This is a genomic window from Paenibacillus piri (assembly GCF_004354045.1).
Lineage (GTDB): Bacteria > Bacillota > Bacilli > Paenibacillales > NBRC-103111 > Paenibacillus_S > Paenibacillus_S piri.
Window position 1 is genome coordinate 173015 of sequence record NZ_SMRT01000008.1, and the last position, 115343, is coordinate 288357.

A 115343-nucleotide genomic window follows, 5' to 3' on the forward strand; every position below is an offset into this window, starting at 1 on the left:
GCAGTCGGTCGAGCTGTTCGCAAACAAAATCGGTGCGAACTCGTATATGGTTCAGCTGCTTAATCTGTCAGGATTTAACGGAGTTACTTACGGCGATCCGATTCCGTTAGCCGACATCCGCATCAAGCTGCAGGTGCCCGGCAGTGCCTGCAAGGCTTACAGCTTGAAGCGGCAGCAGGATGTTCCGGCGGTTTCCGGGCCGGACGGCAGCCTCGTAATTACGGTGGATGCGTTGCGGCTGTATGACGCTATCGTACTGGAGCCGGTTAACTAGAAAGGAATGAGCTTCCGGCGCTGCTTTGCCGGATTTTGAAAAGGAGGCGTCATACGATGCAGCAATCAAGCATTGCCAGCAACAAATCAATTAATGCCAAATCAGCCGGCGGAAATTCCGCATTATGGAAGCGGATTGTGCTGCACAAGTATATGTATCTGCTTGCGCTCCCCGGAGTTTTATATTTTATTATTTTCAAATTTGTTCCGATGTGGGGGCTGCTGCTCGCTTTTAAAGAATACAACCCTTACTCGGGCTTTACCGGCAGCGAATGGGTCGGCTTCAAATATTTCTCCGAGCTGTTTTCCGACGCCAATTTCTATATCATGATGCGCAATACGTTTGCAATCAATATATTCGGGCTCGTCTTCCTGTTTCCGATTCCGATCCTGCTGGCGTTAATGCTAAACGAGGTCAGGCACGAAACATTTAAGCGGTTTAACCAATCGATCGTGTATTTGCCGCATTTTTTATCGTGGGTTGTCGTAGCCAGTATGACGTTTTTTATCCTTTCGACGGATGTCGGGATCATCAATAAGCTCATAAGCGAATCGGGTCATGAGACGATTTCCTTCCTGTCCAATCCGAATTATTTCTGGGGGCTGCTGACCGCGCAGAGCATGTGGAAAGAGGCGGGCTGGGGCACGATCATCTTCCTCGCGGCGATGGCAGGCGTCGATCCGCAGCGGTATGAGGCGGCTGTGGTGGACGGAGCCAACCGGTGGCGGCAAATCTGGCATATTACATTGCCTGCGATCAGACCGACCATCATCATCCTGTTAATTTTGCGGCTTGGCCATATGGCGGATGTCGGCTTCGAACAAATTTTGCTCATGATGAATCCGCTGGTCTTGTCGGTAGCCGAAGTATTTGATACGTACGCCTATACCCACGGTATTTTGAAGGGGCAAATCAGTATGGGGATAACGGTCGGCATGTTTAAAGGCGTTGTCGGCTTTGTGTTGGTCATCGTAAGCAATTATATTGTTAAAAAGCTCGGACATGAAGGAATTTACTAAGAAAGGAGGCGCTTCGTATGAGCTTTGTAGCGAAGAAGCAATTGACGTTGTTTGACTGGGTGAATTACGCGCTTCTTGCCCTTATATCGATAACTTGTATTTTCCCTTTTCTATATGTATTCAGCGTATCGTTCACCGATCCGAAGGCGTACGTTCCGCTCAAGTTTTATTTGTTCCCGGATTCCTGGTCGCTGTCCTCGTACAAGTACATCTTATCGACGAACAGCTTCCTGAACGCTTTAAAAAGCACGGTATTCGTAACGGTAGTGGGAACGGTGCTGAATATTCTCGTTTCGTTCACCATGGCCTATGCGCTGACCAAAAAGTCGATGCCGGGCCGCGGAGTGATGTTGAGCTTCGTTGTGTTTACGCTGGTGTTTAGCGCGGGGATTGTTCCCAGCTATTTGCTGGTGAAGGAACTGGGCTTGCTGAATTCCTTGTGGGCTTTAATCTGGCCGTCGCTGACGAATGCCTGGAGCTTGATTGTAATTAAAAGCTTCCTGGAGTCGCTGCCCTCCGAGCTGGAGGATTCGGGTAAAATTGATGGCTGCTCCGATATCGGTGTATTTTTGAGGATCGTCATCCCGCTATCGATGCCGGCGATTGCCGCATTTACATTGTTTTTCGCCGTTAGTCATTGGAACACGTATTTTAATGCGCTTATTTATATTTCGGATTCCAAAAAGTGGACGCTCCAGGTGTTGGTCAAAACGCTTGTTGTCGATTCCGACTCCACAGGGGTCGGGCAGGCCGGAGCGGGCGGCGACGACCGAGTGATTCCGCAGGAAACGATCCGGATGGCTTCGATTGTTTTATCCATGGCGCCGATTTTGCTGATTTATCCGTTCCTGCAAAAGCATTTTGCCAAAGGGGTTATGCTCGGCTCCGTTAAGGGATAAGGTTAATCCCGTAACGCGCCGGTTAACTTAAATAAAAGCAAGGGTTGGTCGTAAAAGGCAAGGCAAAGATTGCCCACAACATTTAGGGAGGAAAAAACGATGAAATCGAATCAAATGAAAACCAAGCTTCCGGCAGTATTGCTGTCTGTAGTCATGGGCGGCTCGCTGCTCGCCGGCTGTTCTTCCGGCAGCGGCGGCACAACTGCGGGAACCGGAGGTAAAACAGCGCCTGCGGCGCAAGACAATAAGCCTCTATCCATCAAAATGTTTGCCGGCTTATACAATGAAGTGCCTGATATGAATAACCCGTATTGGACAGAGTGGCAAAAAAGAACGAACACGAAGCTGGATATCGAATGGGTGCCGGACGGCGATCTGAAAACGAAGATGGATCTGCTGCTGGCGTCCGGCGATCTTCCCGAGGTGGTGTCCTCCCCGGATGCAACCTGGCCGACACTGCGCAGCGCCGTAAAAAACGGAGCGTTCTGGGATTTGACGCCTTTCCTGGGCGATTTCAGCGAATATCCGAATTTGAAGAAAAATATGGCTCCGAACTGGGAGAAATATTTGTCCGTAGACGGTAAAATTTACGCGGTTCCGCGTTCGCGCTCCCGGATCGACCAAGGGATGAGAATCCGTAAAGACTGGCTGGATAAGCTGAATATTCCCGTACCGAAAACGTTGGATGAATACGCCGCCGCTTTGAAAAAAATCGTAGAAAGCGATCCGGACGGCAACGGCAAGAAGGATACGTTAGGTCTAATCGGCCACGGCGTTATCGCGGCTGACGGCGACTTGGCATTCGCCGCGGCGTTTGGCGCTTTGGATCCGACATATAATCAAGAAGGCGGCATGATCGATACGCGTCTCACTCCGCAATATACCGAAATGGTGAACTGGTTCAAAGGGCTGTATGCGGACGGCGTGTTGTCCAAAGAATTTTCCGTAACGAAAAAGACGCAAGCCGAAGAGCTGTTTAAAACCGGCCGGGCGGCAGCTTATGTACGCAGCGTGTGGTGGGATAAGGAATGGGAAGATTCGATCTCCAAAACTCAACCGGGCGCAAAAATTACCCAGTTGACGTTAACCGGACCTAAAGGAGCTGCAGTTGTCTTGTCGACAGGCGTGTCCGGCGGCTACTACATTTCCAAAAAGGTGCCTGAAGCCAAAGTTAAGCAATTGTTGAAATATTTCGATTATACCGCATCCGATGAAATTACCGACTTCGCGTATTACGGCTTGGAAGGCATTCACCATAAAGTGGTCGGCGGACAAAAGGTGTTGACGGACCAAGGCGTTAAAGAAGTAAATACAACAAGCAAAGGCGCAGGCGTGCTGGCTTATGCCAAATGGGGTAAGGTCGAAAGCGCTTCGGGCGACAAAGCTTACAACGATGCGAAGAAAAAAGAGGTTGAGGCTTACGACACTATCGGTAAAGTCGATCCGTACCGTTATTCGGCAACGTTTAACAACACTTGGCCGAAATATGAAAACGAGTGGAAATCGATGGTGACAAAAGCGATCGTCGGTCAAATTTCGATGGACGAATACAAAGCTTATGTAGATAAAATAAACAATCTGCCTGATATGAAAAAAGCTTACCAGGAAAATAAAGCGTCCAACGATGAATTTAACGGCAAGAAATAAGTCTTCGGCAAGGTTTGAAATTAACCGTCTAAATTAACCGCGAACGGTTACCGGGCCAGTCTTCCGGTAACCGTTTTTAGGAGGCAAATACAAATATGGACACGACCGCAAGAGATTGGTGGCAAAAGCCGCTTCGTATCATTCAACCGAATTTGCAAATTAAAGACACCGCCTTAATCGATCCGCAGAAGCTGGCATCGCAGATGAAAGAAATGGGAGCCAACGCAATCGTATTTAACGTTGCCGGTATTTACGCCTGGTATCCGACGAGGGTGCCGTTTCATACCGTAAACGAATATTTGCCCCAATCGTTTGATTTATTGAAAGCGGTTATTGAGGCATGCCACAAGGAAGGGCTTCGTTTCATCGGCCGCTTCGACTTCAGCCGGGCGGAGGATTCGATTTATTTGCAAAAGCCGCAATGGTTTGCCAAAAAGACGGACGGCGAGCCGGAAATTGTCGGCTTGTACAGACCCGGTCCCTGGTCGATGCTGATGAATACATGCATCAACGGAGCTTACCGCAACGAGGCGGTGGCGCTGCCGGTTCTGGATGAGGTCATCAGCAATTACGACCTTGACGGCATTTTCTTTAATGCGCCGGGCTACAGCGATTGCTGGTGTGAAGCGTGCCGACAGAAATATGCCGCGAAATACGGCCAGCCGCTGCCCGCAAACAAAAAAGAGTTCGCCGAGGATTGGGCTTCCACTTGCATGCGCGACAACATGGATAAGTTTTATTCCTTGATTAAAAATAAAAACAAAGATATTCCGATGATTTTATACTACAATCTATATCACGACAACCTGTTTGACCGCGCGGAAACGACCGATATGCTGTGTACCGAGCCGCAGGATATTTTGTCGCTCGGCCATCACCATATTCCGGAGTTTTGGAAGCCGGCGCTCAGCATCAAGCTGGGACGGTCGCTGCCGGACCGGCCGACGCCGTTCGGCATTGTCCACTCGTCGCCGGGCATGGACTGGCGGCATACGGGACTGCCGCCGGCCGAATACCGCTTCTGGCTGTCGCAAATTCCGGCGCATGGAGGAAGCATCTGGCATTCCTTGACCGGCATCCCGGATACGATCGGCGACAAGCGGATTCTTGAAATCGTAGCCGCTTTTAATGCGGATGTGAAGCAGGTCGAGTCCGATATGGACGGAGCAGCGCCGCTGTCGCAGGTCGCTTTGATGTGGACGGCCGATCCGTCTGCCGAGGGAATGGCCGACGGCTTGATCAACAAGCAGGTTCCGTTTGATGTGTTGCTAACCGAACAGGCGGTTCCGGAACGGTTAGCGCAGTATAAGGCGCTTATTATTCCGGAAGGCATGAAGTATACGGAATCGTTTGTCGATATTATTTCCGCATATGTCGAGCAGGGCGGCTGCGTTATTGTCGAAGGCGCCGTTCCGAAGAACGAAAAGCTGCTGGCGCTGCTCGGCATCGGCAACGATATTTATGTCAGCCAGTCGCTGACTGCTTCCTACCTGCGGTTTGAAGGTCAAGGCAATCCGCTGCAGAAGGGCTTGGAGCAGACGGAGCTGATAGCGCACCGCGGCAAGGTGGCATACGTGACGCCTGCTGGGGAACGGACACAGGTATTGGCTACGCTGGTGCCGCCGTTCTCGCCGCTGGATGCGGTGGGACGTCCGCCGGAGCGAGCATCGCTGCCTGTCAGCCATACGGAGCTGCCGCTCGCGCTGACTAATAAAATAGGTCGTGGCATCGCGTTGTACATGCCGTTCTCGCTCAGCCATCTGATCAATGAATACAAATTGGTCGAGCATTACCAGCTGCTGGCCAATGCGGTAGACTACGCCCTGGGAGACGAGCCGCTGATTGAGGTCACGCACATGCCGGGATTGCAAATTACGCTGTTCGAGAAAGAGGGCCATGTGCTGATTCACCTCGTTAACGGCGCCGGCCGCCGGCCACTCACGGCCAATATCCCGCTGACGCAAATCGAGGTCAAGCTCCGGCTGCCGGGCGGAGGCCGGGTGAAAGCGGTACAGCAGCTTATTTCCGGCGAGGCGCTATCCTACAGAACCGACGAAGCCGGGGCGGTATCCTTCACGGTTCCGAGCCTGCTTGTATGGGAATGCTTACGAGTGGAAACGGAATAAGCCGCAAGCCCGCCTGAATACGGATAAGAAGGCCGGGGCAGCCCGAACAAGCGCTGCCCGCGGACCTTCTTCTTTCTGTTATATCAGCTTCATGCGTGTGCTATAATAGATGTGCCATCACGGCACGGCATGAGCGGTCTGTTTTTCAACTTGGAGCCCGGAGGTATCGATATGCTGAGCAAGTGGATAGAACGCATACGACAATTCATCAACCCGCTGCTGCCGCGAGCCAATTATTTAAACCGGCTTATTTGGTTCGGCTGCTTGTCCGTATCCATTCCGATCGTGCTTGCCGGAAGCGCATATTACCACTTTTCCATCGTCAAGCTGACCGATCAATTCAAAGTGGACAACCTTGCTTCGATCACGCTGCTGAAGGACCGGATGGAAAATGTGCTTACGGCGGTGGAGCTTGAGTCGCTTAAAATATCGGCCAATTCGCTGGTCAAGGATAATATGGGCAAGCCCGAATTCGACGACTACATGCTGTTCGGGATGATACTCAATACGTTTCAGGTTCATAAAAACTCGAGCAGCCTGATCAGCGAAATTATGCTGTACGACAAACTATCCAATGCGGTGTTGACAAACAATTACGGTTATTTGCCTTATATGGCCTACAAGGACCACGACGATATCGATATTATTATGCATATGGACGGTTCCGGCAAATGGGTTCACCTGCCCAATGCCAGCCAGGACGGGTATTTGTCCTTCGTTCGCAAGCTGCCTCTGATGACGATCGGGGATCAGGCGCAGGGCGTGCTGGCCATTCATGTCCAGGAAGACGTGCTGGAAAAAAATCTGGTCAACTATTCGTTTGCCAAGGAGCAGTCGCTTATGCTGCTCGACTCGCACAACAACATCATTCTGCATTCCAAGGGCAGGAACGCGCTGGGCCAATCCTCCGCTTTATTCGCCGGCCTGCAGGAAATTATCAAAGACGACAATCCAACCGGGCAAATGACGATCCTGGACGACAAGCAGGAGCGGTATTTGGCGGTTTATTATAAGACGACGTTCGGCCGCACCTATATATCCTTGCTGCCGGAACGGGCGATGACGAAGGAATTGACGTGGATTCGCTGGGTGATCGTCAGCTCCGTGCTGGCGCTGCTTATATTCGCCTTGCTGCTGATCTATTTCGCATCCAAACGGGCCTATAATCCGATCGAGCAGTTGATCCGGTACGGCGAGCATATTGGCAACGGCCAGCCGCTGTCGCCGAATGGCAACGATATCGAATACATCAAATCGTGCCTGAGCTATTTGAACGAGCAGTCGGAATCGCTGAACCATTATTTGCAAAAGATCAGTCCGAATATTCGCAACCAGTTTTTGCAAAAGCTGCTGTCGGGAAGCGCTGTCAGCCGTGCCTCGCTGCTTGACGAATGCCGCGAGCAGCAAATTCCGGTCGAGGGCACGTTCGTGGTGTTGGTCGCAATCGTGGAGAACATGTTCAAGGAAAAACGGTTTTTGCCTAGCGAAGGCTCTATTGTCATGTTCGCCGTAACGAATGTCATGAACGAGCTGCTTGTTAAATCGCAGCTGACCGGATATATTTTAGAGAAGAACGAGCGAGAAGGGATTGCCATTCTTCATTTTAACGGCGAGGCGTCGGAGGGGGAGATTCGCGAGCGGACGAAGGCGTTTGCGCTTGAAATCCGGGAGGCGCTGGCAACGTATTTATCGTTCTCGATGTCGGTTGGCGTCGGCAAGGCGTATTCAGGGATTGCCGCACTGGCCGAATCGTACCGGGAAGCGAAGCTGGCGCTGCAGCACCGCATCATTAATGACAGCGATCCGGTGCTGTTCGCCGAGGAAATGGAGCAGACGGGCCGGCAAAGCATGTTTTTTTATCCGAACGAGCAGGAAAAAATTATCGTCGACGCACTAGCCCGCGGCGAAATGGAGCTTGCCGAGCAGGCGCTGAACCAGTTCGCCCAAATCGTCCGGGGCTCCGAATCGTACAATACGATTTACCAGTGCTATCACGTGCTGCTGTCCTCGATTATTCAGTCGCTGGAGGAGAAGGGGCCGGGTATGCTTGACTCGCTGGAGGACAACTGGTTCGATCAGCTGAAAGCGCGGCAAACGTCACGAGAAATTTATGAGTGGTTCATTGAAATCATCTTTCCGTTATATAAACGGATTACCGAGGAGAGCCGGAAAAAGGGCGCCAAGCTGGCAATCCAAGTCGTATGCAAGCAGATCAAGGAAAATGTGGGCGGGAATCATTCCCTCATCGATTTTGCCGATATGGTCGGCCTTAGTCCGTCTTACTTAAGCAAGCTGTTTAAAAAGGAGCTGGGCGTTTCCTTTGTCGAGTACGTGATGGAGAGCAAGGTGAACAAGGCGAAGAAGCTGCTTGAGGATACCGATTACAGCGTGATGGAAATCGCTGAAATGGTCGGCTATTCCGAGCGGAATTTGAACCGCGCCTTCCAGCGCTACGTCAATATGTCGCCGAAGCAGTACCGGTTATCGCATCGTTAGAGAGCTGTCGGTGAATAGGGGGCTGTTCCCATAGTTTATACCGGCAGCCTCTATTAATATAAAGAAGGGGGAGCTTATGCCCGAAATTAGAGAAATGACGATTCACGATTATGATATGTGTATAACTCTGTGGAAGCGCACAGAAGGTATGGCGTTAAGCGCCGCCGATTCCCGGGAGGCGATCCGCAGTTATTTAAATCGGAATACCGGCATGAGCTTTGTATGCGTGGATGGCGGACAGGTGACAGGCACCATATTGTGCGGACATGACGGAAGAAGAGGTTATATATATCATGTCGCCGTAGATCCGGAGCACCGGGGAAAATCGATCGGCCGGCGGCTCGTGGACTGCAGCCTGAAGCGGCTGCAAATAGCGGGCATCGACAAATGCCATATCATGGTTATTGAGGATAATGAGATCGGTAACCGTTTCTGGAGCCTGTCGGGGTGGATGAAGCGGGACGGAATTTTGCTCTATTCCAGCGAAACCGCATTTCCCTGACAAATGCGCTAGTCCCCTAAGGACGGCGAAGCCGATTGTCCCTGATTTGCATGAATTGTATTGAATGCTCGCTTTACGTTCCGAAGGTAGACCAGTGCATCGGACGAGCCAATGACGCAGGCAGTTTTGTGCCGGCGTCTCCCTTTGCCGCGTTGAGTTGGGCTTGGGTGAGAAAAATAGCGCCGGTGAGGTCGGCACCTCTAAGGTCGGCGTCCCGGAAATCTGCACCGATAAGGTCAGCCGCCCTCAGATCGGCGCCTCTTAGGTCAGCGGCTATAAGGCAGGCCGCTCTCAGGTTGGCAGCTCTGAGGTCGGCATCTCTCAGTTTGGCGCCGATAAGGTCGACGCCGCGGCCATAGGCCTTCCTACGACCTGAAGAGCCCTTCGACTGGCAATAAGCTTCGGCTCGCACAAGCTCGCTGGCACGCAGGAGCAGAGCATTGATTTTTGCCCGGTGTGCCGCCACATCCAATTCCAAGAGAGAGCCGGGATCTAAGTGAGTGAGGCTTTCCGTCTCATCGAGCGCCGAGCTGAGTGCATCGTGAATCGGACGGGCCGGCTGCAGCGTCAGCGCTTCGGTCAAATACCAGAGCAGCTCATGAAGCTGGCGCATAATCGGGAATACCTCGAACATTTGATTCGCGGATCCCGGCGATTGCCGCCAGTCGCGTCCGCCGTAAGTAACTTGAGAAACCTTTTGCCCCGCACCGAAGCAGTCATAAACCGTGCACCCCCGAAACCCCCGCTCTCTGAGGCTGTTATGAATACCGCAGCGGAAGTCCGATTGCAGATTTTGGCAAGGCTGCCCGGCATCTTTGTCGGTCGCAAAGTCTGCCGAAGCTGCGAAAGGCAGCGCGACACAGCACAACCCGAAGCAGTTCTCGCAATCCGCTTGCATATGGAGGCGGCTTCTGTCAGGGGAAGGTCCTGAATATTCGCGATTGTCACACATTGCGCGGCCTCCTTCCTGTTCATACGTTGATTTTCCACGAGCCCATTATTGCACAAAGTAAGAGGCAGATCAATTTCCGCATTACTGCCTGTGCAACGTTCTCCTAGTAGTGAGTGCTTATTGAACTATCGGAGACTGTCGATTAATAGGGATAAGGGCTTGGAGAATGGCTTCAAGGCGAGTCGTATTACGGGGGCTCCCCCAAAAGTAATCGGAATTAACTACAAAACATCGCGTCACTTTTGGGGGACAGGTTATTGCATTGTTACCGAAAAGTATAATGAAATCAAGGCAATAAAACGTGTTTGAGCTTCGATTTCATCTCCAAAGCCCGTTCCCGTCCTTTAATCGACAGTCCCTATCGTCCCGCTAGTTGAGAAAAGTCATTATGTTTTCAAGCTGGTTTTATCTCTACACGCACGGCTCAAATGTCTAGCGGGAAGCCCGAGGCACGTGATAGACTATACGTTAGAAGGGTGTGCATCCTTCTCCCCCCTGACGCCGATTGCGGAGGAGTAGGTGATGGGGTGTGAGCCTTTAATATTGTTCATCGGATTGAGTGGAACGATCGCGACTGGTAAGGAGAGAAAGTTCATGAGGATGAGTAATTATGATACACGCCGAATATCATTGGGTGGTGAACGTTGATGAAACCTAGCGATCAGAAGTATTTTTCAAGCGAGGTGAGCCCTGTCTTGGAGGCAGTCGTCGATCGGATGATTCCGGAAGATGCATGGCCATCGGCAACCGATGGGGGAGTGTTGGCCTACCTGCAACGTCGAGCCGGCGAGGATGTCGCCACCTGGATGGATTTGATTGTACCCGGACTTCACGCATTGGATGCAGATGCAAGCGCTTTCTATCGTCGGCCATTTTCGGAACTGTCGGCAAATGAGCAAGACGGACTGTTACGTGACCTGGAGCATGATAATTTTCAGGACTTTCCCGTTTCGCAGAAACTTTTCTTTTCCACCCTATTGAGCCTGGTTATCGAAGGTTATTATGGAAGTCCAGGTGCGGGCGGGAATCGTGGGGGTAAGTCGTGGGAGATGATTGGTTTTCGTCCGGGTCCCGTCTCCGAACTCCATGAACCGGTCCTGGAAACCGAACTGCCACAACGGACCTTCGATCAGCTCCGGGACCGGTATGACGTTATCGTCGTCGGGGCAGGGGCAGGGGGCTCGGTAGCGGCGGCGGTGTTGGCCGAATCGGGACTTCGCGTGCTCGTCGTCGAGCGTGGAAGCTGGCTTCGATACAGTGAGATAGGCAGCGATCATGCGCGCAATCATCGTTTTAGCAAATACGGTCATAACACAGGACCAGGGTTGGAAGGCAATCCTCGCACGATTCTTTTGGCCAACGGAGATGAGCGGATTACAGCACCCTTTGAGGGTGACTACCATAATAACGCGATGACGGTGGGCGGCGGCACACGCGTCTACGGAGCACAAGCATGGCGATTTCATTCGGATGACTTTCGTATGGCTACTCGCTATGGGATTCCAAACGGGAGTTCGCTTAGTGATTGGCCGATTAGCTACGATGAACTCGAACCTTATTACGAGCGGGCGGAGTGGGAAGTCGGCGTTTCCGGGGACGGTGATGCCCACCCGGGACGCGGGAGCCGACGACTCCCTTATCCAATGCCAGCACTGCCGAGGACGCTGGAAGCAGAACGCTTGGCTCAGGCGGCAGCGAAATTGGGATGGGACGCGGGGCCGGTTCCTCTTCTCATCAACTCGGTCGAACGTGACGGTCGACCGGCCTGTGGGCGATGCGGCCAGTGTGTCGGATTTGCTTGCCCGACCAATAGCAAGAATGGCGGCCACAATACGATGTTATTGAGGGCTATCAATACCGGTAATTGCGACCTGATTTGCGATACCATGGTAGAGCGCATAGATAGCGAGGCAGGAAGGCACGCCACCGGGGTTCGCCTTGTACATGAGGTGGCTGGCTCAATCCAACGTCGGCAAGTGCGGGCGGGGCACGTGGTGATTGCAGCCGGAGCCATCGAAAGCGCACGCCTGCTCCTCAATTCGGCAAGCGATGCAGAACCGCAGGGGCTAGGCAATCGGAACGGACAAGTAGGAAGGAACCTTCAGGGTCATGTTTATACAGGTGCCTATGCCCTCTTTGATGATCCGATTCAAGACGGTCTTGGGCCTGGAGTGAGTATTGCCACCTGTCGCTTTGCCCATGGTAACGGGGACGGAATTATCGGGGGCGGTATGCTTGCCAACGAGTTCACGCGGCTGCCGCTGATTCACTGGAATCGGGCGCTTGGGCCGGATGCCGCACGATGGGGGAGCTCAGGCAAGGTAATGATGCGCGAGAGTTACTTGCGCACTAGCCATGTTCAGGGACCGATCCAGGATATCCCGACCCCCGAGTCAAGAGTGCGGCTCTCTCCAACGATTAAAGACCGCTTTGGAATCCCCGTGGCCCAACTCTCGGGAAGTGTCCATCCCGAGTCTCTTCGAGCCTCAGCTATGCTAGGAGAGCAAGCGGAGATTTGGCTCTGGGCTGCCGGAGCACGTCAGGTTTGGCGAACGCGGCCAGGTGGCGGGCTCAGTGCCGGGCAGCATCAGGCCGGGACACTGCGCATGGGTAATGACCCTTTGACATCAGTCACCGACCCTCATGGTCGCGTACACGGATACGATAATCTCTGGGTAAGTGACGGCTCCGTACACGTGACCAATGGCGGGGTTAATCCGGTGTTGACGATTCTTGCTTTGGCTTTCCGCATGGCAGAAAATCTGGTGAAACAAGCGTAGTGAAATATAGACACGAGCAAAGCTTTATACGCCGGCTCGAAATCGAAGTTGATTGTTCGCGCTCACGCAGGTGTAGTTGGCCGGTTTCAGAGGTACAGCAGTAGGAAAAATTCCAGAGGGGTTGTATTGTTGATTAATCTTTGATAGCCCCGGCGGCAATGTCCGAAATAAACTGCCTGCTGACAAAAAGAAACATAACAATTAATGGTAAGGTTGCCATTAAGGTTCCAGCCATGACCATAGCATAATCCGTTTTGTAAATACCGTTTAGTTGAGATAAGACAATCTGAAGCGTATATTTTTCCGGATTATTCAGATAAAAAAGTATTGTAGTGTCCTTCTTCATTGATGAACGGGCTGGCTGGATGAAAGGTAGCTGGCCGTGCTCTTTTTATTCGGGATGGTTTCTCGTGGCGCTACCGATCGTAAACGGAGAGGTTACCCCTTCGTACATCAGATGCATGGTCATGCCAGCCGCGGCGTGAACCAGATTGTGGCAGTGATCCATCCATATGCCGGGGTTATCTGCCCGGAACGCAACTTCGTACGTATCCCCCGGCAGCACGTCGAGCGTATCCGACCACCAGGTTCCGGTAACCGGCTTGCCATTGCGGGACAATACGAGCATATGGTGACCGTGCAAATGCATCGGGTGATCGACTGCGCCCCGGTTGATGATCGTCGTTTTCACAAGCTCCCCCTCGCGGACCATGAACATGGGCGTATCAGGAAAAACCTCGCCGTTAATCGTGTACAGATTGTTGAATTGTCCATTGTAGAAGCCAAGCTTATTATCCAGAATCATTGTAAAATTCCGGTCAAAGCGGCTGGCCGCATGGAAGGGGACCGGTCCGGTACTGCCATACGCGGCAGGATTAAATGTGGTCGCAGCCACGGTCGAATTGTCGGGAATATCTCCTTTACCGTCCGGACTCATGAACAGACCCAGCTTATTTTTGCCGCCAATCCCCATAAAGACGGGGGTATCCGGCATAACGAATGTAATATCGTACCGCCCGCCGGTCGTCAGCTCCAGGAGAGTGTTCTCAATAACTTCCGGCTGATGCAAATCCGACCCGTCGATGGCGGATACTTGGAAGGGGGTACCGGTCAACTGATACTTTTGCCGCACCCAGTCATCCGTATTCACTAGCCGCAGCCGTACCGGCGTTCCGGGTTCGATGCTCATTCTTTCAACCGAATCGGAAACGCTGACGGCGAAAGTCTCGTTCCAGCGGTGAGTCATCAGCGTAATGTCTTTCACCTTCGGATCCATATCATCGGTTTTCGGCTCCACGATCAGCGCTCCGAACAACCCTTTTTGCACAGCCTCTTTGGACTGTTGATGCGAATGGTACCAGAACGTGCCTGCTTGCTCGGCAACAAAACGGTACGTATAGGTCTCCCCTGGCATTACAGAATCTTGGGTGACGCCGGCAACGCCGTCTTCGGCATTGGGCACGTCCAGGCCATGCCAGTGGATGGTTGCGCCTTGCTCTATATCCTTGTTGTTGAGCGTTACCTCGATCAGTTCCCCTTGCTTGATACGAAGCTCCGGGCCGGGAATTTGACCGTTGTACGTCCATGCATCCACAGATTTGCCTGAGCTGAGCCGGACTGTTGCCTTCTCCGCTGTCAGCGTAAATTTCCGATCAGGCGTACCTGTGCGGGGTCCCGTCAATTGGGAGACGGAAACCGCGGGATTGGAGTTGGCGGATGAAGAGCTTGTGTTCCCGGATGAATGATGGGCATGGTCATTTGCGGCAGCGACGGCGCCGCCCCCGTAATCAACCACCCCCGACATCATATCCATTTGTTCGGGCAAGCGGCTGTTTTGCATGGAAACATAGAAGACGCCTCCGGCCGCAAGGACCACAATGATCAGTACGCTTAAATTCCTGAGCAGCATTACCCATGGACGGTAACGAACGACTGTGTTCGGATGGCTTACCTTCCAATAACGGCGGTCATGCCGAACCCAAAGACCGGCAACGGCGACAAGGAACAGAACGAGCGGAACCGTATCGTCCCATTGAAAAGGAACGGGAGCCGACATGGAATAGTAGAACGCGGTAAGAGCCCCCAGGGCGGTTGCCTGGAACGGAACAATTAATCCGGGTTCGGCTGAATGTCCGCGAACGTCGGCCTCCAAGGGGACCTCCGCCTCCGAAGCCGCCTTCGTTCCTTTACGCAATCGTACCAGCTTCGGTACGGCCATGACGAATACGGACAATACCGGAATTGCTACGAGCGGCGCGTGCAGAAAAGCCCGATCCTGCCAAAACGCCGAATTCAGTGACAATATCATAAGAACGATAGCGGTCAAGACCGCCGCGGCGGGAACCAGAATGTACCCTGCCCAAAATAATTGCTTCCGTGCCTTGCGGTGCAGGCGCTCCGTGTTAGGGCTGTATACGAGCCGCGAAGCTTTACTTCCTGCAATCCAGGCGAAAATAACCAGGAGCAGCAAGCCGATAAGCTCCGATTCCATCAATATGGTGTACAAAATAAATCCCCCTTAGTTCGTTGAACTCATATAAACCATTGTATCTTCGGACCTGCCGCGGCAAAACGGTCTGAAGGTGGAATGGAGACTGGACCTAAGTTGGGGTGCTGATCCAGACTTTGATTGGGGATGCGTTCGCACTCGGATATTCATATTTGGAAAATATAGGGATTATATTTGAGGCCATGACAAAAATGGAGGGAATGATAATGAGGCCGAGGAGAATGCAATTGCAGTCCTCGTTTCTTTGAAAAGCGGAGAAAGATGCAGCCGTTTAACTTCTTTAATCCGATACAAATGTGGATGTTAACCAGCTCCGGACCGCTTTAACGGTCGTATCCATATTGGAACGCCCTTGCTCATTGATGAACGGGCTGTTCTCTCTGAAATAATCGGGATGGCCGCCGATAATCGGAAAATGCGCAACGGCCCCCGGTGCAAACTGTTGCCGGTACCAGGAAGGCAGCCGCCCCGGATTGCGGTGGCTCCAACCGCTCCAGCTTCCGAGCCGGGTGACAGGGTCGGCCGGCTTGCCCTTGGCGTCGAGCAGTCCGGCGTACAGCACGGACGCCCGCATCCATTCGGGGATAGGACACTTCGGCGACCCGATCTGCACGATGCGGTGGGGCAGCAAACGTTCGTGCCCGTCGGCTGCAGCCGTGCCTGAAGCGGCGCCCCGCGCAGCGGCGTCGTACAAGCCCGCGCCGGCCGCATCCGTGCTTCGAGCGGCCTCGGCGGCGAGAATTTGCACGGCGTGCACGGCGGCTACGCCGCCGCCGCTGTGCCCGATCAGCAGCAGCGGACGGCCGCCGCTGCTCAGACGAATGGCGTCCGCTGCCCGGCGGCCGCCGATCGAACGAAGCGGCTGCGCCCGTACGAGCCACAGGTCATGGCTCATTTCGCGCAGCTGGCTTACGAGCCGGCGGTTCCAATCGCCGTATGGATAGAGCAGCTCGGACTGGACGCTCCAGCCGTCCTGCTCGAGTTTGTCGGTCATTGTATGCCGAAGGCCTTCCATAAACAGCGGGGCGGTGGCAACGCCGGCCAGCAAGTACATCGATATTGGTTTGGCTGTCCGACTCATCCGGTCAAGACCCTCCTTGCCTGAATTATGTCATTTTCGATTTCCCATAGTATGAAAATGAGCAACTTTTTACCTTTGCGCTCCGTCGATGTATACTAGAAACATGCAATATTCAATCAACCAGGGATAGGATGGTAGCTTCATGAACATGTATGCAAAACCTGCCGCAGTCCTGCTCTTGGCAGGACTTGTTGCCATATCCGCCGCAGGCTGCGGCGGCAGCTCAGCCGCTCCGGCGCCTTCCGCGCCTGATAGCGCGAATGCGGCGAAGCCCGCCGACGATGCGGCATCGAAATCCGCCGGTGGCAGCGGCTCGACCCAACCGGGGCAGACCGCCCCGCCGGCGAAGACGGATCCTGCCGCTGCGGGAGCAGGCGGAGCCGCGGACGCGTCCAAGCCTCCGACGCAGTCCGGCACTTCGGCGTCCAAGCCGCCGGCTGCCGGCAGCAAGAACGGAGCCATAGAAGTTGTGGCTAACCCAGCGGATAAAACCGTGCTCGTCAATAAAATGTATAAGCTGCCCGACAACTATGCGCCGCAGGATTTGGTCGAACCTAACGTTCCTTTTATTTTCAAGGAAAAATCGGAAAAACGCAAATTGCGCAAGGAAGCCGCCACCGCGTTGGAGAAGCTGTTCAAGGCGGCCAACGACGATAAGCTGCCGCTGGCCGGTGTTTCCGGCTACCGCTCATTCGCCACGCAAAAAAGCGTCTACTCGAATTATGTCAAAAAGGACGGGGAGGAAGCCGCCAACAAGTACAGCGCCAAGCCGGGCCACAGCGAACACGAAACGGGACTGGCTATCGATGTGTCCGGTTCAACAGGCAAATGCGCGGCGACCGACTGTTTTGCAGCGACGAAGGAAGCCAAATGGCTGGCTGAGCATGCAGCCGATTACGGTTTTATTATTCGTTATCTTAAAGGAAAAGAAGACATTACCGGCTACCAATACGAGCCCTGGCATCTTCGGTATGTTGGCACGGAACTGGCCAAAGAGCTGACTAAACGGGGAGTCACCCTGGAGGAATATTTCGGACAAACCGTACCCGTAAATAAGCAGTAAGACGTCATGATCTAACGGAACATGAACGCAATTCCCCAAAAGACGGTTGAATTGCAACGATAAGCCTCCATGTCCGCTGTTCAAGCGGGGCGGGGGCTTCGTCATGTTCATGTAAATATGATGACACTTAAATTAGGTGCGGCTTCGGATTTTGACGTATACTTGAATAGTGAAAAATGTAAGAAAAGCTTCTGACCGAAGCCCTTCCGACGAAGATACATTCGTGTTTTAGATGTAGCTTTTCTTGCAATATCAGACTTGTTCAGCTCCGCTGAAATCATATAAATTCTGATATTATAAAAAAGGAGCGGTTCTAATGGAAGTTACAGCGGATGAAGTTGCCGCATGGATGATAAACGAAGTGAAATTCGCCGGAATTTTGTATCAAAGCGATGCGGTGGAACGGATCAGGGAGAAGTTTGGCGAGAGCTTCATTTATGTGAATGAAAACGGAAATACGTCCATTTCCAAGGAAGTCAAAAAAGCTTTTAAAAAGCTGCATCGCGGCAGGGTAGCCTGGGATCGCGACGGCTTCTTCTGGGGCTGGACCTAGTTGAAGAAGCTGGCGGTGCAGGCCACCGCCTGCTTCTGAACAAATTACGGCCTCTGCTCGGTCAAAATAATCGGACCGTCCGCCGTAATGGCTATCGTGTGCTCGTACTGTGCAGATAATCGGCCGTCGGCCGTTCTCGCCGTCCAATTGTCCGCATCGATCGTCATCTCATAAGTGCCTTGATTCAACATAGGCTCGATCGTAATAATCATGCCTTCCTTGAACCGGAAGCCTTTCCCAGGCTTGCCGACATGCACGAAGTTCGGCTCCTCGTGCACCGATCTGCCGACCCCGTGCGCCAACAAGTCACGCACCACAGAATAACCGTTTCGTTCGGCGTGCTGCTGCAAGGCGTGCATGGCATCCCCGATCCGGTTTCCGACTACAGCATGCTGTATGCCGATATACAGGCATTCCTTCGTTACTTTCATCAGCCTCCGCGTTTCCGGGGAAATATCGCCCACCGGATAGCACCACGCGGAATCGCCTACCCAGCCGTCGGCGACCGCTACAATATCGATTTTGACGATATCTCCGTTCTTGAGCGGTGTCGTTCCCGGAAATCCATGGGCAATTACGTCGTTCACCGATGCGCAGGTCGCGAACGGGTATCCCATATAGCCTTTCGTGAATTGGCTTCCGCCCATCTCGGTAATTCGCCGCTCGATATAATCGTTGATTTGCAAGGTCGTAACTCCGGGCTTAATCATGCCGGCAATTTCTTTATGACAGGCCGCGACGATACGTCCGGCTTTTTCCATTTGCCGTATTTCATCCGGCGTTCTTAACGTGATCATGCTTGCACCGCCTCTTGTTGAGTTGCTTTAATGCCTTGAATTAGCACATTCGCCGTAAAACCGGCATCAAATCGCCCGCTGTTATGGTTGTTATAAATGCTGTAAGCCCCGATGAGCGCGCCGAGCAGCGTATTCGCCGTTTGTTGGGGATCAAGCCCGGGAGGCAGCTCCTGCTGACGGATGGCATCCTCAATCAGATTGACCACCGGGTTGTAGATGAACGATTCGAATCGAAGCGAGTAGGAATGCTGAAGCTCCGGCTCGAACATCATGAAGCGCTCTGCCGCTTGCTTGCATACGGCAAATAAGGCGCGGCTGGCCGTCCAGCTGTCCGGCAGCTGCCTCAAGCAGCCGTGCAGCTGCTCAAGCGGCATTTGCGCAGCATCCAGCCGTTTCGGAAGCTCCTCTGCAGCGGCAAAGCCAGCCTCCATAATATCGTGAATGAGCAGATGCTTGTTATTGTAGTAATGATAAACGGTTCCGTAGCCCAAGCCAGCCTTAAGAGCCACGTCCCGGATGTCAAGCTGCATCCCGTTTTGCAAAAATAACGTTTCGGCGGTTTCGAGAATTTGCTGCTTCCGGCGCTCGCGGATTTCATCGTTTTGTTCCTTGGTTCGGGGGGACATGCTTGTCACCTTCCTTTTTTAGACCTGCAATAATGTCAATAATAAATATACATCGTTTCGACGCTATTTTCAAGTATGGATGTAAGGCTTCATCGGTATATCGACCGCCATCACAAAGACCGCGCCGCCCGCTGGGAGATGCGCACGGTACGAATGACCGACCGAGCTTTGGAGAACTATCCAACAAGCCGGCTGCTGCCGAATCCACTCTCGTTGCCCCTCGTCTGCTCCCGCGATTCAACCTTGCAGTTCAGTTTCAATGATTCCGCAGTGCCAGCCGGGCTGATTGTTCAGCAAAAAATAGACCGCCCTCGCAGATGAAGCCGGGCGGTCTTATTGCTCTTATTACAGACAGAACCAATCCAAATTATTGTCCTTAAAAACGGTGCTATGTACAGAGGGTGACAGTCGATTAATTGTGGGGAATAGACTTTGGAGGTGACTTCGAAGCTTAATCGATAGCTACAGAGGACGCGCGGCCGTTTGCTTCGATGCAGTTACGCTGCCATGCACATCGCCCTAACGACTGCTCCTTTGGCGTACAAGCGGTAAAAACCGTTCATTCGTCGGCCGCACCGTCCTTCGATATGCTGTGGAGCTGCACCAGCCGTTCCAAACCGATGGCGCTGATCATCATGCGCTCTTTTTTGCTGCCGAGTAGCTTTTGCGGCCAATCGACGAAACCGCCGTCGCCAATGTTCATCGACTGCCCGTTCAGCCGGACGAAGATCGAAAACTGCATTCCTTTATAATACTGGTTGCGATTCTCCTCCTTCAGCTCATCAACCTCAATGTCGGGGGCCTCCTCCCGAATATAATCGCCCAGCCGTTGGACCAGCCCCTCGCTGTCCGTATAGCCATCACGGCGGTTGAGTCTGACTGTAATCCCGATATCAAACAAGGACGAAAAAATGTGTTGATACACCTTCAGATGGTCCAGCAGCGCTTGCTTTTCAAACGAATAGGAACCTTTATCCTTGCCGGAGCTTACCATGCAAAACAAATGAAAATGCGGCAGCAGCCCAGGCTTGTTAAACTGTTGGGCCCGTACGTGGCGGTGAGTGGTGCACAGCCGGACCGGCGATTCGTCGTTGGCAAGCTTCTTCTCCTTGAGCAGGCTGCAAATATGGAGCGCCATTAAATTGGTGGCGTCTCCGACAACTTCCGTTCCGCGCAGAGCGGAAATGATCTTATTCTGATCCGAGGTTGCGACAACGGAGCAGGAGCCGAGCGGAGCGACCGGCGACAGCTGAATGGCCCGAAACGAGGCGTCCGCCGCAACGGTCAGCAGGCGGATTTCCATCTGCTTAAGCTCAATCGGATCCAGCGCGGACGGCTGGACGAACCGGTTTGCGGCATAAGCCTTCATCAGGTCGGCATACGGCGAACCGTGGGTCCGCCTGCGGAACACTTCAAGCAGCAGCGTATTCAGATCGGATAAGGAAAGCTGCTCGCTGAGGACGTCCAGAATGTTATTCTTGTTGCCCGTCTGGTCTAAAATGCGTTCAATCGCTTTTCGATCGTTCATCGTACTATCGGCTCCTTTTTCCGGGATTTGGATAATAGCTTCAGTATATCTCAAATGCTTGCGGCAGGCGTGCTTTTTCCAAAAAAGCAGCGGTCCAATAAAAGATTTATAGAGAAATTCGCGCAAAAAAGAGGTTACTTTTCCATGTTTGCCTGTCGGACAATCATACATTCCCTCAATCACGAATTGAATTAGGGAACATATACTATCACAGCAGTGAACCATTCTAGGAGGAGGTAGTACCATGGCACCAATTGATAGTCACGATCAGTTTATTGTAAGCCCCAGCACGTCCGATGAGAGCGGGACGATTAACAGCGGCATCGCAAGCGGCTATAAAACGATCGTTTTTACGAGAGGCACCCATACGATCAACAGCAACGTCACGATTCCGCGGGATGTTCTGGCGGTAATTGAAACAGGAGCCAAGCTTAAAATCGGGAGCGGCGCAACGTTGACGATAAACGGCGAATTGTCGGCCCCGAAGTTACCGGTATTTATTGGCGACGGAAAAGTGGCGACCGGCGTCAAAGGCCGTGTGCTATACCCGCAATGGTTCGGCGCATCCGGTCTGACAGGTACGGGCGGAAGAGGTATTGTCGGAAGAGGGACAAGTTCCGCAGGCAGCAGCACGATTACCGTAACGGACGGCATCGACAGGTTTAGCGACGGCAATACCGTCATTGTCATCGGCGGCGGGAGAAATCCTTCGCTCGGAACGCCAGCTGTCCCGTCATTGAAGCTGGGCACGTACGATCCGCAGACCGGGAAAGTCACAACGGGTAATACGAAATACACGTATCAAATCGTGGCGATCACCAAAGACGGTGCGTACTCGCTTCCCTGTACGCCGGTTGCGCTTTCGAACGGGCCGGATGCGTCCTACTTTGAATATTACCAAGGAACTCGCGTCGAAATGACGATGCCGAGCGCGCCATCGGGCGCCGACGGCTGGGCCATTTATGGCGCGTCAAGCAATCCGGCCGGACATCAAGGACTGCTCGGCGTGCAATGGACAAGGTCGGCCCAATGGTTTGACTACGGACCCGGAAGATGGGACAACTCCGTACCTCCCTGGGTGCCTACGGCGGTGCCGGCACAAACCGGAAGCCGCTTCTTGGCGACGACGATCGTATCCGGCGGCGGCACTTCCGTATTAACGCTCAAAGACGCGCTGGCTTCAGCCGTTCAGCAGGCGCCGATCATGGCGGATGACAGCGTCGCCCTGCAAAAATGCTACGATTTGCTCGATCAAGCCGGCGGAGGTACGATCGAGCTGATTAAAGGAAGATACTATATTCATATTCCTACGAATACCGATCCGAAAACGGCGGTTAATTACAAATCGAACGTGACTTTGATTTCTTACGAGCAGGCAATTATTCAAGGCTACACCAACTTCACGATGGACACGATGATATTGTTTGCCGCGAAAAACGGAAGGGCGGACAATTTTGCGTTTGACGGCATTGTTTTTGACGGAGGAAACGAAACGACGACGACCGAGTACAGCTATTGGGGAATTGCGACGGCCGACGGAGACGGCGGCACAGGAACCGGCTTGCATAACGATTTTCGGATCCGAAACTGCGAGTTCCGTTATTTTACAGGCAAAGCGCTTTGGCTCGGCGGCGGCAACCCGCAAAACTATACGGTAGCCGACAACTATTTTCATCATGGCAACTCCAACGTGATGACAGTATCGGGAACGAACTTTGCCGTACACAACAACCGGATCGATACTTCCCTCATGTACGGCGGCAAAAGCTATATCCGGGCGGCGGAGTCGATCATTATGATGAACGCGGATTCCGGTCTGATCGAAGGCAATTTCATTCGCAATTGGGGCAACATATCCAGCGGCGCCTACACGATCAAAAATATACAGATCGTCAACAATACGATGAACGATACGAACGGGATCGGGCTGGCCGGGTATAAAGAAAATATTATGATCTCCGGCAACACGCTGAATATCAGCACAACGGACTATATCGTCGGTCACGGGATTGCGATCGAGTCTACCCGGAACAACAGCCCTTGTCTGAAAATGACGATCACCGATAATATTTTCAACACATCGGGTAAGGTACAAACGCTTACGTTTTCGGTTGACGGCGGTAATATCGCCAATGAAATCAACGTTTCCAACAATTTTATCAATCATCGCGATTCCAGTTATATTCCTTTGAATTTCAGATTCATGACCGATGTGCAGTTCAACCATAACGAGATTATATGCACCAACGTAACGGGCGGCGGCGCGACCGATCTGGCGATCGATTTAACGTATGACATGAGCTCGGCGGATTCCAACTGGACGGTCATCGGCAACAACATTCCGGGAAAAAACTTGTCCGCGCCTTCCGGAGCGGTCGTTGTAGGCAACCGGGTGGGCGGGATGAGACTCGACTCCAACCATATCGTAGTCGGCAATCGTGTAACGGGCACTTCGGGGCCGAATACGTGGGGCGGTCTCGTTAACGTAGGCGGAAGCAATAACGTCATCAGCAACAATACGATCGATCTGAGCGGAACCGTGAACATTGACGCGGCCATTAAAGAAAACAGCCGGAGCACGAACAATATCATTACCGGCAACCGCATCCTTAATTACGGAAGCAAGGCACTGTCTTCTTTAATTCTTCATAACCAAAATTCGACCGTCATGCAAAATATGCCCTCGGACCGCAAGCAGATCGTATCGGATAAGCAGCCGACCGCCGGCTCGTGGGTCGTGGGCGATACTGTGTACAACAACACGCCGAGCGTTTCCAATCCGTATGTCGGCTGGATTTGCACGATTGGCGGGACGGCGATCGATCCGAACAAGGCATGGCAGCCCAACCGGTCTTACAATGTCAATGATCAGGTGTATGCGAACGGCAAAATTTATACAAGCACCGCAGCGGGACAATCTTCGACAACGGCTCCGTCGCATATTAACGGTACGGCGTCCGGCGGCTCGACGCTGGTTTGGCAGTACGTCGGCTTCAAGGCCGTATTCAATCCATTCGGCCTGATCGTCTTTGCCAGCACGACGCCTCCGGCGGTTCCGACAGGATTGACTGCGGTTGCGGGCAATCAGCAGGCGACGTTTAAATGGAATCCGAATACGGATCCCGATCTAGCCGGATATAATCTGTATCCGAAACAAAACAATACGAAAGTAAATTCGACGCTGATTCAAACGACAAGCTATACGCTGACAGGAATTCCGAACGGCAAAACGACCACCTATGAGCTGGTCGCCGTCAATACGGCGGGCATCGAATCGGGAAGGTCGGCGGGCGCTGCCGTAACTCCAAGCGGTTCCTGACGTCTTTAAGCATAAGCTGCAAGCCCGGCCTCTTTATTCAGGGGGCCGGGCTGTTGTTTTTGGCGTTTGACGCCGACTGGTTGTGAGGGCGGCCATCCGTTAAGCCGCCGTTTACTTTTTTATCGTTTGCTGGAAAACATGCTTGACCTTCGGCGTCACGTAGCCGCTTCCCCCACGGCCCTTCACATCCTCGATCATGACCGATACCAGTAGCTGCGGATCGGCTGCATTAAATCCGACAAACCAGCCGTTTTCCCTACCGTCGGCATCCTTGCTTTGCTTCAATTCCGCCGTCCCCGTCTTGCCGGCTATGGAGGCACCCGCAATGTAAGCGCCGTGCCCGGCGCCTTTCGGGCTGCTTACCGCCTGGACAAGATCGTTTTTCAGTATGGCCGCCGTTTCCGGCGTCATTGTGTTTTTCCATGTGCTCGGATGATTGGCTTTGTCCTCCTCCAACAGCGTGGGATAGACCATATTGCCGTCATTCACCAGAGACGAGAAGACGTGCGCGACATGCAGCGAAGTCATCGTTACTTCCCCTTGTCCATAACCGGTATCGGCAAGCTGAATGTCATTTTTGATGCCGGTATTGTACAGCTGGGACTTGCTCACGGGAAACGGAATCGGCACTTTCTCACCTATGCCGAAACGGGCGGCCTCCCGGATAAAGGCTTCGCTGCCGACTTGCAGCGCAGCCTGCGCAAAGTAAATATTATCCGAGTATACGAGTGCGTTTAGCAAATCGACCGGACTTGATTCGTTGACCCGCTTAACGAAATAGTTCCCCCATGAGCGGTCCTTGCTCCAGGTCAGCCCGGTGATCGGGCGCTGCTCTGCGGGATCGACGGTTTTCGTATCCAGACCGATGGCGGCCGTGACGATCTTGAAGGAGGAGCCCGGCGCGAAGCCTTTCGAAAACCGGTTGAGAAAAGGCTGTCTCGGATCGTTGTTCCATTGGTTGTACTGGTCGCCGGACAATCCGCGCTCGAACGCATTCGGATCATACGACGGGCTGCTTAACAGGGCGAGAACGTCGCCTGATGCCGGTTGAATAGCCGCAGCGGTTGCCGCGTCCTGCTTGATCTCGTTGAAAATGATTTGCTGCAGCTCCGCATCGATCGTCAACTTAACCGTCGTTCCGGGTACGGCTTTCAATTCGGCCAGCACCGTCTTTTCTTTCCCGTTTGCATCGGTAACGGAAATGACCGCACCGCGTTTGCCCCGCAGCCGCTCCTCGAACACCTGCTCCATGCCGGATTTTCCGATCAAATCGCCGGTCTCATAGCCTTGGCCTTTCAGCTTTCCCAGTTCATCCGCGTTAATTTCCGCAATATAACCGGTAAGGTGAGCTGCGGCCTCCGCATATGGATAGGTGCGAATGGGCTTTTTTTGAAAGCTGATCCCGTTCATATCGCGGTATTCGTTCGCGGCATCATCTGCGACGAAAGCCAGCGGGACGAATGAATCGGGCTTGACCCAGGCGGCGTTCAGCTTTTTCTGGATCGCGTCCGTACCAATGCCGAGCTTTTCCGCCAGCCGGGCTTTCGTCGTGTCGGCCAGCTCGCCGAGCTTTCCCGGAACGATTCCGAGCTGCAGTGCGCTGCCGTTCACGGCCAAACCGTTCCCGTTTCTGTCCCAAATTTCGCCGCGCTCCGGCTTGATGGTTTGGATTTTGACCTTATCATCGGCGGCCATTTGCGGAAAAATAAGCGATGGTTCCCAGTCGATCAACCATTTCGTCTCCTTATCGATCCCGGTTTTGACAAGCTTCGCCTTATAATTAAAGTTCAGCGCACCCGCCAGCGTATCCATGCTGACATGGAAGACCGACGACCACTCAGCCGCGTCTTTGGCCGGCTGCGGCGTTTCCTGGGGGTTCGCCGAGATAGCCAGATGCTCCGCTTCGATGCCGTCATAAATTTTCCGATAACGCTGGGCGAACTCTTCCCCGGATATCGAGGATTTCGCTTTCGGCGTTAATCGATCATACATGCCCGAATAGTTTTGCTGCTGCCAGTCGGATAAATAAGCTTGTAAAACGTCTGCAGGCGGTTCTACTTTTTTGTTGCATCCGCAGACAAGCAAGAGGAGCAGTAAGCCCGCTATGTGCCAAAATGGTCTTTTCATTATATTCACGTCCCAATTTACTGAAATAGATATGCTTTCAATATACGATTCGTAATCTCCATCGCCTTTTAAGTAGAAGCGTTTTCCTTCTCCGTCCATCCGGCCGTAACGACAGTGAACTCGTTCAGCTTTGCTGAAAATCGGGGAATCAGATGGGGACTCAAACCCCACCTGATTCAAGGCCCACCTTAGAGGTTGGGGTCTTAACCCGATAAAGTCGTAATCGGATAAATATTATCTTGAACATGGGCGCCTCTTGTTTACAAAGGGTACATACATCTTGCTTTTTTTTTCGATGAACCAATTCCTTCCCGTGTCGGCAATCCAGTTTATCATAGTTCAGTCCGCATTTCCGTTCAATGGATGGACGGTGATAATAAACTGATAATCAAGTGATCCGCGCTCGACGGTCGAAAGTTTGGCGCAGAGCGGCTTCGAAGGGGAAATGCAGGGAAATCCCGTTGCAGCGGCTTCATTTATTGCTGAACTGTGCTAAGGTATATAGCAGGCAGCAGTTGCCAGGAAGGTGAACATAACGATGGATGGTATTGAATTGAAGCTATCGCCCGAAAAATTGCAGCGCTATGTACAAGAAATGCTTGAAACGGATAAATTGCAGCTGGGCGACTGGACTTGCAGCCGGTTGGGCTGGAAGGCTTCCAATGCGGTGACGGGCGGTTTGTACCGGGCGGCAGGAACCGCGAGGCTATATGGATGGGAGGTCACCTGGTCGTTGATTGTCAAAGTGATCGTTCCCGTCACGGAAACCGACGATCCCGGCCATTACAGCTACTGGAAGCGGGAGGCGCTCGCTTACCGGTCGGGCGCACTCGAACAATTGCCGGATATGGTGAGGGCGCCCCGATGCTTTGCCGTTGAAGAGCAGGCCGACGGGTCGGTCTGGCTGTGGCTGGAGGATGTGCCGTTCTCCGCCGCGCCGCCATGGACCTTGATTCGCTATCAGCAGGCGGCCCGGCTGTTAGGACGGTTCAACGGGGCTTACTTGAACGGCTGGCCGCTGCCGGACGAGCCGTGGCTGTGCACCGGCTGGCTCGCTTCATGGGTGGAAGCGTGCGACCGCTATGATAACGGCGCCGCTTTGACGGAGGAAAACTGGCGCAGCCCGCTGCTGCGCCAGCTGCTGCCCTCCGGCATGTTCCGGCGGTATGAGGCATTTCATCAAGCGCGGCCGCTGCTGCTGCAGGGGCTGCAGAGTCTGCCCCGGGTGCTGACGCACAACGACGCCTGGCCGCCCAATCTGCTTCTCACGGATGATGGCGGCATGGTGGTGATCGACTGGGCCTTCGTCGGAATCGCCGGGGTCGGGGAGGAGTTGGGACGGTTGTACGGGTTAATGCTGCATTCGGATCCAAGCTTGGCCGAAGCGCGGCATGACCGGCTGCCGGAGCAGTTATTCGAGTCTTATTTGGCCGGCCTTCGGCTATCCGGCCGGGAAGGAAACCGGGATCAGGCCCGGTTCGGGTTTATGGCTGCGGCAGGCTTGCGCTGCGGCATGGTAGTCGCCAAGCTGATGGACGACATAGGCGCCAACAGTACCCATGAAGCGGCTGCGGCGCAGGAAGCCGCAGCGACCTCGAAGGCGAAAGCGCAAGCCCGCTGCGGCATCGCCCTTCGCCTGCTCCGAATGGCGGAGGAGGCGGAGTCGCTTTTGCCGGTCATTTGTCGGAAGTCCGGCGTACCGGACTTTTAGAAGCAGCCGGATTCGGGTATCCTATTTTTGGTTGAACAGTAAAGATATATGTCACTACATTGGAAGTGAGGGGATTGTCATGATTCAAGCTGCCGCAATCGAAGATGCGGATCAAGTAATGCCACTATTGTACGCGGCCATCGGTTCGATCGCCTTTTCTTTGGCCGGAACCGGGGATGAGGGAGAGGCGCTGCGCATTTTGAACGATTTTTACCGCCGGCCGGGCAACCGGATCAGCTATACGAATGTGCTTGTCGATAAACGGGATGGAGTCGTAGCCGGTATGCTGATCTGTTATCCGGGCGATGAAGCTGCGGCTCTGGACCGGCCGTTTATCGAACGAATCCGACGCGAAGCAGGGCGATCCGGCCATACGCTTGACCAGGAAACGAAGCCCGGCGATTACTACCTCGACAGCTTGGCCGTTCACGAGGCGTACCAGGGGCAGGGGATTGCGAAGTCATTAATGAGGGCTTACGAGGCGAGAGCGTTGGATCGTGGATACGGCCGTCTTGCGCTTATTGTCGAAGAGAACAATGCAGGAGCCCACGCGCTGTACGAAAAAATGGGCTATTCGCCGGAGGAAACGCTCGAAGTAAGCGGACACCGTTACCGGCGGATGGTGAAGCAGGCCGGACAAACGTCCGGACGATGAATGACAAAATAGAAACATATGTTCGTTTTCGTGGCGGCGTAATGCCTTTTCGGACTTCCATAGTGGTTTTGGGGGCGTTTGTAAAAAGGTTTGGCATTTTCCCACGACAAATCGATATGGCTGTACTTGTTTATCTTTCATCCTCCATGTATGTACTTGCGATCTGACGCCGGAGTCCGGCGCTTTGAGACGATCTCCAAGCATTCCTTCAGCTCGTCCGGAACTTAACCTCATAGGCTGCCGCTTGCACGGCCGCTTTATTTGGCGTTTTTGTGAATTGTGGCAGCTATGCGCCGTTCATCGGCTGCAGGTATGATTTATGTCACTTACGTCTATGTCGGGACCACCTATAATCAGCTGTAAAGAAACCATTAAAGGGTGTCAAATACATGACAGGAGTGGGGTAATCATAATGGAAACTGCAAAAATGACGGAAAAAGACAAGCAATTCGCCGGGCTTGGATGGATCATGATTATAGCCGGTATTTTACTGTTCGCCCCGTTTGCTTATTTTTTAATTAATTTTATGCTGGGGAACGAAAATCCCGTCTATATTATGATGAAGTAAGCTCGGGATGCAAACGAAGAAGCCTCCGGTACCACTGTGAAGTGGAAAACCGGAGGCTTCTTTTATTTGAAAATGAATATCCGCAGCGGGCATGAAAATCCGAAATGGCTTATGCTTCAACCCTTATCCGCTATTGAACTTAAGCTTCTAAATCAAGCTTTCCTAGGGTAATTAAATTCCCCTCTGTAGTTGGACGCATTGAAGTGCGGGTATTTGTCCGGCACCAGCACCTTGTCTGTAGCCGCAGGTCTGTCCTGCGTGTAAATGTACATCCGCTGCGCATCCCAGAGCAGAATTTCATCGCGGCCGTCCCCGGTAACGTCCAGCACCTCCGAGCAAAGATCGGGATGTCCGTCTTCCGGAAACACGACGACTCTTCTGCCGCTGCCGTCAATCAGGCCACCGAACTTGGTATTGCCGTTGAGCAGCACCAAATCCGAGCCGTCCCCTGCCCAACTGACCGGTGTAATGACGTTGCCGTTGCAGCCGGGCTCGAATTGATGAAGAAGCCGCCCCTGGCTGTCGTAAATATAGACGATGCCCTGTTCACCCCAGAAGGTGCTAACGCATAGCTCCAGTCCCGGCAGGTCGGGTCTGTAATTCCCGATGCTGACGCGCTGAACATGGCCGATCATATGCTTCTGCAAAATTTCGCCTTGCAGATTGGCGATCATAAACCCTTCATCGCCGGATGCAATTGCAATCAGCGGCTCCGGCGTATTAGGGTTCCAGCTGCCGAGCAAGATTTCATCGGTATGGTCGGTTGGCACCGGCAGCGTCCACAGCAATGTACCGTCGTGATCGACCCAATGGTAGCCGACGAACATTTCATCCTTGCCGTCGCCATCCATATCGACGGTATACGGGAAATGTCCGGTTACGCCCTCATGGAACGTCCACAGCAGCTCCAACTCGCTGTTATATACCCATAGCCGGCTGTAGCGGTCTTTGATAATGATATCCGTGGCCGTCGCTTTGCCTGAGAAATTGGCGATCCGGATCGAATCCACGTTCACCCGGTCAAACGCGAATTGACCATGCGGCACATGGTACAGCTCCTTGGTCGATTCGACCGACATCGGCGTAGGAATCGATCGTTTGACATACCCGGTCCGGCCGTCCAAAATCATCAGCTCGAAATTCCGGGCCATGACGACTTCATCATATCCGTCGCCATCGACATCGCACACTTGAAAAGGCAAGTCCGCCGAAAGCAAAATGTGATCCTCCAGTGTGCTTGCTTCTCCGAGCTGCCAAAGCACTTCGCCATCGAGGGTGATCGCCGTCAAGCAGCTGATATGGGCATACGCGTCGCCCTGGCCCCGCTTCTGGTGCTGGGCCAGCACCATTTGCAGCTCCTTGGAGCCGGTCAGATGCCCGAACCGGATTTGCCGGGAAGTGCCGAAATTTTTAAAATCGACGGTTTTCCACAGCCTTGGCTGAGCGTATTCGCTGCGCAACTGAGCGAGCTCCAGCGCGTTTGCCTTGACGGACGCGATCCACCCGCGGTGATCCTTCTCCGCCATCGATACTACGACGTCCGAGTATTGGGCGGGCATGCGGGAGGACAGTCCGATTCTACCGTTTGCATAGCTGCCGTCCTCCGCCTGCAGCAGCGCTTCGCCATTCACGGAAGCTTGCAGCTTGCTGCCGCTGCAGGTGATCTTCAGCCGGTACCGGTGGTCGACATCGTATTGGAAAGCGGCGGATGCGAGCTCCGTAATCCGTTCCTGATCCCGCTTGAGCAGCAGCAGCTTGCCTCCCTCAAAGCCGAGGAAGTAGTAGCGGCGGGCGTGCTGATAGCGGAATACAATCCCGGTATGCGTTAAAGTGGAAAGCGGACGCAGCGTAATTTCCAGCGTATAGTCCCGCCAGCTTACGTCGCCTTTAACCAGCAGCGGCCAAAAGGCGGGCTTGATGGCAAATTGGGGACGGGTTTGTTCCATATACTTAGTCCCGCGGTTCTCGGTAATAATCCAGGTCGGTCCGCGCCATCTGGAATACACCATCGGATCATGCCAATCGCCGTGATTGCCTGCCGAGGGATAATAGTGGTATTCGCCGATTGCCGAATGCTGTGGATCGTAAGGAAACGGTCCGATGGAGAATTGGGAAAAGTCGTCCTGCAATACTGTAATCATTGCGTTAAGTCCTCCTCTAATGGGATCAGCATGCTTGTTTGCTGCTAATCTCCATACTTACGTTTCCGACCCGCAATCGCAATGGACATTTTTTATTTATTGTATATTTTTAAAGATCGAAGGCTGTATATTTTTTGATACGCACATGTTTTTTATATTATGGCCGATAAAGTCGCGGTCCCGAACGTCCGGTAACATTCATCTTTTCTTGCCGAACAAAACCGAAAAGTCGAAGGTGATTTCCGTCGGCCTGCCGTTCAAATCGATGGCTTCCCGCAGCAGCCGGTCCGAAGCTCTCCAGGATAAGGGGGTCATCCGGATAAGATGCTCCATATTGGCAGGCTCCACCAGAACGTTGTAACGCACGCGCTCCGCGGCAGCGAGCTCGAAATGTTTGCTGAACAGCTCAACGGAATGTTCGTTAGAATAGTCACGGCGTTTTGAGCGCTTAAAAAATAGGGATCGCAGCTGCCGCAGGTGGTCGCTTTCGGGAATCGCCTTGATCACCATGCCTTCATCCTTCAGCATTCTCCGGAACTCGGCATAGTTGGACGGCGACAAAATGTTCAGAATATAATCGATCCGTTCTTCGGCAATAGGACATCGGGCGAGATCAGCTGCGCACCAAATCGCTGGTGCCGCCTCCTTCGCAGCCATCCGGACGCCCTCCCGGGAAAGATCGATCCCGATCCCCAGCACATCGCGCCACGCCTGGTCCCTCAGCTTTTGCTGAATGAAGGTCAAATGCGATCCTTCGCCGCAGCCCGCATCCAGCAGGCGCAGCGGTTCTTCGCCCGATCCTTGGCTGCTCGTGTTCACGATGCCTGTGCAAATGTGAGCGAGCAGCGGTTCAAAATAACCGGCCCGGCTTATGATTCGGCGGGCAGCGAACAACGGCTTGTCATATTTCGTTTTGGGCGTATGCAGCATCAGATTGACATACCCCTGCTTGGCTATATCGAAGCAATGGCCGTGCGTGCAAAGCAAGCTGCGATGCTGCAGCCGCATCGGCTGCGAGCAGATCGGGCAGGCAAATAGGGCTGCATGCTCCGCGAAGAAACGGCTGACTCTATTTATAGACATAAAAAACACCCCATTCATTCGTTTTCGGAGAATGAAATAAGGCGCAGTCAAATAAACCCGGCATTTTCACAAAAAATGGCAGGGCCTATAAAGTCTGCACCTCATTTTACCGATAACGAATGAACTGGATGATCATGTCCCGATCGCACTCCTAGGATGAATAACGGATTCAGGAGCGAATAACGCTCCTTATGACAGTGTAATACTTGGCCAAGGGCGTTGCAAGCTGCGGCGGATTTTTCCATCAGAATGAGGGGGAGCCGCGGCGGCGTTATAGCCGATCGCCGTCCTCCGGAATTGCGATTTGTTCAAGCAAGCCTTCGGCTTCCAGCCTGGCGCGCAAATCGGCTCTTGTGACGAGACACCTCTTCGATATATTAAGTATAGATTGTTATTCCATTTATTAAAAAATGTTCTTAAGGGTACGTATACAGCCGAATTCTCATTCCTCGAGAACAGGGGGGCATAGACTGCATAAAGCGACGGTTTATTTTGCAGATGGCAGTACGTCTGGTTGGGTTTATAATACGGGAACTTGTATTCGTAATTATCATTGGATCACATCGGAGGGATGTAAGTATGTCTTGGCTTGTCGGTAAAATCCATGAAATAAACCGGTACCCGGTGAAATCGTTCGCAGGCGAAAGTCTGGACATGTGCGATATTGAGACATACGGCTTGTATGGCGACCGTTTTTGCGCCTTTTATGAAGGGGCCGGAGAACGGTGGGAAAGCTACGTGACCGCGAGAGCGGTTCCCCGGATGCTTGCATATCGCGCAAAGCTCATTGAAGGGGGAGTAACCGTTACATCGCCTGACGGACGGACTTTTCGTTGGAATGAAGAGCTGCTGGCGGAAATTCAAAGCATCTCCCGGCGGAACCTGTCCATGACAAGCTGCCCAGACCGAAATTTTGAAAACGGCGGTCTCATGGCCGTTGACCTGGCCAATATCCTGATTGTGACGGACGTTTCGTTGCGCAAGCTTGAATCGGTATGGGACAAACGATTGGACCCGCGCCGCTTCAGAGCGAACCTGATCGTAGTTTTGGACGAAGATGCGCTGCATGAAAACGACTGGATCGGAAAGAGGTTATCCATAGGCGGTGCGGAGCTGCAAGTCGATCGTTATTGCAAACGATGCTCGATGATTACTCTGGACCCGGATACGCTTGAACGGGATGCGACTTTACTAAAGCAGGTACATGAGAGGTTGGATTTGAATTTCGGCGTTTACGCTTCAGTGATCAAGACGGGACAAGTGCGGGTAGGCGATAACGTATATGTGGCGAATTGATCGGCAATGCAAACCGGCCTTGCCGCGAACTGAAGCGCAAGGCCGGTTAATTGATTATGTTACCCTTCGTACGCCCGCTTCAGCGCCTGAATGTCGATCTTGTTCATTTGCAGCATCGCTTGCATCACTCTGCCCGCTTTCGCCGGATCCGGGTCATGCAGCAGCTCGCCCAATGTCGTAGGGATAATTTGCCATGATACGCCGAATTTGTCCCGAAGCCAGCCGCAACGCTGGGCTTCACCGCCTGCGGACAGCTTCTCCCACAGCTCGTCGACTTCCTCCTGGGTCGTACAGTTCACGAATAACGATATGGCCGGAGAGAAAGTAAAGTTCGGTCCGCCGTTGAGCGCCATAAACGATTGGCCTTCAAGCTCGAACGTCCCGGACATGACGGTGCCTCCGTCTCCGTTGCGTATAAGGCTTACAATTTTGGAGTTTTTGAAAACGGACACATAGAATTGAATGGCCTCTTCCGCATTGTCGTTGAACCATAAAAACGGGTTAATTTTTTGCATGTCATTCCGCTCCTCTACAACGAATTAACTTCTCGTATATAAATATTAACATGCGGAAGGGGCTTCGGTTTCTTGTGGATTGCTGTTTTGCGGGCTTTCCGCGAAGATTAGAGCGGCCGCGAATTTGCATCGCTTTTCGATCAAATTGCGATCCGATGGAGACGATCCAGCGCTTCGGCTTCCGTCGGCTTGAACAGCACGTTATCGCCTTGATTGCATTCGTATATGAAGTCTTTCAGACTTTTGCTGGTAACGCCGGAAAAATCGCCGACGATCGCCAGTTTCATCTTGTAATTCGTATATTTTTGCAAAATTTCGCCGGCCAGCCTTGTCCGTAATTCGAAGAAATCGCCAGTAAGCTGTTCTTCTCTCAAAATCATTTTGCTGCAGCCGTTGTTGTAATGGACGTCCGCCATGAGATCCAATGCGTCGTTCACATTGTTAATAATGATGGCTTCGCTGTGTACAATGGCCACTTTGGAATCGTTTCTTTGATCGATCACAATTTTCATACCGGTCCTCCGTCCTTTAATACGGTGAATCACCCAACGACTTCGCTTTACGTATCTCCTCCAAAAGCTCGTTTCGTGCTCGGTCCTCATCCTGCTCATTGCCTTGAAGCATCCGATAACGACTCTCCATAATGATAAGCAATATACTGTATATGCCGTACAGATTCAGCAGGCATCGTTCGCTCCAGGAGGGGGCTTGTTGCGTTCTGCCGTAGCCGCGGTTAAAGCCTTCATTTTGTTCCACGAACCCAAAGACAAAATCCAGCAGCGGGTCGCCGAAAAGCGACCGTTCGCAGTCCGTTATACCCGTAACCTCCAGCGTATCCGCATCGACGAAAATATTCCCCCACCATAAATCCCGATGGACGAGACGGGGCGTTTTCACGGTATCCAGCATGTCACGCTTGGCGGAAAACAAGCTCCGCAGCTCATCCCAGCCGATTGGAAGCTCCACCGCGGCCTCTTTGCCGTCTTGAATCAGATCGTCTATACAACCAATAAACGCTTCGGACCATGATGCAAAGCGTTGGCTGCCGGAAAGAGCGGCTCCGAACGTTTGTCCGGTAATGTTATGAATTTGTTTCGCATATGCGCCGATTTGCCGGTTCACCTCATGAAATTGTTCTGCGGTCAGCTTGCTCTGCAATTGATCGAGCGGCATGCCGGGCATATATTCCATGAAGAAATAATCGCTTCTTATTATGTTCCGCTTTGTGCTGTAAACATACACTTGGGGCACCGGTACGGTAGTGGACCGCGCAATCAGCTTTAAGCTTTCAATTTCGGAGCCCATTATATTTTTTTCGCATCGCAGCACCCGGACATTCGGGGAAGGGGCCACTTTCAGTACCGTTTTGAAACGATCGCGCAATGCAATCGCATAAGCGGTATTAAAAAAGCCGCCGGTCAGCTCTTCGATAGAATCTATTTCTGCATCATGGCCAAACGCGTCTTTCACCATTTGCTCGATAACCGCTTCAGCGACGATTGTTTTGGTAACGCTGTTCAAGATGGCGCCTCACCTCATTTGAGCTTATTTGAACCGATTTTGCAGCAGCCATTGCTTGGCATAGTCCACAGCTTCCTGCATATCGAAAAGCTTGCACTCGGCATGGCCTACGAATCCTTTTTGGACGCTGCCTTGCAGCTCAAAATGCTCTCCGATGTCTGCAAAATCGGCGGCATCATATGCAAAGTCCGTAAACCGTTTCCAGATCCGCCCGCTTTTCTCGAGTACGGCCGTCCCCATCGTTTTGGTCGGCATGTTCGGTATTTGAGCTTCGGCCAGATGAAAGCTTGTGCAGCTATGATATCCGACGCCCAGCAGAAGCACCTTCGCATGAAGCTGATAAAGCCTTCCAAGCGGCGACGACATACCGAACTGCGGCGTCAATTCATGAACGGCGGCAATGCGCTCTCCATACTTTCCGTTTGCGCAAAAGGATACCTGGGGATGCGGCGATCTTGTCGTATTCGGAAACGTTCTGAACAGTTCGGCAATACGTCCCATTCCCCGGGTCGGTGTCACTGCCGGATCGAATGCCGGCATTTCGCGGTAAATGATCTCGAGCCAATCATGCGGAACGGGGGGATTCTCCCACTCGGCGGGATCGCTCCAATCGCTGCTATGCGCAGGCATGACCAATGTTCCGTCCGCTCCAACCGTATGAGTCAACGCTTGGACGACCGCTTGCGGGCCTCCGCAAACCCAGCCCAGACTGGATAGGGAGGAATGGACGAGAAGAAGGTCGCCTTCCCGAACTCCGAGCTTCCGTAAATCGCGAACGATTCCGTTCATGGTGACAGGTGTATCGGTACGTTCGATGATTGTTTTTTCATTCATGGATGATTCAGCTCCTATCGGTCAATTGCCAGCATGATCTGAACGGCAAATCATGCAAGAGAGCGGTAACCGCTTAAACAGCGACTGCTATTATAAACGATATTACCATAACATGTATGATCCCTTCCGGTTAAGAATCGCTTAAATCAAAAAGTCCGGGTCCATAAGCGCAAATAAGACCGGAGCAAACGCTCCGATCTGCATTGAAAGAAAAAAATGATTCCCGATGCTACTTGGCTGAACAGCCGGTTCGGTGTTCCAGTGATCGGTCGAAGCCCAGTCCGGTCTGTCGGGCACAGGGATGAACCCGTTTCGAATGGGGCATTAAGCTTCGATACGACAAAGCATATTCATGCCGAATCAGAATCCGCGCAATTGGTTACAGGGCAACCGCCGGCAGGGCTGCGCCCGTTTCAAGCAAGCTTTTCAAACTGCTCATAATGGCCGGCCATCCGTTATTTAATCCCACGAAGGTATCGTCTTTATCCACGAGATCGGCTGGCGACAAATTTTCATGCCGGAGCGTCAATTTTACGGTCGAGCCCATCGGTTTCAACTCGAAGGTGACTCTTGACGGCTGCTCGCGGGGGGTCTTATCGCCTACCATGTTCCAGGTGAAAGAAAGCAGGCGGTTCGGCACGCATGTTACGATTTGTCCGTGGTCGGTTATTTGTCCGTTCCGCGAATAGGCAATGGTCGAGCCTTCCCGCCAATCGGATTCAATCCGGCTGCCAAAAAAGTATTTTTCGGTAAAATCGCTGCTTGTTAATGCTTCCCACAGCTTTTCCGGTGTCGTGGCGATGTAAGTCACATAAATAAAGGACGGATCCGTCATGTTTTCTCCTCCAGTTTATTTTTTAGTTCCAGCAATGCTTCAACCCGATGCCGCTCATATTTTCCGATCCAACGATCGTATATATCTCCGATAGGGGCGGCATTCAGGTAATGCAGCTTATGCCGGCCGTGCCATTCAACGACGATTAAATTCGCTTCCTCTAATAGCAACAGGTGCTTTGTGACCGATTGACGGGTCATTTCCAGATGTTCGCACAGTTCATTTAATGTTTGGCCGTTTTTCTTGAACAGCTCGTCAAGAAGCTGTCTTCGGCTTGAATCGGCGAGAGCCTTAAATACTTTATCCATACTGCCATTATATGCAACCATTTATATGCATGTCAAGCTATCCATCCATTTACATATCTTTCCGACATAATCACCTAATATACGAAAGTATGCCGATCACGCTCAGAACCCAAACCAGAGGGAGCAGGTTCCACAATAGCGCAGCTTTATATTTTTTGAGTATAAAGAGCCGCCAGCCAGCGATTATTGCAACGAGCAGACCGAACGGATAAGCAGCGAGGTACGCAAGGAAAAACCAAGTTGTCTTTTCCCTGAATACGCTCGCATCGGTAAATCCCATCATGGCCATACCGGCAAGGAAAAGCCATACGAAAATAAACAACACGAATACGAGATGAGATCCGATTAACAGCCACAACGTTTTTGCCCGACTCGTACCGATTCCTCCTTTCGGTTCGGCTTTAACGATCAACGATATCGATTGCAGAACTCGGCATACTCGCGAAACGGCGTTGAATAGACGTGAACTTCTCCGTATTCGGATTTGTACGAATGATGTTTTGTAGCCAGCTTTTGATACAGACGGTTCGTGTACGCGTTGCCCGCCGGCGTCGGAATTCTCACTTCTTGTACATCGGGGTTCGCGTCCTGGATTTGTTCGGCCAACACTTGCTTCTAAATATTCAAAAAATAATGATGGGGTGGAATACGTGATCCAATTCGAAATATGCGCGAACACACGGCAATGGAGCAAATTTACAGATTTTTATATCGAACATCGAGCTTCCATCATCCCACATTACCCCGTGGGCCTAGTACTTAGAGACGTCAAAAATTACATACATAAAACAAGGCAGAGCCGCTATTATCGTGAATGAACGGGATGAGGTCGTCGGAATCGGAAGCTTCGTGCTTGGACTGGCGGAAGACTGGTATGAGCATAAAGAAATCGCTGTGCTGGGTAATAGCTGCTTTACGGAGGAGTATCAAAATAACCGGACGTTCGTACGAGGCTTGTCGTAAATAAACTCATCGTGACTACTACCGCTCCCGCAGTATAGGTTAATTTGTTTTTCATGTTTATACCCATTCCTTTCGCTTCGCTCAAGGCAAAAAAGAGATGAAATCGTTTTGTTCTTGAGCGAATTGCTGTCATCACCTAAAGCTGTCATCATTAATACAGGTGTGTCCTGTACTTCTCTCAGTCTTTTTAATAATTCCTGCCCGCCAATTCCAGGGAGCATAATATCAAGAATAATCAAATGATATTTTTTGTTATAAAATTAATCCAAGGCATTATTACCCTCAGAGCAAATATCTACAGAATAACCAGCTTTTATAAGGAATTTTTTAACCATATCACGGATATGAACGTCGTCTTCCACTACCAATATCTGAATATCCACAGTTTTACATCTCCCTCCCAAATAATGTAACGTAACAATCTAACTTACCAGGGCTAACGATTCACCAAATTCTGTCCATCGATGCCAATGAACTTCATATAGAGGCGGTACCAATGGGCGACAAGCAATGCTGCCCCTGTTGCGGCTCTGATCAAGATGTCATCCGTAAGGGGAGAAATGACATGCGAACTGTCCGGCATCTTTCTGTATTCGAGAAGAAATCCTATCTGCATGTACCGTCCATTCGGATGCATTGTAAACGCTGCGAAGTCGGCTTCGTATGGGCGTACGAATTTGTCGGGTCCAAGCAGCGGTACAGCAAGTGTTTCCGCTCCCATGCCGTCGAACAGGCACTCGGTTCTACAGCAGCGCATAGCGCCCGTATGGAGCAAGCGCCGACCAGCACCATCCAGCGCATCCATAACGAAGCGGTTCCGGCTGAATGTGAATGGATCTACGAGCAAGTGTGGGAAGAAGCGAAAGAAACTTCCGATTTGGTTTTGGGTGTCGACGATTTTGCGATCAAGAAAGGTCACACCTACAACACTGGCATCCACAACCTCAAAGGCGAGACGATGCTCGATTTGCTGCCGTGTCGAAAGCTGGAGGAACTGCGGACGTATGCTCACGTGCATCCCGACTTCCTTTTGCTCAACCCGAAAGCGGTGGTTATGGATTTAGCCCAGGCTTACCATACCTGGATCAGCGAGTGTTTTCCGAATGCGAGTCGCATCGCGGATCGTTTTCATGTTCACGGTTATGTGATTAAATGCGTGCAGGCGGTTCGGAAAACCGTCCAGAATACCTTATCGCCGCGGGCAAAGGCGAAACTGAAGGTGGCCATCGGTTGTTGAATCCGCCAGCAGATACGCTTGGGGAAGAAAGTAGAGAACGGCTGGAAGCGCTGCTGAACTACTCCCCGCTACTTCGCAGTGTATGGGAATGGAAAGAAGCGTTCACCACTTGGTATGACTGCTCCCCGGGCTTTGCCGTTGCCAGGTTAGGATTTGATCGTTGGTGCGAGCACGGCGATCGAATCGACCATATCGCTGTCCGAAGCACTCCCAAGACGATGCGCAATTGGAAAACAGAAATCGTAAACTACCATCAATGCCGATGGACAAACGCGGCGGTAGACGCCACAATCGCATTAAAGCCTTTCAGCGCCGCCTTTACTTTACACGAAACCGCAGTCGCTATAAAGCAGGCATTCTCATCGAATGCAACCACCACCGGATGTTCAGCTAACAGTCAAGCACTGATTTTGAGATTGAGCCGTTAAAACTTCTGCAAACCATTTTCGTGCAATTCAAAGGTTTCCTTTTCCCAGTTCATTCGGCTGAAAACCTTTATATCCGAATGTGACAAGCCTGGAAAACACTTTTGAGAGGTACTGAGGCGTAAATTTCATATCATTTTCCAGCCACCACTTAATAGCACCGGTGCAAGCAGATGATGTGAATATAAGCAATAGGTCTATCAGTATTGGGTCATCGGTAATTTTCGTTTTGGGCTGTTGTGAGGAGACACGGCGTTTTAGCTTCTCACGAAACAAGTCTTGCCATTGATTTGTAAACTGTACATCTCCTTTGCTAAGCATCACCTTATAAAAATTCGCATTTTGAGCAATGAATTCGAACATATTCAATAACAGCAGCTCGACATTGGAGTCATCAAGCAAATTCGTCTCCAAGGTAATGTTCTGAAAACGTTCTGCTATTTCAGACAAAACGTCATTAATGCTTTCCTGAAACAAATCTTGTTTATCCGTGTAATGCAAATAGAAAGTTGCCCGATTCAAGTCCGCACGTTCTGTTATATCGCTTACAGAAATCGTCTCATATTCTCGTTCCGTGAGCAGCTCAATCATAGCATCACGCAACATGCGCCGTGAGCGTCTAGCTCTTGGATCCATTTTTTTTGTAGACATTGTAGTCCTCCATTGGCGAAGATTTGGCTGTTCTCCGACGTTCTTAATCACTCTGACGATTATACATCAGACAGCACTGATTTGTTGGTTGACGTACTTCATCTTCCCAACTATTATAATCAACATAAAGATGATTAAACAACAATTTGTCGCCAAAATAAAAATGTAGGAGGAATTTTCAATGTCAGAACAAGTACATCGGTTTTCCCCAGAGAATATGCACCGGTTGGACGCACCGGAAAGGCAAAAATTGATGCCGTCTAAACAATTGTTGGACATGGTGCTTCAAACACAAGACACTGTTGTTGACTTAGGTGCAGGAACAGGATACTTTTCGATCCCTGCTGCACAGATGACGAACGGAACCGTCTACGCAGTGGACGTTGAGCCAAAATTGTTGGAAGTAATTCAGGAAAGAGCAGAGGAAAAGGGGCTTTCCAACATAATCCCAATAACAGGCGTGATCGAGGACATTCCATTACAGGATAGCATGGCAGACGTAGTGATTGCGTCCTTGGTACTTCATGCCGTACGGCCTTTGTCTCACAGCCTCCGAGAAATACACCGCATCATGAAAAACGAAGGAAAACTGCTTTGCTTGGATTTTGAACCAAAGGAAAGTCCCATGGGGCCACCCATGAACTTGCGGATCGCTTCTGAGGATATGACGAATGCATTGAACGCCGCAGGGTTTACCGTTACAAAACGGATGTATCCTTCAGAATTCCTTTACGTGTTCGTGGCTGAAAAGCCAGGATTTTGATTCGTTTAATTTCGAAGTCAAAGGAGCGACAACACCTTGAACGAAAATCGGACGAAAGGCTATCTTCTGCCCATCGGTATGGGATTTTCATGGCCCTGTTGGATACGACGATCGTTAACATATCCTTACCGACGATGACCCAATATTTCAATACCGATTTGGCGCAAGCCTCCTGGGTCGTCGATGCTTACATGTTGGCATTCGGCGTTTTTCTGCTGACCGCCACCAGCACTTGACCTTCAGAAGTAAGCGGCAAGCCCATACTGCGGAGGGCCGGATTCTGTATCAGACCAATCGTCCATATACATAGGCCAACCGGCAAACAATCACTATTGCTCAACGTTAACACTCCTGCTTGCTCCCGCATTGCCTTACGATTGTGAAGCACTGTCACTCCACATTCGCTGAGCATCATCTCCAACTTTCGTCTAACTTTTTCTGGTCCTCCCGGGAACAGCTGTTCCTGCGCATTGAGCAAATAAACGCAGGCATTGGACGAATTCAGCCCTAGCGCCGCTGCTTCCGTCCGCATGGCGAGCACCAGTTCGGCGGACGTCTCGATGCCGCTGATGCCCGCCCCCGCAACCGCGATTGTCATTAGTCGCTTTCGTTCCTCAGGGTTCGTCTCGACGGCAGCCTTCCGCAGATTGGCACGCCAGCGCTCCCGGATGTCTACCGCCGCTTGCGGGTCGGTCAAGGCGATCCCTCCCTTATCGGGATCCGGTCGACGAACAATGCTTCCGACTGCAACTACTAAACGATCATATTGAATTCGGGCGTCAATTCCTTGCGCATCCGTATATCGAATCCGTTTTGCCTCACTATCTACGGATGTAACCGTACCTTGCAAGAATTCGACTCCTTCTGAACAATAACGCGTCCAGGGAACCATAATCTCTTCCCCGCCTGCGGCCGGCCGGAACAACATCACTTTGCGCATATGATCGGGCTGCTTGTTGGGATTAGTTATGTTAGATAGACTTATCTTCTTGTATTCAATTCCACTAGGCTGCCAGATAGCTTTATGGGCAAAACCGGATTTTGCACATATTCCATCAATTGTTTGTCTCCTCACTGGCTAAGCCAAGTCAAATTTTCAAAGTTGGGGGAATTTTAAATGAGCGAATGGTGAATATTTCAGTTGACAAATACACCCCAATTTCCCAGAAGATGCGCGCATTTGGCAACCTATGGACAGAATTCGGCAAGGATTGAAACCGAATACGAACAAGCCTTCCTGGCGACGGAAGAGCTTGTTGTTTTACCTATAATGCGGACCCCGGTCAGCTTCGAACCGATTTTAAAGCGGTAGACCAACTAATTACTTGCTTCAACATTTCATTTACATGCGTAATGTGTAATTCGGCAGGCTTAAAGGTCGTATAATTCTCAAAGTCCGTAAAGATGTTTAGTGCGGGGTGTGTACGAACGTCTGCCACCTGCAGCTCCGCTAGAATTCCACGCAAATGTTCAGCGGCGCGTGTTCCGCCTGAGGAACCGTAACTGACAATACCGGCTGCCTTGTTGTACCATTCAGTTCGTGCAGAATCCAGTGCATTTTTTAATACTCCAGTAATGCTGTGATTATATTCCGCAGTGACGAATACGAATCCATCTAAGCCGGATATTTTCTTAGCCCAAGCCGCAACTTGCCGTTCGCCTGAAGGGTCTCCGAGAAACGGTAAGTTGTAGTCTGCGAGATCCACGATTTCGTATGATGCGTCACCACGTTTTTCTGCGATATCCATAATCCATTTCCCGACTTGCGGGCTTACTCTCCCTGGGCGCGTACTGCCGATAATAATTCCAATATTCAAATCAGCGGTCGACATTGTTTTTTTCCTCCTTGTAGGGTATATACTTGTAGTGTTAGTTATTTACAACTAACATAACATTCAAAAAAATCGGTTTAGGATGTTTGATTAATCTTCCCGTCTTTATCCTCCTTTCCGCTTAGTAAGGTTCGTCTTACAAAAACGGTGAAGATCAGTAAAGAAATCAACCCGGAAACAGCACATGCAGCAAATAGGAAGGAGTAGCCTAGGAACTGGGAAATCAATCCGAGTATGATTGATCCGAGCCCAATCCCTAAATCCATAGCCGTGAAGAAGGAAGCAGTGGCTACGCCTTTTTGGTCAGAAGAAACGAGGTTAAGAGTTGCTGCCTGAAGCGTGGGCTGAGCTGATCCGAACCCAATACCATACAGAATTGCCGAAGCAATGACGCTTGGTAATCCATTGGATAAACTCAAGATGAATAGAGCGATGATTGTAATAATTAAAGACAGGATAATGATCGAAGTTTCGTTAAAACGATCCGCCAGCTTCCCTGCAACAGGGCGGGCGAGGGTCAGGGCAATGGCGTAGACCAAAAAGAAAGTACCTGCGTTAACTTGAATAGATCCGGCGAACAGCGGCAGGAATGTGGTGATCCCCCCATACGTAAGGGCTAAGAAAAATATCGCCACAGATATTGGCAGGACGGATTTGTCGAAAAACACAGCTTTTCGTTTGTTGTCCAGTCGTAAGGCAGGCACCTTGATCACGAGAGCGAGAAGGATGGCTGCAACAGATAAACAGGAGGCTAGAATAACTAAATTGCGGAAAGAGTAATTTTGAACCATCCACACTCCGACAATGGGGCCGATGGCCATGGATACACTCATGGACATGCCATACCAGCCCATTCCTTCACCTCGGCGCTGAGTAGGGATCACATCGGTAATCGCAGTGCCGATAGATGTGGTGGAAATGGCCCAACCGCAGCCATGAAGTATTCGCAGAAGAAACAACAAGAGAATTCCGCTAGCCCAGTTGTATAGAAACATAGCTATGGCGAAAACAATCAGCCCTGCAAGGATAAAGAAGCGCCTGCCGAAACGATCTAAGAGACCGCCAATAACAGGACGAACAACAACTGCGGACAAGGTAAATCCGCCGATGATGAATCCGAGCTGCGATTCGCCGATACCTAATTTTTTGATATAGAGCGGTAATGTCGGGAGGAGCAAATAAAACCCGAAGCACAAAAAGAACATCGTCATCATTAGTCCAATAAACGATTTTGTCCACAAACGGTCCACCAAAACACCCCCTTTTTCAAATAAAGTTAGTTATTAACAACTAACATTAAGACTAAAAAAATTAGGGTTGTAAACCCTTAGCTATAATGGATATTGACTCTTGCAGGTTATCGTCAGGGAAGGGTGACGCGATGCCTTCTAAAAGCAGGCCTGAAATAAATTTCCCGTAATTAAACCGCATGAGCGTCAAGGCCTGTGATTGAGGATTGCCCTTGATCACCTTGCCTTTTTGCTGCATGACACGGAAATATTCAGTGACCATTGTAAGAAACTTGATCGCATTATTGTGCAAGCTCAGATGGATTGCAGGCATTGTTTTTCGTTCCATGATGGAGATTAAATAGATTTCTTTGTTTCTATTCAACACCTCATGGTACAACTCACTGATCATTAACAAATCCTTTTCCAGCTCGTATGTGATGTTCTTTTGGTTGAGCTGCTCGATCGGAGCAGAAGAAAGAAAGCTATTAATAATGGCATCTAATATAGCCTTTTTAGAGCCAAATGTCCGAAATACGGTCATCTCACTAACGGATGCAGCAGTGGCGATTTCCTTAATCGTTACCGCTTTATATCCTTTCTCGGACATTAGATCAACAGTAGACGATATTATCTTATCGGCAGTGTTTTCTGTTTTGGCACTCAAACGAATCATCCTCATTCGTTAGTTATAAATAACTAACATTTTTTATTTTAAAAGTACACCCTTCTGAAATGATTGTCAAGGGCCCCCCGCTATTAAGTTTATGAAAAACCCCCGTCTGTGAGTAGTACCGCATTGGTCGATAGGAACTTCATGATTTGGGCCGCGTCACCCGAAGTTAGAGCAGACATGAATTGTTCCACCAAGCTGGTTGATTTCTCCAGGTCCAAGATCGATGGCTTGTGCGTACGAATTTGTCCTTAACATTGCATAAATGATATGACGTGTCATCGGATCGTTAAATTCTTGTTCGACCCAACTCCTCAGACTGATCGCCGGCACTGAATTGGCATCGAATTTTCTTAACTTGTTATAAAACTTTATAAACTCCATCTTACCTGACCAGCTTAGGTTTTGTGAAAATATAAATTTATACATATGGGTTACCTTATTATTCCACAGAAAGGATACGTTCGTGCCGGGAGAGACTCCATCCATTCTTATCCCTAAATCTTGAAAAATTTGATGCAAAGCCCCTCCCTTGATTATGGCATGCGAGCCAATATCGAAGATAGCCCCGTTTTTCTTGACAGATATTGCCCGACCGCCGAGCTCTTTGGCTCTCTCGAAAAGGACAACGGACTTGCCTGCCTGGGCCAAATCAATTGCCGCCACCAAACCGGCAAATCCTCCACCAATGATCGCCACATCAAACTGTTTCATCGAACATCTCTTCCTTCGCTGTTTATTCATTCATAAACTAAGATGGATATTGTTGTGGATCTGTGACAAGATTCGTTAATCATTCTTTGGGAAGCCTTCGAACTTCGGACTATACATCATTTTAGAAATTTGAAGAATCCTATCAGTTAGCTGAGCGATGCCGACAAAAAATCCGGACTATATACAACACCAACGGCAAAGAAATGTTTCAAATCACGACAAAAACGGGAGTCGCAGTGCAGCTCCCGTTTCAATTCATTCAACTATCATTCCCCGCGAAAAGTCCACAGCGGTGTCTTGTCAAGCTATCGTACCCATTAGAAACCAAAGCCACTTGCCCATGGGTTGTCGGCCGCATTCACCTTGACTTCTACGCGACACACCGAACCAGCGCCCAATTAGAAGGGATCGACTAGATTCGTACCCGACAATCCCTTCGATTATGCATTCAAGACTATATCACCACGGAAGTGGGCCGTCCTCGTTGGAGAACGTGCCCGTCGGACCGTTCTCATCGAGGAGCGCGAGGCGCACGGGCTCACGTGCGGCCTGTTGAACGGTGCGCGTGCCCGCGAAGCCATTAATGTCCGTCGCGGTGAAGCCTGGGCATACAGCGTTGACCTTGATGCCTGTCGACTCAAGATCCGAAGCGAAGGCGAGCGTGATCGCGTTTAGGGCAGTTTTCGACGGGCAGTAAACGACGTCGATCATCCCCCACAGTGGACCATTCGGGTCCGAGTTGATTGTTAGCGAGGCACCGGCGCTCGATATGTTGACGATGCGTGCTGCCGGCGCTTCACGAAGGAGTGGTAGCATCGCTTGAGTGACGGCAATGACGCCGAACACGTTCGTCTCGAACACCACGCGCACCTCGTCAAGAGACGCGACGCTCGCTCGGCCCGACATCGCAATTTCCTGAAGCGGCCTGCCCGGCTTTCCCGCATGCGCGATGCCCGCGTTATTCAACAACACATCGAGACGGCCGAACTCGTTCCGGATGCGCTCTGCCGCTGCGGCGATGGAGTCCTGATTCGTGACGTCGAGTTGGAGGGCTCGGGTATCCGCTCCGACGCTCTTCGCGGCGTTCTCCCCATCCTCGAGGTTGCGCGACCCGACGAGCACAGTGAAGCCGTGCGCAGCGAGATCCTTCGCAATTTGAAGACCAATTCCTTTGTTGGCCCCGGTGACCAGGGCGACGGGTTTCTCCTGCCTAGTAATCTGTTTCATCCGCCATACCTTCCTTCACTGTTTAGTCTTTCATAAACTAAGATGGGGAACGTAGGGGATCTGTGACATTATTCGTTAATTTTTATTCGTTAATTTTTTTGGTTCTTAGGAAGTTGTCCGAATATTTGACCGTGTTGGGACCAAATCGCTTATCGTTACCGGGCTAATCGTGGTGGGAATATCAATTTAGGTCGTGGATAAATACTCATTTGATGCTCTACGTGCCAAAATTCTCTTCTCAGAAGGGATTCAAGAGGAACGCAGACCCAAGTATCAGAAACATATCGACGATTATGAGCTTCGAGACTACATTTCGAAAAGATGTTTCCATCGGTGTTGTTCGTGAGCGTGAAGAGCTCCTTGGCATCGACATTTCCACTTGATTGAGAAATTGGGAAAGGTGAGCGGCTGGAATCCGAGCAAGTGGATTCCTCATTCTGGATCTCATGATGGATGACGCGACGGGTTCGAAGTGCTGTGTTACTTGAACAATCGCGGATTAGACGTATTGGCTATTGTGGTCAGCGCACGAAGAGCGGAACAGGATAAGATCGCCACGCTTGGACACGGGGCTGACGATTATATGTCGAAGCCCTTTAGTCCAATGGAGTTAATGGCCCGCATTCTAACCGTTCTGCGCAGACGGCATCCTAAATCCAGCCACCCTTCTTTAGTCTTAACGATGGTAGAGTGCGAACTGATGCAGCTCCTTATGCAACATCCCGACCAGGTGATCACGAAGCTTGGAATCTATTAACAGGTCTGGCGACATGAACGGTATGACGATAACAACCTAAGCGTATATATGAGCCGGCTGCGTAAACAGTTGAAACGGGGTCAGTCGTCTTGGGAAATTCAATCCGTGCGCGGCGTTGGTTACCGGCTGACGGGAGCTGGCCTATGAAATTACGCACCATGCTGTGGCTGTCACTTGTGCTGAAATCGGGGTAGACGCGCTGAAACACACCTTGGATCGCGCACACGCAGAACACCCCGCTATTCGTTGGGTGTGGCTGAACGATCAGGGACAATCCCTCTATGATACGGCTGGGCTCAATCCTACATTTACCTTCCATGACTCGGCGATGCTAATGCAGAATATGCCCAAGATTACTTAACGGAAGACGATGTTCATATCCTCACGCCTGCCACCAAGAACGGACAGTCGTATTTCTTGCTCATGAGCATCATCCAAAGACGAGCTTGGCCAGTTTACGCAGCATTTTAATTCCACGACGCATGGAAAGGGCACTGTGAAATTTGCTGGATAATGCGATCCGGTATAGGAAGGATGGATGATATCTTCGGCATAGTTGCGCCAGCCTATTGCTGGCGAATGGTGTAAGTATGAAAGAGTTTCAGGAATGGCTCGGGCATAGCCATTACTCCACGACGGCTAACATTTATGCTCATCTGGACTACAGTTCCAAGATTTCGTCGGCGCAGGTCACGAGCAACACGTTGCAAATCCCAATCAAACAAAAAGCTCTTGAACCGTCACAAGGACAAATTCAAGAGCTAGTTCATTCTTAGGGTGGTGCGGTCAAGAGGACTCGAACCTCCACGGTATTGCTACCACTGGCACCTGAAGCCAGCGCGTCTGCCAATTCCGCCATGACCGCACATTTTGCCTCAACCTGTGCCTCGGATAAAGGAGAGAACTACAGGAGAGACTTGAAACTGTAACACCGGTAAAACCGCATAACGACGCCGGTAAAACCGCATAACGACGCGGATTTTGAGGAATTACGATCGACTTTCGCGCAAGTACCTGAATCTAGCGCGTCTGCCAATTCCGCCACGACCGCACAGTACTGACAGGCTTGGCTTCCGTGTCAGAATTACAATCTACCATGAATATTATTGCTTTGTCAACAGAAATGAATGCTGACGCTTGAATTTTCAAGCTGGCTGATAAATGAGTGGAATGAAACGGAACAAACTGGTATGGATTGTCGTTCACTTGACCCATATTGGATTGGTCGTTCCAACAGGGTGAAAAGGTTCGACAGGGAGGCTACATTACAGAAGAGCTTTTGGATAACTGCAACGAAGGAGAAGGACACGACGTTCCTTCTCTGTTATGGAATAAACCGCTGAATCCAGTTCTTCTTTTTTCTTTGTCGCTTGGATCGGGGAAGCAAAGCGGGATCTTTGATCGGCTTCAATGGTTGCGTGTCGTTCCCTTGGTCTTTGGAGAGGAGAAGTGAAAGTTCTTCCTTGGTTACGCCTTGAGCATCCAGAGTGCATCCATCCTTATTCGATATCATTCGACATGATTCTACCAGAATCTGCCTATCGATTCTGTTAATTTTGTAACAATTTTAAAATAGAGGGGAACAGATAGACATTCCAATATTCAATTTTCGTCAAACGCGCTATAATTATAATCGATAATTTCGAACCCTAAAGCGCGCCATTCGGCAAATTGGAATTAATTAGGAGGGGCAAATGTGACGGCAAATTCATTTCGTCTTCAAATTATCGAACTGCCGGTTAAAAATGTCAAAGAGTCAGCTAAGTGGTATACTGAAATGTTCGGACTGGACTATTGCTTTCCTTATAACGAAGGCGATGAAGAGGCATGGTTAAACGTAAATGGTATGGGGTTTGGCTTGATTCTCTCGAACGAATTGCCAAAATATTTTGTCACGGCACAAGGTGTAAGAAAGCCCTTTTTTACATTCCAGGTCGACAACATTAAGGAGCTCCATGAAGAGATGACTCGGAAGGGCGTACAAGTTCAAGATATGATTTATAAACAAGGCGGCGGCTATAGCTTCCAGTTTTTCGACCCGGATGGACATCTATTGGGAATATGGGGCGGTTGGCCGAAAAAGGAAAACGGTTAGTAAAAATGAAAGAGGGGCGACAGCCCCTCGTACCGCCGTTCTATTATCCAATCTGCATGTTTTCGATTCATCATTTCCATTATTCCACACTCTCTAACTTGTAAAAATAAGTACAAAAAAGAAGACCAGAGAGACGCTCCGATCCTCTTATTAAAATCAAAATCCCAGTAGGATATTTATATTGTGCTAGGTCCTCTTTCTTTGCCAATATACATTCTCCCGCTTATGTTTAATGCCATTTATCCAAACGCTTGCTTCGTCTTCGTCGACCTCAAACACAAGTATAACTTGGTAAAGCCCCAACCTTACCCATTGTCCTTTCAATTTGCCTTTCAGGATTTGTCTTGCGGTAAGAGTTGGTGTAAATAACAGCCGGGTAAACGATTCCAGATAAACTCTTTCCTTCACGTCCGGCGGGTAGGCGAGAATACCGCTGAGTTCATCCAAAGCCGTTTGCGACCAATAGACGCTATACGTTTTGTCCATGCTCAAATTCCTTGACCTTTGTACGTAAATATTCAAGTCCTGCTTCTTTACCGTATATGCGTCCATGCTCGCGATCTTCGCGGCTTTGTTGAACTTGTCGAATAAGGTCAGCATCATCTGCGAGCGATGCGACATCCAATTGCCGAAGGGCGGTTCTTTCCCGTTTCATATTCAAATATCCGATAAAATCGTACACTTCGAGTGCGTCTTGTTCGGGGATTTGATCGATCATTTTTTTCAGTTCTTCCCGGTCTACACTCATACCGTTCACCGCCTTTCGATTGCGCCAATAACGTATTATTCCCATTATACCACAAAAAGAACATGGCGGGCTTTGAAATGGGGTCGTCATATTTACTCGAAAGTCCGATTCTGCTCGTACTGGACGGCCAAATCCAAACCCCGCTGATTGGCGTCCCGGATTAATGCAAAAACTTTCTGGAAAGAAGACGCTTGAAACAACCAGGCAATAGGTACCATTGGCGCGCTTTTGTTGTTGACTCCCAGGCTATAGGCCTCGTTCTGCAATTGTTCCAATTCCGCAATAGCCGTCTTTTTCGCTTCTTCTGTTATCCCGGCATCCACGGTGGTGGTTCCCTCTAGCGCAGTCCCCTCATACTTTAACCCAAGCACTTCACATCTGGCCATATTCTCTAAAATTTGGCGCCGCTGGATCGCATCGTTGCGGGCAAGCGAAGAGGATAGGGTCGTTTTACCGTCGTCCGTCCCTTTTAACTGCGCTTCCAGTTTACCGGTATATTTATCCGTTTTTCGTTTTTTCTTTTTTTCCCGCTCGTCCAGCGTCCTGGTTACCGCTCCTTTAAGCTCATCCACCAAATCTTCCTCATCGGACACGCCGTCTTCGTAATCCGTGAACTTCTCCCTTTCCGCAATCGACTGCTCCACCCCTATCCCTGATGCCGCCGCTAAATGCCGATTATTAAATTTCGCCTTTCGTTTTTTCATCTGCGATTTAATCTGAGGAACGTTGGAGTTCGCGGCTTCATAAACCTCCGACTGCAAAGTCGTCAGGTCCCTTACCCGCTCATCTTTCATTTGAGACACTTTGCTAATAATATCCGTGAACTTGACGATAATCTTCTCAATCCACTCTCTGGCTTTTTCTCCCCAACCTGTATTGGGATCCGGATTACCGAAAAATTCATTCGGCTGAGTAGCGCCGTTCAAAGCGAATTTGAGAAAGGTTTCTCCAAACATCGGCGTGCTCCTGAAAAATTCGACAGGGCTAACGGTTCCCTTTCCCCCGACAATCCCGTTGCAGCCGCTGCAGATCCGCAAAGAATTTTTCAGATCGTTGCTGTAATCGTTGACCATGGCATTGGTTGGGAAGTAATGGTTCTGTGAATTTTTCACAAAGTAAGCATCAAAATTAGTAAACTGTTTGCGAACCTCGGTCTCATGCTGCACGGACAAACTGGCATAATGCGCCAGGTCGAACGCCCTTTCTTTCAGTGTTTCAAAAGGAACCTGGTGGTCGGTCGTCAATTGATCTCTTTTGTATTGATTGGAACAGGCCACACAGGTGTGATAAGTTTCATTGCTCTTATCGGTTCGGGTGAAGTCCTGAACGGTAGTAGCCCAACCGTCCAATTCCTGAGCGATCGAACTCTTGTCATTAGTATCCTTCTTCCACGCTTTTCCATGTGCACCGGTGAAGGGAGTCGCAGAGGAGTCGGATTCCGGAGCCTTGACCGCCGTTACGGGCTGGTCGCCGGAAGGATTTCGAATCGAATTCAAACCTAAACCTACAGGTGTATCCACAGTTAAATCCCGCTTTCCGGATAATGCCTTGTAAACATCGGCCAGTTGTTCTTCGCTGATATGGTTTTTGGCGCTACGCTCTTTTTCAATAATGTCCTCAAGTTCTTTTTGGGATAGAAACTTTAGATAGTCCGGGTCTAAATCTTTGATTCGCTTCTTAAGCTCCGTATTGAATTCCCGATAGCCTTCGGCTTCAATCGTTACACTCGGATCATCAAGCAAGAAATCTGCAAACAGCTTTTCATTGCCGCTATAGTTCGAGTAGCTTGCAGTACCGCGAATTTTGGTCGCCATATCCTTACCTTTCTGATTTTTAACCACCCGTTGAATCATACGATTCCCCGTGCCTGCCGAATCCATGGATCTGTGGAGCAACTGCCCTAGTGCTCTATTTCCGATGGTTTGGTGTAAACCGGTCACGAGCATGGGGGAATTAGCACGCCCCGACGCCATAGGTGGGGACGACGACGCGGAGAGAACTGCCGCATTGGAACGAACAGGTTCTCGCGATGGGGCTCCTGTTTGAACAGGGTTGGATCTGGTTGGTCCGGTTGCTTTCATCCCGTTATGATTCCTCCTTGCAATATTATGGCCACTCGGTGTTCACCGAGGCAGATTTGGATGGCGTATGACTATTGGACATGTATGAACAACCCGGTCAAGTTTTACGGCCCCCTGAAAAATCGGATCGTTCGGGGACGCTGTTTCGCTTGCTTCAATCCAGGAACGAAGCATATGTCATTTCTTTAAACTGTTCTTTCCAGGGAGAGGAGGCCTGCAATTGCTCATATATTTCCTCCGCCTTTTGAATACATACGGATTGGACAATTCGGGCATATTCCAGACACCCGGATTCATGAATCATTCGAACGATGTCTTCTTTTTCCCGCAAAAGCTCATCTGCTTGAATTTTGCCTTCATAATAGTCCTTGATTTTGCTAAAGGCCGCATCGTCATTGGAGAGCAAATACAGGATGGGCAGCGTACGCTTCTTGGTGAACAGATCGCTTTTTACATGGAATTGAGCCAGGTCTCTCATATCATTTTGGATTTGATGAATAAGGCCGATGCAATCGGCCAAATCATGCAGCTGTTCAACCGTTTCCGCCGCGCATGCCAAATTCGAATACCCCATAAAGCAGGCGAACCGGAATAAGGAGCCCGACTTCTCCTGCGTCATAAGCACGTAATCGTCTGCCGACGATATGGAATTGGTCACATCCTTTTGTTGTCCATTGACCGATCTCGAAATGATTTGGCTTACTTCGACAAGCGCCCTGTCCTTGACCTGCAGCTGCCCCAATTCCCCGACAACTCCCATGAGCAGAGCCAGAATGGCGTTCAACGCGACAGCCTGCGGGCATTGGCGCCACGGCTTGCTGTCATGATCCTGATCCTGCAAATCATCCATAATATCCAAAGCTAAAATGACCAGTTCCGTCACTGCCGCCATGCGATGAAGATGAGGCGAGTTTCCGCCTAACATGTAATGCGTACAAACCGTAATCTTCGACCATGAGGCGTTTTCTTGCTCCTTGTCCGCAATAAAGGTTTTAAGCTGCGTATTTAAATCTTCTACATCGATGTGGTCGTCCACAATGCGGTACATATGATGCTTGATCTCCTGGTTCAATTGCCATACCCTCCTGAGCTTATGAATAATGCTGGTGTTTGATAAACTTCTCCAATGCCTCCGCTTTTGACTTTGCCCCCAATTTTTCATAAATCTTGCGTAAATAATTGTCGACCGTTCGTTTGCTCGTATGGATTCGATCCGCAATTTGTTCGTATGTGGCTCCCTTGACTACCATGTTCATCATGAGCAGTTCTTCCTCATTCAGCGCGTAATCCTCCCGGGCATAAGCGCCGCCAAATTGGATATTTCGATAAAAGGAAAGCGGCAGCATCGTATAGCCATCCAGAATGCAGTTCACCATATTTTTAATTGTCCGTTCGCTTGACTCCTTCGAGAGCACACCGCTTACGCCAAGCTCGATAGATTTCAAATAGATTCCGGTCAAGTCGACTCCGGTAAAAATGACGATATGAGTGTCAGGGTAGCTGTGCTTGATCTGCGCGGCGACTTCCATACCGGATGTGACGGGGAGATGATAATCGAGAAAAACAAGTCCCGGTTGATGCAGCGATACCAGTTCCATGCATTGTTGGCCATTGCCGACTACACCAATCACTTCAATCCCGTCGATACTGTCCAGCAGCGCTTTCGTCGCGTTCGCGACCAAAGGATGATCGTCAACAACAAGTGTTTTCATACCTTTACTCATGCCGACATCGCCTCCTCTGTCGGGATCGTAATGGTGACCTTCGTTCCTCCGCCGGTTCCCGTGATGATTTCCATCTGTCCGCCCATATGCACGATCCGGCTTCTTATTTGCTCGATCCCCATTCCCGAGGAACCGATTCGCCTTGGCTGCGCTTCTTTGTCGTCAAACCCTACCCCATCGTCTTTGTAGCTCAAATAAAAACTTCCGTTTTTTTCCGAGGTTTGAAAAGTGACTTTAGAGGCTTGCGAGTGTTTTTTCGCATTGTTGAGCAGTTCTTGAACGATGCGGAAAATATGCCGTTTGGTCTCCAAATCTTTATTTTCAATAGACGCATCTTGTTCGCCAACGAATTCAAGCTGGAATGGGGTCGTATACGCCTCTTTCTCCACGTACATTTCCAACGTTCGGATCAAACCGATCTCTTTGAGCAGATGGGGATTTAATTCAAAGCAGCTTTGCCGCAAACCGGTATTGATCAATTCTACATAATGAATCATGGAATCCAGCTGCTCCCGATCTTCCTTATGCAGAGCATGCTTTTCTCCTAATGCAACCAGTCTTTTTTTGAGAAAGAAGAGATCCTGCATCGTTGTATCGTGCAAATCGATAGCGATGCGAATCCGTTCCTCCTCCTGCAATTCAAACATCACCTTGCGAAACCATTGAATATCTTGCGCCATGTCTTCATGAGGAAGGTGTGAAGCGAGCTGCTGCAGTCTGGCGGTTAGCTTGCGGATCAGATGAACATTCTCCAGGCTGACTTCCAAATACGAGGTAATCAGGCGCAGCCACTGAATTTCTTCCTTTCCAAGCAGCGTGTTCGCTTTTTTTCGCGTGATGACCAAATAGCTTGTATACGCTTCATGGCTATTCATTTCAATGAACGTATATTGCGAATGAACGGGCATTGCGGACGAGCCGACAAGCCGGCGAATTTCTACAACGTCGATTTCCCCTTCATGAATGACCTCGGTATCGCTCTCAAATTGGAACACAATAGCAGCCCCTTTGACTTGAAGGGTCTCCACAATATCGACGAGAACAATATCTTTCAGCTCACGAATGCTGGAGATCGTCCCGAGGCTTCTCGAAATCTTTTTCAAAGCCGATTGCAGAACGAATTTCCTCGGGAACAGAAACGGCTCCAATCGCGTTGTCCAATATTCGGCTGCATACAGCACCGATGTAACAAGAATCAGCGAACCGATAAATATAAACGAAACTTGCCTTTCGTCCGTCCCATGGCGAAAAAATAGTATGAAAATCCCTGTAAACACGCTGACAGGAATGACCGCCAGCAGGCCGGCGAACAAGATTCGCCGGATCACAAGGCCAAAATCGTACAGCTTGTCGGAAGCGATCAAGTAGGCAAATGAGATCGGGAAAAATAAAATGATCCAGCTTGTGTATAAGGCATCTAAAGCCTGAAATCCAGTTATTACTTTTGGAAGAAAAGAGAGGCAAATAACTGGCAGAAATGAGATCATCCACGACAGCCATACGCTCTTGATGATACTTGCGATGTAGGATGGTTGTTTTCGAACTTTGACGTACAGGGTCGTTAAGATGCACATATTGAATAAAAATCCGACTATGAAAAAGCTTAAGGTGACAGAGTCATGGAAACGGTATACCGTATAAGCCAGCGGCGGGTATAAATACAAGCATCTAAAACCGAAGCTAATAATAGCAAAAGCGTACAAATATTTCAAAATCTTCGAAGGCAATTCAATATTACCTTTTTCCTTGAAAAATACGACCAAAAAATGATAGAACACGATTGGCAGCACCATCATCAAGCTGGCGATGACCAGCTTCCCGACTGCATCCCCTCTAACGGAAGCACCGTAACTCATATAAATAATCGCCATCGTCAGAAAAACAGCTGCCAGCAACCTGGCTGATGGAGAGTGGCGCATTTTTATCAAAAGCAATATTGCCATAAACAAGCACACAATTTCCTCTAATATGGTAACAATATCGTAGATGGCGTCGCTATTGGCGTTTATATTGATGGCGTACTCATACCCGTCTCTGAAAATCACCAGCTTTTGAGCTTGCTCAATTGTTCGCCATTTATAAACGAATGGAGACTCGTCGGGAAGCTTGCCGTCTACTTGCTTGACGACATCACCGACCTGAAGGTCAAGCTTCGTACTAGCGCCCTCGGGAGATTGTTCCTTAATGACCCATTGCTGCTGCGGGGTTAGCCCAAGGTAAATCCCGATGAAGGGGTAATGGAACGTAAGGAGCGAACACCAAATTTGCAAGGTAACAAATATCGTCAAGAAAAGCCCTATTATATACTTTTTTTTCATTGTGACTCTCCTCCTTTTTGTAATTATTTGTTATAATATGTAATGTAGGGAACTTGTCCGGGAAGGGGGTGATCCTTATGCTGACAATCGAGCTTAACCCTCAATTGCATCGTGCCGTGCATACATTGAAAACTGTCGAAGTACGCGAAAATGAAAGCCTTTCCATCAACGAACTGTCCTTGTCGAAAGAAGAGTCCTTCGCAACGATCCGTACCTTCAACCGCCCTGCAAAAAACAGAGCAAAAGATCTGTTAGAACCACGTAGTACATGGTAGTGGTATATAAGTATTATTTTACCAAATAAAAAAAGGATTGTATAATTAGCTTCCGCTAATCATACAGTCCTTTTTTTCATCCTCAAGCATGTTTTTTTTCGTCAATTTGCATAAAAATGAAAAAACCATAGGATTTAATGAACAAAATTATGTGGTGACCCTGGCCCAAATTACTATTAAGATTAAAGTATAAAAATGGAAATCTTTATAATGTCTGAGAGCCGGTTTATGTCGAGAAGGCTAACAAATAATTGTCGACACATTTTCCATAAAGAAATGGAGAAGAGTACATTCATGGATAGCGCCCCGATGACGGTGTTGCGAAAAACCGAATACGGAATGCAGAAGGTCATTATTGATTTATATCGCGACGTGCTGTATATCGAACAAAAAAATGAACGCCTCCTGTATCATACCGAAAACGGCATATACTACGGAATTCAATCGCTGGCGGACCTGGAGGAGTTGGACGATTTTTGGAAACTCGATGGCTGCAACGTAGTGAATATGACGAAAATCAGGAGAATTGGTCGTCATCTGCGAGTATTTTTCACACCGACGCCTTCGAAGGAAAGCAAAAGCGCATCCATCTGCTGGATGATGATGAAGGTGCTGGGAAGCGATATTAAAAAGAAAATGGAGGAAAACAAAACCTCATAAATAACTTGCGTTGACAGCGTCGAAGTCGGAGGTGAATTATATGTACCTAACGGAATCCCTGCTCGAACAAATGCGTTCTCAATTAATAAACCAGGCTTTAAGCGCAGGCAGCTTCACGGACGAGAAAGTCGTTCGATTAAGCCAAGAGCTTGACAAATTTATTGTTGAATATCAAAAAGCAAATCTCCCCCCGTCTTATTATTACTACAAAGCGACTTCGACTGGTTAAAGTAGCGTATTCGAATAGTGCTGCTTATGGCCTGTTGGCGATGGTTGAAAGAGTGCCAGATGACGTAAAGAACCCTACCGATTCCCCATGGTAAAAATTCCAGATGGAGAGATAGAGTTAAGGGAGATAGAACAAAAGATTCCGCCTAGCTCGGTAGTTTGAGTCCCCAGTTTCGCGGCTAAACCTTCGCCGTGCAGTGCAGGAGGAGATTTTTTATAGGCAGCTATATCTTCAGTTTGCTATAAAAAGTTCTAGTATTTTCTTGGCCCATACAGAACACGCATAATAGCTACTTGTTTTTCATCCTCATCTATCAAACCATCATTCCACGTTCCAACTCATCCATCAAACTCTGTACTACCTGAGGTACTGATAGTTCCCTGGAGATGTTTTTCAGCTTCTGCCAATTTGCGGTAAACATCCGTAATCGCCATTTGATTTTCGAAGGTTCCATGCTTATAATGACCAGATAAAAAGGACCGTCAGGATGATCTTCCCTGACGGTTTTTCTTGAATCACATCCGTCCGTCACCAGATAAACGGCATCAGCGGAGGTTTACTGATGTTTCCAGCAACCTTTTGGGAAGCCATATTATTAAATGCAATCATCTTAAATATTTGTCCAATCATTTTCTATATCTCTTGCATATCTTGGAGTATCAAAAAAGAGGAGTTGATATTTTTGGTACGTATTCTTGATAAAGCGGCCGTCCAACCGCGTCGTAGCTTCAACCCGGCCAAATCGTTTACTATTCGGCGTTCCCCGTCAAAATCTGGCATAGCAGCGATCCCAATACGGATTCCAATGAATTCTCAACCGAATCGGGTAGATTTGGTAGTATCCGTTGGTGTCAGAGGTGTCAAAGGCATTGGGCAAATTCGCTTTAGAATCTTCCGAGGTGGAAAAGAAATTTTCAACACACAGCAAGGTATTGAATCTGCGGGTTCAGAAAAAAATTATGTAGTTACCTTCCAGGCTGAAGATAGAAATGTAAGAGCGGGTACCCATGGTTACACAGTCACAGCAGAAAACCTTACTGCAAATACAAGGGTGGATGTTGTAGGACCTATATCGTTTAGTGGGTTAGCTGTTAAAACCAGAAACTAACAGCACCTCTACATCTAGTAAAGATGCTTGCAAAAGCACTCTTGAGATAATGGATTCTCTAAGTGGTAAAAAGGCAGCTCGTTTTTCCGCCAGAAAATGGGCTGCTTTTACACTATTTAAGCCAAGACAAGCTTCATGAGCAGGACTTACTTCATAACATTAGCCCCGCATTGAACTTTCAAGGACGCTCTCCTGAAAGTCCAAAACCATGGAAACCACTTGGGTTTAACACCTTACATGTTTGCGTTTGAAACCAAGCTGTCCTTTATCTACAGCCTTTTGAATATTTTCGAAAGCGTGTATGAGCTTGCTTTTGGTCTTGTCCCGTTTGACTTCTACCGGGCCCACTGCCTTAGCGGTCTCGACAGCCTTATCATGGAGCGGCAAATAAGATACAGCCACTGTGTACATAAAATTGTTCATCGCGTGTTTCGCTCGTTCGGGAGCATCATGAATCGTGCGTTCCACCAGATCAAGCATACCGGCAATTTTGTCTTCGGAAAATTCACCATCCGGACGATTCCCCAACAGCCAGCAATAACAGCTCCAGCCCGCCGACATTCTCAACTCTTCGCCGCTTGCGATCCACTTATCGGCAACCTTTTGTGCGATATCTGCTTCCGCTAGGGTTACGGCAACCACAAAATCGGACAGCATGTAAAAATAAGCCGCATCCATCCAACGGTCATAATCCGCTTCCGTCATCGCATTGGGGTCAGCAATGATGCCGGCAAAGTACATAGCGTCGTAGTTCCCTGTCGTGTAAAGCTGTTCGGCAAGAGGCTGATTGATTTTTGTTTTCTTGAAGATGGGCTTCATCTCGCCTGTCGCCACGCCAAAAAGCGGTTCTTGTGCGCCGTTAGATATGTACATCTTCTTGAGTCGTTGCTTGCCAAGAGCTTCAAGCTCCTGCATCACCATTTCAAAATTCATCGTTCAACACTCCCTTCTTCGGCGGATTTGCTGTTAAGATGATAACAATCAAATCCATCCATTTAGCCTATAACTTATTTAATTTTGTCAGTAACACAGAGCACTCCACATGACTTGTGTGTGTAATATTGTGATGCGATCCCCCTGATTTCTTGACTGCCAGTCAAGCGCTCTACCGCCATAACCTGATTTACTACCCCGTTCATGATTTTATGGATGATACTGCTTCTTTGATGAAAAGATATAGCTCGCTATCCATGCCATAAGCAATCGATTCCGCCACGTTTTTACTGTAATATTGTTCGGCGGATTGAATAAACCCTTCAGGAGCAACTGACTCGATTTCAAGTATCCATCGTTTGGCTAGCGGTACAACCTCGGAATCGCTAGGCAATTTCCCGTTTTCCTTCATTTCACGGAACTCGTCAAGTAAGTTCTTGCCCTCTGAGTTATTTTTCCCCAATTCATTCGTAACTGTCATCTTGTACTTGTTTATCATCTCAACCTTATGATTTTCCGAAAAATAAGGGCTTGCGAGCATTTTCATCAGCTGGATTGTCATCAGGAAACGTTCACTCGATACAGGTCCCCCTACATCAAGTAGTTCAATAATGTCTTGCAATCTGTTTCGAAGTTCAACCAGTTGGTTTATCTTCTCATTTAAACGGGTTAGCTGTAAATTTAGCATTTCCTGGGGATTATAATTAGAGCTATTCATCATGTCTTTTATTTCTTCAAGGGTAAAACCCAATTGCCTGAGCGTTACAATTTGATGTAACCGTACGATATCAGAATCTGTATAAAGACGGTGACCTGATTCTGTTTCATCCGATGGCTTCAACAACCCAATTTGATCATAGTGATGCAAGGTGCGAACAGTAAGTCCCGTTTTATTCGCAACTACTCCTATTTTCAAAGCTTTCTTAACCAAATCTTACCCCCCTTGAACCTAACGCTACGTCATGATTTATCATTTATTTTATCATAAAGGTTGGAGCAAATACCGACAGAAGGGAGTAGAGTTTTATGAATAATTAACCCTATTTGATGATGCAGAATTGCTCGAGACCAAACCAATACAACTATTCTGTGGATGCTCAAAAGAGATGTTCTTTTCTATGCTGTATGCTCTAGGAAAAGAAGAAGTAACCGATGCATACATTGACGCCAATATAATTGAATTTGCATGCAATGTATGTGGCAGTAAATATACGTTCCATCCGGAAGAATTGAAGGATTTTCTCTAGATTGCACTTACGGGGAAGATGTCGTGTTTTTGAAATGCGAAAAGAGGCTGATTCATCAAGGATCAGCCTCTTTCGTTTTGAAGCGTTTAGGAAGCTCAAATCCTAGACCTCTTGAATGCCAGTCAAGCGCACTTTCCCAGTTGAACTAAGTTTCCCAATAACAGCACTCCAAATACATCATGTCCTTACTGTTTTTTTGAGCAGTAATGTCACATCTCATCTATTCTTTGCGAACCATCAATATTAGACACTCCACATGCGCGGAGTGTACAAAAAAGAGGCCAACTATCTAATCCCTCGTGCTTTCGATTCGTCTTAGGTTCTCAGTGTCCCGAGCTGGAGATGAACCGAAGAAACGAGAGTACTCTCGATTAAACTGTGAAGGACTTTGATAGCCAACATGATATGCGGCACTTGCCACTGGATAGCCCTCAAATGCAATGAGGTTTCTAGCCTCCAAAAGCCTTAATTGCTTTTGAAATTGAATAGGACTTAAACCTGTTGCCCTTTTAAACTGACGGTGAAAGGTATTTATAGCCATTCCAGATTTTGATGCCAGCTCTCCAATGTCTATTGGCCTCATAAAATTATCGCGAATCCATTTTACAATCTGGGAAATCTTAGATAAATTACTTTCCCGCAGACCAAATTGCCTCAGATACCATCCTTGTGGTCCCATCAGAACGCGATATAGGATTTCGCGCTCATAAGCTGGTGCAAGAGCTGGAATATCTCTTGATGTTTTCGATAATCTCAATAAGCGCAGCCATGCCTCCATAAATTCAATGTCCATTTCACAAGCTGCGAAATGCTCGGAAGCAGTCGGTAATAGATTTTCAGGAAGATCTCTTAATAAACTCTGAAGAACATTCTGATTCAATTTAAGACCAAGGGACATGTAAGGACGGCCATCACGGTCTGGATGTACAATCGCCGTCGCAGGAACATGCACCGGTAACACGTAATATGATGGCCCTTCCAGGTCAGTGATATGCTCCCCGATTGAAAGAATCTTTGATCCTTGAACCGTAAAACCAATCATCGGCTCGTAGAGCGCTGCGAGTTGATGAGCGGGGATGTCTCCCTTAATCATACTTAGCCCCGGTACTCCGGTTTCAATTTGTCGAGTGCCTGCGCCTTTCATTAGATCAATAATTTCATCAAGGACGTTATTCATGCACTTATTTTATCACACGACTTCTTATCCCTCAACACAGCTCTGAAATACTTCGGAATTTTTAGGCTCTTCATATGACAAATATAAAGGATAATCCGGATTACTCGAAAAGTAGCGTGGTGTTTTTAGGCAATTAAAAGGCATTATTAGATCTATATTATTTCAACAGTTTCTACTAAAATTGAAGCCAGATCGAACACAAAATAAGGAGGATCTTATGAAAATTGCGATTGTAACAGGTGGAAGTAACGGAATTGGAAAAGCGACGGCGCTTGAGCTTGGCAAGCGCGGAATTAGCGTCATACTCACATACAATTCCTATAAGGACCGGGCGGAGGCTGTCGTTAAGGAAATTGAGAAGAATAAAGGCGTTCGGGCATTCGCACTGAAGCTGGATCTGACTCGAATATCGACATTCGAAGGTTTTGTTCTAGAAGTGAAAAAGAGCCTCCAAGACATTTGGAACAGAACGACTTTTGATTACTTAGTTAACAATGGCGGTGTTGGTGGGCCAATGATGTTCACTGAGATGAGCGAAGAATACTTCGACAAGATTCTTAATACGAATTTCAAAGGACCGATTTTTTTAACACAACAACTTGTAGGATTCATGGAGGATGCAGGAGCTATTGTAAATACCACGAGCTCATCCAAAAACCAATCGTTTCCAGGCTACTCCGTCTACGGCTCGTTAAAAGCAGCATTCTCAACTTGGACTCGCTACATCGCCAAAGAACTTGCACCTCGCCAAATTCGGGTCAACGCAGTTTCGCCCGGTCCTACGCACAGCAATTTTGGCGATGGAGTATTCGATAAACATCCTGAATTCATTAAGCCGCTGGCTGAGCAATCTGTATTTGGCAGAATCGGCCAACCCGAAGATATGGCGAAGGTCATTGTGAACTTATTGTCCGATGATTTCGGCTGGGTTACAGCCCAGGACATTGAAGTGTCTGGCGGACATTTGCTTTAAGCAACGCAGACTGCTGTTTAGCCCGGATAAAAAGGGGGGGTCTCATCGTCATTATCATGACTTATGGGACACCCCTCATTTGGCGACATTCACGGGATCGCCTATCAATTGCTCGCATCGTTCATCTCTAGCAGCTTCCCCTCTCGGTACTACGTACCGTTCCTCCAACCGGCCTCCATTGTGCGAAATGCACCGCGAAAGCCGGAGACAATCGAATCTGTCACATCTCATGTTCGAACCATCAATATTACCGACTCCACATGCGCGGTCTGCGGGAACATGTCGACCGGCTGAATCCACTCCAGCCGGTAGCCGCTTTGCAGCAGCACCAGGCAATCTTTGGCCAGGGTGGACGGGTTGCACGACACGTACACGAGTCGTGCCGGCTTCGCGTCGGCGATCGCGGTGAGCAGCCGGCGCTCGCAGCCGCTGCGCGGCGGGTCCACGACGACCACGTCGGGCCGGACGCCGCGGGACACCCATTCGGGCAGCAGCGTTTCCGCATGCCCGACATAAAACTGAGCGTTGGCGGCGCCGCTCAGCTCGGCATTGCGGCGGGCGTCTTCGACCGCCTCGGGCAGAAGCTCGATGCCCCGCACCTCTTTGGCTTGCGGGGCGAGCCAGAGCCCGATCGTGCCGGTGCCGCAGTAGGCGTCGACGACGAGCTCTCCGCCCGTCAAGCCTGCGGCTTCCTTCACGGCATCGTACAGCTTCACGGTTTGCTCCGGGTTCAGCTGGAAAAACGCTCGCGGCGACAGCGAGAAGCGGAGCTCGCCCAAATGCTCGTCCAACCGCTCGCGGCCCCACAGAGTGCGGGTTTCTTCGCCGAAGACGAGCGGGGTGTCGGCCGGGTTGACGTTCTGCGCGACGGTGGTGACCATCGGCAGCTCGCGGCGGACCGCCTCAACGAATGCATCCGCCTGCGTCAGCTGCCGGGTCGCTGTGATCAGCGTCAGCTGCACCTCGCCCGATTGCTTCGCGATGCGTGTCACGACCGTCCGCACCGTGCCTTTGCGCGTCCGCTCCTGATAAGGCAGGATGCCGAGCTGCTTCATCAGCGATTTGACCTTGACGGTCACTTCGTTGATGACGGGATGCTGTACCGGACAACCCGAGATATCGACAACCTTATGCGTGCCGGCGGAATAAAGACCCGTCAATATATGCTCGTTGTGCCAACCGGTCTGCAGCTGAGCTTTATGGCGGTAGCCCCATGGGTCGTCCATGCCGTGAATCGGGCGCAGCGGCAGCTTGTCCATGCCGGCATAGCGGCTGAACGCCTCGCGGATCAATTCCTCCTTGGCGCGAAGCTGGGCGGAGTAGGTCATATGCTGCAGCTGGCAGCCTCCGCATGCATCATATACCGGACAGGGAGGAGTCTGGCGGTCCGGCGATGGCTTCTCGATCTCCACAAGCTTCGCCGTAATATAGGTGGACTCGGCTTTCAGCACATCGGCTTTAACCACCTCGTTAGGCAGCGCCCCGTTAATGAACACGGCTTTCCGTTTGTAATAGCCGACACCTTCTCCGTTGATCCCGATCCTTTTGATCGTAATGACGATCCGGTCGCCCGGCTTCACATCTTCGGCGCTGCTTGCCGGGCGGCGATTTGCGCCCATCGGGGCGCCGCCCTTTGCGTTCGTGCGTCCTGCGTTCCGATGATCGTTTTTTTTGCCGGCTGCGGGATGCTTTCCGGAAGCTGTCGTTTTTGCTGGTTTTTGCGGTTGGCTCATGTTTGTCTATCGCTCCGATACGTTAAGATATTGACCTTACTATATCACGTTCCTTGTCACTTGTGCATCCGGGGAGGGCGCGAATAGGATTATGCAGTCGTATAATGGTATACTATGGAAAGCAAGGGTCAATCCGGTACGATTTAGCGCGGAAGGAATTGTCCATTTGAAAGGAGCAGAAAGCATGGCAGAAGCTCAAACCGTCATCGAAGTCAAAGGTTTAATGAAAAAATATGGCGATTTTACCGCCGTCAACGGTGTCGATTTTGAAGTATACAGGGGAGAGGTATTCGGACTGCTCGGTCCCAACGGCGCTGGCAAAACGACAACAATGGAAATGATCGAGGGGCTGCGCCGGCCCGATGGGGGCACTGCGCGGGTAGCGGGCTTCGATACGCAAACCGACTTGAGAAAAGTCAAGCAGGTGATCGGCGTTCAACTGCAGTCGACCTCGCTGTTCGAGCTGCTGAAGGTGCGCGAAATCGTGCGGATGTATGCCAGCTTTTATCCCGAATCGGTGCCGATCGAACCGCTGCTGGACGATATGATTTTGCGCGAGAAGGTGAATGACCGCGTCAAAAATTTGTCCGGCGGGCAAAAACAGCGGCTGGCGATCGCGCTCGCGCTGGTGAACGATCCGCAGGTCGTCTTTTTGGACGAACCGACAACAGGCCTTGATCCGCAAGCGCGCCGTACACTGTGGGATATCGTGCTGCGGCTGAAGGAGCAGGGCAAAACGATTGTTCTATCGACACATTATATGGAAGAAGCGCATGTGCTCTGCGACCGGATCTGTTTGATGGATAGCGGCCAAGTCATTGCCCTCGATACGCCCAGAAGCCTGGTGAGCAGCCTGCAGTCGGACAGCGCGATCGAATTCAGGCTGACGGAGGAAGAGGGCGGGCTGCCCGAAGCGCAGGCCCGTGAGCTGCTCGACCAGCTGCGCAGCGTGCGGGAAGTGAAGCAGGCCGATCTGCGAAAAGATGTGTTCGTGCTGTACACCGACCAATTGCAGGCTTCGCTAATCGATTTGATTCAGCGCGCGGAGGCCGGCGGGTGGCGTATCATCGACCTGCAGACGCGGACAGCGACGCTTGAGGACGTGTTCATTCATATGACCGGCAAAAGCTTGCGGGAAGCGTAGGTTGACCATTTTATGCAATATTTAATCATTCGCTCGGGAGGCGGCTGCAAACCATGAACGCATACGTACAATTAACGTTGGCGCAGCTTAGAATATTTGCAAGAAACCGGCAGGTACTGTTTTGGACGCTGCTGTTTCCGATCTTTTTTATGGTGATGTTGGGCTCGTTTCTCGGCAGCGGGAATGCGGTCGAGCTGAACGGCATTGTGATCGATCAGGACGCGACGGAACAGTCCAGAACGATAAGCGGCCTGATGAAAAGCAGCTCGATTGTCAAAACGAGCGATTCTCAGGATCTCGAGCAATCGCTGGCGCAGCTGAAGCAGGGCGATACCCAGTTCGTGCTCGTCATCCCGAAAGGAACGGGGCAGACAATGCAAAACAGCGGCAAGTCGGGCTCGCCGGCTGCGCTTAAGCTTTATTATGACGAAACGAACTTATCCGTATCGGAGCTGGCCAAAGTTTCGGTAAGCCAGATTATCGACACGATTTCCAAACAGAGCGTCAGCTATACGCCGGTTCTTAGCTTGCAGCCGGAGGGCGTGCAGGCGTTGAAGCTGAGATATATCGATTTTCTCGTCCCGGGCATTCTCGCGATGATGATCATGTCGAACAATCTGAACGGGGTGGCCGGACAAATCGCCTCATGGCGGGAGAGAGGGGTGCTGCGCCGCATGCAGAGCACGACGCTGAACGCCTCCACCTTCATTGCGGCGCAAATTACGGCAAGGCTTGTATTGAACGGATTCCAGGCGATCATCGTGCTGCTGGTCGGCTATCTGTTCTTCGGCACGCAGGTGAACGGATCGTGGCTGACGTTGTTGTTCTTCATTATTTTGGGGACGCTCTCTTTCATGGCCACGGGCTTTATTGTTGCGGGACTGGCGAAGACGCCCGAGAGCGCGGGACCGATCGCCGGGTTCATTTCGTTCCCGATGATGTTTGTCGGTGGCGTCTTTTTTCCGATCAAAAATATGCCCGAAATCGTACAAAATATCGTCAAGCTGATTCCGATCTCTCATCTGTCCACCGCGTTAAGACAGGTGATGAATGTCGGCGCGCCGATAAGCGGCTTATGGCTGGAGGCCGTATTTTTGGCCGTCTGGCTGGCGCTGGCGTTTATCGTCGCCAGCTTTACGTTCAAGTGGGAATAACGAGCCTGCCTGCGACCCGCTTCGGTTTACATCAGCAGGATGAGACAGAGCAGCTCCACGCCGATCAAAAAGAGCGAAAACGCGATGCCGGACATACAGGTTTGCTTGAACACCTGGCGGCTGCCCATCAAAAATACGCGAAAGCAGAGAATGCCGGCCAGACCGATCATGAACGCCGTTATAAACGTGAAATAGGTTATGTGCGGAGCCGGAATGACGGCCGTGACCGTGAGCTCGAGCAGCAGGCTGAGCCCGGCAGCGACGATCAACAGCGCAGCGGCGCCGAGCCGGTACATCCGCTTTTTCCCCTGCTGCATACTGCGTATTTCAGGATAGCGCGAAGCGATCCAATAAATCCATTGGCACAACAGTACAAAGATGACGATCGAATAAAAAATAACCATTACAAGCTTCCTTTCTATAGGAACCCATATTTTTAAAACGAAAAGTACGATCGGGACAGCTCGATCAACCACTACGCTCCGGCACGATGCCTTGCATCAACCGGAGATTGGCGGCACCTCGGCCTTTCGATGCGGTTTTCCTAACGGGTATGTTTCCATACAGCATAAAAAAAGCCCGGAGAGCAGAGAAACTCTGCTCCCGGGCTTTTGGTAATTAGCCGGTCCTGCCGGCAAAGCTCGGTTGCGGTTCTCTCTCAATGCGCTTACGAGGTTAGCTGACGGATTCGGGCTTGAGAGCGCCCTACCCGGGTACATACGAGACTCGATGTACGGCCGGGATTCACCCCTTGACGATTGGGTCCCCCGTTTCCCTGTGCGGGAACTAAGCGTGAAACAAGTTATGAAGGTATTGAAACGTATCATACGATGTCAGGCACAACTTGTAAACCCCGAATCCGGGTTGTATTTCAGTAGTTTCCAGCTTTTCCGAGTGTGTAAGCGGATTCATGAGAGGCTATCCTTCATTTTCGGGTATAAAGCTGTCTATTGCTGCGTTTTTTGAAAATGGGCTGAAAATGAATTGAAAACGGGAGAGATCATGAGCGTGATGCAGTATAACGGAGCTTCAGCTCTGTTTTGTCGTGCAGGCTATCCGGAATTGGCACATTTGCAAGGCAGTTATTCTTTACAGTACCAGCCGGCAGGCGTAAGATACGACTCATGATTTACATCAAAAGTTTCCATTTTCAGCCGCTCGATATCGGCATTCCGAAAAATCGGGAAACGGCATCACGATCTGCTTGCGGTGGTGAGACCCGCGGGAGGATCGCTTGGGATGAATCCTGGCTCGATGTGCGGCGCACGTCGGCAGGTAGGGCTCTCACCGTCCGAATCCGGCCGTACTATCTCAGGAATCGATGAAAAAGCGGAGTCATGCATGACCGAAGCTTTTGATTCACGAATCATTGTTCAAAATTAACAGCATATGTAAAATGCTTTTTTATCGCTGAGTCCTTGGATGAACAAGGAACGGGGGAACCAAAGGAACGGATGCGCATTCGTCGGCCTTAAGACGGCTGCCATGTATTCCGGCTCCATGGGGTGAATCCCGGCAGTGCAAGCTACTTGCACCCGGGTAGGGCGACTCTCACGCCCGAATCCGACAGCTAACCTCGTAAGCGTACCGGGAGAGGCAACGATTGTCGTGGGCGAAACACGGTTTATTCAGCCGTGTTCTTAAGAAGCCGCGAGAAGAGTTAACCTCTTTTCGCAGGCTTCTTTTTTGTTGACGCTAAGAAGGATGCGAAACAAATTCCGGCACACCATCGGGTACGCCGTTTACAGCTGCCGAGCCGCTTTTTGAGCCCGCGCTGTAATGGAGTGGCGGCGTACTGCCTTCTTTTCGAGGAAAAAAGGAGGAGAATCGAAGTGGATCGGCAGGAAATCGACCTCGTGTCAGCACCAAACAAAGCCGGAGAAGCATTCATCTGCCATCTGATGCGGCAGGGCTTGCCTTTTGCAGCGTTGACAAACAATAAGAGCGAGAAGCAGCGATTGGAACGAATCGGTGTCAGCCGTATCGTCATAATCGATACCGCCTCTCAAAGCAAATGGGCGGTTCCGCAGTTTCCCGTCGGGAAAGTGTTTTTATTCGAGCAGAGCCTGAATTTATGCTGCCGGTACATTCAAATATGCCGCAGCTGGACGGCGAAACCGATTTACGTCATCACGGGAGTAAGCTCCCCTCGTCTCGTTTATAAAGGGCTTGGCGCCAATTATGTCATTCATTCGACAGGCGAGGACGTTTCCTTTTTAGTCGGGCTGAAAGCATGAATTTGGGATACAAATATTGCAGTTGGCAAACAATCTATCTGAATGAAACCGTTGGAGGGATTTATATGCTGGACCTCTATATGCTGCTGGCACTTGCCGTCACATATGCGTTGTTCGCCGCATTTCTGTCATGGTGTGAAAAAGTCGTCGAGGAGTCGGGAGGCGAACGCAAATGATCGTCGTCATGCTGTTTACATTGTTTATTTTTGTTTACTTGGCTTACACCTTGATCCATCCGGAAAAATTTTAAGACAATGCTTGCGAAGAAAGTTTGCTATTGCAAACTAGCGAATGCTTACGGAAAAAGATTGCTACCGCAAACTCGGCGGATGCTTACGAAGTCAGTTTTGCTACTGCAAAACTTGGAGGAGGAAACCCATATGGGCATTTTACAAATTGCCGTTGTGCTGGTCATTTTAGTTTTGCTGGTCAAACCGGTCGGAACGTACCTGTACGATGTATTTTCGAACGAAGCGAACCGGACCGATCGGTGGTTCTCCTTCATTGAAAGGCCTATTTTCAACCTGATCGGGCTTAAAAAGCGAAACGGCATGACCTGGAAAACGTACGCGCTCAGTTTTATTATAACCAACATTGTGCTTGTGGCAGTCAGCTACTTGCTGTTAAGAGTGCAGAAGTTTTTACCTTTGAATCCGAACGGTATCGAAAGGATGGAAGAAACGCTGACGTTCAATACGGTCATCAGCTTTATGACCAACACGAATCTACAACACTACGCCGGGGAATCGGGTTTGTCCTATTTCTCGCAAATGGCTGTCATCACGATGATGATGTTCACCTCGGCGGCGACCGGATTTTCGGTGGCGATCGCTTTTATAAGAGGCATTACGAGCAAAGGGGAGACGATCGGCAACTTTTTCGAGGATTTTGTCAAAGCGCACACCCGGATATTTTTCCCGATTGCGTTCTTGATCGCGATGCTGCTGGTGGCGCTCCAGGTACCGCAGACGCTGCAGCCGACCTTAACAGTAACGGGAGTGGAAGGTGCCGGTCAGCAAATTGCCATCGGACCGGTCGCTTCGCTGGAGTCGATCAAGCATTTGGGAACGAACGGAGGCGGATTTTTCGGCGTCAATTCGGCCCATCCCTTTGAAAATCCGAATGCGCTGACCAATGTGATTGAAATATTATCGATGTGGGTGCTGTCTGCGGCGCTTCCGTATACGTACGGTCTGTTTGCCAAAAACCGCAGGCAGGGCTGGGTTATTTTTTCGGCAATGATGCTATTGTTTCTGATGTTCTTGTCTCTCGTGTTTGTGTCGGAGTCGAACGGCAATCCGATCATGAACAGGCTTGGCATTGACGCTTCGCAGGGCAGTATGGAAGGCAAGGAAGTCCGTTTCGGCGTCGCTCAGTCGGCTCTGTTTACAGCGGTGACGACAGCGGCTACGACAGGCAGCGTCAACAATATGCACGATACGCTGACGCCGCTCGGCGGTATTACACCGCTTGCGCTGATGATGCTGAACTGCGTATTCGGCGGCAAAGGCGTCGGTTTGGTCAATATGCTGATGTATGCGATTTTGGCTGTCTTTTTGGCGGGGCTGATGGTGGGCCGTACACCGGAGTTCTTGGGCCGGAAAATCGAGGCGCGAGAGATGAAGCTGATTGCCGTTGCCATATTGGCGCATCCGTTCATTATTCTGGTTCCGACTGCGCTCGCGCTCGCAACCGAATTTGGAAAAACGGCGATTACGAATCCGTCTTTCCACGGCATTTCGCAAGTGCTGTACGAGTACACTTCCTCCGCGGCCAATAACGGATCCGGCTTTGAAGGACTCGGGGATAATACGCCATTTTGGAATATAACGACAGGACTTGTCATGCTTTTCGGCCGTTATGTTTCAATGGTCGCGATGCTTGCGGTGGCCGGTTCGCTGGTGCGCAAGCAGTGGGTTCCCGAAACCGTCGGGACCTTCCGCACCGATAACCGTCTGTTTGCCGGTATTTTGGTCGGAACTGTGTTGATTATAGGCGCGCTGACGTTTTTGCCCGGCATTGCGCTCGGGCCGATCGCCGAGCATCTGACGATCCGTTAAGGGGAAGGGTGGGTGACATCCATGAATACGAATAGAAAGACGTTATTATCCGGCAGTATTGTTAAAAAGGCTGTCAAGGATAGCTTCGTCAAGCTGAATCCAATCACGATGATGAAAAATCCGGTCATGTTTGTCGTCGAAACGGGAACGCTGATCGTGCTGTTGATGACGATTTTTCCCGGTTATTTTGGTACAGGCGAGAACATCGGATTTAATTTTACCGTATTTCTCATCTTGCTTTTCACGGTTTTGTTCGCTAATTTTGCGGAAGCTTTGGCGGAAGGGCGCGGGAAGGCGCAGGCCGATTCATTGAAAAAATCGAAAAAAGAGATGACGGCTAACAAAGTCGTCAATGGCGGCGTGAAGCAAGTGTCGTCAACGGAGCTGCGCAAAGGCGATGTTGTGGTTGTAGCCCGGGGGGAAATGATACCGGGCGACGGCGAGGTTATCGAAGGGCTCGCCTCCGTCGACGAGTCGGCCATCACCGGTGAATCGGCGCCGGTCATCAAAGAGGCCGGAGGCGATTTCAGCTCGGTAACCGGTGGAACCCGGGTAGTCAGTGACGAGATCAAGGTGCGCATCACGAGCGATCCCGGCGAATCGTTCATCGATCGGATGATCTCGCTGGTGGAGGGTGCAAAGAGGCAAAAAACGCCGAATGAAATTGCATTGAACACACTGTTGTCCAGTTTGACGCTTATTTTCTTGATTGTGGTTGTTACGCTGGCTCCAATCGCTAAATACGTGGAAATTGATTTGCAGATACCCGTCTTGATTGCATTGCTGGTCTGCCTGATTCCGACGACCATCGGCGGGCTGCTGTCGGCGATCGGGATCGCCGGGATGGACCGGGTCACGCAGTTTAATGTACTTGCGATGTCGGGTAAAGCCGTTGAAGCCGCAGGGGACATCAATACGATGATTCTCGATAAGACGGGTACGATTACTTTTGGCAATCGAATGGCAAGCGAATTTGTCCCGGTCGGTGCGGAGCAGGCCGCGGCGGTCGGCGAATGGGCGGCCATCAGCTCGATCAAGGACGAAACACCGGAAGGCCGGTCGGTTTTGGAATTGATGAAAAAGCTAGGCTTGTCCAATAACGAAGCGATTGCGGCAGGCGGACAATTTATTGAATTCAAAGCAGAAACCCGGATGAGCGGCATCGATCTGACAAACGGCAGCAAAGTGCGCAAAGGCGCGGTCGATGCTGTGAAGAAGTGGGTGGAAGCCCAGGGCGGATCGATACCCGCCGATTTGGATGCCAAAGGCAATGCCATCGCCTCGGAAGGCGGCACACCGCTCGCGGTCGCTGTAGATCGTCAAATTTTCGGATTGATTTATTTGAAGGACACCGTCAAGCCAGGCATGAAGGAACGGTTCGACCAGCTCCGCAAAATGGGAATCAAAACGATCATGTGTACAGGAGACAATCCTTTAACGGCTGCGACGATCGCCCGCGAAGCGGGAGTGGATGATTTTATCGCCGAGAGCAAGCCGGAAGATAAAATCGCGGTTATCCGCAAGGAGCAGGCGGAAGGCAAGCTTGTTGCCATGACGGGAGACGGGACGAACGATGCGCCTGCGCTTGCCCAAGCCGACGTAGGCTTGGCGATGAACAGCGGGACCATTGCGGCGAAAGAAGCGGCGAATATGGTCGATCTCGATTCCGACCCGTCAAAAATTATAGAAGTCGTAGCTATCGGCAAGCAGCTGTTGATGACGCGCGGCGCGCTCACGACATTCAGTATCGCCAACGATGTGGCCAAATATTTTGCGATCATCCCGGCCATGTTTACGCTCGCGATTCCGCAAATGGAGGCGCTGAACATCATGGGGCTCGGGACTCCGATGTCGGCTATTTTATCCGCATTAATATTTAACGCCGTTATTATTCCGCTGCTTATTCCGCTAGCGATGAGAGGCATCGCTTACAAGCCGATGAGCTCAACAAAGCTGCTGCAGAGAAACCTGTTCATCTACGGGTTTGGCGGTGTCGTCGTTCCTTTTATCGGCATCAAGATCATCGATTTGGTCGTGCATTTGTGGATATAGGCAGGGATTGATTGAGACTTGGAGGAAAGAGGTTGATCCAGAATGAATAATTCGGAGCATGCAGAATCGGAAAAGGCACGGTTATCGTTAGGTACCGCCGTAAGGGCCAGTCTTGTCTTTATTGTATTGTGCGGCATCGTTTATCCGCTCGTTTGTACCGGAATCGCGCAATTGCTCATGCCGGGGCATGCCAATGGCAGCATGATTAAGAACAGCAAGGGAGAAACGGTCGGCTCGGAGCTGATCGGCCAGAAATTTACGGATCCGCGGTTTTTTCAGGGGCGCGTATCCAGCATTGATTATAAAGCGGAAGCATCCGGCACGAACAACTATGCGCCATCCAACCCGGATATGCTTAAGCGGACGCAGGAATCGATCGAGGATTGGAAGAAAAACAATCCGGACGTGCCGGTTAACCGGCTTCCTATCGATCTGGTTACGAACTCGGGTTCGGGGCTCGATCCTCATATCAGCCCTGCATCGGCAAAAGCGCAAATTCCGCGGATCAGCAAACTGACCGGCTTGTCCGCAGCCGAGCTGGAAAAGCTCGTCGACGCTCATACGGACGGGCGCGATCTAGGGCTGTTCGGCGAGCCGCGGGTGAACGTGCTCAAGCTGAATGTAGCTTTGCAAGGATTGACCGTCGGATCAGCGAAGTCTTGAAGTGAGTGAAACGAACCGGCTGCCGGTCGGTCTATCCGCTTTTCTTTTATAATTAGGGGGGACGGCCCGTATGGACGATTTCAAACGCAAAACGCCGGAAGAAATTTTGCTATCCATATCCAGGCTGCACATGGGACGGCTGAAGGTGTACATCGGTGCCGTAAGCGGCTCGGGCAAGACGTATCACATGCTGCGTGAAGGACAACGAATGAAGCAGCAAGGCATCGACGTGGTCATATGCGCCGTGTCCACCCGGCAGCGGCCCGAGACAGTAGAGCAGATCGGTGATTTGGAACGCATTCCGAGTATTCATTGGATCCAGGAGCAGGAAGAAAAGAAAGATTTGAACCTGGACGCTCTGATCACGCGGAATCCTGAAGTCGTGCTGGTCGACGGGCTTGCCCACCGCAACCGCAAAGAAGCAAAGTTCGCTACCCGTCTGGAGGATATACGGTTTCTGCTCAGCCATGGCATCAGCGTCATGACAACAATCAACGTGTATGAGCTGGAGGGAATAAAGGAATTAGCAAGAAAGTTGACAGGCATCGAGGTGAGGGAAACCGTTCCGGCAGATACGCTGGAGCTTGCGGACGAGGTCGTGCTGATCGACGCCACGCCGGAAGCGCTATTGACCCGAGCGGCTGAAGGGCATCTGCGTATCGGACAAGGAAACCGTTACTTTAAGCAGGGTAATCTGGCGGTGCTTCGCGAGCTGTCGCTGCGGTTGATGGCCGAAGGCGTGAACGAGTCGCTGGAGAAATACAGGGACGAAATCGGGCTGATCGGTCCGTCCGGAGCGACGGAACGGATACTGGTCTCCGTACAGTTTCATTGGAACGGCTCGATTTATGTGCGCAGAGGCCAGCAAATCGCCAAGCGGCTGAACGGCGATCTGCTCGTGGTCGCTTTTGTCAACTCGAAGCAAGAACTGTCGAAGGACGCCGCGGCCTTCCGGCGGTCGATCAAGAAGCTGGCGGAAAAGGTGGGAGCGCAATTCGAAGAGCTGCCGCTGTGCTCGCGCCGGGCGCTTCCGGGCATTTTAGTCAACTACGCTTTGGAAAATAGCGTCACCCGGATTGTGCTCGGCCACTCCAAACAGACGCGGTGGCAGGAGTTTTGGCAGGGCTCCATTGTCCATGACATTTTGAAAAAAACGAGAAACATTGACATCTTCGTCGTGGCCGATAGCTCGGAGCATGAGGGGGAGCGCATCCTGCCCGCCAAGCTGTCCAGGCCGGAGGAAGAGGCTGAATGGTTCCGGCGGTTAAGCTCGCATGAGGTGGAGCAAAAAATTATCCGGATGAAAAGAGGCCGGTTCAAAGTGTATATTGGGGCTGCGCCCGGTGTCGGCAAAACGTATACGATGCTGCGCGAAGGCAACGATCTGCTGCTAAAAAACATTCATGTGCTTATCGGACTGCTGGAAACGTATGGCCGCAAAGAAACGGAGTCGCAAATAGGCCGGCTGGAGCTAATCCCGCGCAGCATCATCGACTACCGTGGTGCGAGGCTGGAAGAAATGGACACGGATGAAATCATACGCCGCAATCCTGACGTTGTGCTTGTGGATGAGCTGGCGCATACGAATGTGCCCGGAAGCAAAAACAAGAAAAGATACGAGGACGTTCTCGATATTTTAGCAGCCGGCATCTCGGTCATTTCGACCGTGAACGTGCAGCATCTGGAAAGCTTGAACGATGCGGTGGAGCAAATTACGGGCGTAAGGGTCAGAGAAACGGTGCCGGATCATATTTTGCGGCTGGCGGATGAGGTGCAGCTCATCGACGTCGCCCCCCAAACCCTGCAGCAGCGGATGAAAGAGGGCCATATTTATGCGCGGGAGAAAGTGAACCAGGCGCTCAGCCATTTTTTCAAAACAGGGAATCTGATTGCGCTGCGCGAGCTGGCTTTAAGAGAAATTGCCGATGACGTGGATGAGCGGCTGGAATCTTGGGAGCGGCGCGGCTCGCTGCGCGGCCCATGGCGGAGGAAGGAGGTCATCTTCGTCTGCGTGGATGCGGATTCCCATGCCGAGCGACTCATTCGCAGAGGCTTTCGGATCGCACACCGGCTTAAGGCCGTGTGGTATGTGGCATATGTGCAGCTGGAGCGTGATGGCCTGACCGATGAAATCGCGCAGCAACTGGATGCGGCCCGGAAGCTGACGCTTCGGCTCGGCGGAACGTTCGAAACGATCCCCTCCGACAGGCGCAAACGGATCGCCGATGCGCTGATGGCCAAAGCCAATGCGTATAAAGCGACACAGCTGATTTTGGGGCAGTCCAAATTTTCGATATGGAAGCAATTGCGGAATGGCTCGCTTGTCAAAAGATTGCTCCGAAAGGCAAGGCATATCGACGTGCTGGTAGTTGCCTATTATGATCCTCAGCATGCCGTCGCACAAGATAAATGAATATGCAACTAACTTCTGTCGAAAGGGCTCCGATCCGGAGTTCTTTTTTGACATAAAGGCGAACGTTCTTACATATATTTCTTTTCATTGGGTTATACTGCTTCAGACGGGGCAGATTTAACAAAATGTTCACTGTCTGTTAATGCTGCGTTCATGTTAGACGCGTAAGATGATAGTGTGAACAGCAACAGACAAACTACGAATTCAAAAAAAGGAGCATACAACGATGATCTTATATCAAATGGCGAAACGGATGGAGCAGCGAAAACGGCTGAAGCAAACGATTGAACAATCGGAAGGCGACAAGCAGCATCTGGTCACGCAAAAGGAATTGGTGGAGGAGCAACTGCTGACGCAAAAGATGCGCTGGACCGAAGAAGGCAGCGACGAATTTACGTTAAGCGCGATGACGCCGGAAGCGGTAGTGCCGCAGGAAAATACAACCTGGTTGTAGCGGGAAAATGGAATGAACCTTAACAAGGCGTTCCATTTTCTTTTTTTTTTGGCCGCAAATGGACTTGCTTCACTTTGGCGGTCATTGGGTGTAGAATAAGGTACACAACGAAACTGCTTATAAAAGAGGTAAAGTGCTTATGAAAGTCGTCTTGTCGACATTGAATGCCAAATATATCCACACATCGCTGGCGCTGCGCTATTTGAAGGCGTTTTGCGGCGGCGATTTTGCCATAGACATAACCGAATACACGATTAAAGACCCGGCTATGAACATCGTATCGGATTTGTTTCAGAAGCAGCCCGATGTCATCGGGTTTTCTTGCTATATATGGAACATCGAAGAAACGATTACCGTCATCAATATGCTGAAAAAAATTAACCCCCGGCTTACGATCGTGCTCGGCGGGCCCGAGGTGTCCTACGATACGGAATATTGGATGGAGCGGATTCCCGAGGTCGATTATATCGTGATGGGCGAGGGGGAAGAGACGTTCCATCATTTGCTGAAAGAGCTGAGCGGAGATCGTGCGTTTTACAGCGTGTTCGGAACGGCTTACCGCAAGGAAGGCAGGGTCATCATTAACCCGCCGCGTCCGAAGCTGCAGCTCGACGATATTCCGTCGCCGCACCGGTTTGCCGAAGATATTCCAAGCCTGGCCAACCGTGTCGTCTATTTTGAGACAAGCCGCGGTTGTCCGTTCAGCTGCCAGTTTTGCCTGTCCTCAATCGAAGTCGGCGTCCGTTATTTCGATATGGAGCGTACGAAGAGCGACCTGCTCTATTTGATCGATTCGGGCGCCAAGCTGATCAAGTTCGTGGACCGGACGTTTAACATCAAGCGCGATTATGCGATGGAAATCTTCGAATTTCTGATCGAGAATCACCGCGGCTGCGTGTTCCAATTCGAGATAACGGCCGATATTATGCGCCCCGAGGTGCTTGATTATTTGGCGGAGCACGCCCCGACCGGCGTATTCCGCTTTGAGATCGGCGTGCAATCGACGAACGATTTGACGAACAGTCTGGTCAAGCGCCGGCAAAATTTCACCAAGCTGACGCGTACCGTTACCAAGGTGAAGGAGAGCGGCAAAATTGACCAGCATCTCGATCTGATTGCAGGGCTTCCCGAGGAAAATTACGATTCGTTCCGCAAAACGTTTAACGATGTGTTTGAACTGGGGCCGGAGGAGCTGCAGCTCGGTTTTCTGAAAATGCTGCGCGGAACCGGCATGCGCGCCGACGCGGAAAAATACGGTTACAAATATATGGATCATGCGCCGTACGAAATTCTCGGCAACGACATCTTGCCATTCTCTGACCTGGTGCGGATTAAGCGGGTGGAGGACGTCCTGGAAAAATATTGGAATGCGCATCGGCTGGATCATACCGTCACTTATTTGATTCGCGAGGAGTTTCCGTCTGCGTTCGATTTTTTTCAGCAGTTCGGCGATTATTGGGAAGCCAGGGGCTGGCAAAAGATCGGCCACCAGCTGGAAGACCTGTTCACCCGTCTGCGTGCCTTCCTGCTTCACCGCGGCACGCGGCAGCCGGATATAATCGATGGTTTGATGAAGCTCGATTACTTCTTGAATCATAAGTACAAGCCGCGCAAAATATGGTGGGATTTTACGCTGGACAAGGCGAAGCAGTCGGATTATTTCCGTCTGCTGGCCGACAGTCCGGACATCGTATCGCCATCGTTCGCGGCGCTTCGGATCGGCGAAAAGGACCTGCACAAGCATGTGATGCTGGAAGTGCTGCCTTTCCGGCTTGACCGCTATTTGGCGGAAGGGCGCCTGAACGGGGATGACAGCGCAGAGCCTCAGCTGCTGATCGTTTACTTCCCGCCTGACGCTGTCACGCGCGCGCAGCATTTTACGCTGGACTTGGCGGCGGCAGTGTTCCCGACACCGACGACAACTTAAACAGCATGACAACCTCCGGCTAGCCGCGGATGTGAAACAATGCGGCGGCCGGAGGTTTTTTGCTTTGCTGTGCTGTGCCAGCCTTGACAAACGCGGCTCAGACGGCGATAAGCTGTGGTTCGGTACAGTCCAGTAAAACAAAAAAAACCTCCAAAACCACTGGAAACGTGGAATTTGGAGGTTTTTGCTGAATTGTCGGCAGGCTTGGGTTATGGCAAATAACTGCGCAGCACCGTCATCGAGCCAGTTAATGTATAATCCCCGAGATTCGCCGGCAGCAGGTAGCATTCGCCCGGTTTGACCGGCAGCTCTCCATCCGCCCAACGAATGGAGCCCGTGCCATCGCAAATGATGTGGATGACGAAGCTGTCCGCACTTGTTCGCAGCGGCCATTCCTGTTTGACGTTTCCTTTTTCCGTAATAAAGAAGGGGGAACGAGCCAAAGTAAGCCATTCATTATCGGCCGACAGGTTGGTTTTCATATGAGAGGCTCCCGAGCCTTCATAGGCGATCACATTCAACGAATCTTCGATGTGCAGCTCGCGCGGCTTTCCGTCCAGGCCTAAGCGGTTGTAATCATACAAGCGGTAGGTGCTGTCGGAATTTTGCTGGATTTCGGCGACCAGCACGCCGGCCCCTAAAGCATGGACCGTTCCGGCCGGTATGTAAAACGAATCGCCGCGCTCGACCGTGATTTCGCGAAGGCAGTCCATGATCCGGTTGTCCGCGATCGCTTCGGCCAACTGCTCGCGGGTTGCTCCGTCCTGCAAGCCGTAAATAATTTTAGCGCCCGGCTTGGCGTCGAGAATGTACCACATTTCGGTTTTCCCAAGCTCTCCCTGCGGCAGTCTGTCATAGTCGTCGTTCGGATGCACCTGGACGGACAGGTCGTCCTGACAATCGAGCAGCTTGATAAGCAGCGGAAAGCGGCCGGTTTTCGCGGAAAAGCCTTTGCTTCCGAAAATGTCTTTGCCGTACTGCTCGCGCAACTGATCCAAGCCAAGTCCGGCCCATTCGCCATTGATCACTTTCGTCGTACCGTTCGGGTGATCGCCGATCATCCAGCCTTCGCCGATCGGTCCTTCAGGGAGCGTCAAGCCGAATTGCTCCAGCGCGCGGCCGCCCCAGACGCGTTCTTTCATCTCCGGTTGAAATAATAAAGGGTATGGTTTCAAACTGTCTCCCCACTTTTCTATTATAATAGTAGTTTCATCTAACAAGCATTATATCAATCGGCCGACCGCTTTTCTACGGCTATCAAATAGGGCGGGTGGTTTTGCTGGTTCATGAACCGGTATTCCAGCACTTGAAACTGCTGCTGAGGCAGCTGCTCGGCCCATTGCCGGACCGCCAGAGCTTCCTGTTCTCCCCCTTCGTGTCCCGTATATAAGACGACGGTCAAAATACCGCCCTTGCGAAGCAGTTTGGCAGACTTCTGCAGCGCCGGTATGGTAGAAGCGGGTGTTGTAACGGTGTCATGATCGTTGCCGGGAAGGTAGCCCAAATTAAACATCACCGCCCCGAGCCGTCCGTGCAAAGCTTCCGGCAGTACGGCTTCGAGCTGGTCATGACTGCGCAAATGCAGCCGGACATGCGAATAGTCCGGCTGTTCCTTCCTTATGCGCTGTCCGGTTTTATCCAGTGCCTGCTGCTGGATATCAAAAGCATCGACAGAGCCTTCCGGACCGACGAGTTTGGCCAAAAACAGCGTATCGACGCCGTTGCCGGCGGTGGCGTCGACAACCGCCTCGCCCGGAGCGATTCGCTCCTCGATCAGCTTATGGGCATAGCTGAGAATCGACAGGAAACCCATAGCAGCCTCCATTTAATAGTTCATTATTTTTTTGTTGCCAGCCAGGCGGCCAGCGCTTCGACTTCTTCCGGCTTGAGCGTATCCTTGAAAGCCGGCATGATCTTGCCTCCGCCATTGATCTTGGCGATCAGCTCATCCTTCGTCTTCCTTCCGCCAACCTTGGAAATGTTCGGCCCTCCGCCGCCCTGCAGCTGGTCGCCGTGGCATACCATGCAGTTGCTCTTGAACAGCGGCTCGGCTTTTGCGGCCGGGTCTGCCGCGGCGGCCTCTTTGGCGTCCGCCTTGGCTTCCGGTTTTGCCTGCGCCGGTGCAGGTGCAGGGGATACAGCGGGAGCCGATGCAGCAGGTGCAGGGGACGCAACAGGCGCGGGGGCTTCAGCGGCGGGCGCCGGCGTCTGCGCCGGCGCCGATTTGGGGGCCGCGTCAGGCGCAGCGGCCTTCGGTGCCTCCTGCGCCGCCGGCGTCGACGGCTTCGCCTCAGCGGCAGGCTCCGCCTTCACCGGCGGCTCATTCTTCGCCGCCGCTTCGGGCTGCGCCGTCCCGGGCGCCTGCGGCGCCGCGGCTGCGCCGCCTGAAGCCGTGCCGGCGGCATTGCCGCCCGCGGCGCTCGCGGACGGCTTTGCGTCCGCCTCCGACTTCGGCGCAGCCGCGGCGGCCGGGGCAGCAGCCGTGCCGGCCGGCTGTGCCGCGGGCTGGCCGCTGCAGCCAGCCAACAAACCGATTGCCATTCCGGCGGCAATGAACGATAACTTCCTTGTAAACATCATAATCTCTCCTCGATCAAAGGGACGTTTTTGCAAGCCGGCACTCAATGAGACTTAAAGGATCGTCTGCATCCGCGGGCTTTATTCCGTCTCTTAGGCAGAATATGTACCTTACTATAAGAAACGTAAGGCAGGCCCGCCCCGGTTTGATCGGAGAGATAGGAGGGATTAACCTGGTTGAAACTTTTTCCCTTGCCATGTATTTCTAGCTTTCAGTTCGGCATCGATTGCGTTTAATACTTCCCACTTTTTCAAGCTCCACATCGGTCCGATCAATAGATCCCGCGGCGCGTCGCCGGTCAGCCGGTGCACAATCATTTCAGGCGGGAGCAGCTCCAGTGTATCCGTGACCAGCTTGACATACTCGTCCTTTTCCAAAAATCGCAGCAAGCCGGCTTCGTACTGCTTTACCATCGGCGTTTTTCGCATCAGGTGGAGCAGATGGATTTTAATGCCCTGCACATCCATTTGCGCTACAGCTTTGCCTGTTTCGAGCATCATCTCATGCGTTTCGCCCGGCAAACCGTAAATAATGTGGGCGCAGGTCCGGATATTATGCTTTCTCAGCTTGGCAACCGCATTTTCATAGCATTTCGTATCGTGAGCGCGATTTATGAGCTGGGAGGTCGATTCGTGAATCGTCTGAAGTCCCATTTCAACCCATAAATAAGTGCGTTCGTTCAGCTCGGCCAAATATTCGACGACATCGTCGGGAAGGCAATCCGGCCTTGTCGCAATGGATAAACCGACGACGCCGGGCTGCTGCAAAATAACTTCATAATATTCACGCAGCTCCTCGACCGGAGCATAGGTGTTCGTATATGCCTGGAAATAACCGATGTATTTGGCTTCCGGCCATTTTTTATGCTGCAAATCACGAATTTTATTGAATTGCGTCACCAGATCGTCGCGGCGGCTGCCGGCAAAATCGCCGGATCCTCTTGCGCTGCAAAAGGTGCATCCCCCGGCCGCGATGGAGCCGTCACGATTAGGGCAAGTGAATCCTGCGTCCAGCATCACCTTGAACACTTTGGCGCCGAACTGGCGGCGCATTTCGACATTCCATGTATGAAACCGTTTGTCTCCCCATTCGCTTGGAATGGCAAGCGGTTCGGCTTGATTCATCATGTTAAGACTCCTTTGTGAAAATAACGTTGAAAGCCGGCACAGCAGCGCCGCTTTCGCTTCTATTTTATCGTAAAACGAAACAGCTTGCGAACTTTTTCCTTAACAAAACCATCCTGACCGAAGGAAGGATATTTGCAACTCGAACCGTCCATGCTATTAGTGCAACACAATCCACAGCTTCGAAAGGAGAATGAGAAAGACGATGAATAAGTTCCGTAAAACAATTTTAGCATTGGCATTGACTGCTTCTTTAGGTTTTGCCGGACAAGCGCATGCTAATTTGGGGGTCAGTGGAGCAACCAATACATCGACTTACGGTGCGACAGGTACGGGCACTACGAACATCTATGATGCCTTTAGTGCAGGCACCACTCCCACTACGATTGGAACGATGGGAACGACGACAGGGACAACTGGCACCACAACCGGTACGACGACCGGTACAACAACCGGCACAACGGGGACAACTACCGGTACAACGCCAGGCACGACAACCGGTACAACGGCAACCGGCACAACAACGCCAGGCACGACAACCGGTACAACGGCTACCGGTACAACAACCGGTACGCATCACCTGCTGGACCGGATGAACACTTACGGAACGCGTACAACGAGAGACGGAATAGGTTATGGCGGTAACTACAATACGTACGGCTACCGGGCCAATGCCGACACGACGACGACAACCCGCGGCGGCAACTGGGGATGGTTAGGTCTGCTCGGATTGCTCGGATTGGCGGGAATGCGGAGCAGAGGCCGCGACGATTCCTACAACAAATAAGCTTCAATTCCGAAAGCTCTTTGACCGGCTTTCGAATCGGAGGATGGAATAATTATTGCTTTCTGTCGGCGGTTAGGCGGGGTCTGTGTCTGGCCGCTTTTCTTTATCAGCGATTCGGAGTATAATTTCATCTGATAAAGTGACGGAATCATCCGGTTTGGAGGAAAGCAATGCGTTTACGCGGCAGAAAAGGAATACGGGAGGCGCTGGAAACCCAGGCAGAACTGATTGTGCTAAATCCGGCTGCATATAAAGGAAAGTGGAAGGACGTATTTGGCAATTATAGGCCGATCCACGTCGAGCTTGGTATGGGAAAAGGACGTTTTATAAGCCAGTTAAGCTCGCTCAACCCGGAGATCAATTACATAGGTGTGGATATGTACGACGAATTGCTGCGCCGGGCCGGCGAAAAGGCCGTGCAGTCGCGTGAGGAAAACGGCGGTACATTAGCCAACTTGAGGCTGGCTTTATTTAATATTGAAAAAATCGGGGATATGTTTGAAACGGATGAGCTGGAGCGGATTTACTTGAATTTTAGCGATCCCTGGCCTAAAAAACGCCATGCTCGGCGGCGATTGACATATTCCGCGTTTGTGCGCAAATATATCGACATTTTAAACGATAACGGCGAAATTCATTTCAAAACGGATTCCCGTTCGTTGTTCGAGTTTTCTTTAAACTCGCTTGCCGATATGGGCCTTCGGATGCGCAATATTTCATTGGATTTGCATGCGGACGGTCCGCGCACCGACCTGGTGATGACCGAGTACGAAACGAAATTTTACGAGCAGGGAATGAATATTTACCGGCTTGAAGCCGTGATCGGACAAGCTGCGCTGGAGCGGCATTTGCTAAGTCTGGAGCGTGATATTCAGGAGAACGGCGAATAAACGCGGGCTTTTTGCACAAGCTTTCCGTGCCTTACAGCACGCTTCATATTTTGCGCATCGCGCCTGGACTAAGGCATCCGGCAAGAATAAAAAAAGCTTCTGATCGAAGCCCTTCCGACGAAGATACATTCGTGTTTTTGATGTAGCTTTTCTGATAACTTGCAATATCACCTGATATTATAAAAAAACCTGACGGTCAAGCTTGCCGTCAGGTTTTTGCCGCTTATTGATTTAAAATTTCCATGATCGCCTGCGAGCAGTCCATCGGATTATACGCATTCGTCTGCTGCGCAAAGCGCGCGCGCCGCCTGAGCACTTCAGGATAGCTGTCCGCCAGCAGCTTCAGCCAGTGACCGATCGTAGCTTCCGATTTGATTTGCTCGCCGAAGCCGTGCTGGGTGAAATATTGCAGGTTTTCTTCCTCCTGGCCCGGAATCGGCTTGTAAAACAGCATCGGTATGCCCTTGGCCAAACCTTCCGTGCAGGTCATCCCGCCGGGTTTCGTAATCAGCAGGTCGGATACATCCATCAATTTGTCGATTTCTGTCGTAAAGCCCAAAAGACGTATATTTTTATGCTGAAATCGTTTGTCGTCTGACAAGGCGGATAACGCTTTTTCATTGCTGCCCATGCAAATAATAAGCTGAATTTTATCGCGCCATTCGGTAAAATATTGCAGCACTTCCTCATTGTTTACCAGTCCCCAGCCGCCGCCCATTACCAGGACGGTAGGCATGTTCTGAAGACCGAAGCGGGCGCGAAGCTCCTCGCGGTTATGCTGCTCCCAAAAATTCGGATGCACGGGGATGCCGGTCACCTCGATCGCATTGGAATGAATGCCGCGGTTCAACAGCTTATCCCTGACGTCGGAGGTGGAAACCAAATATTTGTTAACCTCCGAGCTCAGCCAGGTGCCGTGCGCATCATAGTCCGTTATGACGGTGCACAAGGGCACATTGAGTCCGGCGCGCTTTAGACGTGAAATGACCGCATTGGGAAAAGGATGGGTGCAAACGATCGTATCGGGTCTCAGCTGATTGATGATTTCAGCGGTTTGCGCATAAAAAATGCGGTGCAAAGCCAATTGCGTAAACCGGTTCAACGATTTTTTATATTGCGAACGATACATAAGTCCGTACAGCTTGGGCTGCGTTGTCACGGTTTTGCGGTAAGCCGTAAAGATCCACGGAGCCAGCGTCGGATGGAGAAAAGAGCCGAGCTCCAGCACGCGCGTCTGGATGTCAGGCGAGAGCAGGCGAAGTCCGACGGAAAGAGCATGAGCGGCTTGCGTATGCCCCGCCCCAAAGCCTTCGGATAACAACAAGACCCTTTTTTTACGCATAAGGCGTTTCACCATACCTTGTGACAAGGATTTACACAATTTTAACATTAATCATTTTAAACGGAAAAAGCAACTTATCCGAAAAATGCGACAATTGCCAACGCCGTCGCCGTACCGATCAAAGCGCCGGCCAAACAATCCGACGGATAGTGTAGCCCCAAGTAAATACGGGAAACGGCAACGAGCACCGCAAGCAGCAGCAGTAAGGCTCCGACCCATGGGATCGCGTGCACGAACGGGATAACCAATGAGAAAATGGCGGTTGTATGTCCGGACGGGAAGGAATGGTCCTTCAACGGCTTTTTACACGTATTTGTATCGGGAAGGACCAGATAAGGGCGCAGACGCGGGTATATCCGCTTAATGACTGCAACGGGAATATGGCTTAAAGCAAGAGCAAGACAGCTGTACATGCCTGCCGCTTTCCAGCTTCCTTGTCCGAACAGGGCTAGACAGAGCGCTGCCGTAATCGTGAAGGCGGCCCCGCCCAAATGAGTAATCGCGTTAAAGAAAAAGTCTAAAGAGGAATGCTGGATGGTCTGGTTAACCCAGCAAAACATACGGGTCTCCCGCTGCTGCAGCCACGTGACGACACGGCCCATATCGATTCGCCTCCTTAAACTTGGGATAAGCTTTGCTTATTCGTCATATATTATGATAACCCCCTTTTGTTAGTAGAATATTAAATCAGCAATAAATCATTCTCAAATCAAGTTAATATTGTTAATTGTCTGCGGCCCAAATTCCACTCAACATTCGGGCAGACCTGGCTTGCTATTTACAGTTTGCAGGATGACACGGTATAAGTCTGCGGGCGGGATTGGCCATGAAACCAGTCGCCTGCGGGCAGTGGGGGCGAAAACGTTGGGACGACGGGTTCCGGTCCGGAGGGAGGAATGTCGGGCTTTCATGCCGAACCGGCGAATTTTCCGTAACTTATATTATGTCCTGAATGTCGGGCGGCTATCCTGTTTCAGGCCAAGCTGTTTCAGGCTTACGTTTCTTTTTGAGCCCGAATCCGCGGATTATGCAGTTGGAACGGAACGACCATACCTTGCTCATGATGGAACCTCCCATTTGGCCTTGATTGGAGACGGCGCTTTCGGGGTAAAAGATACTGTGTGCCCTCATCATGACGGTACATGTGCCGCAGCTGCGGGATCGCAGTATTTGTGCGCGCGGTGGAATTGTTGTATCATAATGGTGGGTACCGGACTGTATTTCAAGTTCGCCGCGGGCTGGAGTTTCCGGCTCTTGAGCACGGCTTGTTCGGCTGTATGACAGCTGTCCGGGCGTACTGGCCCGGTTCTTGTGCCGGGTGAAGTCAAATGAGGCGTCAGCCGCATAAACGGAACACACAAAAATGCTGAAAATCGGTGATAATAATACGTAATAGCTGGATGGCAAAGAGTTTTACCGTAATTCTCCGTAATTTCTTGCCTTAATTCGGAATCCGGCTCAATCAAGTCTCTTGGAGCTTTTGACAAATAGAAGCAAAGAGAGGAAAATCATATTCGGTTACCCGCACAATCCAGACAAAGCCATCGAAGTTGATAAAAAGAAGTTTAGAGAGAGAATAAAAAACTTTGGGGTACATAAAAAAAGGGGGATTCTTTGATGCTGGATTATTTCTTGCTAGGCATTCAGGTTGTCTTAGCGACGATCGGAGCCTATCAGCTTTTCTTGACATTTTTTGGCTGGTTCCGCAGAAAGCCGAAGGCAGCGCATGAGCCGCAAAAATCGTTTGCGATTCTTATCGCCGCCCATAACGAAGAGCAGGTTGTCGGAGCGCTTATCGACAATTTGAAAAAACTTGATTATCCGCAACAATTATACGATGTATTTGTTATTTGCGATAACTGCACCGACCGTACGGCACAAATTGCAAGAGGCAAGGGCGTCTTCGCCTGCGAACGGAATAATCCGAAGCTGCGCGGCAAAGGATACGCAATCGAATGGATGCTCAAGGAGCTATGGAAGCTGCCGCGCAGCTACGATGCGATCGTCATGCTGGACGCCGACAATCTGGTCAACCCGGATTATCTGACGCACATGAACAACGATCTGTGCAACGGCTCCCGCGTCATTCAGGCCTATTTGGACACGAAAAACCCGAACGATTCCTGGATTACTTCCGCTTACGCTACGACATATTGGTATTGCAACCGTTTGTGGCAGCTGCCGCGGCAAAATCTCGGATTGGCCAATTTCCTGGGCGGTACCGGCATGTGCTTCGAAACGAAGCTGCTCAAGGAAATCGGCTGGGGCGCGACGAGCCTCGTCGAGGATTTGGAATTTACGATGCGCTGCGTGCAGCGCGGAATTAATCCGACGTTTAACTACGACGCCAAAGTTTACGATGAGAAGCCATTAACGTTCAAGGCATCCGCCAGACAGCGTTTGAGATGGATGCAGGGTCATTTTGACGTGGCCCGCCGATATTTCCTCCCATTGTTCTGGCGAGGGCTCCGGGAAGGCAGCTGGGCAAAGCTCGATACGGCCGTCTACGCGTTGAATGTGTACAATGTGCTGCTCGGCTCCGTAGTCACGATCATTTTATGGATCAATCTGCTTCTTCCGGGAGCATCGTCGTTGAAATCGCTGTTCGATTATTCGCCGACGCTGTTCATGACCATCGGATTGCTCAGCTTCATTCAGTTCCCGCTGGCGCTCATTATCGAGAAAGCGAATTGGAGGACATATCTGTATCTCATCACGTTCCCGGTGTTTATGCTGTCGTGGTGGCCGATTACGGTGTACGCCTTCTTCACGCAAAACAACAAGCAGTGGAGCCATACCCAGCATACCCGCGTCATCCGGCTGGAAGAGATGCAAAGCAAGCAGGTGAGCTGATTATACCCGCATATTGCAGCCCTGCGTACTGCCGTTACAAGCGGCGGCACCGGGGCTTTAATTTGACAAAGGGATCCGTGATAAATCCGGCAGTTGACTTTGCAAAAGTGATTATGGTATGATATTGCAAGTGTTGCAAAAGAAGAAGCGCCCGCTTCTCACCTGTCCGACCCCGGTTGGCTGGTCATTAAAGCTAAAGTGAACGTTGATAACGGTTATGTTGATTATCACTTGAACTTTTATTAAGACGTGGGCCTTTTGCGCCCCCGTCTTTTTTATTGTTTAGGAAATTATGTGCAGCATATTTCCATGTATAATCGGGGGCTCCCCCAAAAGTAAGGTCAAGAGTTGCATGCTCTCTTGACGAAACCCGGTGGATACGGGTTAGCGGAATTCGCTTCAGGGCTTCACTTCACTTTTGGGGGACTTTGTTAGTTGTAAGGAAAGTATAAGCTTTTATACTTTTGCTTCGCACAACCTTGACAAACGCGCATGTCCCCCAAGGACGGCGCAGCCGTTTTGGAGAAATGGTTTCATTACATTCATTGGAGGTGGAAGGTTATTAGTACAGAACATTTAATTAACGATGAGATTCGGGTCAAGGAAGTACGCCTGATCGGCGCAGACGGAGAACAGCTGGGCATCAAACCGATTCGCGAAGCGCTGCAGATTGCTGTTGACGCAAACTTGGACTTGGTCAATGTTGCTCCGACGGCGAAGCCGCCGGTGTGCCGGATTATGGATTACGGGAAATACCGCTATGAAATGCAGAAGAAAGAAAAGGAAGCCCGTAAGAACCAGAAAATCGTCGAAATTAAAGAAGTTCGTTTAAGCGCCACAATCGATGAGCATGATTTTCAAACAAAGCAGCGCAACGTTGTGAAGTTTTTAAACGAAGGCGACAAGGTGAAGCTGAGCGTGCGCTTCCGCGGCCGCGAGATTGCTCATGCGAGCATCGGCCAACGGGTGCTGGAGCGCATGGCTGCCGAAGTCGAGGAGCTGTGCGTGGTCGAGCGCAGGCCGAAGCTGGAAGGCCGCAGCATGATCATGATTTTATCGCCGAAACAGCAAGCATAATATTAAGGAGGACTCTACATCATGCCAAAAATGAAAACACACAGCAGCTTAAAAGGCCGCTTCAAGATCACAGGTACAGGCAAAGTAATGAGATACAAAGCATACAAAAACCATTTGTTGTCCGGGAAATCCGCTCGTCAAAAACGCGTATTGGCATCCAACCCGGTTATGTCGGCAGGCGACGTAAGACGCTTGAAGCAGCAATTGACTAACATCAAAGGTTAAACTGTATTTCATTCTACTTAAATTTTGGAGGTAATCAATCATGGCAAGAGTAAAAGGCGGGTTTGTCACTCGTCGTCGTCATAAAAAGATTTTGAAGCTGGCTAAAGGTTATTTCGGTTCCAAGCACCGCTTATTTAAAACAGCAAATGCGCAAGTGATGAAGTCCTTGCTGTACGCTTATCGCGACCGCCGTCAAAAGAAACGCGATTTCCGCAAATTGTGGATCACTCGTATCAATGCTGCGGCTCGCATCAACGGCTTGTCCTACAGCAAATTTATGCACGGCTTGAAGCTGTCCGGCATTGAAGTTAACCGCAAAATGCTGGCCGACCTTGCTGTCAACGACCTGAACGCGTTTAACGACCTGGCTACAGCCGCCAAGCAAAAAGTGAACGCCTAATCTTGACCTTAAAGACCGTACGTTCCCCGATCCCAGGATTGCGGAAGGCGCGGTCTTTTTTTGCTGTACAGAACGTATAAGATCTTATACGTTGCTTCTCGCAACCTTGACAAACGCGCTCGTTCTCGAAAGACAGCGAAGCCGTTTATCCTTGGTTGTACAGAAAGTTCAGGTTTACTGCTCGGTTTTGTCGAACGCGCTTGGCTTGGAGACGCTTAACAAGTCACTAACAAGTGTCACAAAATTGACTACTACTTAATGAATATCTAATATTTACTTAATTCATTTAAAATCTAATTATGGTATCATGAAGCTAATATAGAATCATAGGCCATAAGTCCCTAAAATCGACAAAAAATCTCCCATATTTCGACAATTTTCGCGTAATGCCAATTCTATAAAAAAGGGTGAACGACGTATGAATATGGTTTTGCTTTCCGGTGGTTCGGGCAGCAGGCTATGGCCTTTGTCCAGCGAACGGCGTTCGAAGCAGTTCATCCCTTTTTTTAAGGATGGAAACGGGCGTCCGTCCTCCATGCTGCAAAATGTATGGAGCCAGCTCCAAAGCAGAGGACTTCACCGTTCCACCGTTATCGCCACCTCGTCAAGTCAGCGCGATCAGATCGCCGGGCAATTGGGAGAAACCGTCGATCTCGTGCTCGAACCGGAAAAACGGGATACGTTTCCCGCGATTATGCTTTCGGTCGCTTATTTGTATTCGCGCAAAGGGATTCCCCCCGATGAGATCGTCGCCGTGATGCCGGTCGACAGCTGTGTGGAGGATTCGTTCTATGATGTCCTGCAGCAGCTCCCGGATGCGCTGCGCGCGTCGGGGGCGAATGTGGCGCTTGTCGGCGTACGGCCGAGCTATCCGTCCGTGAAGTACGGCTACATAATTCCCGAGCGGCCGGCTCGTCTTGCCGGAGCGCTTGCCATTCGCGAGTTTCATGAGAAGCCTTCCGCCGAGGCAGCCCAACGTTATATCGCCCGGGGGGCGCTGTGGAACTGCGGAGTGTTCGCCTTCCGGGCCGGCTTTCTGCTGGACAAGCTTGCCGCTATGGGGCTGCCGGCCGTATATGAGGAGCTGCTGCTCGAATACAATCGGCTGGAGAGCCGGAGCTTTGACTATGCGGTGGTCGAAAAGGAGAAGAAGGTTGCGGCGCTGGTTTACGACAAGTCGTGGAAGGATCTGGGCTCCTGGTGTACGCTTGTGGAGGAATTGAGCCAGCCGGTTACGGGCGCGGGCCTGATATCGGAGGGCAGCCGGGATGTTCATATTGTCAATGAACTGAAGCTGCCGATCGTCGTACACGGCCTGTCCGACGTTGTGGTTGCCGCTGGCAGGGAAGGCATTCTGGTCATGGGCAAAGGAGCCGGCGGCGGACTGAAAGACACGCTGAGCAGGCTGAGCGGGAGCGGTGGGGTGGAGGCTGACCCGGAAGGGCTCGCCGAAACGGCAGCGTCCGCGGAGGCGGCTGAGCCTGCAACGCCTGAAGACGGTGCCGGCTCCGTACAGGCAAAGTGCAGTGCCGGCTCCGCGGGGCTCGTCACATCGCCGCCCGCCGCATGTGCCATGCCGGGAGCGACAGCGGCTTCCCGTCTTGTTATCGACCGCTCGACCTTTGCCGATGGCATTGTCGTCACGACGACGCGAATCCATCTGAACGCAGGAGAACGGCTGGTCTATGAGCCGCAGCCGACGGAGGACAGACGGACGGTTTCCTGGACCGTTCTGCATGGACGGCTGCAATTGATGAACTGCAAGGGGGAGATGACCTTGAGCTCGGGTGGAAATGCCGCCTTGAACGAAGGAGATGCAGCTGTCATTCAGGCTGAAGAAGAAGCGGATTTGCTGGAGGTCGTCACGGCTGTCGGCGGTTCCTATCGGAGAACAAGGAGTGAATTCATGTGAAAGTAAGAGCGCTGATTGGTTATGATCCTCAAAAAGTGGGACGTTATTTTAACGCATTGGAAGAGGAAGAAGCAAGTCTGGACCGGCAGCGTATGCAATTAGAGCAGACGCATAAGCTCATGGAAGCGGAGCTGGAACACGAAATCGACGAGCTTAAGCGGAAAGTAGCCGAGCTTGATCAAATAGAAACGAATTTGAAGCAATGGCTCCAAATAAACCGGAATTAGACCGTTCGTTCGGTTTCGCTTGGCGGGGGCTCCGCAAACATTTAACCGACAAGCATGCGGGCGAACTGGAGGAACGGGTCCGGCTTAAACGTGAACAGCTTGCACAGCAAATTGCAGATCATGGACGGCGGATGCAGGAGCTGGCCAAGCAGCTCGACTACCTGCAGCGGGAGTACGACAGTAAAGACAGCTATGTCGAGGAGCTCATCGGCCAAAAGCAGGAGCTGCTCAACCAGGAGGGCTTCGTTGCCGCTTCGGAAGACGGCAAGGGCAAGCCGAAGTTGAGGCTGGGCGACATGCTGGTCGCGGAAGGTCTGGTGACGCAGGGGCAGCTGGCGGAAGCAATGGAGCGGCAGCAAAAATTCGGCGGCCGGCTCGGCGATATCGTATCCGAGATGGGCTTTGTCGATAAGAGTAGGCTGGCGCTCCTGCTTAACGGTCAATCCCGCAAAGGCCGGCTCGGCGATATGCTCGTCGAAACCGGTGCAATCACGCAGGAGCAGCTGAACCGGGCGCTCGAGTTCCAGCGCAAAAGCGGCGGGATGCTGGGCGATATTTTGATGTCGATGCGGATGATTGAGCCCGAGAAGCTGTACCGGCATATTGCCACGCAAAACAATCTGGGACGAATCGGGTCCCAGTTCGATTTTGAAGACTTGATCAAGCTGCCGGAGTATATAGCCCGGCAATACGACGCCATCGTCGTTAATCAGGATTTAAACCGGTATTTGGTCGCCGTTGGCGGCCCGTTAACCGACGAGGCGCAAAGGGCCATTGAAGCGCTGCTGGGACTGCCGATCGAGCAGGTGCTTGCAACGCGCGAGGAAATGGAATATTTCTGGGCGCAGGTTTACCAGTCCGAGCTGATGGTGGAAAGCACGCAAAAGCTGGTGAACGAGCAGCCGCAAAACTCGGCGCATGTCACCTTTACGGCTCCGCAATTGGCGGCGGCCGCCGCCTTGGGTTTGCTGCTTCTCATATGCATCGGCGTGGACTGGTTTCATACATTAATCGCCGTCAATATCGGGATTCAGCTTTTTTACTTTTCGATGACCTTGTTTAAATTTTTAATTGTCATGTACGGCACGCGGGATTACGCGCAAATCCGCTTTACAAAAGAGCAGGTGGCTGCCATCGACGAGCGGACGCTGCCCGTCTATACGATACTGGTGCCGATGTACAAGGAGAGCGAGGTTATTCCTCATCTGCTGAGCAATATCGAACAGCTGGATTATCCAAAGGCGAAGCTCGACGTCAGGCTGCTGATCGAAGAGGACGATGTGGAGGCTCAGGAACTGCTGAAGAGCATGAATCTTCCGGCCTATTACACGACGATTGTCGTGCCGCACAGCCTGCCCAAAACGAAGCCGAAGGCTTGCAATTACGGCTTGATCCGCGCGCGCGGCGAATACGTCGTCATCTATGACGCCGAGGACCGACCCGACGCCGATCAGCTGAAGAAGGTGCATGCCGCTTTTATGAACGGTCCTGCCAATCTCGCTTGCATTCAGGCGAAGTTGAACTATTTCAACAGCGAGCAAAACCTGCTGACCCGCTGGTTTACTCATGAATACAGCATGTGGTTCGAGCTTCTGCTGCCGGGCGTCATGCAGCTCGACATCCCGATTCCGCTGGGCGGAACATCGAACCATTTTAAAATGGCCGTGCTCAAGGAAGTCAATGCATGGGACCCTTACAACGTAACCGAGGATGCGGATCTCGGGATTCGCCTGCACAAATCGGGCTACACGACCGCTATCGTCGATTCCCGTACTTGGGAGGAAGCGAACAGCCGTACGGGCAACTGGGTACGCCAAAGGTCGCGCTGGATTAAAGGCTACATGCAGACATGGCTTGTCCATATGCGCAATCCGGTGAAGCTTTATCGGGAGTTGGGGCTCAAAGGATTTCTCGGCTTTCAGGTAATGGTATTGGCCACGCCGATGCTGCCGCTCTTAAACCCGATTTTTTGGGTGATGATCATCCTTTGGTACGGCTGGAGGGCTGCCTGGATTCCGCAGTTTTTCCCCGGGATTATTTATTATTTGGCATCCGTCGAATTTTTGATCGGTAATTTTTTGTTCGTATTCAGCAACGTTGCCGGCGTGTACTGGGTTATTCGCGAGCTGGAAAAAAGAGGATCGACCATGTTCTCGTACGGCTTGGTCAAATATGCGCTGCTGACGCCGATTTATTGGGTGTTGATGAGCATCGCTGCGGTCAAGGCGGCATGGCAGTTAATTACGAAGCCGTTTTATTGGGAGAAGACAACGCACGGCCTGACCAAGCGCACCTCTGCTCCAGACGGGGATGCATTGAAGCAGAATGTATAGGATCGAGCGTTATTATGTCTTTTGCGAAGGATGTTTTGAGTATGAGAGAAACATATGACAGAGTTATTATCGGTGCGGGGATGTATGGGCTGTACGCCGCGGTGCAGTCCGGCAGAAACGGATATTCCACACTTGTTATCGAAACGGAAGACGAGCCTTTTAAACGGGGCTCCCGCGTGAATCAGGCCAGACTGCATAACGGTTATCATTATCCAAGGTCGTATGCTACCGCCGCCAAATCACAAAAATATTTCGACCGGTTTTTAAACGATTTTTCAGACTGCATCCATACCGATTTCAATAAAGTGTACGGCATTGCATCCAACTTTAGCTGGACAAACGGAAGCCAGTTTAAGCATTTTGCGGACAATTTGCAGCTGGTCTGCGAAGAAACGGACCTCGAGCCATACTTTTACCGGAGCGCCGTGGAAAAAGCTTACCGTACGATTGAATACAGCTTTGACGCGCAGCGGTTGAAAGCGAAATTGCTGGGCCAAATCGATCCCGGCATATGCGGCTTCAGGTTTGGCACTACAATCTGCAATGTGGTCAAAGAGGACGGTCATTTCATTGTAACGCTCGACAGCGGCGAACAATTCGAAACGCCCTACATCTTAAACGCAACGTATGCGGGAACGAATCAAATTCATGACCTCATGGGCTACGAGCATCTGCCGATCAAATACGAGCTGTGTGAGGTTATAATATGCGATGTTTCCGAGCACTTAAAAGGCGTCGGAATTACCGTCATGGACGGGCCGTTTTTCTCCATTATGCCATTCGGCTTTACCGGCTATCATTCGCTGACGACGGTTTCAAATACGCCTCATTACACGTCTCACGATTCCCTGCCCGCCTTTCCGTGTCAGGAGGAGGGCGGACGCTGTTCGCCCGGGCATCTTCGTAGCTGCAATCAGTGCAAACATAAGCCGGAAACGGCCTTTGTCGAAATGAACCAGATGGTGAAAAAATATTTGAAAAGCGATATCGTCATCCGCTATGTCGAATCTCTCTATACGGTCAAACCCGTGCTGAAGACGTCGGAGGTCGATGATTCCAGACCGACAGTCATAAGACAATATTCGCAAAATCCCGAATTTTACACTGTGTTTTCCGGGAAAATCAATACGGTATACGATTTAGACGATATATTAAGGTAGGGTTAATGGGATGATACTAGAAGAAAACTTCCTGTCCGTGATCATGGTAGCCCGCAACTGCGCCGATGTTATCGAGGATAAAGTGAATCGGCTGGACTGTTATTTGAAGAGCCGGTTCAAGCATTATGAAATTATCGTGGTCGAAAATTTTTCGCGGGACAATACGCTGCAGTTATTAAAAAATTGCGCCGCCAAACTGACCATTTTGGAGTTGGCCCGGTTTCATAACGTACAGCAAGCGCTAAGAGCCGGCGTTGACATCAGCATAGGCGACTATATACTTGAAATTGACGAGGTCAGGCTCGATTACGATATGGACATCATCTTTACGATGTATGAAGCCTGTCTGAAGGGAAACGATTTTGTCATTTGCTCCCCGCAAAAGGTAAGCGCGTCATCTTATTTGTTTTACTGGATCATCAATAAATACTTTAAGGGCAAGCTGAATACCCGCATCGCTTCATCGGTGCTGGTCCTGTCGTCAAGACGGTGCCAGAACAAAATCGTCGAAACGGGCAACGTCATCATAAACCGGAACATTTCGTATCTGCTGTCGGGACTCCAGTTTGAAATCATATACTTAAACATCAAATATAAAAATAACCGTAACTTATTCGAAAACGTGAACTTGATGGTGGACACGCTCACTTACTATACGGATATCCTCACGAGGCTGGCCTTATTTGTCTCATTCTTGTTTTTCTTTATTTCCCTAGGCGCGCTGCTGTTCAGTCTTGTATCCTATTTTATAAAGGGAGCCGTGGAAGGCTGGACGTCGCTCATCATGTTTTTAGGCTTCTCGTTTTCGGGCGTATTTCTGATGTTTGCGATTCTCACCAAATACCTCAACAGTATTTTGCAAAGCACGGTGAATACCAAGAGCTATATTTTCAAATCGGTTATGAAGAAATAGTCATTGCGGAGCAGGTGGTTTTGATGAAAAAGTTAATTTCAGTCATAGGTCCGATGTTTAACGAAGAAGGGCTTGTATCGGAATATTGTTCGCAAACCTTGAAGGTTCTCGAAAAACTGAGCGACAAATACGATTATGAGCTGATATTGGTGGATGACGGCTCGTCGGACCGGACCTACAGCAATATGATGGACGAGCAGCGCAAGCATCCGCATATCGGCGTTGTCAAGCTGTCCCGGAACTTTGGTCTCGAAGGGGCGGTCCACGGAGGCATCGAAGTCGCCAAAGGGGATGCGGTCATTGTGATGGATGCCGATCTGCAGGACCCGCCCGAGCTGATTTACCGAATGATCGAGATGTGGGAAGACGGCTACGATGTCGTATCGGGCAAGCGAATTGAACGAAAGAGCGATTCGTTGTTCAAAAAAATGAGCGCCTGGCTGTTTTATAAAGTAACGAGCGCATTTTCCAACCGGCTGGTTATTGAAGAAAACGCGGCGAATTACAAGCTGCTGAACCGCAGAGCGATCGATGAAATGAAAAAATTGCCGGAAGTGAACCGGATTTTCCGTGTATTGGTTCCATATGTCGGCTTGAAGGCCGGCAATGTCGAATATGCAAGGGACATCCGGACCGCGGGCCAAACCAAATACAATCTGAAATCGATGATCCGGTATGCGCTGGACAGTTTGGTCGGAACGACGATCGAGCCTCTACGCTTTATTATGTCACTCGGTTTTTTTACGATATTGTTGGGGATCTTGCTGACTTTGTCCATGCTGGTTATGCCCGTTGCTTCCAAGGATACGTCGCTTATCCTGGCCGTTTTGCTATATATAGCGGGCGCCGTGTTCATTTGCTTAGGCTTGATAGGCGAGTATGTCGGACAAATATTGATTGAAGTCAAGCGGAGACCTGCGTCGATTATTGATCTATATTCCGCTCCGAATGCTGAGCATAGAGAGTGAACTCGAAGGAGGCTGTTATGGAATATTTCAGAATAGGCCAGTCGGGGCTAAAAAGCACAGTCCTGACATTTGGAACGGCGCTTACGATAGGAACCGAGCATACGAGCGACAGCTATGCCAATAGTCTTGTCGATCAAGCCTGGAGACTTGGAATCCGATCATTCGATACGTCCAACAATTACGGTATGGGCGAGGCGGAAAAGCTCGTAGGCAAAGCGCTGGGCAAATACAGGCGCGGCGAATATATCGTGGCGACGAAAGGGTCTTGGCCGATAGGCGATTCGCCTTACGACCGCGGACTTTCCAGAAAGCACATCCTGGACGCCGCGGACAGCTCGCTCGCCAGATTAGGGCTGGATTACGTGGATATTTATTACGCCCACCGCTATGACCCGGAAGTGCCGATGGAAGAAATTGTCCGCACCTTCAACAGCCTGATCGCTCAAGGGAAAATCAGGTATTGGGCGACTTCGGAATGGCCGCTTGAAGCGCTTGAACAATGCCATGAGGTCTGCGGCAGACTTCAGCTGGAAAAGCCGATTGCGGAACAGTTTATTTATTCCTTTGCGATCAGGAAGGCGGATACAAACGGGGTTAAACCTTTTTGCCGTTCCCGTCAGGTTGGGATGTTCGGGTTTTCTCCGATTGCGCAGGGCCTTCTTACCGGCAAGTATAAAACGCATATTCCCGCAGACTCGAGAATAGCGAAAAAAGATGCGATCGGCTACGATAAAACCGAACAAATTTATTTACAGAACAAAGAGCGGATCGAGCAGTTTATTCAACTCTGTGAGACTTACCGGGTGAAAGGGAGCCAGCTGGCATTAAGCTGGTGTATTAAAAACGGGGTATACCCTGTTATCGGAGCGTCCAGACCCGAGCAGCTGGAGGAAAATGTGAAAGCGTTGGATATCGAGTATCCCGACGAAATATGGACCCGGCTTGAACGTATTGGATGAGTCTCGATCATTTCCAGGATCTGTTTTCAAGCAGGAGAGCTGCCACAGCCATCAAATATGCGAGAGACGGGTGATTGAACTGAAATTCTGCATATCGAATATTGCATGGGAAGCCAAAGATGACGAGTCCGTTTATCGGCTCATGCGCTCCAACGGGTACGAGGGGCTTGAAATCGCTCCGACACGGGTATGGGACAACCCTTATGGGCAGGGGCATTCGGATTACGCGCATTTCAAACAACAATTGAACCGTTACGGTATCGAATTGACCGCCATGCAATCCCTTTTATACCGGGAAGAAAGCTTGCAGCTGTTTCATGACGAGTCTTCGCGGCGGGAGATGTTGGCTGCGCTTGAGAAGCGGGCTGTGCTGGCTGAAATGCTGGGCATCCGAAGCATGGTGTTCGGATTGCCGAAGAATCGAAGCTACTCCGGTATCGACAATCGCGAAGCGTTTGAAATCGCCGCGGACTTTTTCCGGCAGGCGGGGGAAATGGCCGAAGCTTATCACACGGCCTTTTGTATCGAAGCTGTGCCGGAAAGCTACGGCACCAATTTTATCAATTCCACTGCCGAAGCATTGGAATTAGTGAAGCATGTGGGTTGCGAAGGCTTCAGACTGCATCTCGATACGGGGACGATCATTGGAAATAAAGAGAACTTAAGCGTAATCGCTGCGGCTGCAGGCTATATTTCCCATGTTCATATAAGCGAGCCGTTTCTTGACATCCCCGTTTCGCAAGGCGTTCACGCCGCTGTGGGCCGGGAGCTTCGCGAAACAGGCTACACAGGGTTTATCTCGATCGAGATGAAGAGACGCCACGATTCGGAACCGCTGACCTATTTGGAATCTGTACTTGGGCACGTGAGGGAATGGTATGCATAAATATAAACAAATGGCCGCGTATCTTGTATTCGGCGTGCTGACGGTCGTTATTAATTTCGCCTGCTATTTGCTGTGTGCGAAGCTTTTGCACATGGACTATATGATCAGCAACGGCATTGCATGGATCGCCGCGGTTATATTTGCGTTTGCCACGAACAAGTGGTTTGTCTTCCAAAAAAGCGAAACAAGCGATATCGCATCCGTAAGTAAGGAGTTCGCGGTATTTGTCGGCTGCAGAATCGCCTCGGGCATCATGGATATGCTGATCATGTACGTATTTATCGATTTGCTGCACTATAACGACGTCGTAATAAAAGTGGTATCCAGCGCGTTCGTCATTATTGCCAATTATGTCTTAAGCAAATGGATCGTCTTTCGTAAAGGCGAAACGGTATCGGAAAAGCTATAACGAGCCTCCTGTCTGGGCTTCGCACAACCTTGACAAACGCGCTCGTCCCTAAGGACTGAGAAGACGTTTGTCCTCGGTTTCGGACTGCGGAATGACGCGGTACAATTTCCATCCGCCGCCGTAATCCTTCTCGAGCGCGGCCCAGGAGGCTCCGTGATCGTAAAACCCGGGGTACCTTTGGTTTACGGCGTTTAAACTGGCAATGCCGTTAGGGTCCGGCACAAGGATATGCGTAATGTTGTATTGCTCCGGGTGTCTGAGCGATTGCTCGAAATCTCTGTCGCTCGTTATGACGAGATTATAGGGGCGTTTGCTGTTTAGGATGACGTAAAAAGCATTGAACGCATCCATCAGCACTTTTTGCCGGTCGTTTTGCTCGGCCCGTCTGTCCAAATCGGCGGCAATTTCCATGGCAAGAGGAAGCGCCTTGCTCTGCTGATAATGTATTGCGTCATATTCTTCCGGGGACAGCGATTTATTTTGCATGACATTCCAGGTAAATATGCCGCATCCGACCAACACGGCCAGAGCCATTAAGCAGCTTGTCCGATAACCGCGGGATTGCTTCTGTTTTTGCAGCTCATAAGGGAGCCACGCCATGACAAGCGGCAGCGGGTAGACGAAAAATCTCAGCCATCCGTATGAGGAGCCTTTGATGAGCATGAGAAACTGCATGGCCGGAATCGAAGCGATTAGCAATAGAATGACTGCAAATTCCGTCTTGAACAAGCTTCGGCGCCATAAACGCATAACGATGATAAGCCCGAGAGGGGGGAGAAAACAAGCGATTCGTTCGGAAATATATAAAGCCGCTTCGACAGGATGACCCATTAGCGGGCTGAAAGTGGCGTTGTTCACAAGCTGCGCGGCTTGCCCGAGGTTGGAATAGCTGGAACGTAAAAAATAGAGCGGGTCGCCCATAATCGAATAATTCAGGAAAATCCAGAGGATGCCGGTAAAAAAAGCGGGAGTCAGCAGCACAATTTCCGTCGCTTCGATCTTGTTGTAGAGCTCCCTGTACTTCGACTTATGCGGATTTTGCTTGTATTGTTTCCAAATCAGCAAAATAAAACCGAGCGCCAGACAAGCGCCGAATGCTACGGCTTCGTAGCGGGTAAGAAAGGCGAGCGCCAATGCAAAGGACGCCCCGATGAGGCTGTTTATTTTGCCCTTCTCCAGCCAGTCTGCGACGGTGATGACAATCCAAACAAGAAAGAAGATAAACACGCTCTCGCTCATTCCGTTTGAACCGTATAAAAATATAAACGGGTTTAAGCCGTACAACAGGCAGATCAATAAACTGAACAGCAGCGGCATTCCCCGCTTGATAAAATGGTGACACAGCATCACAACGGTCGCCGAGGTAAAAAAGCCTGACAGGATGACCCCGGCAATGGCTGACGAGGCCAACGCGGGATAGAGCGGCTGAGCTACCAGAATAGGCAGCATCAGAAGACTGGGCAGCGGATTCCAGACGAATCCGATGGCCGCCAAATGCGGATCCCGGCTGTAGCCGACATAATAAGCATTGGCTACTCTGCTGAAGGCATCGACAGCGACGAAATGGTTCACATGGGCCATCCAATAGCCGAAGGCGATTTCCGCGGCAAATACAAGTATGCCAAGCAGCCATACAGTTTTCGATATGCGCATGCGCCCCAATCCCTCCATTTCCGCAGTTTGACAAGTCATTTCCTATCATGCCAACAACAGCAGCTTTTATTGTACGATTATTTTACGTTTTTGACAGCTAAAATCTTTGTTAACTGTTTGAACAGGCGCCCCCGGCTTATCGTTGCGAATCCACATAGTACCACGGAAATACGCTTGACTCTTGGCCCGATTCGGCATATAATATTGAAAAAGTACAACAGACCTAATCGGCAATGATGAGGACGAAGTTATAAGGGCACTTATGTTCAGAGAGCAGAGGATTTGCTGAAACCAATGCCATTAATCCCTTATGTACGAGCTCACCTCGGAGCTGTTTTCCTGAAAAGTATGCTTAACGGCATAGCTACTAGGGGAAATCGGAATAGCACACGTTACCGTGCTGAAGGTATAACGGCTTTATGATGGCCGCGTACCTGCTAAGGTTATTTGCTGTGAGGCATTTAACAAACTCTGGGTGGTACCACGGAAGATTAGAACCCCTTTCGTCCCTTCAGACGCTATAACGCGTTTTGGGATGAGAGGGGTTTTTCGCGTTTCTAGTTTACGGGAGGAGGACAAATTCATGATCGTTCAAACCACACAAAAGTCAAAAGAACAGCTGCACAAAGAACTGCTTCAGCCGGATGTCGTTACAGGGTCGGAAATGTTGCTGCGCAGTTTGCTGTTGGAGGACGTGGATTGCGTCTTCGGGTATCCGGGCGGAGCGGTTTTATATATTTACGATGCCATGCACGGCAATCCGAATTTTAATCACTTGTTAACCCGTCACGAGCAGGGCGCGATTCATGCGGCCGACGGCTATGCGCGCTCAACCGGCAAGGTCGGCGTCTGTATCGCAACATCCGGTCCGGGGGCAACGAATCTCGTAACAGGCATTGCTACGGCTTACATGGATTCGGTACCGCTTGTTGTTATTACGGGCAATGTCGCAACCAGCGTGATCGGAACGGACGCTTTCCAGGAAGCCGACATTACCGGCATTACAATGCCGATCACGAAGCACAGCTACCTGGTGCGCGACGTTAACGATCTGCCGCGCGTCATTAAAGAAGCGTTCCATATCGCGTCCACAGGACGCAAAGGACCGGTGCTTATCGACATTCCGAAGGATGTCTCGAATGCCAAGGCGGCGTTCTATTATCCGGAGAAGGTTGAAATTCGCGGCTACCATCCGACGGTTCAACCGAACAAGCTGCAGGTGGACCGCATGCTTGAGGCGATTGCCGAGGCGGAGCGTCCGGTTATATTGGCCGGCGGCGGCGTCGTTTACTCGGACGCCTCCAAAGAGCTGCTGGAATTCGTGGAGAAATCCCGCATTCCGGTAACAACCACGCTGCTTGGACTGGGCGGCTTCCCGAGCGCACACGAGCTGTGGCTGGGCATGCCGGGCATGCACGGAACGTATGCGTCCAACCAGGCGCTGCAAAATTGCGACCTGCTGATCGGGATCGGAGCGCGGTTCGACGACCGCGTAACGATGAAGGTCGACGGCTTCGCGCCTAAGGCGAAGAAAATCGTTCACATTGACGTGGACCCTGCGGAAATCGGCAAAATCGTCGAAGCGACGATTCCATGCGTCGGCGATGTCAAGGCGGTATTGCAAATGGCGCTGCCGAAGGTGAAGCCGTCCCGGTCGGAAGCATGGATCAAGGAAGTAACGGAGAACAAGCGGAGCCGTCCGCTGCGCTATAAAGATTCGGATACGGAGCTGAAGCCGCAGTACGTGATCGAGATGATTCACGAAACGACCAAGGGTGAGGCGATCGTAACGACGGACGTTGGGCAGCATCAGATGTGGGCTGCGCAGTACTACAAGTTTAACCACCCGCGTTCCTGGATTACATCCGGCGGCCTGGGCACGATGGGCTTCGGGTTCCCGTCCGCGATCGGAGCGCAGGTAGCGCATCCGGACCGGCTGGTCGTATCGATCAACGGAGACGGCGGCATGCAGATGTGCTCGCAGGAGCTGGCGATTTGCGCCATCAATAAAATTCCTGTCAAAATCGTTGTTATCAATAACCAGGTGCTGGGAATGGTTCGCCAGTGGCAGGAAATTATTTATGACAACCGGTACAGCCATATCGATCTGGCCGGCAGCCCTGATTTCGTGAAGCTGGCCGAAGCGTACGGCGTCAAAGGCTTGAGAGCGACGAATAAAGAGGAAGCCCGCCGCGCATGGCAGGAAGCGCTGGACACCCCAGGTCCGGTACTCGTCGAATTTTTCGTCCGCAAAGGCGAGAACGTGTATCCGATGGTTACGCAAGGCTCGACGATAGATGAAATGATAATGGGGGATTCGGAATGACGCACAGACATACCATATCCGTACTAGTAAACAATCAACCTGGCGTGCTTCAGCGGGTATCCGGCTTGTTCGGCCGCAGAGGCTTCAATATTGAAAGCATCACGGTGGGCGAGTCCGAGGAATCGGGCTTGTCCCGGATGGTGATTGTAACGACAGGCGACGATAAAACGTTAGAGCAGGTGTCCAAGCAGCTGTATAAGCTGATTGACGTCATCAAGGTCGTCGATCTCAGCTCGAATCCGATGGTAGCCCGCGAGCTGGCATTGATCAAGGTCAACGCGGAGCCAAGCGCGCGTCCCGAAGTGCTGGGAATTGTCGAAACATTTCGTGCGGCGGTCGTCGATATCGGTCCTTCTTCATTAATTGTGCAGGTAGTCGGGGATTCCCATAAAATCGACGCGATGGTCGAGCTGTTGAAGCCTTACGGCATTCGTGAAATATCGAGAACCGGGGTTACGGCTATGATCCGCGGGCTGGTGAAATAGTGAACTCGTTCAGCTTTGCCGAACATCGGGGAATCAGATGGGGATTCTACCCGACCTGATTCAAGGCCCACCTTAGAGGCGGAGGTCTTAACCCGATAATGTCGTAATCGGATAATAAATAAAGTTTTCTAAAAAGATGAATTTGGAGTAAAATGTACCTTGGTGAGTGGGGGATACAGCGGGTAACTTTCAGGGATAGGCCGGTTCGTGCACCCTATGTCCGCGTTCGTACCGGAGGAAAGCGGGTTGTCCGTTATATCGCCCACTCACAGGGTTTTTAAATTAAAGGAGGAGCTATTATCCATGGCAGTTACAACTTATTACGAAAAAGACGCAGATCTTAATGCATTGCAAGGCAAAACCATCGCTATTATCGGTTACGGAAGCCAAGGCCACGCTCAAGCGCAAAACTTGCGCGACAGCGGGTTGAAAGTCATCATCGGTCTTCGTCAAGGCAAATCGTTCGAGCAAGCGAAAAACGACGGCTTCGACGTATACTCCGTTGCCGAGGCAACCAAGCTTGCCGATATCGTGCAATTGCTGATGCCGGATGAAACGCAAGCGAGCGTCTACAAAAACGAAATTGAACCGAACCTGAAGCATGGCGCAGCGATCATGTTCTCCCACGGCTTCAACGTTCATTTCGGTCAAATCGCTCCGTCCGCAGACAAAGACGTGTTCCTGGTAGCTCCTAAATCCCCGGGCCACATGGTTCGCCGCGTATATGTCGAAGGCTTCGGCGTTCCCGGACTTATCGCGGTTGAGCAGGATGCAAGCGGCAAAGCGAAAGAAATCGGCTTGGCCTATGCAAAAGGAATCGGCTGCACACGCGCGGGCGTTATCGAAACTTCGTTCCGCGAAGAAACGGAAACCGACTTGTTCGGCGAGCAGGCTGTCCTCTGCGGCGGCGCATCCGCTCTTGTTAAAGCCGGCTTCGAAACATTGGTTGAAGCGGGCTATGCTCCTGAAATGGCTTACTTCGAATGCTTGCACGAATTGAAGCTGATCGTCGACCTGATGTATGAAGGCGGTCTGGCTACGATGAGACATTCGATTTCCAACACGGCCGAGTACGGTGACTATGTAACCGGACCTCGCATCATCACAGACGAAACCAAACAAGAAATGAAGCGCGTGCTGTCCGATATCCAGCAAGGCAAATTTGCCCGCGATTTCATCTTGGAAAACCAATCCGGCCGCGCGTTCCTTACAGCTACCCGCCGTTTGGAAGCCGAGCATCCGCTTGAGCAAGTGGGCGCCCAGCTGCGCGAAATGATGCACTGGATCAAGAAGTAATGCATTTAACACGTTTGTGGCAATATAGAAATTAAACGAGGTCGGCTTGAAGTCAATGGGAAATGTTAGCGGCGGTGTCCCTCCGGTTTCTCATCTTCGAGCCGTACCTTTTTCTGCTTAAAAGCAGGCTTGCTTCGAAGCCGCCGCGAGGCTTATTGAACGATAAGGCGTTTATACGTTTTAAGCGCCGCGGAACATTTAGCACCGTAAACAGTCAGCATCGCCAAAATTTAATAAAGCTTACAATGCTAAAGCAAAACTCAGCGAGAGCTTACGAAGTAATTTTCTCACGAAAATTTTTAGCATATGCTTACGACGTAAGTTTTGCTAAAGCAAAACTCTTAGGAGGTGACCCCCATGAGAAAAATCTACATATTCGATACCACGCTGAGAGACGGCGAGCAGTCGCCGGGCGTGAATCTGAATATGCAAGAGAAGGTAGAGATCGCGCTGCAGCTGGAGAAGCTCGGGATCGACCGGATCGAAGCCGGTTTCCCGGCCGCGTCTCCAGGCGACCTTGCCGGTGTGAATGCGGTCGCGCGCGCGGTCAAAAACGCCTCCATCATCGGCTTGGCGCGTTCGCGCGAGCAGGATATCGAAGCGGTGCGCGAAGCGCTGCAGGGAGCGCAGGACCCGTGCATCCATCTATTCCTGGCCACCTCTCCGATCCACCGCAAGCATAAGCTGCGGATGGAGAAGCATGAGGTGCTGGAGCGGGCGGAAGCGGCGATCCGGTACGCGAAAAAATATTTTGACAAGGTTGAATTTTCACCGGAGGATGCGGGCCGTACCGAGCTGGACTTCCTGTGCGAGGTCACGGCGATGGCGATCCGGGCGGGCGCCACGGTCGTTAATATCCCGGACACGGTAGGCTACTTGAATCCAAGCGAGTTCGGCAACATCTTCAAAACATTGAAGGAAAACGTGCCGGGTATCGAAAAGATTCAGCTGAGCGCCCATTGTCATGACGATCTGGGCATGGCCACGGCGAACGCGCTGGCTGCCGTATTGAACGGCGCCGACCAAATCGAAGGCACGATCAACGGGATCGGCGAACGCGCAGGCAACACCTCGCTGGAAGAAGTCGTGATGGCGCTGGAAACGCGTCATGATTACTTCCAGGCGAAAACGTCGCTTGTACTCGGCGAAATTGCGCGCACAAGCCGCTTGGTCAGCAAGCTGACCGGCATGCCTGTTCCGGGCAATAAAGCGATTGTCGGCGCCAATGCGTTCGCGCACGAGTCCGGCATTCACCAGGACGGCATGCTGAAAGAAAAAACGACCTATGAAATCATGTCGCCGGAAATGATCGGCTTGAAGGACAGCAAGCTCGTGCTGGGCAAGCACTCCGGACGCCACGCTTTCCGCGAGAAGCTGGTCGACCTGGGCTATGTGCTTGGCGACGAGCAGGTGAACGCGGCGTTTGCCAAGTTCAAGGATTTGGCGGACAAGAAGAAAAACGTTACCGATGAAGACATTCGCGCTTTGATCGAGGAAAAGCTGATTGAGACACCGGAAGTGTTCGTGCTCGATACGATTCAGCTGACCTACGGCAATCAATCGGTGCCGACGGCGACGATTCGCGTAACGACGATTGAAGGCGGGTCGGCGGAAGAGGCCGCAGTCGGCAACGGCTCCGTCGACGCGATTTACAAGGCGATCGACAAAGTAACGAATGAAGAGGTCGAATTGGAAGACTATTCGATCAAGTCGGTAACCCATGGCAAGGATGCGCTTGGCGAGGTGCATGTCGTAATGCGTCAGGGCGAGTACTCCGTTCAAGGACGCGGAGTCAGCACCGATATTTTGGAAGCGAGCGCCAGGGCGTATATCGATGCGATCAATCGGTTGATCGAAAAGCGCAAATCGCCGGCGCGCAGCAGCCGCGACAATGTTACGTTAATTTAATATCCGGCTGCATGCAATTAACGCCCCGGACGCTTCGACCTGAGAAATCGGGTGAAGCGGGCCGGGGCGTTTCATTTTGAACAAATATCATTTCCTTCAAAAGCCCAGGCGACATTTTGCCCGCCCACATAGCATATAGGGAGTTTCTAATGAAGGGAGGCTGGAACGATGGGTTACGGAGCCGGCTTAGGCTATGGATCATGTTATGGCTCATGTTATGGTTCTTGCTATGGCGGGTTTGATACCAGCACAGAAGTGATCCTGGTTTTGTTCATTCTATTAGTTATTGTTAGCCGTGCTTGGATCTAGTGACGGGCCCTTCGGCTCGGCAGAGGCCCCCGGGAACACTGCGGCAGTATAAAACGGCCCCGGGGGTTGGCTTACTCGTTCAACTTTGCAGCGGAGCAGCTTGTAAAGAAAAACCCTGCCCGACCCCGAATTCGGGACGGGCAGGGTGAATAATAGACGCTTATACAGGCTGCAGCACCTTCTGAATCGCACGATCCAGACGCGCGAAGCCTTCAACCAATTGCACGTTGTCGGTGTGGGTGAAATTAAGCCGCATCGCATTTCGCTGCGGTTCGTCGGCAAAGAATCCGATACCCGGAACAAAGGCGACGCCTTCCTCAACCGCCAGCTTCAGCAGCTGCTCGGTATCGATATACTCCGGAAGCTCCAACCATATGAACATGCCGCCTTTCGGCTCGGTCCAACGCATGCCCGGCCAGTTTTGCTTGCTCAGCAGGTCGGTCATTTGGCGCATCCGGATTTCGTATTCGCTCCGGACCAGATCGATATGGCTGTAAATGTCGAAATGCTCGAATAGCTGATGCAGCGCCTGCTGGTCCATCGTACTGGAATGCAGATCGGCTGCCTGCTTGGCGCGCGCCATCTGGCGGATGACCTCGGCGTCGCCGATCGCCCAGCCGGTGCGCAGCGCCGGAGCGACGATTTTGGAGAAAGTGCTCGTATAAACGACGCCGCAGCCTTCAGGATGCTTATCCAGCGAGAAGATCGACGGCACCGCTTCCCCGCCGCCAAAACGAAGCTCTCCATATGGGTCGTCTTCCAAAATAAGCACATCATTGCGTTTGCAAATATCCAAAGCGCCTTGACGGCGTTCCAGATTCCAGGATTTTCCCGCCGGATTGGAAAAAGTAGGGACCACATAGATCATTTTCGGATTATATTGTTTAATTTTAAGCTCAAGATCGGTCAGATTCATGCCGTCCGCATCCCCGTCAACCGAAACGAGACGCGCTTTATGAGATTGAAATATTTGAATGGCGGCGAGATAAGTAGGGCGCTCCACGAGGATGACGTCGCCCGGATCGATATAGATGCGGGCAAGCAGATCGATAGCTTGCTGGGACCCTGTCGTAATCAGCATATCGTCGACGCCGACATGAATATGTTTGCGTTCCATATGCTTGGCAATGCTTTGCCGCAGCGGCGTAAAGCCTTCCGTCAATCCGTACTGAAGCACCTGCTTGCCTTCTTCGAACACACGCAAAAAAGCTTCCCGGACGGCGTCAATCGGGAAGTATTGTTCATTCGGCAGTCCGCCTGCCAGCGAAATGATAGATTTACCTTGGGTCAGTTTTAATATTTCCCGTACCGCCGAGGATTTAAAGCTATCAATCGTATCGGAAAATCGATAGTTCATCATACAAGCTCCTTTTAGTCTGAAATAACATCCTGCTTGCTACATAACTATTATTTTAATCCTTTAAATCTCATAAAACAACATGGAATCTAGCGAACTTGGCTGTTAATAGGAGCCATTTTGTAAAATATTGGGGCTTCAGTCGGAGATGAGCAGCACGATAAAAATAGGGACAAGCAGCATGGCGATCCCCAATGGAATACCGATTGCGAATCCGACGGCGATGGATCTGGCGCTATGCCCCTTTAACGATTCCGTGGTGCCTCTGTCTATTTTTCTAACGTGGTACATCAAGCTTAAATTAGTGGCTATGGCCGCGACCGCAATAATCGGGATGGTGAAGATCATCGTTTCCCGCAAGGAAAAAGGCGCAGGCGGGACATGCTGCAGGAACGATTGAAAAATCATGAGGCCGGCAACAAGAAACTGTGCGATGACTTGAGTCCATCTGACTTTGGAAAATTCGTGTCCGAGTTTCTCGGCTTCGTAGTTCATGAGCTCTCTCATCGGCGGAAATAAGCCAAGCAAGTTATACTGAACGGTTTTGCTGACGATATTCAAAACGGCCAGGATAAGGATAAGCACACCGATCGTACGTTGGAATGCGGCCAAGGAATACGCGTGAATAATAAAGGTAAACAGCAAAGCAGCGGTCAGAAGCAAGAGGTTAACCAGCACAAACTGCATAATTCTAAGCTTCCGCAAGCGCATTGCATCCATTCCTGTCACCGCCTTTCGAAAGAATATACTTATCTTACCATAATATGCGCGCACGGCGTTAAATGAACGGAGTGCCGGAGAGCCATACGGCATTTATTGCTTTTGCCTATGAAGATCATAGATTTTATATCTTTGTCATGACCGTTTAATTATGGTACAAAGGATATAATGTACAATTTTTGAAAGTAGGAGTGAATAAAATGGCAGACGTTAAAAAAATTGCAGTCATCTCCGGTGACGGTATCGGTCCCGAGGTTATCGCAGAAGCAGAGAAAGTATTGAAGAAAACGGAAGAAGTGTTCGGCTACCGGTTTGAAACGGAGCACGGTTTGTTCGGCGGCATCGCGATCGACCGGAAGGGTACGCCATTGCCTGAGGATACATTGGAGCTTTGCAAAAAAGCGGACGCCGTACTGCTGGGCGCCGTAGGCGGTCCGAAATGGGACAGCAATCCGAAGGAGCTTCGTCCGGAAACAGGGCTGCTGGGGATCCGCAAAGCGTTGGGCTTGTTCTCCAACATTCGTCCTGCCGTTATTTTTGACTGTCTGAAGGATGCATCCACATTGAAGCCGGAAGTGCTGGAAGGTACGGACCTGATCGTTGTCCGCGAGCTGACCGGCGGCATCTACTTCGGCGATAAATTCCGCCGCGACGGAGCAAACGGGCAGGAAGCGGTCGATACTTGCGTCTACAATGTGCAGGAAATCGAGCGGATCGCCCGTCAGGCGTTCGAAATCGCCCGCACGCGCAGCAAGAAGCTGGCTTCCGTCGATAAAGCGAACGTGCTGGAAACATCCCGTTTGTGGAGAGAAACGGTAATCCGCATTTCCGCGGACTACCCGGATGTCGAGCTGGAGCACGTGCTGGTCGACAACTGTGCGATGCAGCTGCTTCGCCGTCCTTCGAGTTTCGACGTTATCGTAACCGAGAACATGTTCGGCGACATTTTGAGCGATGAAGCGGCTATGCTGACAGGCTCCATCGGCATGCTGTCCTCCGCTTCCTTGGGCGAGGGCGCATTCGGCCTGTACGAGCCGGTACACGGCTCCGCGCCTGATATTGCAGGTCAAGGCGTCGCTAATCCGATCGCGACCGTGCTGTCCGTAGCGTTGATGTTCCGTCTCACATTCGGCTATCACGATGCGGCGGAAGCAATCGAGCGCGCGGTGAAAGAAGTGCTGGATGCGGGCCACCGCACGGGCGACATTGCCGTCGACAAGAGCACAGCCATCGGAACAACCGCAATGGGCGATCTGATCGTGAATGCGATAAGAAAGTAATAAAAGCAGAATCGGCTTAGTGAAGACTCTTGCATCCAACCTCCGGGGACGATGGAGAGTCTTTGCTATGTAGGCGCAAAAATATTAATTATAATAATTATAAAATAATAATAACTACAATCTTGACTTTCAACAGGGCGGATGATACGATTTTAACGGACGAAGAATTAGACAGAAGGAGGAAATAAGCAGATGGCAGAACGTTTGGTAGCTAAGCAAGCACCGGATTTTACATTGGAAACCGCTAATGGAGACGGTGTTGATTTTGGAAAGGTTTCCTTGTCCGATTATAAAGGCAAGTGGTTGGTTTTGTTCTTCTATCCGCTTGACTTCACCTTTGTATGCCCTACAGAAATTACCGCTTTGAGCGAGAATTACGACGAGTTCAAGAAGCTGAATACGGAAGTTCTTGGCGTATCCGTCGACAGCATTCACTCCCACCGCGCATGGATTAACACGCCTAAAGACAGCAACGGTCTCGGCAAGCTGAACTTCCCGCTGGGCGCCGACATTACGAAAAAAGCCGCCCGCGATTATGGCGTATTGATTGAAGAAGAAGGCGTCGCGCTTCGCGGCTTGTTCATTATCAGCCCGGAAGGCGAATTAAAATATCAAGTGGTCAACCACAACGATGTAGGCCGCAGCGTAGAAGAAACATTCCGCGTACTGGAAGCTTTGCAATCCGGCGGATTGTGCCCAATGAACTGGAAAAAAGGCGACAAGCATCTGGTCGCGAAATAAGCCGGTCTGCGCTCTGAATAGAGAAACTGCATTTTTATAAATCCCTCCGGTCTGTTATACTGCGGCTAGAGGGATTTTTATTGTTTTTTAGGGGGATAGGACGATGGATATTGTTGAAGGCTTGAAATATAGCGAAAACCATGAATGGCTGCGCGTCGAGGGCGGCCGCGCCGTTATCGGGATCACCGACTTTGCCCAGGAAGAGCTTGGTCAGATCGTGTTCGTCGAGCTGCCCGAAATCGGCGACGAGTTGAAGGACGGCGAGCCGTTCGGCAGCATGGAGTCGGTGAAAACCGTATCGGAGATGTACGCTCCGGTTTCCGGAAAAGTCGTCGACATCAACCGGAAGCTGCAAAAGGACCCCGGCGCGATCAATTTGGCGCCGTACGGAGCCGGATGGCTGATCGTGATCGAGATGACCGACCCGGCTGAGACGGACAAGCTATGGGACGCACGGAAGTACGAAAATACATACGGACACGAGTGAACTCGTTAAGCTTTGCTGAACATCTCAGATGGGGACTCTACCCCACCTGATTCAAGGCCCACCTTAGAGGTGGGGGTCTTAACCCGATAAAGTCGTAATCGGATAAATCATAAACCAACAAGCCTTCCTTGCTCGCGGGACCGAGCGGGAAGGCTTGTTGGTTTATGGGGAACGAGCCGACTGTGAGTCGGTGCAAGGTTTGAGCGGAGTTCATACGACCGCTGCGCGGCGCCGATAATCCGAACTCGGGGCGTACTGGAATATTACGCTTTTCCCGCAAGCTGCTTGTATTTCTCCATATATTTAACAACAGCAAGCACATAGGTGGCATGCGACCACGTGAGCGGCGCGACGGAAACCGGGCCGCCGTCGAACGGATCAAGCTGCTCGGGCAGTATACCGCTTTCGATCGCGTGCTTGACGACCCATTCAAGGGTGCCGCGCGGCTTTTCGAGCGCCTGTATCGTTTTGGCGCATTCGATTTCCCATTCGGCCATCCATAGCGTGCAAATAATCCAGGGATTGCCGGGCACATTTTCGATATCGCTGGACCGTTGGAAGTAATAGTCGTGGTAATAGCGGGCAATACCGCCAATGTCGGTTTTGATGGTCAAATGATCGCGATTCGCCTCCATCGTGCTGACGACGCGCGGATCGTCGGCCGGCAGGACGCCGAACTCGAAGATGCCGTAGACGCTGCTCTCGTAGGTGCGGTCCTTTACCCAGACGCCATTTTCCTGGTACAGACCGCGGACGAACCGCTGCTCCTCCTCATCCCATAGATGATGGAGGATGCCGGTTTTAATGCGTTCGGCGGTATGCCGGTAGCGGCTGCTCCGTTCTTCATCGCCGAACAGGCTGCAGAAATTGGCGGCCGCCACGAGCCCGCCGTACACGGCGGAAGTGGTAAACGTATAGATGCCGTAGCGCTCTTCCCACAGGTCGTAGCTCGGCTTCGGCAAATTCAAATCGAGGTCGATATAGCCGGACATGAATCGGGCCGCGCGGCGGATCAGGTTGCGATACAGCGACTGCGGAAGCTCGATGACGCCATGCTTCTGAAAGTCTTGCCATAAGGCGAACAGCACGAGGGCCGTCTCGTCTTCCTGAATCGGCAGCTGCTCCTTGCCGGCATGAACATACGGATGCCAGCTGGAGCCGACGGTACCGTCCGGATTGTATTTGTGATGCAAATAGCCTTCCGGCGAAAGGACCTGGGCGCAAAAATGGAAAAACGGCGTAATCATTCCCTGATAGCCGGCCATGGACATCGCGTAGGCGATCAATGCGCCGTCCCGCGGCCACATATAGCTGTAATGGTCGCGGTTGCTTTGCATAATGTCGGAGTCGTTGGCGGCAATTATCGCGCCGTTGACATCCGTCTGGGTACGGACAATCAGCAGGCTCTGCTTATACATCCGGATCACGTCGGGACTTAAATCGCCGTAGTCACGCTCCGATTTGTTCACCCAGCGCTGCCAGTACACTTGAATCCGGTTAAGCAGCTTGCCGGGATGGCTTTCTTTGACGTAGGTGTCGAGCTTCTTGACCTCCTCGAGATTTTTGCCGGCGGTCATCCAGTAATACATCGTCTCATCCGAATTCGGCGGCACGTGCAGCCTGAAGCTGATGGTGCTGTCGACGGAGCCTTGAGCGATCGCATTGCCCATCAGATGTCCGTCCTCCGCATCGCGCCAAGTGCCTTCGGCGTTATAAAAACGCTTGATCCCGGTCGTATATTGATAAATGCCGTCCGGGCCCGTGCTGCCGTTAAACATGAAATATTTATCCTTTTTATAATGAAACACCGTATTGTTCGAAGGATAATAAGCCGCGGTATCGCCGACCTCCGTCTCATTGATGACGAGATCCTGGTTGAAAAAGAGCCGAACCTCGCGCACCTGATCCCGGCTGTTATGGATGCGAATCCTTTTAATATAAATATCTTCCCGTTGATGAACGGCGTCGTTGATGAGAAGAGAGATCCCCAGATGCGGATGGGCAGCCGTAACCTCGGTAATAAGCGAATCCTCCACATAGGATAGCTTGAACTCCCAGTCCGGATCGTTCAACCAGGCAAACGCGCCGTCTACCCAC

At 50.9% G+C, this 115343-nt stretch carries 98 protein-coding genes, 1 tRNA gene, 6 pseudogenes and 2 riboswitches (2 of these 107 running past the window's edge); of the genes and pseudogenes, 59 read left to right on the forward strand and 46 right to left on the reverse strand.

Translation table 11 applies throughout. The annotated features are described in order from the left end of the window. From E1757_RS17855 to E1757_RS17885, 7 genes are all read left to right on the forward strand, one after another. Positions 1 to 274, forward strand: partial view of an alpha-amylase family protein gene (locus tag E1757_RS17855; RefSeq protein ID WP_133230513.1) — the end only. The gene continues 1730 nt to the left of window position 1, outside the view; only the last 274 of its 2004 coding nucleotides appear in the window; the start codon falls outside the window, past its left edge; its stop codon occupies positions 272 to 274. A gap of 56 nt (positions 275 to 330) precedes the next feature. Beyond that, a complete protein-coding gene (locus E1757_RS17860) occupies positions 331 to 1293 on the forward strand; it encodes an ABC transporter permease (protein ID WP_133230515.1) in 963 nt (320 codons plus the stop codon). 17 nt (positions 1294 to 1310) lie between these two features. Further along, a complete protein-coding gene (locus E1757_RS17865) occupies positions 1311 to 2192 on the forward strand; it encodes a carbohydrate ABC transporter permease (protein WP_133230517.1) in 882 nt (293 codons plus the stop codon). A 99-nt stretch (positions 2193 to 2291) separates the two neighbouring features. Then, positions 2292 to 3839 carry a type 2 periplasmic-binding domain-containing protein gene (locus tag E1757_RS17870; protein ID WP_246079252.1) on the forward strand — a complete coding sequence of 516 codons (1548 nt, stop codon included), beginning with the start codon at positions 2292 to 2294 and terminating at the stop codon, positions 3837 to 3839. A gap of 95 nt (positions 3840 to 3934) precedes the next feature. Next, positions 3935 to 5965 (forward strand): alpha-amylase family protein, encoded by a 2031-nt coding sequence (locus E1757_RS17875; RefSeq protein ID WP_133230519.1) that lies wholly within the window; start codon positions 3935 to 3937, stop codon positions 5963 to 5965. 171 nt (positions 5966 to 6136) lie between these two features. Next, on the forward strand, positions 6137 to 8461 hold the full coding sequence (locus tag E1757_RS17880) for an AraC family transcriptional regulator (RefSeq protein ID WP_165972165.1): 2325 nt from the start codon (positions 6137 to 6139) through the stop codon (positions 8459 to 8461). Between the two features lie 76 nt (positions 8462 to 8537). Then, a complete protein-coding gene (locus E1757_RS17885) occupies positions 8538 to 8963 on the forward strand; it encodes a GNAT family N-acetyltransferase (protein WP_133230523.1) in 426 nt (141 codons plus the stop codon). A gap of 73 nt (positions 8964 to 9036) precedes the next feature. On the opposite strand, the gene E1757_RS17890 is transcribed toward E1757_RS17885, so the two are convergent. Continuing rightward, entirely contained in the window at positions 9037 to 9915 is an 879-nt protein-coding gene (locus E1757_RS17890; protein WP_133230525.1) for a pentapeptide repeat-containing protein, read from the reverse strand. A gap of 647 nt (positions 9916 to 10562) precedes the next feature. Between E1757_RS17890 and E1757_RS17895 the strand changes: the two genes are divergently transcribed. Further along, on the forward strand, positions 10563 to 12695 hold the full coding sequence (locus tag E1757_RS17895) for a GMC family oxidoreductase (protein ID WP_133230527.1): 2133 nt from the start codon (positions 10563 to 10565) through the stop codon (positions 12693 to 12695). Between the two features lie 133 nt (positions 12696 to 12828). Here E1757_RS17895 and E1757_RS36525 read toward each other — a convergent pair. The 3 genes and pseudogenes from E1757_RS36525 to E1757_RS17910 form a co-directional block, all read right to left on the reverse strand. Then, positions 12829 to 13071, reverse strand: a pseudogene (locus E1757_RS36525) (carbohydrate ABC transporter permease); the annotation flags it as partial. A gap of 15 nt (positions 13072 to 13086) precedes the next feature. Continuing rightward, entirely contained in the window at positions 13087 to 15201 is a 2115-nt protein-coding gene (locus E1757_RS17905) for a multicopper oxidase family protein (protein WP_246079254.1), read from the reverse strand. A 283-nt stretch (positions 15202 to 15484) separates the two neighbouring features. Further along, entirely contained in the window at positions 15485 to 16285 is an 801-nt protein-coding gene (locus tag E1757_RS17910; protein WP_133230529.1) for a hypothetical protein, read from the reverse strand. 142 nt (positions 16286 to 16427) lie between these two features. Between E1757_RS17910 and E1757_RS17915 the strand changes: the two genes are divergently transcribed. Together E1757_RS17915 and E1757_RS17920 are read left to right on the forward strand one after the other, a co-directional pair. Then, positions 16428 to 17348: a M15 family metallopeptidase gene (locus E1757_RS17915; protein ID WP_165972166.1), complete on the forward strand. Its 921-nt coding sequence runs from the start codon at positions 16428 to 16430 to the stop codon at positions 17346 to 17348. Positions 17349 to 17664: 316 nt separating this feature from the next. Next, positions 17665 to 17901 (forward strand): DUF6953 family protein, encoded by a 237-nt coding sequence (locus E1757_RS17920; RefSeq protein WP_133230531.1) that lies wholly within the window; start codon positions 17665 to 17667, stop codon positions 17899 to 17901. Between the two features lie 44 nt (positions 17902 to 17945). On the opposite strand, the gene map is transcribed toward E1757_RS17920, so the two are convergent. The 3 genes from map to E1757_RS17935 form a co-directional block, all read right to left on the reverse strand. Then, positions 17946 to 18698 (reverse strand): type I methionyl aminopeptidase, encoded by a 753-nt coding sequence (map, locus tag E1757_RS17925; protein ID WP_133230533.1) that lies wholly within the window; start codon positions 18696 to 18698, stop codon positions 17946 to 17948. Then, on the reverse strand, positions 18695 to 19324 hold the full coding sequence (locus E1757_RS17930) for a TetR/AcrR family transcriptional regulator (RefSeq protein WP_133230535.1): 630 nt from the start codon (positions 19322 to 19324) through the stop codon (positions 18695 to 18697). Before E1757_RS17930 ends, map begins: the two co-directional genes overlap by 4 nt. A 559-nt stretch (positions 19325 to 19883) precedes the next feature. Continuing rightward, on the reverse strand, positions 19884 to 20852 hold the full coding sequence (locus tag E1757_RS17935) for a hypothetical protein (protein ID WP_133230537.1): 969 nt from the start codon (positions 20850 to 20852) through the stop codon (positions 19884 to 19886). Positions 20853 to 21096: 244 nt separating this feature from the next. Between E1757_RS17935 and E1757_RS17940 the strand changes: the two genes are divergently transcribed. Beyond that, a complete protein-coding gene (locus tag E1757_RS17940; protein WP_133230539.1) occupies positions 21097 to 24171 on the forward strand; it encodes a fibronectin type III domain-containing protein in 3075 nt (1024 codons plus the stop codon). A gap of 111 nt (positions 24172 to 24282) precedes the next feature. Here E1757_RS17940 and E1757_RS17945 read toward each other — a convergent pair whose 3' ends face one another. Then, on the reverse strand, positions 24283 to 26298 hold the full coding sequence (locus tag E1757_RS17945; RefSeq protein ID WP_133230541.1) for a penicillin-binding transpeptidase domain-containing protein: 2016 nt from the start codon (positions 26296 to 26298) through the stop codon (positions 24283 to 24285). Between the two features lie 538 nt (positions 26299 to 26836). Between E1757_RS17945 and E1757_RS17950 the strand changes: the two genes are divergently transcribed. From E1757_RS17950 to E1757_RS35850, 3 genes are all read left to right on the forward strand, one after another. After that, complete coding sequence (locus tag E1757_RS17950) at positions 26837 to 28009, forward strand: phosphotransferase (RefSeq protein WP_133230543.1); 1173 nt, start codon at positions 26837 to 26839, stop codon at positions 28007 to 28009. 79 nt (positions 28010 to 28088) lie between these two features. After that, on the forward strand, positions 28089 to 28664 hold the full coding sequence (locus E1757_RS17955; RefSeq protein WP_133230545.1) for a GNAT family N-acetyltransferase: 576 nt from the start codon (positions 28089 to 28091) through the stop codon (positions 28662 to 28664). Between the two features lie 412 nt (positions 28665 to 29076). Further along, on the forward strand, positions 29077 to 29232 hold the full coding sequence (locus E1757_RS35850; RefSeq protein ID WP_165972167.1) for a hypothetical protein: 156 nt from the start codon (positions 29077 to 29079) through the stop codon (positions 29230 to 29232). A 152-nt stretch (positions 29233 to 29384) separates the two neighbouring features. On the opposite strand, the gene E1757_RS17960 is transcribed toward E1757_RS35850, so the two are convergent. Together E1757_RS17960 and E1757_RS17965 are read right to left on the reverse strand one after the other, a co-directional pair. Next, complete coding sequence (locus E1757_RS17960; RefSeq protein ID WP_133230547.1) at positions 29385 to 31373, reverse strand: hypothetical protein; 1989 nt, start codon at positions 31371 to 31373, stop codon at positions 29385 to 29387. 198 nt (positions 31374 to 31571) lie between these two features. Then, complete coding sequence (locus E1757_RS17965) at positions 31572 to 32456, reverse strand: putative RNA methyltransferase (RefSeq protein ID WP_133230549.1); 885 nt, start codon at positions 32454 to 32456, stop codon at positions 31572 to 31574. 579 nt (positions 32457 to 33035) lie between these two features. Here E1757_RS17965 and E1757_RS17970 point away from each other — a divergent pair. Further along, positions 33036 to 33752, forward strand: a complete 717-nt coding sequence (locus E1757_RS17970; protein WP_133230551.1) for an MOSC domain-containing protein — start codon at positions 33036 to 33038, stop codon at positions 33750 to 33752. A 59-nt stretch (positions 33753 to 33811) separates the two neighbouring features. On the opposite strand, the gene E1757_RS17975 is transcribed toward E1757_RS17970, so the two are convergent. From E1757_RS17975 to E1757_RS18000, 6 genes are all read right to left on the reverse strand, one after another. Next, on the reverse strand, positions 33812 to 34267 hold the full coding sequence (locus E1757_RS17975; protein ID WP_133230553.1) for a VOC family protein: 456 nt from the start codon (positions 34265 to 34267) through the stop codon (positions 33812 to 33814). Positions 34268 to 34407: 140 nt separating this feature from the next. Then, positions 34408 to 34779: a DUF4180 domain-containing protein gene (locus E1757_RS17980; RefSeq protein ID WP_133230555.1), complete on the reverse strand. Its 372-nt coding sequence runs from the start codon at positions 34777 to 34779 to the stop codon at positions 34408 to 34410. 16 nt (positions 34780 to 34795) lie between these two features. Then, a complete protein-coding gene (locus E1757_RS17985) occupies positions 34796 to 35788 on the reverse strand; it encodes a phosphotransferase family protein (RefSeq protein ID WP_133230557.1) in 993 nt (330 codons plus the stop codon). 24 nt (positions 35789 to 35812) lie between these two features. Then, positions 35813 to 36622 carry an AAC(3) family N-acetyltransferase gene (locus E1757_RS17990; RefSeq protein ID WP_133230559.1) on the reverse strand — a complete coding sequence of 270 codons (810 nt, stop codon included), beginning with the start codon at positions 36620 to 36622 and terminating at the stop codon, positions 35813 to 35815. Between the two features lie 379 nt (positions 36623 to 37001). Continuing rightward, positions 37002 to 37457 (reverse strand): SRPBCC family protein, encoded by a 456-nt coding sequence (locus E1757_RS17995; RefSeq protein WP_133230561.1) that lies wholly within the window; start codon positions 37455 to 37457, stop codon positions 37002 to 37004. Then, positions 37454 to 37765 (reverse strand): ArsR/SmtB family transcription factor, encoded by a 312-nt coding sequence (locus E1757_RS18000; RefSeq protein ID WP_133230563.1) that lies wholly within the window; start codon positions 37763 to 37765, stop codon positions 37454 to 37456. The genes E1757_RS17995 and E1757_RS18000 overlap by 4 nt, the downstream gene beginning before the upstream one ends. An 810-nt stretch (positions 37766 to 38575) precedes the next feature. Between E1757_RS18000 and E1757_RS35860 the strand changes: the two genes are divergently transcribed. Continuing rightward, entirely contained in the window at positions 38576 to 38728 is a 153-nt protein-coding gene (locus tag E1757_RS35860; RefSeq protein WP_165972169.1) for a hypothetical protein, read from the forward strand. Here the strand turns inward: E1757_RS35860 and E1757_RS36530 are convergent. Then, positions 38692 to 38970: pseudogene (locus tag E1757_RS36530) on the reverse strand (response regulator); the annotation flags it as partial. The gene E1757_RS35860 and the pseudogene E1757_RS36530 sit on opposite strands and share 37 nt — an antisense overlap. Before the next feature lie 200 nt (positions 38971 to 39170). On the opposite strand from E1757_RS36530, the pseudogene E1757_RS18010 reads away from it, so the two are divergent. Then, positions 39171 to 40359, forward strand: a pseudogene (locus E1757_RS18010) (ISL3 family transposase). Positions 40360 to 40420: 61 nt separating this feature from the next. On the opposite strand, the gene E1757_RS18015 reads toward E1757_RS18010, so the two are convergent. Continuing rightward, complete coding sequence (locus E1757_RS18015; RefSeq protein ID WP_133230565.1) at positions 40421 to 41041, reverse strand: TetR/AcrR family transcriptional regulator; 621 nt, start codon at positions 41039 to 41041, stop codon at positions 40421 to 40423. A 181-nt stretch (positions 41042 to 41222) separates the two neighbouring features. On the opposite strand from E1757_RS18015, the gene E1757_RS18020 reads away from it, so the two are divergent. Then, entirely contained in the window at positions 41223 to 41804 is a 582-nt protein-coding gene (locus E1757_RS18020; protein WP_133230567.1) for a class I SAM-dependent methyltransferase, read from the forward strand. A gap of 187 nt (positions 41805 to 41991) precedes the next feature. Here E1757_RS18020 and E1757_RS18025 read toward each other — a convergent pair whose 3' ends face one another. From E1757_RS18025 to E1757_RS18050, 6 genes are all read right to left on the reverse strand, one after another. After that, positions 41992 to 42744, reverse strand: coding sequence for an NAD(P)/FAD-dependent oxidoreductase (locus tag E1757_RS18025; protein ID WP_133230569.1), 753 nt, complete (start codon positions 42742 to 42744; stop codon positions 41992 to 41994). A gap of 343 nt (positions 42745 to 43087) precedes the next feature. Beyond that, positions 43088 to 43636 (reverse strand): NADPH-dependent FMN reductase, encoded by a 549-nt coding sequence (locus tag E1757_RS18030; protein ID WP_133230571.1) that lies wholly within the window; start codon positions 43634 to 43636, stop codon positions 43088 to 43090. A 77-nt stretch (positions 43637 to 43713) separates the two neighbouring features. After that, positions 43714 to 44886, reverse strand: coding sequence for an MFS transporter (locus E1757_RS18035; RefSeq protein ID WP_133230573.1), 1173 nt, complete (start codon positions 44884 to 44886; stop codon positions 43714 to 43716). Positions 44887 to 44947: 61 nt separating this feature from the next. Next, positions 44948 to 45532, reverse strand: coding sequence for a TetR/AcrR family transcriptional regulator (locus E1757_RS18040; protein WP_165972170.1), 585 nt, complete (start codon positions 45530 to 45532; stop codon positions 44948 to 44950). A 165-nt stretch (positions 45533 to 45697) separates the two neighbouring features. Next, positions 45698 to 46252 (reverse strand): FAD-dependent oxidoreductase, encoded by a 555-nt coding sequence (locus tag E1757_RS18045; protein ID WP_165972171.1) that lies wholly within the window; start codon positions 46250 to 46252, stop codon positions 45698 to 45700. A gap of 459 nt (positions 46253 to 46711) precedes the next feature. After that, a complete protein-coding gene (locus tag E1757_RS18050; RefSeq protein WP_133230579.1) occupies positions 46712 to 47479 on the reverse strand; it encodes an SDR family oxidoreductase in 768 nt (255 codons plus the stop codon). A 472-nt stretch (positions 47480 to 47951) separates the two neighbouring features. Here E1757_RS18050 and E1757_RS37215 point away from each other — a divergent pair, with 472 nt between their 5' ends. The 3 genes and pseudogenes from E1757_RS37215 to E1757_RS18065 form a co-directional block, all read left to right on the forward strand. After that, a complete protein-coding gene (locus E1757_RS37215) occupies positions 47952 to 48236 on the forward strand; it encodes a response regulator transcription factor (RefSeq protein ID WP_133230581.1) in 285 nt (94 codons plus the stop codon). 12 nt (positions 48237 to 48248) lie between these two features. Next, positions 48249 to 48383 (forward strand): annotated as a pseudogene (locus tag E1757_RS37220) (helix-turn-helix domain-containing protein); the annotation flags it as partial. A 410-nt stretch (positions 48384 to 48793) separates the two neighbouring features. Then, positions 48794 to 49012 (forward strand): annotated as a pseudogene (locus E1757_RS18065) (hypothetical protein); the annotation flags it as partial. Between the two features lie 2 nt (positions 49013 to 49014). On the opposite strand, the gene E1757_RS18070 reads toward E1757_RS18065, so the two are convergent. Continuing rightward, positions 49015 to 49101, reverse strand: a tRNA-Leu gene (locus E1757_RS18070). A gap of 831 nt (positions 49102 to 49932) precedes the next feature. On the opposite strand from E1757_RS18070, the gene E1757_RS18075 reads away from it, so the two are divergent. Next, a complete protein-coding gene (locus E1757_RS18075; protein ID WP_133230583.1) occupies positions 49933 to 50331 on the forward strand; it encodes a VOC family protein in 399 nt (132 codons plus the stop codon). Between the two features lie 186 nt (positions 50332 to 50517). Here E1757_RS18075 and E1757_RS18080 read toward each other — a convergent pair whose 3' ends face one another. The 6 genes from E1757_RS18080 to E1757_RS18105 all read right to left on the reverse strand — a co-directional run bounded on the left by E1757_RS18080 (position 50518) and on the right by E1757_RS18105 (position 57202). Beyond that, entirely contained in the window at positions 50518 to 50817 is a 300-nt protein-coding gene (locus E1757_RS18080) for a type II toxin-antitoxin system RelE family toxin (protein ID WP_133230585.1), read from the reverse strand. After that, positions 50801 to 51049 carry a hypothetical protein gene (locus E1757_RS18085; protein ID WP_246079258.1) on the reverse strand — a complete coding sequence of 83 codons (249 nt, stop codon included), beginning with the start codon at positions 51047 to 51049 and terminating at the stop codon, positions 50801 to 50803. Before E1757_RS18085 ends, E1757_RS18080 begins: the two co-directional genes overlap by 17 nt. A gap of 122 nt (positions 51050 to 51171) precedes the next feature. Further along, positions 51172 to 52932: a hypothetical protein gene (locus tag E1757_RS18090; RefSeq protein ID WP_133230589.1), complete on the reverse strand. Its 1761-nt coding sequence runs from the start codon at positions 52930 to 52932 to the stop codon at positions 51172 to 51174. Between the two features lie 382 nt (positions 52933 to 53314). After that, positions 53315 to 54232, reverse strand: coding sequence for a polyprenyl synthetase family protein (locus E1757_RS18095; RefSeq protein ID WP_165972173.1), 918 nt, complete (start codon positions 54230 to 54232; stop codon positions 53315 to 53317). A 19-nt stretch (positions 54233 to 54251) separates the two neighbouring features. Beyond that, positions 54252 to 54884: a response regulator transcription factor gene (locus E1757_RS18100; RefSeq protein WP_133230593.1), complete on the reverse strand. Its 633-nt coding sequence runs from the start codon at positions 54882 to 54884 to the stop codon at positions 54252 to 54254. Further along, positions 54881 to 57202 (reverse strand): sensor histidine kinase, encoded by a 2322-nt coding sequence (locus E1757_RS18105; protein ID WP_133230595.1) that lies wholly within the window; start codon positions 57200 to 57202, stop codon positions 54881 to 54883. The genes E1757_RS18100 and E1757_RS18105 overlap by 4 nt, the downstream gene beginning before the upstream one ends. Positions 57203 to 57279: 77 nt before the next feature. Between E1757_RS18105 and E1757_RS18110 the strand changes: the two genes are divergently transcribed. The 4 genes from E1757_RS18110 (at position 57280) to E1757_RS18125 (ending at position 59474) form a co-directional block, all read left to right on the forward strand. Next, complete coding sequence (locus tag E1757_RS18110) at positions 57280 to 57477, forward strand: hypothetical protein (protein ID WP_133230597.1); 198 nt, start codon at positions 57280 to 57282, stop codon at positions 57475 to 57477. A 294-nt stretch (positions 57478 to 57771) separates the two neighbouring features. Then, the gene (locus tag E1757_RS18115) at positions 57772 to 58137 is read left to right on the forward strand and encodes a LytTR family transcriptional regulator DNA-binding domain-containing protein (RefSeq protein WP_165972174.1); all 366 of its coding nucleotides are present in this window, start codon (positions 57772 to 57774) and stop codon (positions 58135 to 58137) included. Positions 58138 to 58177: 40 nt separating this feature from the next. Then, positions 58178 to 58366, forward strand: coding sequence for an aspartyl-phosphate phosphatase Spo0E family protein (locus tag E1757_RS18120; RefSeq protein ID WP_133230601.1), 189 nt, complete (start codon positions 58178 to 58180; stop codon positions 58364 to 58366). Positions 58367 to 59048: 682 nt separating this feature from the next. Further along, complete coding sequence (locus tag E1757_RS18125; protein WP_133230765.1) at positions 59049 to 59474, forward strand: exosporium protein C; 426 nt, start codon at positions 59049 to 59051, stop codon at positions 59472 to 59474. Positions 59475 to 59699: 225 nt separating this feature from the next. Here E1757_RS18125 and E1757_RS18130 read toward each other — a convergent pair whose 3' ends face one another. Next, positions 59700 to 60407: a DNA alkylation repair protein gene (locus E1757_RS18130; RefSeq protein ID WP_133230603.1), complete on the reverse strand. Its 708-nt coding sequence runs from the start codon at positions 60405 to 60407 to the stop codon at positions 59700 to 59702. Positions 60408 to 60609: 202 nt separating this feature from the next. Further along, complete coding sequence (locus E1757_RS18135) at positions 60610 to 61338, reverse strand: MerR family transcriptional regulator (protein ID WP_133230605.1); 729 nt, start codon at positions 61336 to 61338, stop codon at positions 60610 to 60612. 124 nt (positions 61339 to 61462) lie between these two features. Here E1757_RS18135 and E1757_RS37225 point away from each other — a divergent pair. After that, positions 61463 to 61654: pseudogene (locus tag E1757_RS37225) on the forward strand (Hsp33 family molecular chaperone HslO); the annotation flags it as partial. A 289-nt stretch (positions 61655 to 61943) separates the two neighbouring features. Here the strand turns inward: E1757_RS37225 and E1757_RS18145 are convergent. Continuing rightward, on the reverse strand, positions 61944 to 62831 hold the full coding sequence (locus E1757_RS18145) for an AraC family transcriptional regulator (RefSeq protein ID WP_133230609.1): 888 nt from the start codon (positions 62829 to 62831) through the stop codon (positions 61944 to 61946). Between the two features lie 217 nt (positions 62832 to 63048). Here E1757_RS18145 and E1757_RS18150 point away from each other — a divergent pair, with 217 nt between their 5' ends. Further along, on the forward strand, positions 63049 to 63804 hold the full coding sequence (locus E1757_RS18150) for an SDR family NAD(P)-dependent oxidoreductase (RefSeq protein WP_133230611.1): 756 nt from the start codon (positions 63049 to 63051) through the stop codon (positions 63802 to 63804). Between the two features lie 227 nt (positions 63805 to 64031). On the opposite strand, the gene rlmD is transcribed toward E1757_RS18150, so the two are convergent. Next, positions 64032 to 65537 carry a 23S rRNA (uracil(1939)-C(5))-methyltransferase RlmD gene (rlmD, locus tag E1757_RS18155; protein ID WP_133230613.1) on the reverse strand — a complete coding sequence of 502 codons (1506 nt, stop codon included), beginning with the start codon at positions 65535 to 65537 and terminating at the stop codon, positions 64032 to 64034. Positions 65538 to 65721: 184 nt separating this feature from the next. Between rlmD and E1757_RS18160 the strand changes: the two genes are divergently transcribed. Both E1757_RS18160 and E1757_RS18165 read left to right on the forward strand, forming a co-directional pair. Then, on the forward strand, positions 65722 to 66681 hold the full coding sequence (locus E1757_RS18160) for an ABC transporter ATP-binding protein (protein ID WP_133230615.1): 960 nt from the start codon (positions 65722 to 65724) through the stop codon (positions 66679 to 66681). Between the two features lie 53 nt (positions 66682 to 66734). Continuing rightward, positions 66735 to 67835, forward strand: a complete 1101-nt coding sequence (locus E1757_RS18165) for an ABC transporter permease (RefSeq protein ID WP_133230617.1) — start codon at positions 66735 to 66737, stop codon at positions 67833 to 67835. Between the two features lie 26 nt (positions 67836 to 67861). Here the strand turns inward: E1757_RS18165 and E1757_RS18170 are convergent, their stop codons facing one another. Next, the gene (locus E1757_RS18170; RefSeq protein ID WP_133230619.1) at positions 67862 to 68239 is read right to left on the reverse strand and encodes a hypothetical protein; all 378 of its coding nucleotides are present in this window, start codon (positions 68237 to 68239) and stop codon (positions 67862 to 67864) included. A 244-nt stretch (positions 68240 to 68483) separates the two neighbouring features. After that, positions 68484 to 68638, reverse strand: a riboswitch (cyclic di-AMP (ydaO/yuaA leader). 595 nt (positions 68639 to 69233) lie between these two features. Next, positions 69234 to 69436, forward strand: a riboswitch (cyclic di-AMP (ydaO/yuaA leader). Positions 69437 to 69667: 231 nt separating this feature from the next. On the opposite strand from E1757_RS18170, the gene E1757_RS18175 reads away from it, so the two are divergent. The 7 genes from E1757_RS18175 to E1757_RS18210 all read left to right on the forward strand — a co-directional run bounded on the left by E1757_RS18175 (position 69668) and on the right by E1757_RS18210 (position 79641). After that, positions 69668 to 70072 carry a hypothetical protein gene (locus tag E1757_RS18175; protein ID WP_133230621.1) on the forward strand — a complete coding sequence of 135 codons (405 nt, stop codon included), beginning with the start codon at positions 69668 to 69670 and terminating at the stop codon, positions 70070 to 70072. A gap of 380 nt (positions 70073 to 70452) precedes the next feature. Then, positions 70453 to 72132 carry a potassium-transporting ATPase subunit KdpA gene (kdpA, locus tag E1757_RS18185; protein ID WP_133230623.1) on the forward strand — a complete coding sequence of 560 codons (1680 nt, stop codon included), beginning with the start codon at positions 70453 to 70455 and terminating at the stop codon, positions 72130 to 72132. A 21-nt stretch (positions 72133 to 72153) separates the two neighbouring features. Further along, positions 72154 to 74184: a potassium-transporting ATPase subunit KdpB gene (gene kdpB / locus E1757_RS18190; RefSeq protein WP_133230625.1), complete on the forward strand. Its 2031-nt coding sequence runs from the start codon at positions 72154 to 72156 to the stop codon at positions 74182 to 74184. 42 nt (positions 74185 to 74226) lie between these two features. Continuing rightward, positions 74227 to 74847 carry a potassium-transporting ATPase subunit KdpC gene (gene kdpC / locus E1757_RS18195; protein ID WP_133230627.1) on the forward strand — a complete coding sequence of 207 codons (621 nt, stop codon included), beginning with the start codon at positions 74227 to 74229 and terminating at the stop codon, positions 74845 to 74847. Between the two features lie 70 nt (positions 74848 to 74917). Next, complete coding sequence (locus tag E1757_RS18200) at positions 74918 to 77260, forward strand: universal stress protein (RefSeq protein WP_133230629.1); 2343 nt, start codon at positions 74918 to 74920, stop codon at positions 77258 to 77260. A gap of 226 nt (positions 77261 to 77486) precedes the next feature. Beyond that, complete coding sequence (locus E1757_RS18205; protein ID WP_133230631.1) at positions 77487 to 77714, forward strand: hypothetical protein; 228 nt, start codon at positions 77487 to 77489, stop codon at positions 77712 to 77714. A gap of 139 nt (positions 77715 to 77853) precedes the next feature. After that, positions 77854 to 79641 (forward strand): B12-binding domain-containing radical SAM protein, encoded by a 1788-nt coding sequence (locus E1757_RS18210; RefSeq protein WP_133230633.1) that lies wholly within the window; start codon positions 77854 to 77856, stop codon positions 79639 to 79641. A gap of 209 nt (positions 79642 to 79850) precedes the next feature. Here the strand turns inward: E1757_RS18210 and E1757_RS18215 are convergent, their stop codons facing one another. From E1757_RS18215 to mnmL, 4 genes are all read right to left on the reverse strand, one after another. Further along, a complete protein-coding gene (locus E1757_RS18215) occupies positions 79851 to 80816 on the reverse strand; it encodes a type I phosphomannose isomerase catalytic subunit (RefSeq protein WP_133230635.1) in 966 nt (321 codons plus the stop codon). 53 nt (positions 80817 to 80869) lie between these two features. Next, positions 80870 to 81454: a tRNA 5-(aminomethyl)-2-thiouridylate-methyltransferase MnmM gene (gene mnmM / locus E1757_RS18220; protein WP_133230637.1), complete on the reverse strand. Its 585-nt coding sequence runs from the start codon at positions 81452 to 81454 to the stop codon at positions 80870 to 80872. Between the two features lie 23 nt (positions 81455 to 81477). Beyond that, positions 81478 to 82221, reverse strand: a complete 744-nt coding sequence (locus E1757_RS18225; protein WP_133230639.1) for a c-type cytochrome — start codon at positions 82219 to 82221, stop codon at positions 81478 to 81480. A 165-nt stretch (positions 82222 to 82386) separates the two neighbouring features. Then, a complete protein-coding gene (mnmL, locus tag E1757_RS18230) occupies positions 82387 to 83343 on the reverse strand; it encodes a tRNA modification radical SAM protein MnmL/YtqA (protein ID WP_133230770.1) in 957 nt (318 codons plus the stop codon). Between the two features lie 205 nt (positions 83344 to 83548). Here mnmL and E1757_RS18235 point away from each other — a divergent pair, with 205 nt between their 5' ends. Then, complete coding sequence (locus tag E1757_RS18235; protein WP_133230641.1) at positions 83549 to 84130, forward strand: WGxxGxxG-CTERM domain-containing protein; 582 nt, start codon at positions 83549 to 83551, stop codon at positions 84128 to 84130. A gap of 170 nt (positions 84131 to 84300) precedes the next feature. Continuing rightward, positions 84301 to 85020 (forward strand): tRNA (guanosine(46)-N7)-methyltransferase TrmB, encoded by a 720-nt coding sequence (gene trmB / locus E1757_RS18240; protein ID WP_133230643.1) that lies wholly within the window; start codon positions 84301 to 84303, stop codon positions 85018 to 85020. A gap of 223 nt (positions 85021 to 85243) precedes the next feature. On the opposite strand, the gene E1757_RS18245 is transcribed toward trmB, so the two are convergent. Together E1757_RS18245 and E1757_RS18250 are read right to left on the reverse strand one after the other, a co-directional pair. Next, positions 85244 to 86362: an MGDG synthase family glycosyltransferase gene (locus E1757_RS18245; RefSeq protein ID WP_133230645.1), complete on the reverse strand. Its 1119-nt coding sequence runs from the start codon at positions 86360 to 86362 to the stop codon at positions 85244 to 85246. A 74-nt stretch (positions 86363 to 86436) separates the two neighbouring features. Next, entirely contained in the window at positions 86437 to 86964 is a 528-nt protein-coding gene (locus tag E1757_RS18250; protein ID WP_133230647.1) for a phosphatase PAP2 family protein, read from the reverse strand. A gap of 1015 nt (positions 86965 to 87979) precedes the next feature. Here E1757_RS18250 and E1757_RS18255 point away from each other — a divergent pair. The 13 genes from E1757_RS18255 to E1757_RS18315 all read left to right on the forward strand — a co-directional run bounded on the left by E1757_RS18255 (position 87980) and on the right by E1757_RS18315 (position 100684). Continuing rightward, complete coding sequence (locus E1757_RS18255) at positions 87980 to 89215, forward strand: glycosyltransferase family 2 protein (RefSeq protein WP_133230649.1); 1236 nt, start codon at positions 87980 to 87982, stop codon at positions 89213 to 89215. A gap of 492 nt (positions 89216 to 89707) precedes the next feature. After that, entirely contained in the window at positions 89708 to 90292 is a 585-nt protein-coding gene (infC, locus tag E1757_RS18260) for a translation initiation factor IF-3 (RefSeq protein WP_133230651.1), read from the forward strand. A gap of 21 nt (positions 90293 to 90313) precedes the next feature. Further along, positions 90314 to 90517, forward strand: coding sequence for a 50S ribosomal protein L35 (gene rpmI, locus E1757_RS18265; RefSeq protein ID WP_133230653.1), 204 nt, complete (start codon positions 90314 to 90316; stop codon positions 90515 to 90517). Between the two features lie 40 nt (positions 90518 to 90557). Further along, positions 90558 to 90917 (forward strand): 50S ribosomal protein L20, encoded by a 360-nt coding sequence (gene rplT / locus E1757_RS18270; protein ID WP_133230655.1) that lies wholly within the window; start codon positions 90558 to 90560, stop codon positions 90915 to 90917. Between the two features lie 418 nt (positions 90918 to 91335). Continuing rightward, positions 91336 to 92829, forward strand: coding sequence for a sugar phosphate nucleotidyltransferase (locus tag E1757_RS18275; protein WP_133230657.1), 1494 nt, complete (start codon positions 91336 to 91338; stop codon positions 92827 to 92829). Beyond that, the gene (locus E1757_RS18280) at positions 92826 to 93056 is read left to right on the forward strand and encodes a hypothetical protein (RefSeq protein WP_133230659.1); all 231 of its coding nucleotides are present in this window, start codon (positions 92826 to 92828) and stop codon (positions 93054 to 93056) included. The genes E1757_RS18275 and E1757_RS18280 overlap by 4 nt, the downstream gene beginning before the upstream one ends. Beyond that, on the forward strand, positions 93032 to 95389 hold the full coding sequence (locus E1757_RS18285) for a cyclic di-GMP-binding domain-containing protein, MshE-related (protein ID WP_133230661.1): 2358 nt from the start codon (positions 93032 to 93034) through the stop codon (positions 95387 to 95389). Before E1757_RS18280 ends, E1757_RS18285 begins: the two co-directional genes overlap by 25 nt. A gap of 41 nt (positions 95390 to 95430) precedes the next feature. Then, a complete protein-coding gene (locus E1757_RS18290; RefSeq protein ID WP_133230663.1) occupies positions 95431 to 96549 on the forward strand; it encodes an FAD-dependent oxidoreductase in 1119 nt (372 codons plus the stop codon). A 10-nt stretch (positions 96550 to 96559) separates the two neighbouring features. Then, complete coding sequence (locus tag E1757_RS18295; RefSeq protein ID WP_133230665.1) at positions 96560 to 97462, forward strand: glycosyltransferase; 903 nt, start codon at positions 96560 to 96562, stop codon at positions 97460 to 97462. Positions 97463 to 97485: 23 nt separating this feature from the next. Next, the gene (locus E1757_RS18300) at positions 97486 to 98430 is read left to right on the forward strand and encodes a glycosyltransferase family 2 protein (protein WP_133230667.1); all 945 of its coding nucleotides are present in this window, start codon (positions 97486 to 97488) and stop codon (positions 98428 to 98430) included. A gap of 17 nt (positions 98431 to 98447) precedes the next feature. Further along, on the forward strand, positions 98448 to 99389 hold the full coding sequence (locus E1757_RS18305; protein WP_133230669.1) for an aldo/keto reductase: 942 nt from the start codon (positions 98448 to 98450) through the stop codon (positions 99387 to 99389). Positions 99390 to 99459: 70 nt separating this feature from the next. Further along, complete coding sequence (locus E1757_RS18310) at positions 99460 to 100275, forward strand: sugar phosphate isomerase/epimerase family protein (protein ID WP_133230671.1); 816 nt, start codon at positions 99460 to 99462, stop codon at positions 100273 to 100275. Then, positions 100268 to 100684: a GtrA family protein gene (locus E1757_RS18315; RefSeq protein ID WP_133230673.1), complete on the forward strand. Its 417-nt coding sequence runs from the start codon at positions 100268 to 100270 to the stop codon at positions 100682 to 100684. Before E1757_RS18310 ends, E1757_RS18315 begins: the two co-directional genes overlap by 8 nt. 48 nt (positions 100685 to 100732) lie before the next feature. Here the strand turns inward: E1757_RS18315 and E1757_RS18320 are convergent, their stop codons facing one another. Next, a complete protein-coding gene (locus E1757_RS18320) occupies positions 100733 to 102337 on the reverse strand; it encodes a glycosyltransferase family 39 protein (protein WP_165972175.1) in 1605 nt (534 codons plus the stop codon). Positions 102338 to 102920: 583 nt separating this feature from the next. Between E1757_RS18320 and ilvB the strand changes: the two genes are divergently transcribed. The 4 genes from ilvB (at position 102921) to E1757_RS18340 (ending at position 108352) form a co-directional block, all read left to right on the forward strand. Then, the gene (gene ilvB, locus E1757_RS18325) at positions 102921 to 104663 is read left to right on the forward strand and encodes a biosynthetic-type acetolactate synthase large subunit (protein ID WP_133230677.1); all 1743 of its coding nucleotides are present in this window, start codon (positions 102921 to 102923) and stop codon (positions 104661 to 104663) included. Next, on the forward strand, positions 104660 to 105148 hold the full coding sequence (gene ilvN, locus E1757_RS18330; protein ID WP_133230679.1) for an acetolactate synthase small subunit: 489 nt from the start codon (positions 104660 to 104662) through the stop codon (positions 105146 to 105148). The genes ilvB and ilvN overlap by 4 nt, the downstream gene beginning before the upstream one ends. A gap of 303 nt (positions 105149 to 105451) precedes the next feature. Beyond that, positions 105452 to 106444 (forward strand): ketol-acid reductoisomerase, encoded by a 993-nt coding sequence (ilvC, locus tag E1757_RS18335; RefSeq protein ID WP_133230681.1) that lies wholly within the window; start codon positions 105452 to 105454, stop codon positions 106442 to 106444. A 357-nt stretch (positions 106445 to 106801) separates the two neighbouring features. Beyond that, the gene (locus tag E1757_RS18340; RefSeq protein WP_133230683.1) at positions 106802 to 108352 is read left to right on the forward strand and encodes a 2-isopropylmalate synthase; all 1551 of its coding nucleotides are present in this window, start codon (positions 106802 to 106804) and stop codon (positions 108350 to 108352) included. 469 nt (positions 108353 to 108821) lie between these two features. Here the strand turns inward: E1757_RS18340 and E1757_RS18345 are convergent, their stop codons facing one another. Both E1757_RS18345 and E1757_RS18350 read right to left on the reverse strand, forming a co-directional pair. Then, a complete protein-coding gene (locus tag E1757_RS18345; RefSeq protein WP_133230685.1) occupies positions 108822 to 110018 on the reverse strand; it encodes an aminotransferase-like domain-containing protein in 1197 nt (398 codons plus the stop codon). Between the two features lie 138 nt (positions 110019 to 110156). Continuing rightward, positions 110157 to 110738: a hypothetical protein gene (locus tag E1757_RS18350; protein WP_133230687.1), complete on the reverse strand. Its 582-nt coding sequence runs from the start codon at positions 110736 to 110738 to the stop codon at positions 110157 to 110159. A 200-nt stretch (positions 110739 to 110938) separates the two neighbouring features. Between E1757_RS18350 and leuB the strand changes: the two genes are divergently transcribed. The 3 genes from leuB (at position 110939) to gcvH (ending at position 113246) form a co-directional block, all read left to right on the forward strand. After that, complete coding sequence (gene leuB / locus E1757_RS18355; RefSeq protein ID WP_133230689.1) at positions 110939 to 112018, forward strand: 3-isopropylmalate dehydrogenase; 1080 nt, start codon at positions 110939 to 110941, stop codon at positions 112016 to 112018. A gap of 192 nt (positions 112019 to 112210) precedes the next feature. Next, a complete protein-coding gene (locus tag E1757_RS18360) occupies positions 112211 to 112759 on the forward strand; it encodes a peroxiredoxin (protein WP_133230691.1) in 549 nt (182 codons plus the stop codon). A gap of 103 nt (positions 112760 to 112862) precedes the next feature. Further along, positions 112863 to 113246: a glycine cleavage system protein GcvH gene (gcvH, locus tag E1757_RS18365; RefSeq protein ID WP_133230693.1), complete on the forward strand. Its 384-nt coding sequence runs from the start codon at positions 112863 to 112865 to the stop codon at positions 113244 to 113246. Positions 113247 to 113509: 263 nt separating this feature from the next. On the opposite strand, the gene E1757_RS18370 is transcribed toward gcvH, so the two are convergent. Beyond that, positions 113510 to 115343, reverse strand: the 3' portion of a protein-coding gene (locus E1757_RS18370) for a glycoside hydrolase family 15 protein (RefSeq protein ID WP_181956662.1). The gene runs 134 nt beyond the window's last position; only the last 1834 of its 1968 coding nucleotides appear in the window; its start codon lies beyond the right edge, outside the window; the stop codon is at positions 113510 to 113512.

Excerpts from the sequence above, each read along its gene's own strand:
- E1757_RS17860 (WP_133230515.1), top strand. The coding sequence starts at position 331 with ATGCAGCAATCAAGCATTGCCAGCAACAAATCAATTAATGCCAAATCA.
- E1757_RS17865 (WP_133230517.1), top strand. The coding sequence starts at position 1,311 with ATGAGCTTTGTAGCGAAGAAGCAATTGACGTTGTTTGACTGGGTGAAT.
- E1757_RS17870 (WP_246079252.1), top strand. The coding sequence starts at position 2,292 with ATGAAATCGAATCAAATGAAAACCAAGCTTCCGGCAGTATTGCTGTCT.
- E1757_RS17875 (WP_133230519.1), top strand. The coding sequence starts at position 3,935 with ATGGACACGACCGCAAGAGATTGGTGGCAAAAGCCGCTTCGTATCATT.
- E1757_RS17880 (WP_165972165.1), top strand. The coding sequence starts at position 6,137 with ATGCTGAGCAAGTGGATAGAACGCATACGACAATTCATCAACCCGCTG.
- E1757_RS17885 (WP_133230523.1), top strand. The coding sequence starts at position 8,538 with ATGCCCGAAATTAGAGAAATGACGATTCACGATTATGATATGTGTATA.
- E1757_RS17890 (WP_133230525.1), bottom strand. The coding sequence starts at position 9,915 with ATGTGTGACAATCGCGAATATTCAGGACCTTCCCCTGACAGAAGCCGC.
- E1757_RS17895 (WP_133230527.1), top strand. The coding sequence starts at position 10,563 with ATGAAACCTAGCGATCAGAAGTATTTTTCAAGCGAGGTGAGCCCTGTC.
- E1757_RS17910 (WP_133230529.1), bottom strand. The coding sequence starts at position 16,285 with ATGAGTCGGACAGCCAAACCAATATCGATGTACTTGCTGGCCGGCGTT.
- E1757_RS17915 (WP_165972166.1), top strand. The coding sequence starts at position 16,428 with ATGAACATGTATGCAAAACCTGCCGCAGTCCTGCTCTTGGCAGGACTT.
- E1757_RS17920 (WP_133230531.1), top strand. The coding sequence starts at position 17,665 with ATGGAAGTTACAGCGGATGAAGTTGCCGCATGGATGATAAACGAAGTG.
- map (WP_133230533.1), bottom strand. The coding sequence starts at position 18,698 with ATGATCACGTTAAGAACGCCGGATGAAATACGGCAAATGGAAAAAGCC.
- E1757_RS17930 (WP_133230535.1), bottom strand. The coding sequence starts at position 19,324 with ATGTCCCCCCGAACCAAGGAACAAAACGATGAAATCCGCGAGCGCCGG.
- E1757_RS17935 (WP_133230537.1), bottom strand. The coding sequence starts at position 20,852 with ATGAACGATCGAAAAGCGATTGAACGCATTTTAGACCAGACGGGCAAC.
- E1757_RS17940 (WP_133230539.1), top strand. The coding sequence starts at position 21,097 with ATGGCACCAATTGATAGTCACGATCAGTTTATTGTAAGCCCCAGCACG.
- E1757_RS17945 (WP_133230541.1), bottom strand. The coding sequence starts at position 26,298 with ATGAAAAGACCATTTTGGCACATAGCGGGCTTACTGCTCCTCTTGCTT.
- E1757_RS17950 (WP_133230543.1), top strand. The coding sequence starts at position 26,837 with ATGGATGGTATTGAATTGAAGCTATCGCCCGAAAAATTGCAGCGCTAT.
- E1757_RS17955 (WP_133230545.1), top strand. The coding sequence starts at position 28,089 with ATGATTCAAGCTGCCGCAATCGAAGATGCGGATCAAGTAATGCCACTA.
- E1757_RS35850 (WP_165972167.1), top strand. The coding sequence starts at position 29,077 with ATGGAAACTGCAAAAATGACGGAAAAAGACAAGCAATTCGCCGGGCTT.
- E1757_RS17960 (WP_133230547.1), bottom strand. The coding sequence starts at position 31,373 with ATGATTACAGTATTGCAGGACGACTTTTCCCAATTCTCCATCGGACCG.
- E1757_RS17965 (WP_133230549.1), bottom strand. The coding sequence starts at position 32,456 with ATGTCTATAAATAGAGTCAGCCGTTTCTTCGCGGAGCATGCAGCCCTA.
- E1757_RS17970 (WP_133230551.1), top strand. The coding sequence starts at position 33,036 with ATGTCTTGGCTTGTCGGTAAAATCCATGAAATAAACCGGTACCCGGTG.
- E1757_RS17975 (WP_133230553.1), bottom strand. The coding sequence starts at position 34,267 with ATGCAAAAAATTAACCCGTTTTTATGGTTCAACGACAATGCGGAAGAG.
- E1757_RS17980 (WP_133230555.1), bottom strand. The coding sequence starts at position 34,779 with ATGAAAATTGTGATCGATCAAAGAAACGATTCCAAAGTGGCCATTGTA.
- E1757_RS17990 (WP_133230559.1), bottom strand. The coding sequence starts at position 36,622 with ATGAATGAAAAAACAATCATCGAACGTACCGATACACCTGTCACCATG.
- E1757_RS17995 (WP_133230561.1), bottom strand. The coding sequence starts at position 37,457 with ATGACGGATCCGTCCTTTATTTATGTGACTTACATCGCCACGACACCG.
- E1757_RS18000 (WP_133230563.1), bottom strand. The coding sequence starts at position 37,765 with ATGGATAAAGTATTTAAGGCTCTCGCCGATTCAAGCCGAAGACAGCTT.
- E1757_RS18015 (WP_133230565.1), bottom strand. The coding sequence starts at position 41,041 with ATGTCTACAAAAAAAATGGATCCAAGAGCTAGACGCTCACGGCGCATG.
- E1757_RS18020 (WP_133230567.1), top strand. The coding sequence starts at position 41,223 with ATGTCAGAACAAGTACATCGGTTTTCCCCAGAGAATATGCACCGGTTG.
- E1757_RS18025 (WP_133230569.1), bottom strand. The coding sequence starts at position 42,744 with ATGCGCAAAGTGATGTTGTTCCGGCCGGCCGCAGGCGGGGAAGAGATT.
- E1757_RS18030 (WP_133230571.1), bottom strand. The coding sequence starts at position 43,636 with ATGTCGACCGCTGATTTGAATATTGGAATTATTATCGGCAGTACGCGC.
- E1757_RS18045 (WP_165972171.1), bottom strand. The coding sequence starts at position 46,252 with ATGAAACAGTTTGATGTGGCGATCATTGGTGGAGGATTTGCCGGTTTG.
- E1757_RS18050 (WP_133230579.1), bottom strand. The coding sequence starts at position 47,479 with ATGAAACAGATTACTAGGCAGGAGAAACCCGTCGCCCTGGTCACCGGG.
- E1757_RS18080 (WP_133230585.1), bottom strand. The coding sequence starts at position 50,817 with ATGGACAAAACGTATAGCGTCTATTGGTCGCAAACGGCTTTGGATGAA.
- E1757_RS18085 (WP_246079258.1), bottom strand. The coding sequence starts at position 51,049 with ATGATCGATCAAATCCCCGAACAAGACGCACTCGAAGTGTACGATTTT.
- E1757_RS18090 (WP_133230589.1), bottom strand. The coding sequence starts at position 52,932 with ATGATTCAACGGGTGGTTAAAAATCAGAAAGGTAAGGATATGGCGACC.
- E1757_RS18100 (WP_133230593.1), bottom strand. The coding sequence starts at position 54,884 with ATGAGTAAAGGTATGAAAACACTTGTTGTTGACGATCATCCTTTGGTC.
- E1757_RS18105 (WP_133230595.1), bottom strand. The coding sequence starts at position 57,202 with ATGAAAAAAAAGTATATAATAGGGCTTTTCTTGACGATATTTGTTACC.
- E1757_RS18110 (WP_133230597.1), top strand. The coding sequence starts at position 57,280 with ATGCTGACAATCGAGCTTAACCCTCAATTGCATCGTGCCGTGCATACA.
- E1757_RS18115 (WP_165972174.1), top strand. The coding sequence starts at position 57,772 with ATGGATAGCGCCCCGATGACGGTGTTGCGAAAAACCGAATACGGAATG.
- E1757_RS18120 (WP_133230601.1), top strand. The coding sequence starts at position 58,178 with ATGTACCTAACGGAATCCCTGCTCGAACAAATGCGTTCTCAATTAATA.
- E1757_RS18130 (WP_133230603.1), bottom strand. The coding sequence starts at position 60,407 with ATGAATTTTGAAATGGTGATGCAGGAGCTTGAAGCTCTTGGCAAGCAA.
- E1757_RS18145 (WP_133230609.1), bottom strand. The coding sequence starts at position 62,831 with ATGAATAACGTCCTTGATGAAATTATTGATCTAATGAAAGGCGCAGGC.
- E1757_RS18150 (WP_133230611.1), top strand. The coding sequence starts at position 63,049 with ATGAAAATTGCGATTGTAACAGGTGGAAGTAACGGAATTGGAAAAGCG.
- rlmD (WP_133230613.1), bottom strand. The coding sequence starts at position 65,537 with ATGAGCCAACCGCAAAAACCAGCAAAAACGACAGCTTCCGGAAAGCAT.
- E1757_RS18160 (WP_133230615.1), top strand. The coding sequence starts at position 65,722 with ATGGCAGAAGCTCAAACCGTCATCGAAGTCAAAGGTTTAATGAAAAAA.
- E1757_RS18165 (WP_133230617.1), top strand. The coding sequence starts at position 66,735 with ATGAACGCATACGTACAATTAACGTTGGCGCAGCTTAGAATATTTGCA.
- E1757_RS18170 (WP_133230619.1), bottom strand. The coding sequence starts at position 68,239 with ATGGTTATTTTTTATTCGATCGTCATCTTTGTACTGTTGTGCCAATGG.
- kdpA (WP_133230623.1), top strand. The coding sequence starts at position 70,453 with ATGGGCATTTTACAAATTGCCGTTGTGCTGGTCATTTTAGTTTTGCTG.
- kdpB (WP_133230625.1), top strand. The coding sequence starts at position 72,154 with ATGAATACGAATAGAAAGACGTTATTATCCGGCAGTATTGTTAAAAAG.
- kdpC (WP_133230627.1), top strand. The coding sequence starts at position 74,227 with ATGAATAATTCGGAGCATGCAGAATCGGAAAAGGCACGGTTATCGTTA.
- E1757_RS18200 (WP_133230629.1), top strand. The coding sequence starts at position 74,918 with ATGGACGATTTCAAACGCAAAACGCCGGAAGAAATTTTGCTATCCATA.
- E1757_RS18205 (WP_133230631.1), top strand. The coding sequence starts at position 77,487 with ATGATCTTATATCAAATGGCGAAACGGATGGAGCAGCGAAAACGGCTG.
- E1757_RS18210 (WP_133230633.1), top strand. The coding sequence starts at position 77,854 with ATGAAAGTCGTCTTGTCGACATTGAATGCCAAATATATCCACACATCG.
- mnmM (WP_133230637.1), bottom strand. The coding sequence starts at position 81,454 with ATGGGTTTCCTGTCGATTCTCAGCTATGCCCATAAGCTGATCGAGGAG.
- E1757_RS18225 (WP_133230639.1), bottom strand. The coding sequence starts at position 82,221 with ATGATGTTTACAAGGAAGTTATCGTTCATTGCCGCCGGAATGGCAATC.
- mnmL (WP_133230770.1), bottom strand. The coding sequence starts at position 83,343 with ATGAATCAAGCCGAACCGCTTGCCATTCCAAGCGAATGGGGAGACAAA.
- E1757_RS18235 (WP_133230641.1), top strand. The coding sequence starts at position 83,549 with ATGAATAAGTTCCGTAAAACAATTTTAGCATTGGCATTGACTGCTTCT.
- trmB (WP_133230643.1), top strand. The coding sequence starts at position 84,301 with ATGCGTTTACGCGGCAGAAAAGGAATACGGGAGGCGCTGGAAACCCAG.
- E1757_RS18245 (WP_133230645.1), bottom strand. The coding sequence starts at position 86,362 with ATGCGTAAAAAAAGGGTCTTGTTGTTATCCGAAGGCTTTGGGGCGGGG.
- E1757_RS18250 (WP_133230647.1), bottom strand. The coding sequence starts at position 86,964 with ATGGGCCGTGTCGTCACGTGGCTGCAGCAGCGGGAGACCCGTATGTTT.
- E1757_RS18255 (WP_133230649.1), top strand. The coding sequence starts at position 87,980 with ATGCTGGATTATTTCTTGCTAGGCATTCAGGTTGTCTTAGCGACGATC.
- infC (WP_133230651.1), top strand. The coding sequence starts at position 89,708 with ATGTCCCCCAAGGACGGCGCAGCCGTTTTGGAGAAATGGTTTCATTAC.
- rpmI (WP_133230653.1), top strand. The coding sequence starts at position 90,314 with ATGCCAAAAATGAAAACACACAGCAGCTTAAAAGGCCGCTTCAAGATC.
- rplT (WP_133230655.1), top strand. The coding sequence starts at position 90,558 with ATGGCAAGAGTAAAAGGCGGGTTTGTCACTCGTCGTCGTCATAAAAAG.
- E1757_RS18275 (WP_133230657.1), top strand. The coding sequence starts at position 91,336 with ATGAATATGGTTTTGCTTTCCGGTGGTTCGGGCAGCAGGCTATGGCCT.
- E1757_RS18285 (WP_133230661.1), top strand. The coding sequence starts at position 93,032 with ATGGCTCCAAATAAACCGGAATTAGACCGTTCGTTCGGTTTCGCTTGG.
- E1757_RS18290 (WP_133230663.1), top strand. The coding sequence starts at position 95,431 with ATGAGAGAAACATATGACAGAGTTATTATCGGTGCGGGGATGTATGGG.
- E1757_RS18295 (WP_133230665.1), top strand. The coding sequence starts at position 96,560 with ATGATACTAGAAGAAAACTTCCTGTCCGTGATCATGGTAGCCCGCAAC.
- E1757_RS18300 (WP_133230667.1), top strand. The coding sequence starts at position 97,486 with ATGAAAAAGTTAATTTCAGTCATAGGTCCGATGTTTAACGAAGAAGGG.
- E1757_RS18305 (WP_133230669.1), top strand. The coding sequence starts at position 98,448 with ATGGAATATTTCAGAATAGGCCAGTCGGGGCTAAAAAGCACAGTCCTG.
- E1757_RS18315 (WP_133230673.1), top strand. The coding sequence starts at position 100,268 with ATGCATAAATATAAACAAATGGCCGCGTATCTTGTATTCGGCGTGCTG.
- E1757_RS18320 (WP_165972175.1), bottom strand. The coding sequence starts at position 102,337 with ATGCGCATATCGAAAACTGTATGGCTGCTTGGCATACTTGTATTTGCC.
- ilvB (WP_133230677.1), top strand. The coding sequence starts at position 102,921 with ATGATCGTTCAAACCACACAAAAGTCAAAAGAACAGCTGCACAAAGAA.
- ilvN (WP_133230679.1), top strand. The coding sequence starts at position 104,660 with ATGACGCACAGACATACCATATCCGTACTAGTAAACAATCAACCTGGC.
- ilvC (WP_133230681.1), top strand. The coding sequence starts at position 105,452 with ATGGCAGTTACAACTTATTACGAAAAAGACGCAGATCTTAATGCATTG.
- E1757_RS18340 (WP_133230683.1), top strand. The coding sequence starts at position 106,802 with ATGAGAAAAATCTACATATTCGATACCACGCTGAGAGACGGCGAGCAG.
- E1757_RS18345 (WP_133230685.1), bottom strand. The coding sequence starts at position 110,018 with ATGAACTATCGATTTTCCGATACGATTGATAGCTTTAAATCCTCGGCG.
- E1757_RS18350 (WP_133230687.1), bottom strand. The coding sequence starts at position 110,738 with ATGGATGCAATGCGCTTGCGGAAGCTTAGAATTATGCAGTTTGTGCTG.
- leuB (WP_133230689.1), top strand. The coding sequence starts at position 110,939 with ATGGCAGACGTTAAAAAAATTGCAGTCATCTCCGGTGACGGTATCGGT.
- E1757_RS18360 (WP_133230691.1), top strand. The coding sequence starts at position 112,211 with ATGGCAGAACGTTTGGTAGCTAAGCAAGCACCGGATTTTACATTGGAA.
- gcvH (WP_133230693.1), top strand. The coding sequence starts at position 112,863 with ATGGATATTGTTGAAGGCTTGAAATATAGCGAAAACCATGAATGGCTG.